Origin of the sequence: Duganella sp. LjRoot269 (assembly GCF_964254095.1) — a bacterium.
Lineage (GTDB): Bacteria > Pseudomonadota > Gammaproteobacteria > Burkholderiales > Burkholderiaceae_D > Rugamonas > Rugamonas hordei.
In genome coordinates this window covers 2,108,945-2,223,694 of the sequence record NZ_CAXUSL020000001.1, presented here as the reverse complement: position 1 = coordinate 2,223,694, position 114,750 = coordinate 2,108,945, and the positions used below count along the sequence as shown (strand labels likewise).

Below are 114,750 nucleotides of genomic sequence, written 5' to 3'. Positions count from 1 at the left end.
GCTGGCCGTCGCGGCCCAGCGAAGTGATCTCGAACTCGGACTTGGTGCCCGGCGCCTTGTACTGGTATGGATGGCCCCATGGATCCGGCGGCACGCCCTTCTTCAGGTAAGGGCCGTTCCATTTGGCGCCGGCCGTGGCAGGCGCCACCAGCAGCGCGTTCAGGCCCTCGTCGGTGGTCGGATAGCGGCCCACGTCCAGGCGGTAGGTGTCGAGCGATTTTTCAAACGCTTCGATCTGCGCCTTGGTGATCGTCACTTCCGACTTGCCCAGCTGGGCGAAGTACTTGGGGCCCACATAGGCCGCCAGCAAACCGATAATAACGATGACCACCAGCAGTTCCAGCAGGGTAAAGCCGCCAGCCTTGTGAGCTGCGGTCTTACGGGAATTCTTTGCAACTTCCATCCTAACGACTCCTTAATTCGCCACGCCCTGCGGCAAGATGTCAGAGGCTACCATGCGGTTTGCATACCAGACAATCTTTTCTTGCCGTGTGCGCCTGCGGCCGCGCCAGATTGCGACGGTTTCATGCCCGTTATCGGAATAACAATCTCTCAGGCGGCTTCCGCCAGGGCCAGCGCCGGCTGTTCGAACAGGTGCAGCGCCATGCCGCGCGCGATGGCGTGGGCGCGGTTGGACACCCCCAGCAGGCGGTACAGCCGCTGCAGGTGATTCTTGACCGTCAGGCCGCTGATGCCGAGGATCAGGCCGATTTCCTCGTTGCTCTTGCCCTCGCGCACCCAGTACAGGATTTCCATCTCGCGCGCGCTGGCCGGCCGCGCCAGTGCGCCGGCGCGGGCCTGGCGCTGCTGCTGGTTGATGCGCTGCAGCGCCATGTGCAGATGCGGCAGCAGCAGTTCGAGGAAATAGGCGTGGCGCGCGCGCGGCCGGTGCGGCAGGCCGAACAGCGCGAAAAAGGTGGCGCCGCCCGGCAGGCGCTCGCTGCCGTGGAGCAGCAGGTTGTCCAGGCCCAGGTCGCGCAGCTCGCCCAGGAACGGCGCCAGCGGATGGCGCTCGGCGCCCGGCGTGGCGTCCAGCATGGCCGGCAAACCGACGCCCTGGCGGCAATGGCGCGCCAGCCGCAGCGCCAGGCCGTCGTCGCGGTTGCCCAGGCGGCCAAGCAGTCCGGCGTCCAGCACCGTGCTGTGCACGCATTCGACGTGCTGCACCTCGTCCTGCGGGCCGAACTGCAGGCACACCATGACCTGGTGCGGCAGCAGCGCCTGCAGCTGGCCCTGCGTCCACAGGAAGAACTGGCGCGCCTGCCGCACCGGCAGCGCCGCCTCGATCGCGTGCAGCAGGTACTCCTGCTCCAGCTTGCTCAAGATGACCAGCTGTTCCACGGTCAGGCCCGGGCCGCCATGCCGCCGTGCCCGCTGGCGCTGAAGCGGTAGCCGCTGCCGCGCACGGTTTCGATGCGCTGCTGGTGGCCGCTGGGCTGCAGCGCGCTGCGCAGGCGGCCGACGTGGGTGTCGACGGTGCGCTCGTCCAGGTAGACGTCGCTGCCCCACACCTGGTCGAGCAGCTGGGCGCGCGTGTGCACGCGCTCGGGATGGCTCATCAGGAAGTTCAGCAGCTTGAATTCGACCCGGCCCATGGCCAGTTCGCGGGCGCCGGCGGTCACGCGCAAGGTGTGCGGATCGAGCCGCAGGCCGGCCATCTGCACCGCGTCGGCGCCGTACCGTTGCACCTGCGACTGGCCGCGGCGCAGCAGCGCGTGCACCCGGGCCACCATCTCGCGCGGGCTGAAGGGTTTGGTCATGTAATCGTCGGCGCCGCTTTCCAGCGCCATGATCTTGTCCGGCTCGCCGCAGCGGGCGGTCACCATGATGATCGGCAGGCCGCGCGTGGACGGCTGCGCGCGCAGGCGGCGTATCAGCGACAGGCCGGACTGGCCGGGCAGGTTCCAGTCCGTCATCAGCATGTCCGGCACGCCGTCTTCGAGCATCAGCAAGGCGCTCTCGGCGTCGCACGCGCGGCTGACCGTGTGCCCGGCCATGCTCAGGTTGAGGGCTATCAGTTCCTGGATCGCAGGTTCGTCTTCAATGACAAGGATATGGGCGGGTAGCATGGCAAATCCGTGTAAAGGAAATACTATGCAATAAGCAAACTGGCATTACTAATATGATTTGTATTGAGAATTCAGATATTTTTAGTATATATCCAGTGTTTACCTGTATTACTTGCGGTTTAGAAGAGACGATCTAAAATCGTGCGCGCATAAAAAAACGACACATTGCTGTGTCGTTTTTTTTGCGCGGCTAAAACTCAGGCCTGCAGCTTGCGGCGGCGGGCCAGGCCAACCAGCGCCAGGCCGGCGCCCAGCATGGCCCAGGTCGTTGGCTCGGGCACGGCGCTGACGCTGCCGATCGTGTGATCGTGGATGTCGAGCGCCACGATGCCGGCGCCGGCGGTCGGCTGCCAGGTCAACGACAGCAGGTTGCCGAACTGATCGACATCGCCCAGCTGGGTGGCGCCGTCGGCGCCGTACAGCGCGACCGAAAACTTGGTCGGAATGGCGGCCGGCGCCGCATCCGACAGGCCGCTGAAGCTGACGTCGAAGCTGACCTTGCCGCCAAACGCCACGCTATGGAACAGGTCGTTCCACGACGTGCTATTGCCGAACAAGAAGCCTCCGGCCTGCTGCTGCACGTCGCCCGACAGCACTGCGTCGGCCGAGCTACCGAAGCCGCTCAGATTGCTGATCACGGCGCCGGCCGAAGCGACCGGCATGTTCGACGGATTGAATTGCAGGTCGATCCAGCCGGTATCGCTGAACTGGCTGGTGTCCAGCTCCACGTGCATGGTCTGGGCCGACGCCAGGCTGGTGCCGGCGGCGATGACCAGCGCCAGCAGCGCGCGGCGCACGAAAGAGAGATGAGATGCGAACATGGTGTGATCCTTAGAAAGAGCCGGTATAGATTTTGGTGGTGTAGCTGATATTGGCGCTGCCGGTGCGGCTGAAGCTCAGCGCGAACGAGGCCGTCGCGCCGGGCGCCAGCGATGCCGTGTTGACCGTGATGTACGGCGCGCCGGCATGGCTGCCGGTGGCGTTGACCAGGGTCACGCTGGCGTCCAGTCCATCGAACTCGACCTGGAACGGACCGTTCAGCGTGGTGCTGCCGGTGTTGGTGATCGAGAAGGTCGAACCGAACTTGCCGGTGGCGCGGTTCAGCACCAGGCCGGTGCCGACGGCGCGGAAGCTGCCGGTGACGTCGGTGTACGGCGCCGCCAGGTTCAGGCTGATGACCACCGGATCGTGGTCGGATGCGCGGTACGGCGCGCTGGTGTACTTGTCCTGCGGCTTGCCGTCGGTGTTGTAGTCGACCACGGTCGGCTCGTCGGCGTTGTTATGCCATTCGGCGGCGCCGGCCACCTGCGGGCTCAGCGCGGCGCTGGCCAGCGCGTGGTCCAGGTAGCCCGCTTCGCCGTTGAACACGAACGAGTACGGCATGTCGCCGCTGCCGCGCACGAAGCGCTCCAGCTGGTTGACGTAGCCGGTGGCGGTGATGGTGTTGATCGGATCTTCCATGCCGTAGGAATTGAAGTCGCCGATCAGCAGCACCTTGGCGTCGCCGGCGGCGCTGACCACCTGCGGCACGAAGGTGTTGACCAGGCGCTGCGCCTGCAGGATGCGGGTGGCGTTCCAGCAGCTCTGGCTGTCGTTGTGGTCGGCGTCCGGACCGCTGCCGCTCGGGCAGCTGCCCTTCGATTTCAGGTGGTTGACCACCAGCGAGAACTTGGCGCCGTTGGCCGCCTTGAAGGTTTGCGCCATCGGCGGACGGTTGTTGATGGCGTCGCCGTCGGTCAGCGCATTGCCGACCATGGTCAGCGCCGCCGGCTTGTAGATCATCGCCACGCGGATGGCGTCGGTGCCGGTGGTGGACGGCTTCGGTACCACGGCGTAGGTCTTGAGGCCGGTGCCCGGCGAGATCGCTTCGTTCAGCGCATCGACCAGCTTGGTCACGGTGTACTCGCCGCTGTTCTGGATTTCCATCAGGCCGAACACGTCGGCGTTGATCGCCTTCAGTTCGCCGACGATCTTGGTGGTCTGGCGGTTGAACTCGTTCAGGTTGTCGGCGCCGCGGCAATTCGACTTGGCCACCGACGAACCCAGCGAGCAGCCCTGGTTGGTGTTGCCCTCGACGTCGGTGCCGTTGGTGAAGGTGGTGAAGTAGTTCAGCACGTTGGCGCTGGCCACCTTGATGTTGCCCGGTGCCAGCACCGGCGGATCGGTGCGCGGATTGTCCTGCGAGAACACCGGCGCCACGGTCGGCTGCAGCTTGAAGCCGGCGCCGCCGCCGCCCTTGGCGCCGAAGTCGACCACGCCGGTCAGGTCGGACACCGTGTCGCCGGCGCGCAGCGAGCCGTCGGCGCCCAGGTAGGGAATGGTGGTCGGCGTGACGAAGATGCCGTCATCCAGCACGATCTGGTTGAGCGCGTTGGCGGCGGCGTGCGCCAGCGCTTCCGGGGTGCCGGCGCGATAGCGGTTGGAAGCGATTTCCAGGCGGCCCGACGACAGCGTGACTTCGCCGCGGTCGCCCAGGAATTCCAGCTGCGACACGGTCAGCGGATTGGTGAAGCGCACCAGCATGCCTTCGACCTGGCCCAGGTTCGGATGCGGCAGCTGGACGTTGGTCGGGGTGATGCTGATGCCGCCGGCCAGCTTGACGATGGCGCTGATGTTTTGCAGCTCGGTGTAGGCGTGGCCGCCGGCGACCGGCGCGTAGTCGCTGACGCTGCCGGTGATGCGGATCTTGTCGCCGACCTGCACCGTGCCGCTGTTGGCGGCGGTGGTGTAGACGAACATGCCGTCCGAGGTCAGCGGATCGCCGTCGCCGGTCTCGTCCTGGATGAAGAAGCCGGAGCCGACCTTGGCCGTGACCACGCCTTCGGTGGTCTGGATGGTGCCGGCGTACGGGCTGGTGTCGCCCTGGCCCTGGATTTGCGGAATCGTGTGGGTCAGCGTGGCCGGCGCGGCGACGCTGACGTTGATGGTGCAGCTGGTTTGCTGGGACTGGTCGTTGTCGAAGCGGATCGTCACCGGATAGGTGCTGGCCTGGACCGAGGCGGCCACGTTCAGGCTGACGGTGGCGTTGCCGCCGGCGGCCGATGCCGCCAGGAAGTTGACCAGGCTGATGCCCGGCACGGCGGCCGAGGTGATGACGGCGTTGTTGACGACGCCGTCGCTGTCGGTGGCGCTCAGGTCGGCGCTTCCGCTGATGCCAAAGGCCAGCGACAGGCTGGCCGGGCAGGTGGCGACGATAGGCGGCGCGGCCGGCACGCCGCAGGCATGCAGCGCGCTGGCGCGGTTGCGCGGGGTCGGCTCGCCGGCGCTGAAATCGGTGCCGTTGTTGTCGGCGTCGGTGCAGCCGGCGGCGGCGCGCAGCGCGGCGGTGGTGTTGCTCAGGGTTGGCGCGGCGGCGCTGCCTTCAAAGTAGCCGGCGGAGCCAAAGCCGATCAGGTCGACATAGGAGCCGGCGGCGGGCGCCGCGCCGGCCAGCGCGCTGACGTTGCCGACCAGCGCCACCTTGCCGGTGGTGCCGCTCAGCGCCAGGGTGCCGATGGTATCCGGTGCCGGCAGGCTGTCGGTGCCGCCGGTGCCGACCGCTTCCTGGACCAGGAAGTACTGGCCGGGCTGCAGCACGGTGTTGCCGGCAAGCTTGGTGACCTGCCAGCTGCTGCCGGTGGCGCTGGCGTATTGCACGCTCCAGCCGCTGATGTCGACGGCGCTGTCGCCGCGGTTGAACAGTTCGATGAAATCGTTCTTGTATTTGGCGCCGGAATTGCCGCCGCCGCCATACACCTGGCTGATGACGATGGGCGTGGCGGCCAGGGCCTGGGCCGACAGGCCCGCCATCAAGGCGGCGGCGATGATGGTGCGCCGGCCAGGGGTGGCGGCGGCCCGGGTGGCCGGTGTAGCGAAGAATTTTTTCATGAACAGTCCTGGAATGTTGGCAAATTGATTTTGAAGCTTGCAATTTGCATATTAAGGTCCGGCCATGACGCCATGATGACGCCGGCTTAGTCCGTTCAGACTAAGCCGGGGTGTGACGGTGGCGCCTCGCCAGGCCGGGACGGCTCCGACGGCGGCGCACCGCGCGGCAATAAAAAAACGGAGGCCAGGGCCCCCGTTTTGGTTTGCGGAGTTGGCCCGCTCAGGTCTTGCGCCGACGCGCCACATATCCCAGCAGGCCCAGTCCGCCCGCCAGCAACGCGTAAGTTTCTGGCTCCGGCACCGGCGTGACGGCCACAGCTCCCACATAGCTGGTCGCCTTGGCGTTCAGCACGCTGCCGCTGACCAGCAAATGATACGTGTCCGCCACCAGCGGCTGAGCCGCCACGCGCCAGGTCTGGATGCCGCCTTGATCCAATACCTTCGTGCCATCCAATGACAAGCCGGCCGAATTGACCAAGCTAAAATTGTTGAAAGTAACAGCACCGAAATCGGTGCCGTTAAATCCGGACAGCAAGGCCACCAGCGACGAAGTGCCGGTCAGCGTGAAATCGTAACGGTCGGCAAAAGTATTGCCGGCATTGCCGGCGTCGATGGTGCGGGCAAAGCTGGCGCTGCCCTGGCCCAGATCCAGCACCTGCGTAGCGTGACTGATATCGGCCGCCAGCGCCAGCGGCGCCCATCCTGCTCCGGCCAAGGCCAGCACCGCCAGCGCGGTCATAGCTTTCTTCATATGCATCCTCCCTCGGATAAGCAGCCCGGACAGGCTGCATCGTTGTACAAAACTGCACAACGATCTTATCATGGCAAAAATGATACTATTGATAGTTTCATATTATAAACTTGCCGGACGATCATACAACACATGCGGGCGCCGTGCCGGCGCCACCGCGCCAGCCCCGCCGTCATAGGGGAAACGCGGCACGTAGACGTGCCGCGCCGGCAGGGCGCCGGCGAAGTAGGACTGAACTCACAAAGATACGGGAAATCTGGAGGCGGCCCCGGCCGGTGCCGGCCGGCGGCCGCTAGTGCAGCCGGTAGGGAGCCGCCAGCGGTTCGCCGATGAACACGCCCTGTGCCGGCCAGGCGACGCTGCGCCAGTATGCTTCGATCGCGCTGGCGCCGCGCAGATAGTGCGCCAGCAGCACCGATGGCTGCGGGAATTTCTGCCAGTAGTTGCAGGGCTCGGTCACGGAGCCATAACTGGCCGTAGCGCCAGCCTCCAGCCAGCGCAGGCTGCTCATTTGCGAACTGCCCAGCAAATCGCCGCCGACGGAAGTCAGGCTGTCGGCCAACGCCCCCGGCAGGAACTGCAGCGTGTCGAGCTTGGCTACGCGCGCCATGCCGGTCTGGTAGATCATGATGTCTTTTTCGTTTTCGATGCTGTCGGCCGACAGCCGCTTGATCGTCAGCTTGCGCGACGGCACCACGCCGGCGCGCGGGAAGAATGCGGCGCGGCTGTTGCGCGCGCCCTCGCTGGTGGTCAGATAGTAGGCGCTGGCTGCCGGCGCCGCGAAGCCGCTGGCGACGCCGCGCCCGATCAGCGCCTTGGCGCCCTCGACCGAGTCGGTCGGCAGCAGCATCGACAGCCGCATGTCGTGCTCGGCTAGCGGATGAGCGCCGGTCGCGTTGAAATACGGATTAGGCTTGCTGGGGCCGCATGGTTGCGCGCAGACGGCGGCATCGAAACCCATGGTGTAAGCCGACGTGATCGAATTGCACTCGACCGCGTAAGGCGCCGTCCACACCATCAACACGGCGTCGATCTGCGGCCCCAGCTTGGCGTCGATCTGCTCCTTGAGCTGGCGGAATTGCTCGGCATCGAGCTTGCGCGGGCGGTTCGGAATGCGCACATGAACCACGTTCTCGGCCGGCACGTTGCGCGCCTGGCGGTAATATTCGCCGATCTCAACACTGTTCGGCTCGTCGTCGTTGATCACCAGCGCCAGCTGGGCCGAGCGCAGGCCGGACGGCGCGACCAGTTGGGCATGCGCCGCACCGTGCCAGCATGCCAGCGCCGCCAGCCACAAAATCATCTTTCGCAATTATGGTATCCGATCCAAAACAGTCGTGGGAAATAGTTCTGACTGTATCATAGGCGCGCACCCGCCGCGGCAAAAAAAACCGCCCGGCCAGGGCGGTCCAGCGAGCGCGGACGCCGCTCAGCTGCGTTTGTAGACGTCCTCGAAACGAACGATATCGTCCTCGCCCAGATAACTGCCGGACTGCACCTCGATCAGATGCAACGGCAGCTTGCCCGGGTTCTCCAGCCGGTGGTTCATACCGATCGGAATGTAGGTCGACTCGTTTTCGGTCAGCAGGCTGACCGTGTCGCCGCAGGTGACGCGCGCGGTGCCGCTGACGACGATCCAGTGTTCGGCCCGGTGATGGTGCATCTGCAGCGACAGCTTGCCGCCCGGGTTTACCGTGATGCGCTTGACCTGGAAGCGATCACCGATGTCTATGCCCTCATAACAGCCCCACGGACGGTAAACCTTGGTGTGATGCAGGTGCTCGGTGCGGCCTTCCTTCTTCAGATGTTCAACGATCTGCTTGACCCGCTGCACCTGGTCCTTGTGTGCGACCAGCACGGCGTCGGCGGTTTCCACCACCACCAGATCCTTGACCCCGACTACCGCTACGATGCGGCTCTCGGCGCGCACCAGCGAACCGGACACGTCGTCCAGGTAGACGTCGCCGCGGGTGGCGTTGTGGTTGGCGTCGTGTGGCTGCACGTCCCACAACGCCGTCCAGGAACCGACATCGCTCCAGCCGATATCGGCCGGCACCACGATGGCGTGACGGGTGTGCTCCATCACCGCATAGTCGATCGAGTCGGACGGACAAGCCTTGAACGCCGCCTCATCGAGACGACAAAAATCCAGGTCGCGATAGCCTTTGGCCATGGCTTCGGCGCTGGCGACGGCGATGGCCGGCGCGAATTCCTGCAATTCATTCAAATAGCTGGCGGCGCGGAACAGGAACATACCGCTATTCCAGTAGTAATTGCCAGCAGCGATGAAATCCTGCGCGGTGGCGCGGTCCGGCTTCTCGACAAAGCGGTCGACCTTGTAGCACTGCGGCGCATCGGTGGCGGCGCCGCTCTGGATGTAGCCGTAACCGGTTTCCGGACCAGTGGGCACGATGCCGAAAGTGGCCAGCGCGCCCTGCTCCACCATGACGGCCGCCTGCTCGATGGCGGCGTAAAAAGCGTCGATGTCGTTGATCACGTGGTCGGCAGGCAGCACCAGCATCACCGCATCGGCGTCGATGCCCTGCAGGAAGTGAGCGGCGGTGGCCACCGCCGGTGCGGTGTTGCGGCCCTCCGGCTCCAGCAGGATGCCGAGCGGCGCGATGCCGATGGCGCGCATCTGTTCGGCCACCAGGAAGCGGTGCTCATTGCCGCACACGATCAGCGGCGCCATCAGTTGAGGCCGGCCATGCAGGCGCAGCGAGGTTTCCTGCAGCATGGTCTGCCCGGTGACCAGCGGCAGCATCTGCTTGGGCAGCACCGCGCGCGACAATGGCCACAAACGAGTGCCGGAACCCCCGGAGAGGATGACTGGATAAATTTTCATGCGTTATTTCTCTTCTCGGATAAATTCTTCGTTGCTGTCTTCAGTACGGCGCTTGTTGCGGCGGTCACGAGCATTAGCCCAGGCATCGGGATCATATTCCGACGCGTGCTTCATGTCCCCTGCGCGGTTGACACTATAGTCTTTGAAGACAATCATTTCATCTAGGGAAACATTCGGTAACACGCGCGTGTATTCGAACAGCACGCTGCGCACCACCTTGGCGCCGGCGCAAATCCGGCTGCCATGGCCGATCCAGGTCGGACCGACGATGGTCACCTCGCGTTCGATGCAGGTGCCGGAACCGATGTAGACCGGGCCCTCTATGCGCGTGCCATTCCAGTCGATGCTGGTATTGAGTCCCACCCACAGGCCGTCGTTGATCTGCAGGCCAGGCATTTCCAGATGGGCCACTTCGCCCATCAGCACGCTCTGGCACACTTCCCAGTAGTCGCGCACGCTGCCGATGTCGATCCAGTTAAAACCACGGGTCTGCGCATAGAACGGCAAGCCGCGCTCTGCCAGCAGGGGGAACAGTTCCGAACCGATATCGAACGGGCGGTCGGCCGGGATCAGATCGATCACTTCCGGCTCAAAGATATAGATGCCGGTGCTGGCGAAGTTCGACAGGGCCTCCTCCTGGCTGGGCTTTTCCTGAAAGGAAGTGATCCGGCCATCCTTGTCGGTCACGACGACGCCATAGCTCGACACCTTGTCCCAAGGCACCTCCCGCGTCACCACCGAGGCCAGCGCGCCCTTGCGCTTATGCTCGAACAGCGCGGATTTGATGTCGAGATCGATCAACGCATCGCCGCACAGGACGATCGTCGTTTCATCGAAAAAGCCGCCGAATTGCTGGATCTTCTTCATGCCGCCGGCCGAACCGAGCGGCTCGGGCACAACCTCGCCCTGGTCGTTGGTATAGCCTTCGAACGAATACCCGATCTGGACGCCATACTGATGCCCTTCGCCGAAGTAGTCCTCGATCTTCTCGTGCAGATAGCTGACATTGACCATGATTTCCTTGACGCCGTATTTGGCCAGATGCTCGATCAGATAGGCCATGACCGGCTTGCCCAGAATAGGGATCATTGGCTTGGGCAGGTCGTACGTCAACGGCCGCACTCGGGTACCTTTGCCGGCTGCCAATATCATTGCTTTCATACTTAACGGCTCCTCATTAATGTTCCCGCCCCTCAACAGCAAGGCGCACCACGCATTGTGACCTGCTCCGGATTTCTTCGGCGCACCGGCACCGCCCTTTAACAGCCATCTTATGCCGTGCTGCAGCATTTGATATTACAGGGATTTTGATATGCAAGCTAGACAATAGGACAACGTACTGAGGCCTTTGCGTTCAGCGCGGGCCGATGGCATTGCAGCATGCAAAAGAAGGATTCCCAGACGCAATCATCTGGCGGCCCGACGGACCGTGGATGTCGTCGGCGCCTCCGCCGCCGGACGGCTGAGCCTGAGGCGCTCGTTCAACAGCTTGCCGATAGCGATACCCTTTTGTTCGACCAAACGGTAGGACAAATAGGCACACAGCAAAACAGCGCCCAGTGCCAGCGGCCCCTTGGCAATGGCAGGGACGGCCTGCATATTGCTGATTTTTCCCACGACAAACATGTGCAGCAAATACATGCTGAAGCTGATTTCGCCCAGCCACACAAGCACCCGATTTTGCAACAGTCGCCGCAAGGGGCTGCCGACGAATGAAAACGCGATCAAGCCGGTCACCGTCAAACTAAGCAGCAGCGAGTTCCAGGCGGCCATCTCCACCGGCAACGACTTCATTTGCACTTCGCGAAACCACCACGTCAGCAGCGCCATGCTGATCAGCAAGACCAACGAGACCAACGCAGCCATGCTGGGACGCCAGGCACTGCCCAACTGCGCGGGCGACCAGGTCAGCGCAAGCATGCTGCCTAACAACAAAGGCATGGCCTTCGGCAACAGGGCGATTTCATTTGAATAAATCGCTGCCGGATTTGCCACCATCACATACAACGACAAAGCAGTCGCCAGTCCCGATAGCACCAGCGCCCACCGCGACGACAGAAACCGGTCGACCAGCACCAGCACAGGAATAACAAAATAATAACGAAATTCGACGGGTATGGCCCACAGTTCCTCGCGCCCTTCGGTCAGCAGCACATGATGCAGCAAACCGGCCCCATCGATCCATCCCTTGTAATAATTGATCAGCAAGACCAGCAAAAACAAAGGATAGATGCGAAAAACCCGGCTGACAAAGTAGCTCGCCAGCGTACGCCCCACCGATGCGCTACGGCGCAGCGCAGCCTGGAGGCGATTGGTGAGCAGGAATGCACTCAAGCCGAAGAATATCCACACTCCAACTTTACCCACCGCATTATGCGGGAAGGGCAATAACGGCATGCCGGCATTGCCCATATGCGACGCCACCACAAACATCACAGCGATGCCGCGTAAGCCGTGCAGCGGAGTCCAAAAGTTGTCGATCTTAGCCACAGATAATTTCATCTTATTTGTCCTGCACGGACATACCATGCCAAATAGTAAATTTATATTTCATAATTTCAGCTTTCTTGCCTCAATTATAACCGCCGCACGTGGCAATGCATCCACCCGTGCGCGACAGCGTTGCAATGGAGACTCACGGTCTGCGGCAAACGCATTACCGGCAGCCGGCTCGTCGTCGATGCCGCACCGCAGCAAATTGATGCTACACTAAATCGTGCAACCGAGCTAACTCCGGTGACGTCGAGCGCCGTACGGCACTGCCGGGCGATGGTGGAAATGAAAAAAAATTATATAATTACAAAATTAGAAAAACACAACTTTATGGGCGTCGCATATTGCGCCAGTCCCCTTAACCCCCATGCTGCCGAGCTGCGGTATCGGCACGCGCTGGCAGACGAGAAAGTGGCCCCGAATGAACCTCGCAGATCGCTGCTCCGGCAAAGACAACAACTTCAATCTGATACGCATCCTGGCCGCGCTGGCGGTCCTGTTCACCCATAGTTTCGCGCTGAGCGGCAGCGTCGAACCCCTGCGAGACAGCTTGGGGATGACCATGGGTTCGTTCGCGGTAGACATATTCTTTATCGCCAGCGGCTTCCTGGTCACCGGCAGCCTGTTGAAACGGCAGAGCCTGATTGAGTTTTGCTGGGCACGCCTGCTGCGGATCTACCCGGCGCTGCTGGTGGCGCTGCTGCTGACGGTGCTGGTGCTGGGCCCCTTGTTTACCACGCTGCCGCTGCACCAATATTTCGCCAGCAAAGTGGTTTATATTTATCTGGTCAAGAATCTGCTTCTGGTCGCCGGCACGAATTTCATTCTGCCCGGGGTATTCGAGAACAACCCCTATCCTGGCGCTGTCAACGGCTCTCTGTGGACCATGCCATACGAGGTAAGAATGTATTTGATTCTGGCGGTGTCCTGGCTGGCCTTGCGCTTAAAACGCCAATTCCGGCTAAGGGCGATGACCTGGGCGATCCTGGCGTCGACCGTCATCGCAGGCATTGCCACGCTGGCGGAATACCTGGCGTCGGGCGCCGCCGGCCAGTTCGAACGGCTGTTTTTTATGTTTTTCTGCGGCGCATCCTACTATGTGTGCCGCGACCGGATCGAACTGAAGCGCCCGCTATTCTATGCTATGGTGGCGCTGCTGCTGGGAAGTGCGGTATGGGGGAAGCAGCCGTTTTTCGTCGTCTATACGCTCAGTTTGGCCTATTTGCTGTTCTACCTCGCCTACGTCCCCGGCGGGATGCTGCGCCGCTATAACCTGGTCGGCGATTATTCCTATGGAACCTACATCTATGCATTCCCGGTGCAGCAGGCCGTGGCCGCCCTGCTACCGGGATGTTCAGCGGGAACGATGATATTGCTGTCGGGCGCAGTCACCCTGGCATTGGCCGCACTGTCCTGGCATCTGCTTGAGCAGCGCGCCTTGGCGCTGAAAGGTCGGGCCACCAGCAGCACCCACCGTCTGCTCTGGACCTGAACCGGCCGCTTGCGCCGCGCAGTCACGCCAGGCGGGCGCGCAGTCGCTTGAGGCGGCTGCGCAGCGAGAAGAACGCCCGCACCCGCAGCCGGTGCCACGGCGACGCGCCGCCCGGCTCGTACGACAGCAGGCGCCCGCCGGCAGCCTGCAGCCGCGACGACAGACGCTTTTCCAGCAGAATCGACCCTGTCTTGCCGCGCAATACCGCGTCGGACATGTGCGGCCGGCCGGCATGGACGATCCAGCCGTCGTCGGCCGGGTCGAGCGACATCCAGCGCGCCAGATGCTGCTCCAGCGCCGCCGACGCCGGCAACCCCAGCACCAGCCGGCCCTGCACATAGCTGGGCGCGGCAAACACGGCGGGCTCGAACAGCGTGCGCTGCAACGCCGCCACGCCGGCCGCGTTGAGGTAGAACAGGTTGGAGCGGACCCAGTGGGCGAAATGCAGCTGGCACAGCGAAAACGTGGCGGGACCGGCCTCGATCTTGCCGATCAGCGCAGGCTGCGTCTCGTCGCGGCAAAGCGCCGCCTGCTGCGCCAGGCGCGCCAGGTCGTCGTCGAAGAACGGATAGTTGCGGCCGGCCGTGTCGTTGACCACCAGCAGCCCGCCCGGCGTCGGCCCCAGATGGTCCAGCGCCAGCTGATAGGCGGCGAACTCCCATTGCGCGCCTTCGTAGGGCAGCCAGTCGCAGCGCGCGGCGCCGGCCCGCCAGTCGCCCAGCGCCTGCAAGGCAGCCGGATCGAGCAGCGCGCGGTACACCACGCAGACCTGCTCGAACGCCAGCCGCCGGCGCAGCCGCCCCAGCAGCCGGACGGCCGCCTGCGCGCCGGCCTGGTCGTACAGGTACACGGCCAGCTTCATCGCGTCAGCGCCCGTCGGCACCGGCCTCCGCCAGCACCGCCGGCTGCAGCGGCACGCCCTTGCGCTCGGCCACCTGGCGGAAGATCTGCGCCAGCGTGGCGGTATAGCCATCGAGGCGGGCGAAGGCGTTCTGGTTGCCGGCCTGGACTTCAAGCGCCAGCTGCGCGCGCTGCTCGAAGCCGCGCAGGATGATGGCGGCGGCATCGGCATTATTCATCGCCTTGGCATCGGCCACCCAGCTGTATCCCAGCATCGAGAACAGGCCGTTGAACTTGCGGCTGTAGGCGATCGGCACCACCGGCACGCCCGACGAGAAGGCCGCGATGCAGGCATGCATGCGTGCGCCGGTGACGAAGTCCATGCCGGCGATAAACGATTTGGCCTCGCTCGGGCTGGCAAACTCGGGCGCCAGTTTCAGCGACGGGAATTCCTGCTTCAGCTGGGCACTGGCGATACGGTCGTCGTCGCGCGGCAAATCGTCCGAAATCACATGCGGTATCAGCCAGATCTCGTGCGCCGGATTCTTGCTCCATTCGGTCAGCAGGGTGCGCGTCAGCGCGGCATAGTCCAAGGTCAGGCCGAACTGGTTGCCGCCGGTGTAACCGCCCGAGAACAACAAGCCGGACACATTGATACCGATACGCACCTTGCCATCGTCGGCCTTGGCCGGCGCCTGGTACGGCAGGCGGAAGGCGACGTCGACCACCTCGGCCACGTTGTCGCGCAGCCCGACCTGACGCAGGTAATTGAACGACAGCGTGTCGCGCGCAAACACTTTCTGGCAGCGCTTCATCACCTGGGTCGCCATCAGGCGCGCGTACCAGCTGTCGAACGGACCGATGGTCTGCGGACTGAGGATCAGCGGCTTGCGCTTGGCCAGCACGATGACCTTGGTCAGGATGAAGGTCAGGAAACGCTTGAAGCCATAAATATCGGCGAAGCTGTCGCCCTCGCCGATATCGAGCACCAGGTCGCACTCGTTGAGCTCGGACGGGAACGTCGAGCGCCGGTACACCAGTTCGCGCAAGGCGATGGTGTTGCCGATCTTCAGGCGCGCGTCGTCCAGGCCATAGCTCGATCCGCCGCGGGTGCCAAACACCACGAAGCGCAAGGCCACGCCGGCCTGCGCCGCCGCCTCGGTGCAGATCGCCAGCTGCGACTGGCTCAGCGCGCCGACGCCCAGGTTGTCCGACGAGAACGAATGCCATAACAGGCCTATGGTCAGGGATTTGCCTTGCGGCGTCACGGCACGATTCATGCAACTTCTCCTTTTGCTCGTTTAAAAGTTCCGACGGCGTTGCGCAACCACATCGTGGGACGGGCCGTCAGCGAGGCCCGCAGCAGGCCCATATTGCGGTAGACCGGTGCCCGGCCCAGCGCCAGCCGCGCCGCCAGCACCCGGCCCAGCACGACTTTCTTGCGCATTACCTGATAGGGTTGCATTTTCGCGATCTCGGCCACGTCCAGCGGGTCCAGATGCAGCGCGCCGGCCTGGCGCGCCTGCTCTATCAGCGCCGCGCCCTTGCTGCTGCGCCCCAATACCAGGCTGCGCCCGTCGCGCTCCTCGAACGAGGGATAGCCATCCTCGCCGTACCAGGCGTCCGCGCACACGATGTCCGCGAACTCGCCGGTGCCGTCCGGACAAATCTTGCAGCGGAACTGCAGATGGCGATTGAGGATTTCGCCCCATGAGGTCGCATAATCCATCTCGGCGCTGCGGCCATCGGTGGTGACGGCGCGGGCCTTGCCGGGCCAGCCGTCGCCGCGATAGCGGAACGACAGCAGTTGTTCCCCGTCCATGCCCAGCCGCCGCACCACGGCCTCGGTGCCGCGGCGGCTGGGCACGCCGGCACACATGAACGACAGGAAGTACGGTATCTGCTGGTCGACCCGCAGGTCGTGCCGCGCCAGCGCGCGCAGCGCCGCCACATCGCACGGCTTGCCGATGAAAGCAAAGCGCTTGCCGCTCTCCAGCAGCCGCGCCAGGTCCACCAGCGGCGCCGACGGCGCGTAGCGCGAACCGGCCGACTTCAGCACATCGTCCTTGCCGGTCGACACCTGCACCTGGTTGCCCAGCGGATCGGCCGCCGGGGCCGAGTTCTGCACCACGAAGTCCACCTGCCCCGATTCGATCAGATACACCGCCAGCGCCGAGATGACGCCGCCCGAGGAACCATAGCGCCGCAGTTCGGCATCGGTCGAGTAGCCGGTCTGGCAGGTGGTCATCGGTCCCCATATCGGATGGCTGGGCGCGGCGGCATCGCGCGCCTCGTGGCGCACGGCCACGCCGGGGCAGACCGCGTCAAACAGCTGGCGCTCGGCCACGCTGATCGGGATCGTCACGTGGGGACGCAGATAGCCGGCCGCGCTCATTTGCATGCTGACCTTGTCCGGCGCACAAATGGCGGCGCACAGGCCGCACCCTGTGCATAAACCGGACTCGACAACGTTCTGGATCGGGTGTTCGCTTTTCATGTCCACAATTTTCAGAGGTTCAACTACAGTAAGAAACGCACGCGTTCAGGCCAGACGCAACACCGGCAGGAACAGCAGCATCACCAGCGCCGTCACGGCCACCATGCGGCCATTGCCATGGCCGGGTTTGGCTACGCCGCCGATATACGCCAGCAGCAGCAGCACATTTCCGCCGATCAAAGACCACAGCCAGCCGACATTGCCATAGCGTGGCACCAGCTGCAGGCACAGCAGCCCGACCACGGCCCAGTGCGCCACCGAGGCCAGCGCGCGATAGCGCTGGCCGCCTTCGACCGTCAGCACGATGCCCCAGGACGAGGCCGCCGAGCGCAGCACGAACAGCACGCCGAACCATGGCGTCAGCGCGATCAGCGGCAAAAACCTCGGGCCGAACAGGGTGTGCACCATCAGCGGCCCGCCCAGCACGAAGCCGAGGCCGCCGACGATGCCGATGCCGAGAAAGGCGCTTTGCAGCCGCCACTTCTCGCGCTGGTGCACCGCCGCCGGCCCCTGCTGGGTGGCGGCGGTGCGCGGAATAAAGACGTTCGACAGCACGGTGCCGGCCTGGGTGCCGGCCAGGAAGAAACGCATCCCGCCCTGGTGCAGGCCGACCGCCACCGGGCCGCCGAAATAATTGAGCACCACGCTGTCGACCTGGCCGAACAAGGTGCCCATGGCCATGTCCAGCGCATAGCTGCGGGTGCGCCGCACCAGCGCCCAGCCCTCGCGCCATGGCGCCACCCGGACCGGCCCCAGCACCTGGTTCAGCATATGGCGGGCGATCAGCGCCACCGCGCCGCGCGACACCAGATAGGCCAGCGCCACCACCAGCGGCGAGCCGGTGCCCCAGGCCGCCAGCGCCACCACCGCGCTGTACAGCAGCGCCGACATGGCCGCCAGGCGCGCATCGAGGTCGAAGCGGTCGCGTGCGCGAAAACCGGTACAAAAATAATCGGCAAAGCTCTCGCCGATCAGCGCCAGCAGCAGCAGCAGGAAAATCAAGGCGGGCTGGCCGCCGATGAACGGCAGCGCCAGCAGACCGCCGGCCAGCAGCGCGGCGCTGAGGATCAGCTTGGCGCTCAGCGTGAGGCCGATCAGCTGCGGCGCGGCGGCCCGGTCGCGGCCGATCTCGCGCAGCAAAAAGGTCGACAGGCCGTAATTGCTGACCACGCTCAGCAGGCCGCACACCGCCATCCAGAACATCAGCAGGCCGAATTGCTCGGGCCCCAGGCTGCGCGCCGTCACCGCCAGCGACAGCACGCCCGCCAACAGCCGCATGCCAGTCGATAAAGCCATCAGGGAAAGGTTCTTGAACAGCGCCATACACAGGTCTAAGCAGTTAGTCGGAGCGGGCGCCGTGACGCGCGCCGCAGCATTGCCACTTGTTCAAGTATAGCATTGCAGTGCAACAAAATCGCATCTTGTCATGCGGTGCGGACGCTACTTGGCGCTCGATTGCCAGCGCCACGCGTCGGCGCACATCTGCTCGACGCCGCGGCTGGCTTTCCAGCCCAGCTCACGCTCGGCCAGGCTGGCGTCGGCGTAGCACTGGGCGATGTCGCCCGGCCGCCGCGCCACGATCTGCAGTGGCACGGCGCGGCCGCTGGCCTGCTCGAAGGCGCGCACCATCTCCAGCACGCTGTTGGCGCGCCCGGTGCCCAGGTTGTAGGTGTACAGGCCGGGGTCGCTGCCGAAGCGCTGCAGCATGCGCACATGGCCCAGCGCCAGGTCCATCACGTGGATGTAGTCGCGCATGCCGGTGCCGTCGGGCGTCGCATAGTCATTGCCAAACACCGACAACTGCGCGCGCCGGCCTTCGGCCACCTGGGCAATGAAGGGCAACAGATTGTTCGGCACGCCGTTCGGGTCTTCGCCTATCAGTCCGCTTTCGTGGGCCCCCACCGGATTGAAGTAGCGCAGCAGGCCCAGTTGCCAATGCGGTTCGGCGCGCGCCAGGTCGCGCAGCACCTCCTCGACCATCAGCTTGCTGCGGCCATAGGGATTGGTGGCGGCCAGCGGGAAGTCCTCGCGGATCGGCACGCTGGCAGGATCGCCGTACACCGTCGCCGACGAGCTGAACACCAGCGTGTGCACGCCGGCCTGGGCCATCGCGGCCAGCAGCACCAGCGTGCCCTGGACGTTGTTGTCGTAGTAGCGCAGCGGCTGCGCCACCGATTCGCCGACGGCCTTCAGTCCGGCGAAATGGATCACCGCCGTGATCTGGTGGCGGGCAAAGACGGCGTCGAGTGCGGCGCGGTCGCGCGTGTCGGCCTCCACCACCACCGGCGCCCGTCCGGTGATCGTGGCCAGACGGGCGGCCACTGAAAGTTTGCTGTTGGATAAATTATCCAGCAACACCACGTCGTGGCCGTGGGCCATGAGTTCGACGCAGGTATGCGAGCCGATGTAGCCCAGACCGCCAGTCACCAGGATAGCCATAGGTGGTCCTCCCTCAGCGCGCCGGGCCGGCGGTGGCGGTGGCCACGGCCGCCGCCGCGTACGGCAGCAACAGGGTTTCATAGTCGCCCAGGATTTGCTCCCAGGTGAATTCGGCGGCGTGACGCTCCAGGCTGCCGGCGCGCATGGCGGCCAGGCGCGCGCTGTCGTCGAGAATCTGGTCGAGCTGCGCGGCGGCGCCGGCGGCGCCGCTGAAATACGCGGCCTGCGGGCCGGCCACCCAGCGGTTGAACGGGTTGTCGTGCGCCAGCACCGGATTGCCGGCGCCCAGCGCCTCGACCAGCGAGGGATTGGTGCCGCCGACCTGATGGCCGTGCACGTACAGCCGCGCATACAGGCGCAGCGCCTGCACGGCGGCCGGCTCGTACACCGCGCCGATGAACTTGACCTCGTCCGAGGCGGCCTGCTGCACCGCGCGCTGATAGGCGTGGCCGGGATCGTATTTGCCCAGCACCACCAGCGGCATGCCGCGCGGCCTGGCCGACCAGGCCTGCACCGCCTCGAGGATGGAATTCTCGGGTTCGGCGCGGGCGATCAGAATCGCATAGCGGTCCGCCTCCAGGCCATACGGCGCCAGCACGGCGGCGTCGGCCTGCGTGATGCGGTCGGCGCCGTAGGCGATGGTGGTGATCTTGTCGGCCTGCACGCGCGAGCTCAGGTGCTTCTTGATATGCGGGTGGTCGGCGATCAGGTGGTTGCCCAGCCAGGCGCCGGCCCATTCATTCAGGTAGAACCAGGTGCGCGCCACCGCGCCCCATTTCTGGCGGCGCCATTCGATGCCGTCCATATTGAACAGATTGGTCAATCCCTTGAAGCGGTACCACAGGCCGAACACCGCCGTGTTGTAACCGAGGGTCAACACCAGGCCGGGCTCGCGCGCCGAGTGCAGCGTGGCCTTCCAGTCGAACTCGATGGTGCCGGCGGCACCGCCGCGGCGCACCGGGATGTGCACCCGGCGCACATCGCGCCAGCTGTCCTCGTACACCGCGCTGCCGCCGTCGTCCTGGCAATACACGGTGACGTCCCAGCCGCGCTTGACCAGGTACAGCGCCAGGTGCTCGGCAAAGGTTTCAAAACCGCCATGGCTGGCCGGCACGCCGCGCGTACCCAGGATGCGTAGAGTTTTGGGATTCATTTAAGCGTTCACTCCGAGATCTGCATACAGTTGCAAGGTGGCCGCGACATAGCCGTCGCGATTGAAGCGTTGCTCGACCATCGCGCGCGCCGCCCGGCCGCACTGCTCCAGCGCGCTGTCGGGCATGGCCTGGACCTGGGCCAGCAGCGCCGTCAGGCTGGCCACGTCGCGGCTGGGGAAGGTCCAGCCGGTCTGGCCTGGTTCGATCATCTCGGGGATGCCGCCGATGTCGGCGCCGATCACCGGCTTGCCGAAGGCGCAGCTCTCGAGCACGCTCATCGGCGCGTTCTCGTACCATTCGGACGGCAGCACCACCGCGCGCGCCTGCTGGATCAGCGTGTGCAGCGCGGCGCCGGACTGGTAGCCCAGAAATTCGGCGGCGCCGCCCAGCTCGGCGTTCAGCGCATGCAGCTGCTCCTGGATCGGGCCGGTACCGGCGATCTTCAGCCGCACGCCGGCGGCGGCGGCGGCGCGCAGCAACGTGGCCACGCCCTTCTCCGGCGCCAGGCGGCCAAAGAACAGGAAATAGTCGCCCGCCGCGTAGTGCGGGGCGAAACGGCTGGCGTCGACATAGTTGGGAATGTAGACGAACTGCTCGCGCGGCCAGCCCCACTCAACGAATTTCTCCATGAAGAAGCGGCTCGGCACCACCACCTTGTCCAGGTAGCGGCGGTAGGTCTGCATGCGCCGCTGCAGGCCGCTCTCGACGGCGACGATGGCGCTGGCGCCCAGCGAGCCGCGCACGCAGCGGTGCCTGACGACGTTGAGCACGCTGCCATCCCTGCAGCGCTCGCAAATGCCCTCGTCGTTGAGCATCTTGTAGGCCGGGCAGGCGATCTTCAGGTCGTGCGCCGTCATCACCACCGGCACGCCGGCCTTGGCCAGCGTGGGCAGGATGGAGGGCGACAAATGGTGATAGATGCAGTGCAGATGGGCGATCGACGGCTGGTAGTCGGCCAGCAGGCGCGTCAGCTTGCGCTGCGCCTCGAACGAATACACCGCCTTGGCCGCCATGCTGATCTTGTTGGCCAGGGAATAGCTGTGGCCGAACTCGAGTTCGTCCACGAAATAGCGCGACCAGTCGCTGGGCAGATTGTTCGGGTGCTGCATGGAAAAGAAGGCATTGTCCCAACCCAACTCTTCCATCAGTGCGGCATGTTCCAGATAGACCACATCCGAGCCGCCGCGCCGATAGTGGTAATTATTGATACTCAGCAACTTCTTATTCTTCATCCCGGTTCCAACTCTCGGCAATTCATCCGAAAACGCCCCGCCGGGGCGCCACCTGCACGCCATGCGGCGTCTGCAAATGGAAAATGGCGGCTCACAACCCCTGCAGCCGTTATTATCCGACGTCAGGAATCGCAATCCGCCATGGTCCCACGTCAGTCAGGCATATCATACCTGACTCGACCGGGAATTTCGCTACGCGTTGTGTTTATTTTATTATTTAAAATTACCCATATCGTAACCGCTCTGGAACAACAGCAAGGCGTCAGCGTCCGAGGCCGAGCTCAAGCCCACCCACGCCCAATCCTTGGTCACCAGCTTCAGGCGCCCGATACCCAGGTCGCCGTTGGTCTTGTAGTTGTCCCAGCCGGCCGTCTTGGTGGTCCAATAGTCGACACCGGCGCCGATCAGATACGTGTCGGGCTTGATCTGGTTGGCGAGCTGCGCGTCAAGCAGCGCTTGCGCAGTCGTGGTGCTGGTGGTGGGCGGCAGCGCCACGCGCGCCTCCATCAGCACCACCACGCCGCAGACGGTTTTCGGATCCGGAATGGTGGCACGCCCCATCACCGGCCAGAAATGGAAGGCACCGTTTTGCGCGAAGCCGACTGTGGTCTCGGCGTCGGTCTTGACGAACAGCGCCGGCGCCACCGAGGTATTGTTGGAGAAATCGGCGCGGTACTGGCCGCCGTCCACATTGCCCTTTTGCAGCAATACCCATTTGTGCGGGCTACCGTAGCACATCAGGGTCTGGAAGTTGCGTATCTGCACCACATTGGTGCTGGCCTTGGCGCCGTTCAGATAGAACACCTGGCCCCAGCCGGTGGTGGCCAGGAAGCCGCGGGGATCATTCCACCAGTGCTTGACCGGTTTGGCGTACCAATCGTAGCCTGCGGGCACACCCATCGGATAGCCCTCATGCTTGCGGGTCCAGTCCAGTCCCATGTCCTGTAACTGCGCGTACGTCAGCGGCACGCGCGCAATGGCTCCGGCTTGCGCCGTTCCGGCCAATATCAGGCCGGCAACCAGAGCGCCAGCCATTTTACGGTATTGATGTATCAACATGTCGATTCCCTATGCGGAAGGTCAAGGCGCCGGCGCAGAAATAAAAGATCGCCATCGCCAAATAATTATTAATCAGATTCTCGGAAAAGAAATATAAAGAAATTGTCAATAACGGCACGGTCTCCCAACGGCGGCCACAAGAACGAATGATTAAAACAATGGTGGAAATAAACCCGATACACGTTATCAAACCGCATTCAAAGAGATAGCGCAAGTAATCATTGTGTGGCACTAGATGTATTTGCGACAAACGTACCGATGAACCGACTCCAAATCCAAATAACCATTGATACCAGCTACCGTCAGCCAACAACGAGAGCAAATTATTCCAATGCTTCAGCCGGAACAAAAACGACAAATCCGACGTCTTTAGCAGCAACACCAGGTCGCCATAGCTGACCGTCGCCAGCCGTATCCTGCCGCTCCACAGCAGCTTGACACTGTCGATCACCGGAATGATGCGTTTGAACACCACCGCTTCCGGAAACAACACCATCGCCAGCACCACCACCAGCACCACCGGCACCGCATAGCGCAGCGTCCGCACCTTGACCACCGTCAACGCCAGCGCCACGACCAAGGCCACCAGCACACCCAGTGTCACGAAGATCACCCCGGTCGCGAGTATCAGCGCCACATTCCGTACCGCTCGCCCGGACAGCACGTTGTACAAGGCCAGCAGGCTGACCGCATACAGCGCGGCGTTGTTGCGATTCGAGAAAATCGACACCTCGCCGCCGCCGCCCATCAGCATCTCGCGTCCGCCGCCCGCGCCGCCGCTGGCCAACCCTGTCGCCAGTTGCACCAGCCAGACCAGCACCGGCAGCAGCGCCATCAACCAGAATGCCTGGCGCACCGCCAGCCGCTCCCACAACACCACGTCCTGGCGCGCCTCGAAGGCGGTGCCGAACAGCAGGAACGCCGGCCCCATGAACATTTTCAGCAAATCCGAATAAGCCAGTTCGTCATGGTTGACCATCAGCGAACAGACGAATCCAAAGTAATACACCGCCAGCGGCAGGCCGAACTTCGGCACGGCGGTTTTCAACTTGGGCAAAAAGGCGTGGACCACGCACATGGTTAAAAAAATGCCGAATGCCATCGCATACGACAAGGCTTTTAACACGCCCGAATTCAACAGCGTGCCGGCCGATAACAGACCGACATATCCCACCACGGCCAACACGAATACCATGGTCGGGTTGTATACCCGCGGTCTCGCTTCTATTGCATTAATCATCTCTCGCCTATCCGGGCCGTTGGCGGCCCCACCTTAATTAGTCATCCATATTAAGACCGCAGCAATCTTGTCGGTCTTAATAACGCGTTGTATAAACATCGCGATGGGCGGCGCCAATATCCAGGAAGAACAGCCGGTCAGGTAAATATCGAGATTGATTCGCATCGAGAATATCATTTCCACGGTTGCGCGCAACGAAAGTTGCTCAAAAAAATTAATTTTCGTTGAGACACACCACATTTTGTGCACTGAAGCAACACTTTTGTGGTGAAAAAAGTAAGGATGTAGGCAATACGTTGCAAATTGATCACAACTGCCGGATTGGCACGGCGGCGAAGCCGCACGCTAGGCTTGCAGCAGGGTGTGGATAGCCGCGACAGTAGTTTCCCAGCGGAATTGGCTGGCCACGGCGGCGCGTCCCGCCAACCCGACCTGCCGGCGCCGCTCCGAATCTTGCGACAAGGACAGAATGGCCTGCGCGAACTGCTGCGTCGTGCGTGGCGCGGCGATGCCGTTGTGCCGATCGCGGAATTCGGCGATGCCGTTGAAGGCGGCGACGCCGCCGACCACCGGCAGCCCCGCCGCCATCGCCTCAAGCGTTTTGTTGATCAGCCCGAAGCCCTTGAACACCGGACTCAGGGCCATCATCGACTGGCCATAGACGTCGGTCAAATCCGGCACGAAACTGACGTGGGCGACACGCTGCGCCGACGCGATGGCTTGCTGCAGCGCCGGCGACGCGCCCTTGCCCACCATTAGCAGCCGGCAGTCGGCATCGCCCGCCGCCACCAGCGGCCAGACCTCCTGCACCAGCCAGTGAGCGATGGCGGCGTATTCCCCGCTCAATTCGGCCACAAACACAATCTGCCGGCTTGACGCCGCCGGCGTCAGCTCGAAGTAATCGAGCCGCACGCCATTGGGCGCCAGTTGAACCCGGCGCGCCAGCTCGGACGACACCAAGCGGCCCATCAGGTCGGCATCGGTTTGGGTTTGCAACAACAGATGTTGATAGGGCTGCAGCAGACGCGCCTCGACACGCGCCACCAGCGGCGTGCGCAGCCGGTCCAGCAGCCCTTTCAGGCGGCCCTTCCAGCCGCCGAAACTCTGGCTGCCACGGAAATAGTATTCGGCCGCGGTGCAGTCATTGAGCGCGGCAACCGCCAGCGGCACCGCCGCGACGGCAGCCAAACCGCTGCTACGCCATTTGGCCACGGCGCTCATCGGCGAGATCAGCAGCCGTTCGGCCGCCGGCAGCGTCGGCAATGCCGCAGCGGCCAGCTGATAACCGTGCTGGAACATCTCGGCGCCGCGCAACTCGTCGGCCAGGCGCCGCCACTTCGAACGGCGCCGCAGCGGGACCTGGACGATGGCGCCGAAGCGCGCCTCGTTGTCGGCCCATGCCTGCGGATCGGGCGGATGATCGGCGTCGACAAACAACACCAGCCGCAGCTGGTAATGCGCTTGCAAACCCATCAGGTAATTGTAGAACGGCAGCGTAATGCCGTTGCGTGGCGGATAAGGCAACTGGTCGGTCGCCATCAGCAGCACCGGCAGCGCGGCCTGGCCCATCTCGCGGTCCAACAAGGTCGATTCTGCGGCAGTAGCACTCATTTCAATTCGACGCAACGGTAAAGGAACCAGTCAGACGGTAGCGGTCGGCCGCCGGCATCGCCGCCAGCATGCTATTGATGAAACCGTCCTGCAAGGCATAGGAGGCAGCGGCGTCGCGGTCGATGCTGGAGACGCGCACCAGCATGCCATCGGGCACCTTGCCGGCCAGGGTATAGCTGAGACGGCGCAGCTTCTGGTCCAGTCCGGTCGTAATGGCGCGGTCGCCCAGGCGGATCCAGTAGGTCACCGGCTCGGAGCGCGCGCCGCTGACCGCCACCATGCGCTTGATCGGGATGATGCCTTCGGCGGTGCGCACCTGCGCCGGCTGCACTTCGCCGACCTCGAAACCTTGCGCCGCGTAGCACACCTCCGGCTTGTGCACCGCCATGTAATCGCTCTGGTCGCCGCCATAGGCGAGCGACAGCATCACCCGCTGCCCCTGGCTGTTGATATAGGTGCGCGCCAGCGTCTGGCCGTAGATCTTGTCCAGGCGCGCCTGCACGTCCGGGCTGACCTGCACCGGCACCAGGCTGGTGTCGATGGTCCAGTCGCCGAAGCTGGCCGGCACGATCTGCTCCAGCGTGAATTTGGCCTGCTCGTCGGCCAGCATTTCCGTCGGCACCATGATCTTGCCCAGCGCACTGCTGAGCACCATCGTCCCGCACAGCATCAAGCTGATTACCATTGGTTTTTTCATGCTACACCTTCGCTTCCCGCGGCGGGTTGTCTATGTTTTTCAGCAGCAGCGGCAGCACCGAGTCGACCGCCAGGATCAGCGACAGCGCCGTCACGAACAGGACCATGCCGGCAAACCCGTGCAGGAATCCCTGGCCGGCGGCATCGCCGAAGTAATACGTGATCAACGTCAACACCATGACCCGTATCACATTGGCGGTAAACGAGATCGGCACGATCAGGATGGCCAGCACGGTATTGCGCAGCGGCGAGACATGGCGCATCACGTGCAGGTAGAACAAGCCCAGCGCCTCCAGCGTCAGCAGGGTGTGCAGGCCGGCGCAGGCGTCGGCCACCAGCAACTGGTAGGGGCCGATCTGCAGCACGACGCCGCTGCGGGCGATCGGGTAGCCGAGCCAGAACAGGATATGCTCGGTGACATACGACACGGCCAGCTTCATCGGAATGGTCACCGCCGTCACCAGTGTTTCCGGCAGCGGTATCATGAACAGCATGAAGAACAGCGCGAAACCCAGCGCACGCCAGCCGGCCACGCCGCGCTTGAGCAACAGGATGGCCGACAGCACCCACACCACCGAACCGGCGTCGGCCAGCACCACATGCTGCGAACGTCCCAGGATATACAGCAGCGCACCGACCACCAGCAGCGGCCAGCCCCATGCCGACGGCGCCGCCGTTTCGCTGCGCCGCATCATCTCGGGCCACTCCCGGTACAGCAGCCAGACCGACAGCGCCAGGATGATGGGGCCATGCGCCTGTTCTTCATTGGCCCAGGTATCGGTGCACAGGCCGTACAGCGTGGGGAGATACATCGCCAGCATGCCGATCACGATCGGCAGCCATTCCGGCATTGCAGCCCTGATTCCCTGCCAGCGAGGCATCGTAGCGGACATGCTTAATTCGCTCATGGTAGTTAATCGTCTTAATAGTCGATCAGCACGGTACCGACCACCTCGGCGCCGCCGCGGGTCAGCTGCTCGACCATGGCCTGCAGCGCCGGCTGGCTAGTATGGTTTTTGCGGACCACCACCAGCGCGCCGCCGACACGGCGGGCGATTTCCAGCGCGTCCGAGCCCAGCGCATAAGCGGCGGCGTCGTAGAGTACCACGTCGAAATTAGCCTCGAGCTGGACATGCAGCTCCGCAAACACATTACGGCTCAGCAGCTCCTGCGGGTTCGGCGGGACCGTGCCGGCGGCCAGCACCGACAGGTCGACGAAGGACGGGATCTTCTGGATCGCGTCCAGTTGCGCCCGGCCGGCCAACATATCGGACAGCCCCTGCGGCGTCTTCAAGTCAAACACCGTGCTTTGGTGCGGCCGGCGCAAGTTGGCATCGACCAGCAGCGTGCGCTCGCCCAGCTGGGAAAACACCACGCCCAGATTGGCGGTAAACAGGCTGACGCCATCGCCCGAGTTGAGGCCGACCACGGCCAGGCCGCGGCGGCCGCGCGCGAACCAGCGCAACATCAGCTGACTGCGCACCGCGCGCAGGATTTCCACCTGGTGGCTGAAGGGCTGGTAGGCCGCCACCAGCGTGTCCGGATACTTGGCCTCGCCCGGCTGCAGATACGGATAGTCGAACTGGCGCGCCAGCACCTGCTGGATGTCGGCCTCGGTGATCAGCCCGAGGCGCTGCGCGGCTTCGCCGAAGCGGATGCCCAGCTCTTTTTGCATACGCAACACGCGTTCGGCGCTTTCCGGCGTGATCTTGCCCGATTCCAGGAGCAAACCGCCAATGCTGGTGTCGCCACGCGGTGCCGTTGGCGTCAGTGAGGTAGGGGCTGGATGATTCATGGTAAGGGGTCCTTAATTAAAACGCAGGCGACGCGGGATGACGGAATTGATCAGGCGACGCGGCTTGTTGGCGCCCCCGCTCTGCGACCAGTCGACGACGCCCAGCACCGGCAGCTGCAGCGCGTCGGCCAGATCGGCGCCGGAGCGCACGCGGCGGTCCACCAGTTCGGCCAGCACGCCGGCGCCGACGCCCAGCATGCCGCCGACGAAGACCGACAGCACGATGTTCAGCAGCACTTTCGGCGACGACGGATCGATAGGCGCGACCGCCGGGTTCAGCACGGAAATGTCGGACTGGTCGGAGGCGCCTTCGATACGCGTCTGCGAGAAGCGCTGCGAGGTCGCGTCGAAGGCGCGCTGCGCGCTTTCGACATCCTTGGCCAGCACATTCATTTCGTCGCGGGTACGGTTCAGCTCCAGCACCTTGTCTTTTTGCTGGCGCAGCGCATCGCGCACGGCGGCCTCGCGCTGGGACAGTATCTGGGCATTGTTGCTGACGCTGCGCGACATCAGGCTGGTCTGCTCACGCAGCTCGCTGCGCAGCTTTTCGACTTCGGCCAGGGTGCTCTGATACAGCGGATGGTTGCGGTCCAGGCGCTGCGACATTTCCGCCAGCTTCGACTCGGCGTTGCCGAGATTCAGCTTCAGGCTCTGGATCAGCGAGTTCTGCGCCACGTCCGGCGATTGCGCGCCATCGCTGCCCTGCGCCATGCGCTGGCGCGAGGTGGCTTCCATCATCTGCCCCTGGGCCTGCACCAGCTGGGCCGACAGGTCGTTGAGGCGGTTCGATTCGACGTCCAGGCGGTTGTCGACGCTGACCAGGCCATGCTCCTGCTGATATTTGGACAGCCGGCTTTGCGCCACTTCCAGATTGTCGCGCAGCACCTTGGTCTGTTCGCTGAAGTAGGCCGAGGCTTTGCGCATCGGCTCGACCTTGAGCTGGATGCTCAGTTTCTGGTATTCCTCGGCAAACGAGTTCGCGACCGCGGTGACGAACTGCGGATCGGCCCCCTTGAAGCTGATTTCCAGCACGCTCGACTCGCGCGCGGGCACCACTTCGACCTTCTTCAACAGCAGCTCCGCCAGCCAGTCGTTCACGGTGCCGCGGCCGCCGGTGGCCTCGTTGAACTGCTGCACCACCTGCGGGCTCTGCGCCAGCTTCAGGCTGTCGATCACCTGCAACGCCACCTTATGGCTGGTGATGATGTCGACCTGGGTCGCGGTGTAGCCGGGCATCAGCTGGCCGGGCATGGTCAGGCCGGTGACCGGATCAACGCCCTTGAAGTTGAGCAGGATGGAAGCGGTGGCCTTGTACGACTTCGGCCACAGCAGGCTGCCGACCGTCACCAGCGCGATCACCACCAGCATGGTCAACAAAATGATGCGCTTGCGGGCGCGCAGGATAAGGAGAAACTGGGATAAATTCATGGCACTCTCGCGTCGAAACACAAAATCCGCCTCCCGGGGAAGGCGGCCTTCAGCCTGGTGGCTGCTTAGAACAGGCTTTCTTTCACATAAATCACATCGTCGGTCTTGACCATGTCGTCATGCTTGGCATCGATCACCTGCAACTTGCCATCGGCGCCGCGGCGCTTGATGACCATGCCTTTTTCGGTGCCGCGCGGAGTCAGGCCGCCGCCGGTCGACAGGGCCTGCACCACGCTCATCGAACGTTCCAGGCGGAACGATCCAGGACGCTGTACCTCGCCGTAGATATAAAAGTGCGGCGCGCGTTCGACATAAATGACATCGTTGGCGGCCAGGTCCAGATCGCGCTCGAGCGAACCGCTGCGTACCATCTCGACGATATCGAGCGATTCGCGGGTGGTGGCGCCGCCGCGCTTGCGGATCAGCGTCACGCTGTCGGCACCGTCGGCGCTGATGCCGCCGGCCAGGGCCAGCAGGTCCATGACGCTGCGCTTGCCGTCGACCGGATACCGCCCGGGCCGGTTGACCTGGCCCAGCACCGACGCCAGCTGGCTCTGCGGCACAGTGACGATCAGGTTGACCTGCGCCTTGCGCAGGAAGCCGCCCGACTCCAGCAGCCCGGCGATCTTCTGTTCCGCCGCGGCCGGCGACAAACCGCCGACCTCGACCTTGCCGATCAGCGGGAACGTGATGCTGCCGCTTTCGCTGACGCGCGTTTCCAGCGCCAGGTCGGGATTGTTGTACACCGAGACCTTGACGACATCGCCGGCGCCAAGTTCGACTTCGGCAGCCAGAGCCAGCGTCGGCAATGCCGTCGCCAGCAGCACAGCACACATCCATCCTGCAATTCGTTTCATCATCACGTTCAACCTCTCAACGGTAGTTACTATAACGGGTGTTTATTTCAGGCCGGCGACACCGCGCGCCGTGGCATCGGCCGAGGCGTTGGCGTCGGCGGCCGCTGGCGCGACCGGCGCAGCAGCGGCCGGCTTGTCCTTCTGGTTCATGTATTCAATCTTGGCGGCCGCGCGCAGGCGCGCCACTTCCGCGGCGGCGGCGTCCTTGTTCTTCTTGTTCATCAAGAACTGTTCAATTTGCGGCAGGGCCTGCTCACGCGTCACCGGCGCATCCTTGACCTCGGCGATCGAGATCAGCACGCTGCGCTCGCCTTCCTTGATGATAAACAACTGCCCCTTGTTCATCGCCACCAGCTTGGCGCCCAGTTCGGGCGGCAAATCGGAGGTGGCGCGCGTCACCTGGTTGCGCGCAAAGCGCACCTTGTGACCATCCAGCCAGGCAGCCACTTCCTCGAGGCTCTTGGCCGCATCCATCGCCGCCTTGAGCTCCGCGCTCATATCCTTGCTGGCAATGACCAGTTCACGCATGTCCAGCTGCTTGCGCTGGGTAAAGAACTCCGGATGCTTGTCGAAATACTCTTCAACCTCCTTCGCCGTCGGACGAGGAATGTTGCCCACGCGCTTCTGCAAATACGCCTGGGCCACGATCATCGCCTTGGCGCGCTCTATCGACTGCACCACTTTCGGCTCGCGGTCGATCTGTTCCTTGGCGGCCTCGTTTTGCAGCAACTGGCGATCGATCAATGCTTCCAGCAATTGCTTGCCGGCCACTTCCTGCTGGGCGACCTGCACGCCGGAGCGCTGCATCTCTTCATTCAACTGCAAGACGGTGATTTCGCTGCCGTTCACGCTGGCCAGCGCCTGGCCAGCCTTCTTTTCCTTGTCGCCGCAGGCGGACAAAGTCGCCGTCGCCAGTACCAGCGCCACGCACAGCAGGCGCTGGCCGGCCAACCGCGCCGCCGGTTTATTCTGTCCAGATACTTGTAATCGCTTCAAAATGATGTCCTCAGAATTAAGTCAGCCAACCCAGTGCCGGTTGCCATCCGTGCTCATCCGCAAGAGTATGAGGCGCGCCAACACACTTGTCAATATTATAAAGATTGTTACTTGGAAATATTATTTCCGACACCCCCGCGCCGGCGCCGCACAATACCGCTGCCGGCACAACTATCGCATAAATTAGCATCAAAGCCGCTTTTCTGCGCGCCGATTGCGGCGCCGCACCATGCTCAATGTGCGTTATCGCGCTTTAGCACCACCTTGACCGTGCGGACGATGATCCACAGATCCAGCCACAGCGACCAGTTGCGCAAATAGTCGAGATCATAGCGGATGCGCGCCTCCATCTTGTCCAGCGTTTCGGTCTCGCCGCGCAAGCCATTCACCTGGGCCCAGCCGGTAATGCCGGGCTTGACCTTGTGACGCAGCATATAGCCCTTGATCAGCTTGCGGTATTGCTCGTTGTGCGCCACGGCGTGCGGACGCGGTCCCACAATGCTCATGCGTCCCTGGATCACATTCAGGAACTGCGGCAATTCATCGAGCGAGCTGCGGCGCAGGAAAGCGCCGATGCTGGTCACCCGCTGGTCGTTCTTGGTCGCCTGCACCACCGTGGCACCGTCCTCCACCACCGTCATCGAGCGGAATTTATACACCAGGATTTCTTCACCATACAGGCCGTAGCGGCGTTGCCGGAAAATCACCGGTCCCGGCGACGTCAGCTTCACCGCCAGCGCGATCATCAGCATGACAGGCAATAGCATCAGCTGGATCAGCACCGCCAGAATGATGTCGCTGGCGCGCTTGATCATGCTGTTAAACCCGGTAAACGGGCTCTCGCAGATGGCGATCACCGGCATGCCGCCGACATTGTCGAAGCGCGCCTGCATCAGGTCGAACACATAGATATCGGGCAGGAAATAGACCGACGCCGTCGTGTCCTGCAACTCGTCGAGCAGCAGGCGGATGCGTGGCTGCGCCGAGATCGGCTGGCTGATGAAAATCATCTTGATTTGATGCTCGCGCACAAATTCGGCGATATCGGCCATGCGCCCCAGCACCGGATGGCACAGGTCGGGCGGACGGCGGTCGACCGTGCGATCGTCGAAGAAGCCGCGCACCGACATGAACAGGTTGGGATTCTTGTCGATCACGCGGGCAAATTTCAGGCCGACGTCGTTGGCGCCGATGATCACCACCGAACGCACCTCGCTGCCATGCGCCGGCCCCGAGCGCAGCTTGCGCGCCGTCAAGTGGCTGGCCAGCAGCGCGAACGGCGTGGCGACAAACCAGATCAGCAGCACCCGCGGATTGTAATGGTAGGCCAAGCCGCTGACCGATCCCAGGCACACCAAGATCAGCACGGTAACGATCCAGCCGACAAACAGATCGCGTGCATAGGCCAGCATGCGGCCGCTGCGCCAGGTCCGATAGGGATCGATATGCTGGTAGATAGAGGAGGAGATAAAGAAGGAGATGATCATCAGCACCAGGGAATAGCCGTTGAACGGCACGCCGGACAGCGCTGAAAACAAATACAGCGTCGCCATGATGATCAGCGGGTCGAGCACCCGCTGAAAAAAGGAGATTAAGGGGATATCATTGACCGTCATGTTCAGACTTCACTACTAGAATTGCAGATTAGCAAAAACGGAACCGCCTTGCGAATGGAAACCGGAGGTCACCGACTGGTTCGCATTGCGCGATTCCCGGAACACGGAAAGCCCAAGTTGAATATTGCTGCGGGCCTGATAATTCAGCCCCACCCCGGCGCTGCGGGTCGAATCGCTCGAATCGGTGTTGCCCAGGCCGGGAATGCCCTGCAAGCCGCGGTAGTCGCGCTGCACCCGGCTATATTTGGCGTCGGCGCTGACCTTGGAACTGATCACCCAGCTTGCCTTCACGCTGGCGCCCTTGTTCAGGCTGTACGTCGCAATGCTGCCCTCGAACGGCACGAACTCCCGCGACAGGGAGCCGACCACGCGTAACGAAGTGCGCGGCAACCAGGTGGCCACCAGGCGTCCGGTGGTGCCGCTCGCATCGCGGGTGGTGAAGCTGTCGTGTGTCCGGCTGCCGTGCCCCAGCAGCAACTGTACCGTCGTCAAGGCGCTGAAGTGCCAGTCGACCTTGAGGCGCAGGTCATTTTCGGTATAGCCCTGATCGAGCAGCAGGCCGGCGTTCTGGATATTCGGATAATGCCCTTTGAGGCGATTGGCCTGCAGGCCGACAGAGCTGCCGCTCGACACCAGGTAGTCCAGACCCAGCTCGGTGTTGTCCTCGGTCCGATCGAGGAAGCGCTGGGAGGCGAGGTCGAATTCCGATTTATCCGAGCTGTAGCGGCCGCGTGCGCGCCAGCTGGGATGGAAACGCCAGTTCAGCTCAGCATATTCGCCGCGCTGCTTGCGCAGATTGCGCTCGGTGACATGGAAATCATTGAACGACGCCAAGGTTTCGGCGTAAGTGCCGCCCAGATTGCCATCCAGGTGCTCGCCCAGGCGCCACAGCCAGTTTGCGCTGGCATTCTTGCCGTTGTAATCAAGCTGGTCAAAACGCTGGAACGTCACCCGGCTGATCTGCGCATTGGCGGTAAACAGCTGGCGCGCTACCGGCCGCTCCAGGCTGATGCCGACGTAGGCGTTGCGCGAGGTGTCGGACTGCGCGCCGCTGGCGGCGCCGTCTGGCTGGCGAAACAAATTGTCATCATAGTTGTACGAGACACCGACAAAGGGGTGGATCGTGTCGCTCAGGGTGGCATGGGCGCTGCCGCCACACAATACGCCAGCGGCAAAGGCGAACGCCGACACGGGCGCGGCACGAAGACGGCGTATTGCCAGGGACATCGGCACGATCACGCCTTGCCGGCACACATACGATTTAGTTTGCAAAGATCTCAGCATTGTTTTTCGTCTTTAGGTCCGTCAGTGAGATAGACAACATTACCAATAATTCCAGTTCCCGGTAGTAATAATCCACACCGCAAGCACACCGTTGGTCACGCCATGCGCCAACACAGGCACCCAGAGCGACTCGCTATGCCGGTATAAATAACCATACACCAGACCAGCTACGACACCAGCAAACCACAGATTATGCTCGATACCAAACAGTATTGATGACACAATTAGCGGCTTCAGTCCCAGCGAGCGCGGCGCCAGCGCCAAGAACGCCGGCTGCTGAATCCAGCGCAACAAGAATGAGCGCCAGAACAACTCTTCCATGAGCGGCACCACCAGCGCCGCGCCGGCCACACGCGTCAGCGCCAGCGGCCAGTCGATATGGCCGTCAACGCGCGGGTCGTAGCCGGCGGAGTGCCCCAGCTGCATCCAGGCGCTATCGAGTCCGATCCACAGCACGAACACCAGCAGGCCGCCGATCACCGCCAGCAGCAGCTGGCGGACGTTAGGCCATGGCCGCCGCAGCTCGCTGTAGGCGTTGCGGTAACACCAGAGCAAGACCGCCACCAGGCCGACCTTGACCGGGTACAGCCAGCGCAGTTCCACGTAGCCGATGCGGCCCAGCACGTCGGCCACCAGCACAAATCCCATGTATAACGCGAACGGCAGCACGCGGGCTCGCGTCTCCCGGTCCCCCATCATGCCTGCCATCCTGACACGCCCGCGCCGCGCACTCTCTGCCATAGAACCATCTTTTTCACACGGTCACCGCTGTTCCGCAGGCGCCGCCGCTGCCGGGCTGAATGACCCGGGCCGCAGCCGCCGACTTAAATCAATAGCTACACAAATGACCATATTACAATATTTCAGCTCAATAAGACCAGTTTTACTTCAATTGCGCGCGCTGCTCGATCTGCTCCCATTTTTCCAACGCCTCCAGCAATTCCTCCTCGATGGCGGCGATGCGGGCATTGACGCGCTTGGCTTCAGCCGCGTTTTTCTTGTAGAAGTCCGGGTCCGATAGCTGCAGATTGAGCGCGCTTTGTTCGTCCTCCAACGCCGCTATCAGCTTGGGCAATTCGTCCAGCTCGCGCTGTTCCTTGAAACTGAGTTTCTTCTGCTTGACCGCCGGTGCCGCCATGCTGCTGACGGCGGGCGCCGCCTCCGCCTTGGGTGCCGCCTTGGCAGGGACGGTCGCCGGCGTCATCGCGCGCACACGCTCCCAGTCGCTGTAACCGCCGACGAACTCGCGCCACTGCCCCGCTCCTTCGGCGACGATGACCTGGGTCACCACGTTGTCGAGGAAGGTACGGTCGTGACTGACCAGGAACACCGTGCCCTCATAGTCTTCCAACAACTCCTCCAGCAGCTCGAGCGTATCGATGTCGAGATCGTTGGTCGGCTCGTCCAGCACCAGGCAGTTGGCTGGTTTGGCGAACAGGCGCGCCAGCAGCAGGCGGTTGCGCTCGCCGCCGGACAGCGACTTGACCGGCGACCTGGCGCGCTCTGGGGCGAACAGGAAGTCGCCCAGGTAACTCATCACATGCTTGCGCTGGCCGTTGACCTCGACCCAGTCGCTGCCGGGGGCTATGGTTTCCATCAAGTTGGCTTCTTCATTCAGCTGGGCGCGCATCTGGTCGAAATATGCCACCTGCAGCTTGGTGCCCAGCTTGACGCTGCCGCTGTCGGCCGCGTCCTCGCCCAGTATCATCTTCAGCAGCGTCGTCTTGCCGGCGCCGTTGGCGCCTATCAGGCCGACCTTGTCGCCGCGCAGGATGGTGGCGCTGAAGTTGTTGACGATGACTTTATCGCCATAGGCCTTACAAACGTTTTCCATGTCGGCCACGATCTTGCCCGAACGCTCGCCGGACGAGACGTCCAACCTGACCTGTCCTTGTTGCTCGCGCCGCACGCTGCGTTGCGCGCGCAATGCCTCTAGACGGCGCACCCGGCCCTCGTCGCGCACCCGACGCGCCTTGACGCCCTTGCGTATCCACACTTCTTCCTGCGCCAGGAATTTGTCGAACTTGGCGTTTTCCACCTCCTCGATTTCCAACTGCTCAGCCTTGCGGGTCTGATAGGCGGAGAAGTTGCCTGGATATGACAGCAGCTTGCCACGATCCAGCTCGATGATGCGGGTCGCTACGTTATCCAGGAAGGAGCGGTCGTGGGTGATGAACAGGACGCTGCCCTTGTAGTCGCGCAGCAAGCCTTCCAACCACTGGATGGAGGTGAAGTCCAGATGGTTGGTCGGTTCGTCGAGCAGCAGCACGTCCGGCGCCGACACCAGCGCGCGCGCCAGCGCGACGCGCTTTTGCATCCCGCCCGAGAGCTGCTTCATCAGCATGCCGGCCCCCAGGTTCAGGCGGTCCAAGGTCGCTTCGACCTTGTTTTGCAGGCTCCAGGCGTCGGCCGCATCCAGTTTGACCTGAATGTCATGCATGCGCTCCATCACGGCGTCGTCATTGCCCTGGCCGAACTGGCCGGTCAACGCGTCGTACTCCTTCAACAAGTCCTGCAGGTCGCCCATGCCGGAGGCAACCGCGTCGAACACGCTCATTTCCGGCTCGAACACCGGCTCCTGCTCGACATAGGCGATTTTCAGGCCCTGTTGCATGACCAGCAGACCGTCGTCCAGCTTGAAGCGACCAGAAATGATTTTCAACAATGACGATTTACCGGTACCGTTGCGGCCGATCAGCCCGACGCGTTCCCCGGTTTCAAGGGAAAACTCCGCGTGATCGAGAAGCGCCACGTGACCAAATGCCAGTTGCGCAGAAGAAAGAGAAATAACAGCCATAGGAGTGTAGGTGTACAGGCGGCGCGGCGAACGATGCGGCACAGCCGGAAAATTGAAAGGAACCGTATTGTACCGGCATCCTGCTGCGCTGCACCAGAATCGCTGCGCCAACCCCGTCGGCGCCTGCCGGCCGGCTGGATTTTCAACGCTTCATCAGCTACTATCAGGCGATCGCCCCCACTGCTGCCGCCATGTACGCTGCCCGATCACCCCGCCTTCCTGCTCGCCAACGCGGCGCCGCACTGCTGTTGCTGGTGGTGGTGCTTGGCCTGGCCGCCGGCGGCATGCTGATCTCCGCATTCACCCCCCGGTCCGACGCCATTCGCGAGCGGAACTCTTTGCTTGCCTTGACAGAAGCGCATGAGGCGCTGGTGGGATTTGCCCTTCTGAACGGCCGCTTGCCGCGGCCAGCCAGCGCGACGAGCCACGGCAAGGAAATATCCGGCCAGTGCGACACGGAGGCGGCATGCACGGGATTTTTGCCCTGGGCCACGCTGGGCGTGCGCGGTACCGATAGCTGGGGTAAGCTGCTGAGATACAGCGTGACGCCCAGTTTTGCCAATGCCCGGATCCAGCCCTATACTGCGGTGGCCAACAAGACCGTGCTCGGCAGGTCCAATACCGGAGAGCTGTTCTATCGCGCCGGCCAGCGCACCTGCGCGATCGGCTCGCAATGTTCGCCGGCCGTAATATTCTCCAGTGGAAAAAACAATCTTGGGACCGGCAGCACGGGCATAGCATTGGCCAATGGAACTATTGGCAACTATGATGAACTAAGCAACAACAGCGCGGCCAATCAATTCTTGAGCCGCGCAAAAAGTGAACAAAAAGATAGTGCCGGTGGCGAGTTCGACGATATGGTGGTGTGGATGTCGTTGCAGTACCTGTTCAGACAAATGTCTGCTGCGGGCACCTTCCGCTGACAAGCTTCGGCTATAATTGCGCGCCGTCCGGCAGTTCGCCGGGTGGCCCGCGTCCTCCCCGTAGCACAATGGATAGTGCACATGCCTCCTAAGCGTGGGATACTGGTTCGATTCCAGTCGGGGGGACCATATACCTACGGCACCACCGCCGTCACCTCGATCTCCACCCTGGCCCGGTCCTCGACCAGGCCCGCCACCTGCACCGCCGTCATGGCCGGATAGTGCGCGCCGATAATCTCCCGGTAGGCGGCGCCCACTTCCTTGTAGGCGCCGACGTATTCCTTCCGGTCCAGCACATACCAGGTCATGCGCACGATGTGTTCGGGGCGGGCGTCGGCCTCGGCCAGCACCTCGACGATGTTGCGCAGCGCCTGGCGCACCTGGCCGGCGAAGTCGTCGGTGTGGAACACGCCCTGCCCGTCCCAGCCTATCATGCCGCTGACGCAGACCGTGCGGCCGCTGGCGGCCACGCCGTTCGAATAGCCACGGGGCCGCGCCCAGCCTGGCGGTTGAAGAAATTCCATCATGCTTCCTTGTGATTGAGTTCGCGCAGCAGTTCGCGCGCGATGATCAGTTGCTGTACTTCGGTGGCGCCCTCGTAGATGCGCAGCGCGCGGATCTCGCGGTACAGCCGCTCGACCGGCTGCTCGCTGACCACGCCCAGGCCGCCGAACATCTGCAGCGCGGCGTCGATCACCTGCTGCGCCGTTTCGGTGGCGGTCATCTTGGCCATCGCCGCCTCCTTGGTCACCTTGCGTCCCTGGTCACGCAGCCATGCCGCGCGATAGGTCAGCAGCGCGGCGGCGTCGACGCCGGTCGCCATCTGCGCCAGCTTCGCCTGCGTCAGCTGGAAGTCGGACAGCACCTGGCCGAACATCTGCCGTTGCGTGGCGTGCGCCAGCGCCTCGTCCAGCGCGCGCCGCGCAAAGCCCAGCGCCGCCGCGGCGACCGAGGTGCGGAACACGTCCAGCGTCGCCATCGCCACCTTGAAGCCCTGCCCCGCCTCGCCGATCCGCCTGGCGGCGGGGATGCGGCAATCGGTGAAGGTCAGGCGCGCCAGCGGATGCGGGGCGATCACCTGGATACGCTCGGCGATGTCGAAGCCCGGCGTGCCGGCATCGACGATGAAGGCGCTGATGCCGCGCGCGCCGGGCTGTTCGCCGGTGCGCGCAAACACCACGTAGAAGTCGGCGATGCCGCCGTTGGAGATCCAGGTTTTCTCGCCGTTGAGCACATAGTGGCCGCCGTCCTGCTCCAGCACCGCCGCGCACTGCATGGCGGCGACGTCGGAGCCGGCCTGCGGCTCGGACAGCGCGAACGCAGCGATCGCCTCGCCGCGCGCGACACGCGGCAGGTAGTCCGCCCGCTGGGCGTCGCTGCCGTGCAGGCTGATGGCGCCGGAGCCCAGCCCCTGCATGGCGAAGGCGAAATCGGCCAGGCCGTTGTGGCGCGCCAGCGTCTCGCGGATCAGGCAGATGGCGCGGGTGTCGATGCCGTCGACGCTGCCGCCGTACGCGCTGCCGCCGATGGCGTGGCTGAGCCATCCACCCTCGCCCAGCTGGCGCACCAGATGGCGGCAGGCGGCATCGACGTCGGCTTCGTGGTGCTGGGCGATATGCCGCGCCGCCCAGGCGTCGAGCTGCCGTTCAAGCTCCGCGTGACGCGCCTCAAAGAACGGCCACTCCAGGTAAGATTTGTCCGCCATCAGTCGCCTTCGAATTCAGGTTTTTGCTTGGCCACGAAGGCATGATAGGCGCGATGGAAATCGTTGGTCGCCATGCAGATGGCCTGCGCCTGCGCCTCCGCTTCGATGGCCTCGTCGACGCCCATGTTCCATTCCTGCTGCAGCATCTTCTTGGTCATGCCGTGGGCGAAGGTCGGGCCGTCGGCCAGGCCTTGCGCCAGCGCGCGCGCGGCGTCCAGCAGCGCCTCCGGTTCATGCAGGCTGTTGAAGAAGCCCCAGCGCTCCGCTTCCGCGCCTGACATCGAGCGCCCCGTGTACAGCAGTTCGGCGGCGCGGCCCTGGCCGATCACGCGCGGCAGCAAGGCGCAGGCGCCCATGTCGCAGCCGGCCAGGCCGACGCGGGTGAACAGGAAGGCGGTCTTGCTGCGCGCGGTGCCGAGGCGCATGTCCGACGCCAGCGACAGGATCGCGCCGGCGCCGGCGCAAATGCCGTCGACCGCGGCCACGATCGGCTGCGGACAGGCGCGGATGGCTTTCACCAGGTCGCCCGTCATGCGCGTGAAGGCCAGCAGGCCGGGCATGTCCAGCTTGGTCAGCGGACCGATGATGTCGTGCACGTCGCCGCCGGAGCAGAAGTTCTCGCCCGCGCCGGTAATGACGACGGCCTTGACGTCGTCCGCGTAGGCCAGCGCGCGGAACAGGTCGCGCAGTTCGGCATAGGAATCGAAGGTCAGCGGATTCTTGCGCTCGGGACGGTTCAGGGTCAGCGTGGCGACGCCGCCGCCGACTTCAAACAGAAAATGGCTGGCCTGGTAATCGGCCAGCGCGGCGCGGTTGCCGGGCAGTTGCTGCGCTTCGCCGGGAAGGTATCGCATGGTGTGGCTCCTTATTTTTCGTCCGACGCGTTCAGGTGCCGCTTCATCTGCGACAGCAGGTCGATCAGCTGCCCCTTGTCCGCACCCGACATGTCCTGCAGCAGTTCGGCGATCCAGCCTTCGTGCACGGCGGCCATCGTGGCGAAGGCCTTGCGGCCGGCCGGCGTCAGCTTGACGCTGTAGGCGCGGCCGTCCTTCGGATCGGGCACGCGCACCACCAGCTTTTCCTGCTCCAGCTGATCGGTGATGCCGGTGATATTGCCGCCGGTGACCATCATCCGTTTCGACAGCTCGCCCATGCGCAGCCCCTGCGGGTAGCGCTCAAGCTGCGCCATCAGGTCGAAGCGCGGCAAGGTGATGCCGAAGGTGGCGCGCAGCCGGCTGCGGATCTCGTTTTCGATCTTGACGGTGCAGGACAGCATGCGCAGCCACAGCTTGAGCGACTGGTGGTGGTCCTGCGTCAGCCGGCTGGCCAGGTCGAGCACCGGCGCCTCGCCGTCCTCGATCGGATTGTCCGGATTGTTATCGTTGTCTGAGAGTGATGACATGGTTTCTTTTCACATTACTTCGCCGCCGGCGACGGCGACGGATTGTCCATTCATGGCGGCCGATTCGGGCAGGCAGAGCCAGGCCACGGCGTTGGCCACTTCGTCGCTTTGCACCAGCCGCTTTTGCGGATTGCCGGCGGCCAGTTCGGCGCGCGCCTCGTCCTCGCTGCGACCGGTTTTGGCGACGATGTTGGCGACCGCCTCGCGCACGATGTCGGTTTCGGTATAGCCGGGGCAGACGGCGTTGACCGTCACGCCCTTGGTGGCCACTTCCAGCGCCAGCGCGCGCGTCAGGCCGATCACGCCGTGCTTGGCGGCGACATAGGCGCTGACGTAGCGATAGCCTACCAGACCTGCCGTGGAGGCGACGTTGACGATGCGGCCCCATTTCGCATCCAGCATGCCGGGCAGCGCGGCCTGGGTGCAGTGGAAGGTGCCGGTCAGGTTCACGTCCAGCATGCGCCGCCACAGCGCGGCGTCGGTCTTGCCGAACGGCGCGGGTACGGCCTGGCCGGCGTTGTTGACCAGGATATCGATGCGGCCGAAGCGGGCAACTGCCGCGGTAAAGCCGGCGCGCACGGAGTCTTCATCGGTGACGTCGATGATCTGCATGTCGACATCGCCCAGCGAGCTCATTTCCTCCATTGCGTGCGCCAGCGCCTTGGCGTCGCGGCCGGCCAGCGTGACACGCGCGCCGCGCAGCAGCAAGGCCCGCGCACAGGCGGCGCCAATTCCGCGCGCACCGCCGGTCACCAGCGCGTGCTTGCCTTCCAATGTCATGGCGATCGGATTCATCATCCCTCCAGCAATTTGGCGGCGACCTGCTGCGGGGTCAGTCCGGTGTTGGCGGCTGCCAGCTGGCGCTCGCGTTCCAGGTTGCGTTCCATCTGCTGCTTGCCCGGCAGGTACTGCTTCGGCCACGTCACCGCCGTGTAGCTTATCCGGGCCGCTTCCGCCAGCGTCCACGCAGGATTGGCCAGGTGCGGGCGCCCCACCGCGCACAGGTCCGCGCGGCCGGCGGCGATGATGCCGTTGGCATGGTCGGCCTCGAAGATCGAGCCGACGGCGATGGCGCCTATGCCCGCCTCGTTGCGAATGCGGTCCGCGAACGGCGTCTGGAACATGCGGCCGTAGACCGGCTTTTCCAGCTTGCTGACCTGGCCCGACGAACAATCGATCATGTCGGCGCCGGCCGCCTTGAACAGGCGCGCGATCCGCACCGCGTCGTCCGGCGTGATGCCGCCTTCGACCCAGTCGTGCGCGGAGATCCGCACGCTCATCGGCTTGCGCTTCGGCCAGGCGGCGCGCATCGCCGCGAACACGCGCAGCGGATAGCGGCAGCGGTTTTCAAGGCTGCCGCCATATTCGTCGCCGCGCTCGTTGGTCAGCGGCGAGATGAACGACGACAGCAGGTAACCGTGCGCGCAATGCAGCTCCAGCCAGTCGAAGCCCGCTTCGTCGGCGGCCCGTGTGGCGCGCGCGAAATCGGCTTCGATGCGGTCCATGTCAACCAGCGTCATGGCGCGCGCGGTTTGCGAAACGCCGCTCAGGTACTGCTGCGGCGACGCGCTGACCAGCGGCCAGTTGTCCTTGTCGAGGGGCTGGTCGATGCCATCCCACATGGCGCGCGTCGAACCCTTGGCGCCGGCATGGCCAAGCTGCAGGGCGATGCTGGCGTCGCTGTGCTGGTGCACGAAATCGACGATGCGCTTCCAGGCCTGCGTATGCTCGGGCGCATACATGCCCGGGCAGGCCGGCGTGATGCGCGCGTCGGCGGACACGCAGGTCATTTCGGCAAACACCATCGCCGCGCCGCCCATGGCGCGCGCGCCGAGATGGGCAAGATGGTAGTCGCCAACCGTGCCGTCGACGGCGCTGTACTGCGCCATCGGCGATACCACGATGCGGTTCTTCAGCGTGACGCCGCGCACCTTGAACGGCGTGAACATCGGCGGCGCGGCCGATGCGGACGCAGCCGACGACAGCGGCGGCAGGCCGGCCTGCTCGCGGGCGCGCTCGGCGAACCAGCGTTCGTAACCGGCCACGTAAGCCGGATCGCGCAGGCGCAGGTTCTCGTGCGACAGGCGCTGGCTGCGCGTCAGCATCGAATAGGCGAACTGCGGCGCTTCCATCGCCGTGTAGCGCTCGACGTTCTCGAACCACTCCATCGAATTGCGGGCCGCGCTTTGCAGCTTGACGACCTCGATCGCGCGCACCGCCTGGTAGCGCTCCAGCACCTTGGCCAGGTCCGCATGCTCGCCGAAGCAGCGCGCCAGTTCGATCGCATCTTCCAGCGCCAGCTTAGTGCCGGAGCCGATCGAGTAATGCGCCGAATGGGCGGCGTCGCCCATCAGCACCACCGGCACGGCGCCATTCCAGTGCACCCACTTGTCGCAGACGATGCGCGGGAACTTGATCCACATGGCGGAGCCGCGCAGGTGCGCCGAATTGGACATCAGCGCATGGCCGTCCAGCTGGTCCGCAAACAGGCGTTCGCAAAATGCGATCGCCTGTTCAGGGTTCATGTCCTCCAGCCCCGCCGCGCGCCACACCGTTTCCGGCGTCTCGATGATGAAGGTCGACGTATCGCCGTCGTACTGATAGATGTGCGCCTGGAACCAGCCATGCTCCGTCTGTTTGAACGCGAAGGTGAACGCGTCGAACTTCTTGCGCGTGCCCAGCCACACGAAGCGGCACTGGCGCGCCTCGATCTGCGGCTGATAGCTGTCGGCGTAGCGGGTGCGCGTGCGGCTGTTCAAGCCGTCCGACGCGATCACCAGGTCGGCGCCGTAGCGCGCGGCCATCTCCTGGTCGTCCGTCACCTCGGTCTCGAACACCAGCTTGACGCCCAGCTCCTCGCAGCGCCGCTGCAGGATGTTGAGCAGGTGCTTGCGGCCGATGCCGCAGAAGCCGTGGCCGCCCGAGGTCACCCTCTCGCCCTTGAAGAAGACGTCGATATCGTCCCAGTGGTTGAACGACTCCAGGATCGCGCGCGCGGTCGGCTCGTCGGCGTTGGCGAGATTGCCCAGCGTCTGGTCGGAGAACACCACGCCCCAGCCGAAGGTATCGTAGGGACGATTGCGCTCCACCACCGTGATCTGGTGGTCCGGGTTCCGCTTCTTCATCAGCAGGCTGAAATACAGGCCCGCCGGGCCGCCGCCCATGCACACGATATTCATATGGTTCTCTTCATTCATTCCGCAGCTTGAAGCGCTGCAGCTTGCCGGTTTCGGTGCGCGGCAACGCCGCCAGGAAGCGCACCGAACGCGGGTACTTGTACGGCGCGATCTGTCCCTTGACGAACTCCTGCAACTGCGCCGCCAGCTCCGGCGACGCCGCGTAGTCCGGTTTCAGCACCACGTGCGCCTCGACGATCTGCCCGCGCTCCTCGTCCGGCTTGCCGATCACGCCGCATTCGGCCACCGCCGGGTGGCGCAGCAACGCATCCTCCACTTCCGGTCCGGCGATGTTGTAGCCGGCCGAGATGATCATGTCGTCGGTGCGCGAACGATAGTAAAAATAACCGTCGGCGTCCATCTCGTAGGCGTCGCCGGTCAGGTTCCAGCCGTCGAGCACATAGTCGTTCTGGCGTTCGTCGGCCAGGTAGCGGCAGCCGGTCGGGCCTTTCACCGCCAGCCGCCCGATCACGCCCGGTCCCACCGGCCGGCCGTCGTGATCGAGGATGCAGGCCTGGTAGCCCGGCACCGGCTTGCCGGTCGCGCCGGGCCGCACCTGCTCGCCCGCCGCCGAAATAAAAATATGCAGCAGCTCGGTCGCGCCTATGCCGTCTATCATCACCAGTCCCGTGGCCTGGCGCCAGCTCTCGCGCGTGGCCAGCGGCAGCGCCTCGCCGGCGGACACGGTCTTGCGCAGGCTGGCCAGGTCGTACTTGCCGGCCAGCGGCGCCATCTGCCGGTAAAACGTCGGCGCCGTGAAGCATACCGTGGCGCGGTGTTTTTCGATCGCCTGCAGCAGCGTTTCCGGCGTCAGTTTTTCCAGCAGCACCGCTGTCGCGCCCACCCGCAGCGGGAACAGCAGCAGGCCGCCGAGGCCGAAAGTAAAGGCCAGCGGCGGCGTGCCGATGAAAACGTCGCTGCGCTGCGACGCCAGCACCGAGCGCGGGAAGCAGTCGCAGATCGCCATCACGTCGCGATGGAAATGCATGGTCCCTTTCGGCACGCCGGTGGTGCCCGAGGTGAAGCTGATCAGGCAGACATCGTCCGCCGCCGTATCGACCGCCTCGTAGCGGGACGGCTGCGCCGCCATCGATGCCTCCAGCGAACCGGCTGCATCGGCATCGGTGCAACCGAACCACAAGGTCTTTTCCCGCGCGCCGGGTGGCAAATCGGCCGCCTCCATCTCGCCGCGCAAGCCGTCGGCGCACAACACAGCGTTGACCGCGGCCTTGCCGGCGATGGCGCCCAGCTCGCGCGCGCGCAGCAGCGGCATGGTTGGCACGGCGATGCAGCCGGCCTTCAGCACCGCCAGTATGCAGGCCGCCATCATCGGATTGTTGGCGCCGCGCAGCAGCACCCGGTTGCCCGCCTCCAGGCCCATGGGGCCGCGCAGCACGTGGGCGATGCGGTCTATCCGCTCCAGCAGCTCGGTGTAGGTCCATTCCACATCGGCACCGCGAATGGCGATACGCTCGCCGGCGCCGGCGGCCAGGGCGCCGTCGAACAGCTGCGCCACGCAGTTCAGGCGCGGCGGGTATTGAAGCTCGGGCAAATCGAAGCGCAGCTCGGGCCACAGCTCCTGTGGCGGCAAATGCTCGCGCGCGAAATGGTCGGTGTAGGCACTCGCTGTCGGTCGGTTCATGGTCGCTCTGAAGTTGAAAGTCGTCGATACCCGCTGCTCACGCAGCAGATACTTTAAACCTAAACTATCTCGACTTCAAGTGCGATGCGGTAGTCAATGAGTAAACAAAGCGCAAACAGCGCGCGATCAGAGCGTCGCGCCCTGCCGCGCCAGGCCGGACTGGTGGATCACCGCGCGCACCACGTCGGCCAGGACCGCCTGCACCGCCTCGTTCGACAAATGGCCTGGTGCGAAGCTTTTCAGGCCGGTGGCGGCGCCGTCCAGGCCCAGCGTGACGCAGCCCGCATGCAGGCGGTCGATGCGCACCTGCGCCTCCTGCTGCTGGCCTTTGCCCAGCATCGCCTCCAGGTCGCCGCTGGCGGCGGTCAGCTGGTTCTGGAATCCGTTCAGGTAAACCAGCAGCCGCTCGGCGTTGATGCCCAGGCGCCGCATGGTGGTGGCGGGCTCCTCGGCCACGTGCTCGTAGCCGCTGGCCGCCTGGTCCAGGAAATTCACCAGGTGCACCCGCACCTGCTCGGCCTGGAACGGCTTGACGATGTAGCCGGCGGCGCCCAGCTGGGTCGCCTCCTGCATCGTGTCCTTGTCGGTGGCGGAGGTCACCAGCACGAACGGCATGGTGTTGATCTCCGGATGGTTTTTGACGCGCTGCAGCAATTCCATGCCGGACAGGCGCGGCATGCGCAGGTCGCAGAAGCAGATAGCGGGACGCAAGCCCTGCTCCAACTGCTCCCAGGCGTCGGCGCCATCTTCGGCCTCCACGATATCGAACTTGCCACAGCTATCGATCAAATGCATCAACACCATCCGTGAGACGACATCGTCATCCACTACCAGAACTTTCATGTGACTCCCTGTGCCTTTATAACGCCTGCTTGGTCTGACTTCGGTACGGCACTTTGTCTCGATATTACATTATAAACAGCGATCTACGTCCTGGACAGGCAAGGATTTGTGCGGGCCGCGCTCATTTTGAAACCTTAGTGCGTGCTAGTTGCCGCCGCGCGCAACAGCAGCTGACGCAGCTGCGGCATGGCCTCGGCGATGCGTTGCCAATTGCCGTGGTCGGCCTCCAGTTCCAGCTCGCCGCACAGCGCCTGCAATTCCTGCTCTTCCAGATATCCTGCGCTCCCCTTCATGCCGTGCAACAGACGGCTGGCGACTTCGCCGTCGCCCCGCTCCAGCGCCAGTTCCAGATCCGCCAGCCGCAGCGGCGCGTCCTGGTTGAAGGCGCTGCGCAGCCGGCCTTTCAAATCGCTGCCGCCGCTGTGCTGCGCCAGCCGTGCCGGCTCCAGCGCCGCCGGCGCCACGCCGAACAGCGCGTCGAGCTCCGGCGTGCCGGCCGCCGGATTGTGGCGCGGTTCCATGCGCGGCAGCTGGAGGCCGCGCTGCAGCTGGCGTTCGATCGCGCGGCTGAGCTGGAAGTGCAGCTTGTCCTCGTCGATCGGCTTGGTCAGGAAATCGTCCATGCCGGACGCCAGGTAGCGGCTGCGGTCTTCCTCGCTGGCGTTGGCGGTCAGCGCGATGATCATCAGTTCCTGGTCGCGCACCGGCGCGTCCTCCGTACCGCCGGAGCGTATCATGCGGGTGGCGCTGGCGCCGTCCATTTCCGGCATGCGGCCGTCCATCAGGATCAGGTCGTAGCGGGTCAGGGCGCAGGCCCGCACCGCCAGCGCGCCGTTGGCCGCGATGTCGACCTTGTGGCCCAGGTCTTCCAGCATCATGCGGATGATGATCTGGTTGGTCGGGAAGTCTTCCGCGCACAGCACCTTCAGCTGATGGCTGTGCGGCTCGCGCGGCACGTGCGGCACCATCGGCGGCGAAACGCCGTTCGCCAGCGGCAGCTCGAACGAGAACGTGCTGCCCTGCCCCGGCGCGCTGACGGCGTTGATCGAACCGCCCATCAGCTCGACCAGCTGGCGGCAGATCGCCAGTCCCAGGCCGGTGCCGCCGTAGCGGCGCGTGGTGGAGGCGTCGGCCTGCTCGAACTGCTGGAACAGGCGCGGAATGGCGTTCGCGTCGATGCCGATGCCGGTATCGGCCACCGTGAAGCGGATGCGGTTCAGCGCGCCCTTGTAGCCGGCGCGCGCGCGCTCGTCGTCCTCCTGCGGCACGCGCTCGACGCGCATGTTCACCGAACCATGGTCGGTGAACTTGAAGGCGTTGCCGACCAGGTTGACCAGCACCTGGCGCAGCCGCGTCGGGTCGCCCACGACGAACTGCGGCAGGCCGTCGCCGAACTCCAGGCTGAAACCGACGCTGTGCGCGGCGGCCTGCTCTTCGAACAGGCTGACCACGTTTTCCACCGCCGCCGACAGCGAAAAGTCGATGTTCTCGATGGTCAGCTTGCCCGCCTCGATCTTCGAGAAGTCCAGCAGATCGTTGATGATCGACAGCAGCGACTGCGCATTGGCCTGGCCGCGCAGGATCTGCTCGCGCGTGCTGTCGGCCAGCTTGCCGTCGCGCAGCGCGAAGTTCAGCATGCCGATCACGCCGGCCAGCGGCGTGCGCATCTCGTGGCTCATGTTGGCCAGGAACTCGGACTTCTGGCGGGTGGCGTCTTCCGCCTTGCGCTTGGCCAGGCGCAGGCGCTCGTCATTCTCCTGCAAGGCGCGGTTGGCCCGCGCCAGCTCCTCGGTGTGCAGCCGCACCTGCTTCTCCTGCTGCAGCAGCCGTTCCTGGGTCTGGCGCAGCGTCTGCAGCGCCTCTTCCAGCTGCTGGTAGGCGCGGGCGTTTTCCAGGCCGGCGGCGGCGTGCGAAGCCAGCGTCTGCAGCATGTCCATGTGCACCTGCTGGTAGCTGTTCTTCTCGGTACTCTGCACGCATAGCAGGCCGACCACCTTGTCGCTGACGACCAGCGGCGCGTACATCATCGAATGCGCCTTGGCCACCGGCACGCCGTCCTCGCGCACGCATGGCACCAGGCTGTCGAGGCCCGAATCGTCCATGTAGCTGCCGTATTCGGCAAAGAAATCGTTGATGAAGATCGGCTTGCGCTGCTCCAGGCACCACACGGCCAGCTGGTTCGGTTCATCCAGCCGGCGCTGGTACGGCAAGGTGCGCACGCCGCCTTCGATCGCGAACGGGAAGTCGATCACGCCGTCCTCCTCGCGCACGAAGCCGATGCCGAAGATCTGCGCGTTCATCAGGTGGTGCACGTGGCGGTACAGCGTGCGCATGGTGGTTTCCATGTCCAGCGTGGCGCTCATCTCGCGTCCCAGCTCGCTGAGCACCGAGATGTTGCGGTGCGCCTGCTCGACGTTTTCCTTCTGCCGCTCGACTTCCTGTTTCTGCCGCTCGGTGTCGACGCGGCGCTGCTCCGCCTCGGCGCGTTGCGCTTCCGCTTCCAGCCGGCGCTGCTCCAGCTCCTGCTTCTGCTGCTGCAGCAACAGGTTCTTCTGCTCGATCTCCGCCGTGCGCGAGCTGACCAGCTGCTCCAGCCGCTGCTGCTGGTGGTGCAGGCTGCGCACGCGCCCTTTGTACGCCACATAGCCGGCGCCCAGCGCCAGCAGGCCAAGCAGGCCGCGGAACCACCAGGTTTTCCAGAACGGCGGCTCGATGGTGATCTCCAGCGTGGCCGCGTTGTCGTTCCAGATGCCGTCCTTGTTGGCGGCCTTGACGCGGAAGGTGTACGTGCCCGGATCGAGATTGGTGTAGGTGGCGAAACGCTTGCTGGAATCGGTCACCACCCAGTCCTCGTCGAAGCCCTGCAACTGGTAGGCGAAGCGGTTGCGCTGCGGCGCGGCGTAGTGCAGCGCCGCGAACTCCAGCGAGAACACCGAGTCGGATTCCGGCAGCGTCAGCGCGCTGGTGTGCTCGATCGCCGTCTTCAGCACGTCCGGATGCTCGCCCTGGCCCGGCTTGAGCGACTTGTTGAAGATCTGGAAATCGGTGATGGCCACCGTCGGCGCCACGCTGTTCTCGCGCACTTCCGACGGCGAGAACGCGGTGATGCCGTTGAAGCCGCCGAAGTACAGCGTGCCGTCCGGCGTGCGCAGCGCGGCGCCGTCGAAGTAGGCGCCTTCGATGGTGCCGTCGGCGCCGCTGTAGTTGCGCACCAGGCCCGTTTGCGTGTTCAGGCGCGACAAGCCGCTGTTGGTGCTCAGCCAAAGGTTGCCGGCATCATCCGGCAGGATCGAGGCGATGGCGTCGTCGGCGATGCCGTCCTTGCGCAGGTAGCGGCGGAAGCGGATGGCGCCGTCGGCCGCCACCTCCATCTTGTTCAGGCCCGCCGCCGTGCCGACCCAGATCGTGCCGCGGCCGTCCTCGTACAGGTAGTGCACCTCGTCGTGACTGAGGCTGAACGGATCGGCAGGGTCGCGCCGGAAGTGGCGGAACTTGCCGGTCTTGCGGTCCAGCAGATCGAGGCCGTTGAAGGTGCCTATCCACAGCTGGCCGCGACGATCTTCCAGTATCGGCCGCACCACGTTGTCGGACAGGCTGGCGCTGTCGGACGGATCGTGGCGGAAGGTGCGCACGTCCATCGTCGCCGGATCGAGCCGGTGCAGGCCGCCGCGCGAGGCGATCCACAGCACGCCGCTACGGTCGCCGACGATGTTGCGGATGGTGTCGCTGGCCGGGTCGCCGCGCACGAAGGACAGCGCGCTGATCTTGCCGGTGGCGACGTTCAGGTGGTTGATGCCGGCGCGCCCGCCTATCCACATATTGCCGTTCTTCTCGCGCCACAGCGACGTCACCTGGTCGTCGCTCAGGCTGTTCGCGCGCAGCGGATCGTGGCGCCACACCTTGCCCTCGCCGCTGACCGGGTCGTACAGATTCAGGCCGCCACTACTGCCCAGCCACAGCTGGCCGCGCGCCTCGGCGACGATGGCGCGTACCTTGTTGTCCGACAGCGAGTTCGGCGTGTCCGGCTGGCGCACGATGCGGGCGAAGCCGCCGCTGCCCATGTCGACCCGGCTGGCGCCGTCGTTCCAGGTGCCGACCCAGAACGTGCCGACGCGGTCGCGGAACAGCGCCGAGATCTGGTTGTCGGCCACGCTGTGGTTGTCGCTGAACTGGTGGCGGTACTGCACCAGCCGGTTCTCCGGCGGCAACCAGCGGAACAGGCCATCGGCCTGCGTGCCGACCCAGACATTGGTTTCCGCGTCCACGTACAGCGTGGTGATGCTGACGTCCGGCTTCAATCCTTCGCGCAGGCCGAGGCGGCGGCGCTGCGGCTCGCTGCCCAGCAGGCGCCATTGTTCCAGTCCGCCCAATGTGCCGATCCACAGCGTTTGCGCGCTGTCGACCTGCAGCGCCAGCACCGCGTTGAACTTGCTGTCGCCGCCGGCGTCTATCGCGTAGTGCTGGAAGCGCGAAGCGCCCGGCGCCAGCATATCGAGTCCGGTGGCGGTGCCCACCCACAGCCGGCCGGCGGCGTCGCGCGCCAGCGCGTTGACCTGGTCGTTGGCCAGGCTGCCGGCATCGGCCGGATCGTGGTGCCAGCTGGTGAAGCGCGCGGTGGCCGGGTCGAAGTGATGCAGGCCGTCGGCGCTGGCCAGCCACAGGCCGCCCAAGCCATCGTCGGCGATCGCGCGCAGGTGGCGGTTGCCGTTGCCGCGCTGCGCCGATTCATGCGGCAGGAAGTGGGTGAAGGTCTTGCTGGCCGCGTCGTAGCGATCCAGGCCGCCGTCCGTGCCGACCCACAGCTGGCCGGCAGGGTCGAGATGCAGCACGCGTATCCAGTTGTCGCCCAGGCTGCGCGGATCGGAGATGGCGCTCTTGTAGGTGACGGTGCGGTAGCCGTCGAAGCGGGTCAGGCCGGCCTGGGTGCCTAGCCAGATGAAACCCTGCTTGTCCTGCGCGATGGCCAGCACCGATTCCTGCGCCAGTCCGTGCTCGACGCTGAGCTGCTCGAAGCGCAGCGTGCGCGGCGGCGCGCCGGCCCATGCGGCGGCCATGCCCAGGCCCCACAACAGCAGGACCGGCAGCAGCAAGCGGCTACAGAGACGAACTAAAAACAGCAAGGGAGCCCCGTTAATCAGATAAAACCCTGGATTCAGGATTCGAAGAAGGCCAGCACATCGTCCTTGCGCGCCTGCGTGTCGCGCTGTCCGAGCCGGATCAACTCGCAAGTATATGTCGATTCGAACAGCAGGTACGAAGCGAGTGCGGCGCCGCGCGTTTCGGTCGCTCCTATCCCGGACAGCATGGTGCGTATCGGCGCCGGCAGGCTGGCGATGTGGCGGCTGGCGATATCGTCGAGCCGCTCGGACGGCGCGATCACCAGCAGCTGCACCGGCTTGAGCGGGGTTTTCTCCAGCAGCTCCGGCGGCAGCATCGACAAGGTCTTGTTGACCCGCTCCAGCCGCTCGATGTCGACGGCCAGGCTGTCGAGGAAGATCGACGACATCGCGTGGCCGGCGATCTGCGCCAGGCTGGGATAGCGCGCCGCGCTCTTTTCGGCGGCGCTGCGGGCCGGCTCGGTCAGGCGGCCGGCGCCGACCACCAGCACCTTGGACGCGCCGAGGTGGATGGCCGGCGAGATCGGCGCCAGCTGGCGCATCGAACCGTCGCCGCAGTATTCCCGGTGGCCGCCCATGTACAGCGGTGTGGCCGGGAAGATGAACGGGATCGCCGACGACGCCAGCAGATGCTCGACGCCGATCTGGTCCTGCAGGGCCACGCGCTGCATGCGTATCCACGGCACGATGTCGGCGGCGGTCTGGTAAAAGGTCAGGTGGTTGCCGGCGGTGTAGGACGAGGCGGTGACGGCCAGCGCGTGCAGCAGGCCTTCGGACAGCACGGAGTCCAGCCGCGGCAGGTCGAGCATGCGGTGCAGCAGGCCGACCAGCGGCGTATTGTCCAGCAGCGAGGCGGGCGGCGCGGCGCGCCACTTGCGCAGCAGCCAGCCGAACGACAGCAAGGACAGCCAGCGCGCGCCGGAGCGGATCACGCCCAGCGAATCGGCGCGGTAGACCTGTTCGACCTCGATGTTCTGCCACACGTCGAGCAGCTTCTGCACGCCCTCGCCGAAGTTGTCGGCGCGGCAGGCCAGCGCGGTGGCGTTGATGGCGCCGGCCGAGGTGCCGCAGATGATGTCGAAGGGGTTGCGCGCCGGCGGCCAGCCCGCTTCCCACAGTATTTCCGAGATTGCCTGCAGCACGCCGACCTGGTAGGCGGCGCGGGCACCACCGCCCGTCAGGATCAGTCCTGTTTTCTTTTGAATTCCCATTCGACAAGATTAGCAGGGTCTGCCGGATTTGGGGAGGATTTTAGTCTCCCAGCACGATGCCTTCGCGGCGCGGATCGGCGCCGCCGAACCACTCATCCTTGCCGTTGACGGTACGGCGCTGGATGCCCTGCAGGCCTGAGTTCTGCTCGAATTCGCGCACCTGGTGGCCGCGCGCCTTCAGCTGCTCGATCACGGCCGGGCTGACGCGTCCCGCCTCCAGCTCGGTCGGGCCGTTGCGGCTGCCGAGGTTGGGCAGGCTGATGGCCTGCTGGACATTCAACTGCCAGTCCAGCGTGCCGACCAGCACCTTGGCCACGTAGTTGATGATGGCCGAGCCGCCCGGCGAACCGGTGGCCAGCACCAGCTTGTGCGTGCCCTTGTCGAACACCAGCGTCGGCGACATCGCGCTGCGCGGGCGTTTGCCGGCCTGCACGCGGTTGGCGATCGGGCCGTTTTCATCCTGAGAATCGAAGGAGAAGTCGGTCAGCTGGTTGTTGAGCATGAAGCCGTCGACCATCTGGCGCGCGCCGAAGGCGTCTTCCACCGAGGTGGTCATCGACAGGCCGCCGCCGAAGCCATCCACCGCCACCAGGTGCGAGGTGGATGGCTTGTCGATCGCGGTGTCGGCGCCCCAGGCCACCTGCATCGTGGCCGGCGTGCCGTATTTGGCCACGCCCATCGATTTTTCGCCGATCAGCGCCGCGCGCTGCGCCAGGTAGCCCTTGTCCAGCATGGCGGCGATGCCCTTGCCCGGCAGCGGCACGAAGTCGGTGTCGGCGAGATAGCGGTTGCGGTCCGCGTAGGCCAGGCGGCCCGCTTCAGTGAACAGGTGGATGCCTTCGGCCGTCAGCTGGCCGTTGACCGGCTTGTACGGGCTGATGTCCTTCACTTCGAGGATGCCCAGCATCTGCGCGATGGCGATGCCGCCGGACGACGGCGGCGGCGCGCCGCACACGGTCCAGGCCTTGTAGTCGCTGCAGACCGGCGCGCGCTCCTTGGCCTGGTAGCCGGCGATGTCGGCGGCGGTCAGCTTGCCCGGATTGGTCGGATGCGACGCCACCTTGGCCGCGATGTCGTTGGCGATGCGGCCCTTGTAGAAGGCGTCGGCGCCGCCGTCGGCGATTTCGCGCAGCGTGCGCGCCAGCTCGGGATTTTTCAGCAGGTAGCCTACCGGACGCGGCTTGCCGTCCTGGTCGAAGAAGTAGGCGCGGGCGACCGGGTCGCGGGCCAGGTATTTATCCCACGACAGCAGCGCGTTCAGGCGCGGGCTGACGTTGAAGCCATCCTCCGCCAGCTTGATGGCGGGCGCGAACAGGGCCTTCCACGGCAGCTTGCCGTGCTCCTTGTGCGCCAGCTCCAGCATGCGCAGCACGCCGGGCGCGCCGACCGAGCGGCCGCCGATGACGCCGATCTCGCGCGAGACCGCCTTGCCGTCCTTGTCCTGGAACAGGTGTTCGTCCGCCGAGGCGGGCGCGGTTTCGCGGCCGTCGTAGGATTGCACGTGTTTGCCGTCGGAGTACAGCAGGAAGGAGCCGCCGCCGATGCCGGACGATTGCGGCTCGACCAGGGTCAGCACCAGCTGGGTGGCGATGGCGGCGTCGATCGCAGCGCCGCCCTGCTTGAGCATTTGATAACCGGCTTGCGTGGCCAGCGGATTGGCCGCCGCCACCATGAATTTTTGCGAGGACTTGCCGGCTTTGGCCGTGTAGCCGGTGGCGATTTCGGGCGCCGCGTCGGCGGTGGTGCGTTGTGCGTGGGCCGGCATGTGCAGCGCGCCCAGCACGGCGAGGCTTAAAGCCAGTGTCTTCAAACGTATCATGGACTCTCCAAAATAAAAGGCGCGCGGCCTGGGCCGCGCGCCCGATCACTCTGGCATCGTACACGAAATCGTGCAGTAAGTTTTACTTCGGCTGCATGCGGATGGCGCCGTCGAGGCGGATCGATTCGCCGTTCAGCATGGCGTTCTCGATGATGCTGCGGGCCAGCTGTGCGTATTCGGACGGCTTGCCGAGGCGCGGCGGGAACGGCACCATGGCGCCCAGCGCGTCGCGCACTTCGGTCGGCATGCCCATCAACATCGGGGTTTCGAAGATGCCGGGGGCGATGGTCATCACGCGGATGGCGTTGCGCGACAGGTCGCGCGCCATCGGCAAGGTCAGGCCGACCACGGCGGCTTTCGATGCGGCGTAGGCGGCCTGGCCGATCTGGCCGTCGTAGGCGGCGACCGAGGCGGTATTGATGATGACGCCGCGTTCGCCGCTGTCGGTGGGGGCGGTCTTGCTCATGGCATCGGCGGCCAGGCGGGCCATGTTGAAGGTGCCGACCAGGTTGATGTTGATGGTGCGCTGGAATACGTCCAGCGGGTGCGGGCCTTCCTTGCCGACGGTCTTGACGGCCGGCGCCACGCCTGCGCAATTGACCAGGCCGCGCAGCGTGCCCAGCGCCGCGGCTGCGTCGATGACGGCCTTGCCGTCCGCTTCCGAGGTGACGTCGCACTTGACGAACACGCCCTTGAGTTCGGCGGCCAGCGCCTGGCCCGGCTCGACCTGCACATCGGCCAGCACGACCTTGCCGCCCTGTTCCGCGATCATGCGCGCCGTGGCGGCGCCCAGGCCCGAAGCACCGCCGGTGATGATGAATACATTGTCCTGAATTTGCATGCCCGTCCCCTGTCTTGTTGGTGTTTGACGTTTACGTAAACGTCACATCGCAATTGTAGCGAATTTTTCGGCGGCGATGAGGAAAACCTGTCAGCACTGCACTACGGCGCCGTTGCGGCTGCAGGTTTTGCCGGAGGGCATGATTACGGTGCCGGGGCCGGCCTGGTTGAGGTGGGTGCCGCTGGCGTCGTTGCAGCCGGTGGGGCCGCAGCCGTTCACCGCTTGCGGGGCGTTGGGCGGATTGAGCAGGGTTTGCAGCGACGGCGATGGCGGCATGGCCGGCATCGCCACTTGCGGCGCCTGCTTGACGACCGGCATGCGCTGGACGATCTGCGGCACCGGACGGCGCGGCATCGGCACCCGCGCCGGCGCGGTGCGGCACGGCTCCACCGCCAGGTGCTTGCCGTCCGCGCTGAGCTTGCAGACCGGCAGGCTGGCGTAATCCCGCAACTCGGACGCCGGCTTGGCGGCTGCGGGCGCCGGCGACTGGGCGGCCGCCAGCGTCGGCATTGCGCCGGGCAGCGCCAGCGACAATATCAGCAGCGCGGTGCGCGGGGTCATGGCGGCGGCACCACGGTACCGATCACCACGCGCCATGGCACCAGACAGGCGTCCACATTGGGATAGTAGCCTCTGGGATTGTCGCAGTAGTACAGCCGCCGCGTCCCCGGCCCGGCGTACACGGCCGCGTCGCCGGGCGGCAGATACCACGGCGCGCCGACATAGTAGCCCGGCGTGTAGTAATAGTAGGGATCGAGGTAGCCGTAACGCGGCCAGTACAGCGGCGCGCCGACAATGATGCCGCCGCGTACGTAACCATGGCCGCGCCCGTGATAGTAGCCGTGGCCGCCTGGTCCGCCGTGGAAATGATTATGACCGCCGCCCTGGAAATGGCCATGGCCGCCGCCCCCATGGCCATGCTGCGCCCACGCGTCAGGGCTGAGCAGCGCACCCAGCAGAAACGCCAGCGTCAGCGCCGGTTTCAACATGTTCATGGCATTCCCTCGCGTAGTGCTACACCTTCCATTATTAGCAGGTGTGGCACAGGAGGGAAGCCACTGAAACAATTCGTAACGCTTACTTGGCGGGCACCGGCTGCGCTTCCGTCGCCGGCGGTGGCGGAGGCGGAGCATCGGCCGGCGCCATCATGCCGGCCCCGGGGGCCATCATCATCGCCGGCGGCGGCATCGCCGTGTGCGCGGCGACCGGTGCCGGCACCGTTACCGCCAGCCAACCCGACGCCGGCAGCAGCGGCACCAGCAGCAGCGCGACGATGTTGATGATCTTGATCAGCGGATTGACCGCCGGACCGGCCGTGTCCTTGTACGGATCGCCGACGGTGTCGCCGGTGACCGCCGCCTTGTGCGCGTCGGAACCCTTGCCGCCGAAGTGGCCGTCCTCGATGTACTTCTTGGCGTTGTCCCAGGCGCCGCCGCCGGTGGTCATCGAGATCGCCACGAACAGGCCGGTGACGATGGTCCCCATCAGCATGCCGCCCAGCGCGGCCGCGCCCAGCAGCATGCCGACCACGATCGGCACCGCCACCGGCAGCAGCGACGGGATGATCATTTCCTTGATCGCCGACGCGGTCAGCATGTCGACCGCCTTGTCGTATTCCGGCTTGGCCGTGCCTTCCATGATGCCCTTGATGTCGCGGAACTGGCGCCGCACTTCCACCACCACGGCGCCGGCGGCGCGGCCCACGGCCTCCATCGCCATCGCGCCGAACAGGTAGGGAATCAGGCCGCCGATGATCAGGCCGACGATCACCATCGGGTTCGACAGGTCGAAGGTGATGCTTTGCCCGCGCGATTCCAGCGCGTGCGTGTAGTCGGCGAACAGCACCAGCGCGGCCAGGCCGGCCGAACCGATCGCATAGCCCTTGGTGACGGCCTTGGTGGTGTTGCCCACCGCGTCCAGCGGATCGGTGATGGCGCGCACCGATTCCGGCATGCCGGCCATTTCGGCGATGCCGCCGGCGTTGTCGGTGATCGGTCCGTAGGCGTCCAGCGCCACGACGATGCCCGCCATCGACAGCATCGACGTCGCGGCGATCGCCACGCCGTACAACTGGCCCAGCTGGTAGGACACCAGGATCGCCGCGCACACCGCCAGCACCGGATAGGCGGTCGACTTCATCGACACGCCCAGGCCGGCGATGATGTTGGTGCCGTGGCCGGTGGTCGACGCTTCGGCAATATGGCGCACCGGATGGAAATCGGTGCCGGTGTAGTACTCGGTGATGTAGACCATCAGGCCGGTCAGCACGATGCCGACCACGGTGCAGCCCATCATCTTCATGCGCATGGCTTCGTCAGGCCAGATCTGCCAGGTGACGACGGCAAAGCCGACCAGCGACAAGCCGGCCGCCCACCACAGGCCGGTGTACAGCGCCGACATGATTTTCTTGCCCGGCTTGGCCTTGACCATCGAGCAGCCGATGATGGAGGCGATGATGGACACCGCGCCCAGCAGCAGCGGATAGACGATGGCCGACGTCGGCGCCGACGTGATCAGCAAGGCGCCCAGCAGCATGGTCGCGATCAGCGTCACGACGTAGGTTTCAAACAGGTCGGCCGCCATGCCGGCGCAATCGCCGACGTTGTCGCCGACGTTATCGGCGATCACCGCCGGGTTGCGCGGATCATCCTCCGGGATGCCCGCCTCCACCTTGCCCACCAGATCGGCGCCGACGTCCGCGCCCTTGGTGAAGATACCCCCGCCCAGCCTGGCGAAGATCGAAATCAGCGATGCGCCGAAGGCCAGGCCGATCAGCGGCTTGATGACGTCGTGCGGCGTCATGTTCGGATTGGGCACGGCGGTCGAGGCCACCATGGTGAGGAACATATAGAACAGCACCACGCCCAGCAGGCCCAGGCCGACCACCAGCATGCCGGTGATCGCGCCGCCCTTGAAGGCGACGTTGAGCGCCTCGTTCATGCCCTTGGTGGCCGCCTGCGCGGTGCGCACGTTGGCGCGCACCGAGACGTTCATGCCGATGAAGCCGCAGGCGCCGGACAACACCGCGCCGATCAGGAAGCCGATCGCGGTATGCATGTCGAGTAAAACTGCAATGAGTATGAGCAGCACCACGCCGACGATGGCGATGGTGCGGTACTGGCGCACCAGGTAGGCGGCGGCGCCCTGCTGGATGGCCAGCGCGATTTCCTGCATGCGCGGATTGCCCGCGTCCTGACTGAGTATCCAGCTTCTGGACCACAAACCATAAACCACGGCGATAACGCCGCACGCAACTGCTAACCAAAGACTAGCTGCCATAGTGTCCCCTTGTTTTTATTGATCGAGCCTACAAACCACACTTCAGAAAACCAACGCCCGCCGGGTAGGCAAGCGCAGCCAACTAAACCTGCGAACTGCAAAACTTCATAAAACGGGACGGCATCCAGCCGATTTTGGGCGCAAAAAAAGCGGACACTCGGTCCGCTCTACTTTACCGCTTATTCCGCCAGCGCTGCAAACGCGCTGTCGCGAATTTGCTCCACGGGGCCGACGCCCTCAATGCGGCGGTATTTCGGCGCGCCAGGCTGGCCCGATTGTGCCCAGCTATTGTAGTAACCCAACAGCACTTCGGTCTGGTTGTGGTAGACCTCCAGACGTTTCTTGACGGTTTCCGCCTTGTCGTCGGGACGCTGCACCAGGTCTTCGCCGGTGATATCGTCCTTGCCGTCGACCTTGGGTGGATTGAACTTGATATGGTAGACGCGGCCCGAACCCGGGTGGCAGCGGCGGCCATCCATGCGTTCGATGATCGATTCGTCCGGCACGGCGATTTCCAGCACGTAGTCGACCTTGACGCCGCCATCCTTCATCGCGTCCGCCTGGGCGACGGTACGCGGGAAGCCGTCGAACAGGTAGCCGTTGGCGCAGTCCGGCTGGGCCAGGCGATCCTTGACCAGGCCGATGATGATGTCGTCCGATACCAAACCGCCCTCGTCCATCACCTTCTTGGCGGCCATGCCCAACTCCGTACCCGCCTTGATTGCAGCACGCAGCATGTCGCCGGTGGAGATTTGCGGGATGTTATATTTTTCTTTGATGAAATTAGCCTGGGTGCCCTTGCCGGCACCTGGTGCTCCTAAAAGAATAAGACGCATGAAAAATTCCTAAAAAACAGATATTGGGTGGGTTAGTTGGTATCGGATCGTACGAAACTTACCACAAAACTTTGTCTCAACGCCAATTTATGACGGTTTGTACCGTTCTTAGCTGGCTAAATCCGGGCCCAGAGAGATATTCCGTATGAATACCGCACTGTTGCTTTCGTTATATCAGCCGTAACTGACTACTGGCTGACGCGCCTTTTGATGCAAATCAATAGAATTGCCGTACGCGAACGAGGTCTTCCGGCGTATCCACTCCGGCCGCGGGGGCCGTGTCGGTCACATGGACCGCGATGGGATAACCGTGCCACAGCACGCGCAACTGCTCCAGCGCTTCGATCGATTCCAGCGGCGACACTTCCAGCGCCGGGTAGGCTTGCAGGAAGTCGTTGCGGTAGGCGTACAGTCCGATGTGACGGAGCGGCACGTAAGCGGCAGGCAGTGTGTCTTTGGACTGCGCAAAGGCGTCGCGGTTCCAGGGTATGGTCGCGCGCGAAAAATAAAGCGCCCGGCCCGCCTTGTCCAGCACCACCTTGACCACGTTGGGGTTGAAGGCGTCGGCGGCGTCGTGCAGCGGATGGGCGCAGGTGGACATCGGCACGCCGGCGTTGATGCGCGACGCGGCCGCTTGCAGCAGCGCCGGGTCGATCAGCGGCTCGTCGCCCTGCAGGTTGACGACGACCGCGTCGGCCGCCAGGTTCAGCGCGCGCGCCACCTCGGCGATGCGGTCGGTGCCGGACGGATGGTCGGAACGGGTCATGCAGACTTCGACGCCGTGCCGCTCGCAGGCGGCGCGGATGTCTTCGTGGTCGGTGGCGACGATGATGCGGGCCGCGCCGGCCTGCTGCGCGCGCTCGGCCACGCGCACCACCATGGGCTTGCCGCCCAGGTCGGCCAGCGGCTTGTTCGGCAGGCGGGTCGAGGCCAGGCGGGCCGGGATGATGACGATGAACGGGGATACTGAAGACACGAGCTTATTCCGCCTTGTCCTGCAGCGTGCGGGCCTCGTCGGCCCACATGATGGGGATGCCGTCACGGATCGGATATGCCAGGCGGTCGCCCTTGCAGATCATTTCCTGGGCTTTTTTATCGTACTCCAGGGGGCCTTTGCAGACCGGGCAAACCAGGATATCAAGCAATCGAGCGTCCACGACATTTCTCCACAATTTGGTCGGCCAGCGCGCTATCGATGCGCGCGGTGACCGGGACGACCCATAGTCGCGGGTCATCTCTGAGTTCTTCAATTTGCGCACATTTTACTGCATCCTTCTCGGTCATCAAGATCAGGTCCGCATCGAGGGCGGCAAATGGACGGTCCTGGAAGTCGTGATGATCGGGCAGAGGCAGTTCGGTGATGCGCAAGCCGGCCGCTTTCAGCATGCCGAAAAAGCGCGCGGGATTGCCGATGCCGGCCGCCGCCGCGATGCGCAGGCCGGCGCCGCTGCTCGCCAACCCGGCCAACTCGGCCAGCGTGCGGCGCACGCCGCGGTCGCGCAGCTGCTCGGCGTGGTCGCCGGCAAGGACCATCTGGATCGGCGCCGGGGCGCCACGGTGCGCGCCGACGGCGGCCGCCAGTCCGGCGTCAAGCCGCGGCGTGTTGATGACGGTGAAATCGCGGCGGCGCGAGACGGGCTCCCGCAGCGGCCCGGCCGGCAGCAGCCAGCCATTGCCGGCGCCACGGCCGTCGAACAGGATGATCTCGATATCACGCTGCAGCGCGTAATGCTGCAGGCCGTCGTCGGTCAACAGGATGTCCACCTCCGGATGCGCCGCCAAAAGCGCGCGTCCGGTCGCGGCGCGGTCGCGCCCCACCATCACCGGACAGCCGGTTCTCTGCTTGATCAGCAGCGGCTCGTCGCCCACCTGCGCCGGCGTCGATGCGGCGCCCACTTCGCGCGCGCCGTCGGCACTGCTGCCATGGCCGCGCGAAATCACGCCCGGCTTCATGCCGGCTGCCTGCAGCGCCTGCACCAGCCAGATGGTCAGCGGCGTCTTGCCGGTGCCGCCGATGTAGATATTCCCCACCACGACCACCGGCACCGGCAGCCGCGACGACTTCAGCCAGCCGGCACGGAACATGGCCGCCCGCAAGCCGCTGAGCGCGCCAAACACCAGCGACACCGGCCACAAGGCGCAGGCCAGCGGCCCGCGCCGCAGCCAGTTGCGCGTCAGCGTCGTTTCGAGCGCAGACGATTTGGAAGGAGGATGGTTTAGCAAAATTAAGGAGCCTTGGCGAACTGCGTCATTCCCGCGCAGGCGGGAATCCATAGAACATCGGCTCCGGACGTTCAGCATGGATTCCCGCCTGCGCGGGAATGACGTTCACATATTATTTTGCGGCACTGGTCTGCGCGGCGAAGGTCAGCTTTTCATAGCCCGCGATGCGCGCCGCTTCCATCACGTTGATGACCATCTGGTGCATCGCGAACTGGTCGGCGTTGACGATCACCACCGGCGACTTGCCCGCCGCGCCGCCCTTGTCGGCGGCACTCTTCATCGCCTGCGCGAAACCGGCCACGTCGTGGAACGACACCGGCTCGCCGTTGATCGTGTAGTTGCCCTTGGCGTCCACCGTCACGTTCAGTTCGAACGGCTTGTCGGTCGCCTTCTGCGCGTCGGCAGTGGGCAGCGTGATCTGCAGCTCGGTGAACTTGCTGTAGGTGGTGGTCACCATCAGGAAGATCAGGATCACCAGCAGCACGTCGATGAACGGGATCAGGTTGATCTCGGGATCCTCGCGGTGCCGGCCTTTGCGGAAATTCATGCCGGGTCCTTACTTGCGCTTGAGGTGCACGACATCGACGAACTTCACCGCCTGCTGCTCCATCTCGATGATGAAGCTGTCCACCAGCGCGCGGAAGTGGCGATAGAAGACCAAGGTCGGCATCGCGATCGCCAGGCCGAAGCCGGTGTTATACAGGGCCACCGAAATGCCGTGCGCCAGTTGCGCCGGATTGGAACCGGTGGCGTTTTGCGCGCCGAAGATCTCGATCATGCCGACCACCGTGCCGAACAGGCCCATCAGCGGCGCCAGGGTCGCGATGGTGCCCAGCGTGGTCAGGAAGCGTTCCAGCATGTGGGCCACGCCGCTGCCGGCCTCCTCGATGGACTCCTTCATCACGTCGCGCGGCGATTCGATATTGCGCAGCGCCGCCGACAGCACGACGCCCAGCGGCGAACTCTTTTCCAGCTTGTCGATGATGTCGGGGGTGATGTTGCCGCCGCGGTAGACCTGCACCACCTCGTCCAGCAGCTTCTTCGGCAGGATCTTGCTGCGGCGCAGGTAGAGCAAACGTTCGATGATCAGGGCCGTCGCAACGATCGATGCGACCAGCAACAACCAGATAGGCCAACCTGCAGCTTGTAATATGGCGAGCAAAACGAACTCCTGTCTAGATAAACACCCGAAGGCGCAATGTATCTTGTTGGGCGGCACTCGGCAAGTGTCGATTCACCCGCGCTCGCGGCCGCCATCAGGCATGGACGAATGTTGTGCCCACTTATGCCCATATTCTGTTGATAAGATTGTGAGCAAGACATGCCATGCCGCCCTACTCCCTTGATTTTAATCAGTATTCTTTCCATGCGTAAAAATCTGGCATACGGAGGGTTGGGCGCTTTTTCAGCCACCAAAAGTGGCAAAGCCAAAACTTCTGCACACTTCTGCACATAAATTGTGGATAAGACTGTTAGCAAGGAAGCCCATCGTATACAAAGCCCTTGATTTATAAGGATATTTTTTCCATGCGTAAAAAAATCGCAGTAAAAACCTTGCTTTGTTGCACTGGTATGGATGTGGACTTCTGCACACTAAATGTGGATAAGATTGTTAGCAACGCTTCCCGCATCGTGAAAGAGCCTTGATTTATAAGGGAATTTTTGCCGTGAGTAAAAATCAAGCAGACTGTGCTTTTCGACCACTTTTCATAGGAGAAATGGCGTTTTCGATAAGACTGGATGGCGCCGCTACCGATAATGTCTGCCTATCGGCAACAAGGACTGACTTCTGCACATTTTGTGTGGATAAGATTGTTAGCAAGGCCGGGCACGCTGATCAAAGTCATTGATTTATATCAGATTTATTGCCATGCGTAAAAATGAAGCAAGCGGTTTTTTATCCCCAACACCCCGCCGAAGCTGGCCGGCCTGCCTGCCGCGGGATATTCAGCGGCCAACACCGGCTGGGGGCAAGTCCGAAGTTTTGCACAAATTCTGTGGATAAAAGTGTGCGTAATGGCCCCACCTGTAACATAAGTCATTGATTTGTCACAATATACTTTCCTTGCGTAAATTTTGAGCATTACAAAATCAACAAGAAGAAAATAACTATCGCTCACCAAAGTTTCGCACATCTTTTGTGGATAACTTTGTGCGTAACCATGAGTGGCCGACGCAAAGTACTTGATCCATAAGGGTTTTTCCTCATTGCACGCAAATACGGCAGAAAAGTTTACCTTTTAAAATCAAATATTTACCTATAATACTTGCTGCTTTAGATACTCTATGACCGCTGTGTGACCGAAACAGCATAGTGTGGATAGTTTCCTTTTTTGAAATCAATGAACTTCGACGACCGCACCGATTCCGCCCCAGCCGCCGCCCCCGTGATGACCGTTACCGCGCTCAACCAGGCGGTGGCGCGGCTGCTGGAACGCTCCTTCCCCCTGACGTGGATATCCGGCGAGGTATCGAATTTCACCAAGGCCAGTTCCGGCCACTGGTACTTCACGCTCAAGGACGACGCGGCCCAGGTGCGCGCGGTGATGTTCCGCGGCCGCGCGCAATATGCCGGCTTCATTCCGCGCGAAGGCGACAAGGTCGAAGTGCGGGCGCTGGTCACCTTGTACGGCGCGCGCGGCGACTACCAGATCAATGTGGAGGCGATACGCCGCGCCGGCGTCGGCTCGCTGTTTGAAGCGTTCCAGCGGCTGAAGGAAAAGCTGGACGCGGCGGGCCTGTTCCATCCGGAGCGCAAGCGCGCCTTGCCGCTGTTCCCGCGCACCATCGGCATCGTCACCAGCCCGCAGGCGGCGGCGCTGCGCGACGTGCTGACGGCGCTGAAACGGCGCGCGGCCCATGTGAACATCGTGCTGTATCCGACACCGGTGCAGGGCCAGGGCGCGGCGCAGAAAATCGCCGCCGCCATCGACACGGCCTCGCTGCGCGACGACTGCGACGTGCTGATCGTCTGCCGGGGCGGCGGCAGCATCGAGGACCTGTGGTCGTTCAATGACGAGGATGTGGCCTACGCGGTGGCCAACTGCCGCATGCCGGTGATTTCCGGCGTCGGCCACGAAACCGATTTTACGATCTGCGATTTCGCCGCCGACCTGCGCGCCGCCACGCCGACCGCCGCGGCCGAACTGGCCGTCACGCCGCGCGCGGACTGGATGGCGTCGCTGCGCGCGGACGTGGTCGACCTGCGCCGCGCGATGCGCCGCGGCGTCGGCGACGCCGCGCAAACGCTGGATAACTACGCGCGCCGGCTGCTGAACCCCGGCGCGCAGATCAAGCAGCAGCGCCTGCGCCTGCTGGCCCTGTCCACCGCGATGATGCACGCCAACCGCCAGCCCTTGTCGCAAGCGCGCTTCCAGCTCGATCGCCTGAGCGGCCGCCTCGGCGCCCGCAAGCCGGACGTGACGGCGGCGCGTTCCGCGCTGGCGGGCCTGCAGCACCGCGCCGGCATCAGCGTGACGCGCCAGCTGGCGCAGCGCCGCGATGCGCTGACGGCGCTGTCGTCGCAGCTGGAACTGTTGAATCCACAGCGCACGCTGGAACGCGGCTACGCCATCGTCACCGACGACAAAGGCGCCATCGTGCGCGCACCGGCGCAGCTGAAGCCGCACAGCACCCTGAACCTGCGCCTGGCCGAGGGCAGCGCCCAAGTCGGCGTGGAGTCGGTGCAGCAGTCCCTGTGACAAAGCGCGCATATCGGGCGCCGGAAACTCCGCAATAAAAACCCGCAGGCAGCGACAAACCATTGAATCCGCCTGGTCGCCCCGTCAGGTCTACTTCTTGATCGCGGGTTTGCCGGCCTTGCGCGTGCAGGATGTGTTGTCCTTGCTGGAAGATCCGATGTTTTCTCCGCCGCTGGCGTCCACCCCGCCCTGCGGCCGATGGCAATCAGCCTTCGCCCCTTTGGGCGGCTTGTTGTCGAACCCAGGCTTGGAGGCCGCCTGCTGCGATCCATCATTGCCGTTCTGGGGCCCCGTGGCGGCTTCCACCTCGCCACGCGCCGCCCCCTTGGGCTGGAACGCGGTCGATCCGGCGGTGCCGGTCGGCTGGACGGCATCCTTGGTTTGCGCCTGAACTCCCGCGCCGAAGCCGCAGGCCAGGCAAAATGCAGCGAGGCCGCATGCCCGGTTGATGATTGCCGCCATGATGGTTCTCCCTCGCGATGATAGAGCAACCATTGTGTCACCCGAAGGCGAAACCGACAGTAGGATAGCGCCGCCTGCGCGGGTCGGACGTCAGCCCGCCGACAACATCGCCGACATGCCGGTCAGCACCGGATGTTTTTCGGTGATCACATAAGTCGGGATATGCGACAGATAATCCGAGAAGCGCCCCTTCTGCTCGAAGCGCGCGCGGAAGCCGGAGCGTTCGAAGAAGTCGCTCATCTGCAGCACCGTGCGGCCGCCGATGTAGATGCCGCCCTTGGCGCCCAAGGTCAGCGCGACGTTGCCGGCCACCGTCCCCAGCATCTCGCAAAACGCCACCAGCGTCTCCTCGCAGACCGGATCGAGCCGGTGCATCCCGCGCTCCATGATCTGCGACGTCGTCAAGTTCTGCGGCTCGATGTGCGCCCGCTCGGCCAGCGCGCGGTAGGTCAGCACGATGCCGATGCCCGACACCAGCCGCTCGCTCGACACATGATCGTGGTAGCGCCGCGCGTAGCGCAGGATGTCGATCTCGCGCTCGTTCATCGGCGCGAAGGTGCTGTGCCCTCCTTCGCTGTCGATGGCGATCCAGCGGTCGCCGCCGGGCACCAGGCCCGACACGCCCAGCCCAGCATCCGCGCCGACCAGGCCGATGGTGGCGCCGATGCGCGCCACGCCGCCGCCGACCTGGTGCTTGTTTTCCGGCGCCAAGTAGGGCAAGGCGCTGGCCAGCGCGGTGAAGTCGTTCACCACCACCAGCGACTTCAGGCTGAATTGCGAACACACCGCCTCGATCGAGAACGACCAGTGGTGATTGGTCATCGTCACCCAGTCGCCGTCGATGGGATTGGCGATGGCGATGCCGGCGAAGCGGGCCTGGTATCCGCCCGCCGCCACCGTGGCCGGCTGCGACAGATAGGCCACCAGCGCCGCGCCCAAGGTCGGATAGGCGGCGCACTCGGTGACCCAGATCGCGTCGATCTGGTTGGGCGCCGTCTCCAGGCCGAAACTGGCGCTGCTGCCGCCGATGTCGGCCAGCAGGCGCGGGCCGTTCGCGAGGTGCGAAAAAGATTCGCGTTTCATGTCTCTTCCTAGTCTTTCTCAGGTGTTCCGAGGTTCTTTGCTGGCGACTTGATTATATGTCACTCAAGTTATGAAAACGTTTTCAAGCATGCTTTTCATTAAATACCGTATCCGGATGAAAGTCAATGTGCCGCGATCCGACGATTTGGCGAAGACCGCCGCGATTTATGGTAATCTTTCGCCGAAAAGGTTTTCATAAATATCACCATAATTAAAACAGGAATCACCTTGGCAGACACCCCACACCCTTCCGGCCCGTCGACTTTGATGGATGTAGCCCGCCAGGCGGGCGTGTCGCCCAGTACCGTTTCACGCATCCTCAACGGCACCGCCAGGGTGTCGGACGACAAGCGCCAGGCAGTGCTGGCCGCCATCGACAAGATGAACTTCGCGCCCAACCAGATGGCGCAGGGCCTGAAAAAAGGCCGCTCGATGACCATCGGCATCGTGGTGCAGGACATTTCCTCGCCGTTCTTCGACGAAACGCTGCGCGGCGTCGACGACGGCTTGAAGGGCACCGGCTACGCCTCGGTCATCGTCAGCGGCCACTGGAACGCGGAAGAGGAAGCGGAGCGCATCCGTCTGCTGCTGGCGCGCAAGGTCGACGGCATCATCCTGCTGTCGGGCCGCATGTCGGACCAGACGGTGCTGGGCTTTTCCGGCCAGCGCCCCATCGTCTCGACCGGCCGCGCGCTGCAGACCCGCACCGCGCTGGGCTTCAAGCTCGACAACGAATACGGCGCCTACCTGGCGGTCCACCACCTGATCGAGCTGGGCCACCGCAACATCGCCTTCATTTCCGGGCCGTCCAACAATATCGACGCCGCCGAACGCCTGGCCGGCTACACGCGCGCGCTGCAGGAAGCCAATATCCCGTTCAATCCCGAGCTGATCGTCGAGGGCAACTACCACGAGGCCAGCGGCATGCTGGCCATGAACCGCCTGTTCGACACCGGCCAGCAATTTACCGGCGTGTTCGCCGCCAACGACCTGAGCGCCTATGGCGCGCGGCTGGCGCTGTACCGCAAGGGCATCCGCGTGCCGGACGACATCTCGCTGGTCGGCTTCGACGATTTGCCCGGCTCCTCGTATACGACGCCGCCTTTAACCACTATACGCCAGCCCTTGTATGACATCGGCCGCATCGCCACCCAGGCGCTGCTGCGCATCATCAACGGCGAGGAAGCGCGCGGCGAAGTGCCGCCGTTGGAGCTGATCGTGCGCGAAACCACGCGGCGCGTGCGCTGACCGGCGGCCACAACAAGTAGCCACACGGAAAGCGGGCCTTTTCTGCGCCGAAGGCCCATCCGCTTTACAATGGTGGACGTTTCGGCAAAAATCATCCCCGTTTTTTTAACATCGTCAAACCAACAAAAGGAAGAACAATGGAACATACCCTGCCACCACTGCCGTATGCAATCGACGCCCTGGCGCCGCACATCTCGCAAGAAACGCTGGAATACCACTACGGTAAGCACCATCAAACGTATGTGACCAACCTGAACAACCTGATCAAGGGCACCGAGTTCGAAAACCTGTCCCTGGAAGAGATCATCAAGAAATCGTCCGGCGGCATCTTCAACAACTCCGCCCAGGTATGGAACCACACCTTCTACTGGAACAGCCTGACCCCGAACGGCAAAGGCGCGGCAGCCGGCGCGCTGGCCGACGCGATCAACGCCAAGTGGGGTTCGTTCGACAAATTCAAGGAAGAGTTCACCAAGTCGGCAGTCGGCAACTTCGGTTCGAGCTGGACCTGGCTGGTGAAAAAAGCCGACGGCACCCTGGACATCGTCAACACCTCGAACGCGGCGACCCCGCTGACCACCGACGCCAAAGCCCTGCTGACCTGCGACCTGTGGGAACACGCCTACTACATCGACTACCGCAACGTACGTCCGAAGTATCTGGAGACCTTCTTCAAGCTGGCCAACTGGGACTTCGCAGCCGCCAACTTCGCCTGATCCCGGGCTGCGGCCTAAGCAAAAAAAAAAGGAAGCTTCTGCCTGCGGCACAAGCTTCTTTTTTTACGCCTTCATCCCACAGGAGATTCGCCCATGACCTACCACGCCTCCCCGCACCGCTACGAAGAAATGCAATTCCGCACCTGCGGACGCAGCGGCCTGAAACTGCCGCTGATGTCGCTCGGCCTGTGGCACAACTTCGGCGACACCAACACCCTCGCCTCGCAGCGCGACATGCTGCGCACCGCCTTCGACCTGGGCATCACCCACTTCGACCTGGCCAACAACTACGGCCCGCCGTACGGCTCGGCCGAGACCAATTTCGGTCATCTGTACAAGGAAGACTTCAAGCCCTACCGCGATGAGCTGATCATCTCCACCAAGGCCGGCTGGGACATGTGGCCCGGCCCCTACGGCCAGGGCGGCGGCTCGCGCAAATACGTGCTGGCCAGCCTCGATCAGAGCCTGCAGCGCATGGGGCTCGACTACGTCGACATCTTCTATTCGCACCGCTTCGACCCGGACACGCCGCTGGAGGAAACCATGGGCGCGCTGGCGCACGCGGTCCAGCAGGGCAAGGCGCTGTATGTGGGCGTGTCGTCCTATTCGGCCGAGAAAACCGCCGAAGCGGCGCGGCTGCTGCACGAGTGGAAGGTGCCGTGCCTGATCCACCAGCCGTCCTACAATATGCTGAACCGCTGGATCGAGGACGAGGGCCTGCTCGACACGCTGGGCAAGCAAGGCATAGGCTGCATCACCTTCACCGCGCTGGCGCAGGGCATCCTGAGCGACAAATACCTGAACGGCATTCCTGCGGATTCGCGCGTCAACCGTCCGGGCGGCGGCTCGCTGCAGCAGTCGCACCTGAGCGAGGCCAACCTCGAACGCGTGCGCGGCCTGAACGAAATCGCCAAGGCGCGCGGTCAGACGCTGGCCCAGATGGCGCTGGCCTGGGTGCTGCGCGATCCGCGCGTCACGTCCACGCTGATCGGCGCCAGCAGCAGCGCGCAGATCCGCGAGAACGTCGCCGCCCTGAAGAACCTGAGCTTCAGCGCGGCCGAGCTGGCGGCCATCGACGAGCAGGCCAAGGAAGGCGCGATCAACCTGTGGGCCGGTTCGTCCAGCCACAGATAAGCGGCCCTCCCGATGGATCGTTTCAACGCCATGCGCATCTTCACCCGCATCGTCGAGCTGGGCAGTTTCAGCAAGGCGGCGGACGATTTGCAGATGCCGGCGGCCACCGCCACCTACACCATCAAGCAGCTGGAGGCGCACCTGGGCGTGCGCCTGCTGCAGCGGACCACGCGCCACGTCAGCACCACGCTGGACGGTCAGGCCTACTACCAGCGCTGCGTGCGCATCCTGGCGGACGTGGAGGAAACCGAGGCCGGCTTCGGCAATAGCGGCGTGGCGCCGCGCGGCAAGCTGCGGGTGGATTTGCAGGGCACGGTGGCGCAGCATTATGTGCTGCCGCGCCTGTCGGAATTCTTCGCCCGCTATCCCCAGCTGGAACTGGAGATCGGCATGGGCGACCGCCTGGTCGACCTGGTGCGGGACGGCATCGACTGCGTGCTGCGCGTGGGAGAGCTGCGCGACTCAAGCATGGTCGGCCGCCGCGTGGCGACGCTGCAGCAGGTCACCTGCGCCAGCGCCGCCTACCTGGACCAGCGCGGCACGCCGGCCACGCTGGAAGATCTCCACGGCCACCAGGCCGTCAACTTTTACTCATCCAGCAGCGGCAAGATGTTCCCGTTCGACTTCATCGTCGACGGCGAGGAGCGCAGCGTGCAGCTGCCCGGCGTGGTTTCGGTCAGCAACGCCGAGGCGTACGTGGCCTGCTGCGCCAACGGCCTGGGCCTGGTGCAGCTGCCGCGCTACCACGTCGCCAGGCACCTGGAAAGCGGCGCCTTCCGCGAAGTGCTCGGCGCGTGGCGGCCGAAGGCGATGCCGGTGTCGGTGCTGTATCCGCACCAGCGCCAGCTGTCGCCGCGCGTGCGGGTGTTCGTCGACTGGCTTACGGACGTAATGACGGCGGCAAGCTAGTTCCTGGTAGTGCGTGACCAGTCGCGCCGTTCTTCGCGCGGCTCCGCTTCCACGTCTTCCGGAACGCTGCCGTCGTCTTCCGGCTGCACCACGTCATGAAACTCGCCGTCGACCACCGGTATCGTCTCGACATGGTCGAAGCCTATGTCGGACGGCCCCGTGGTCATCTCCACGCCGGCGCGCTCGCCGGTGCCTTCCGCATCGGTATCGCTGTCGAGGCCGATATCCGGCTCGCCCACGACATCGCTGCCGCTGTCGGAATTGTCGCTGGGCCCCAGGGCGCGCGTGCCGTGGCCGCGTCCCAGGGTTCGGTCGGTACCTACCGGAATGTTATCCGGATCCAGAGTGCTGTCAGACATGATGGACTCCTTTTCTAAAACCTGATTGGACCACCGCCGCAGCGGCCGGTCCGTGCGCCCCCTCGCATAAGGCTATCGTACCGATAGGAATTTTTTACTTTACAAATGTAATATTCATCTCTATAGTTAATGCATTGAACGAGCAAACGAGCATTAACCACCTCACCCAGGAGAACCGCCATGAGCACCACGACCAAAACCCTGATCAACGCCGCCGCCACCACCGCTTTCGCGATTGCCGCAGCCGCCATCACCGTGACCAACGCTTTCGCGCAGACCACCGCGCCGGCCGCAACCACGACCACCGCCGCCGCCACCAGCGCCGCGCAGACCGCCGTCGCCAACGGCGCGCTGGCCTCCGCCAAGACCCAGCAAGCCACCGGACTGACCCGCGCGCAAGTGCAGGCCGAGTTCCTGGAAGCCCGCAAAAACGGCACGCTGCTGGAAACCGAAGCCGACTTCGACGTCGCCCAGACCAAAAAGCACGTCGCCAAGTAACAGCTAACGGGAAACCACGTCCATGACACCGCGCCACGCCATCCGTCCGCTCGCCCTTGCATCGTGCATGCTGGCGCTGCTGGCCGGCTGCGCCGACATGGGCAAGGTCCGGCCGCAAGCGGTCGCGTTGAAACCTGCCGAGCTCAATTCCGGCAAGGCCATCGCCGCCGCCAGCAAAGACATCGCATGGCCCGAGCAGCAATGGTGGCAGGCGCTGCACGACGAACAGCTGGACAAGCTGGTAAGCGCCGCCTTGGCCGACAACCCGACGCTGCGCGCCACGCAGGCGCGTGTGCGCCAGGCCGAGGCGCTGGCCGGCGTCGCCAGGGCCGGCACGCAACCGCGCGTGGATGCCTCGGCCAGCGCCGACCGCGAACTGTATTCCGCGCACAGCACCGTGCCCGCTCCGCTGGCCGGCAACTACGCGTGGAAGAACACGGCCATGCTGTCCGGTTCCTACGACCTGGATCTGTGGGGCCGCAACCGCGACGCGCTGGCGGCCGCGCTGGACGAAGTGCACATGGCCTCGGCCGAATCGCAGATGGCGCGGCTGACGCTGACCACGGCCATCGTGCGCAGCTACATCCAGCTGTCGCTGGAGTACGCGCTGCAGGACAGCGTGGCCGAAAACCTGGCGCAGCGCCAGCGCATCCTGGACATCACGCGCAAGCGCCGGGCCGCGGGCCTGGCCAGCGAGCTGGATGTGGCCAGCATCGAAACAACGCTGCCGGCGGGACGGCGCGAGCACGAGCAGATCGGCGAGTCGATCGCGCTGCTGCGCAACCAGCTGGCGGCACTGATCGGCAAAGGACCGGGCGACGGCGATGCGATCGCCCGGCCGATGCTGGCTCTTGAGGCAGGCCGCGGACAGGGCGTGCCGGCGTCGCTGCCGGCCGAGCTGGTGGGACGCCGGCCCGACATCGCGGCGCAGCGCTGGCGCATCGAAGCGGCCAACTCGCGCATCGCCGGCGCCAAGGCGGATTTTTACCCGAACATCAACCTGGCCGCCTTCGTCGGTTTCCAGTCGCTGGGGTTCACGCACTTCCTGGACGCTAACTCGGCCATGCGCGGCGTGACGCCGGCCATCAGCCTGCCGATCTTCGACGGCGGACGACTGCGCAGTCAATTGGGTAACCAGACCGCGCTCCATGACGGCGCGGTCGAGCAGTACAACGCCGCAGTGGTGCAGGCGATGTCCGACGTTGCAAACGCAGTCGTCCGGATCGACTCGGTGCGGCAGCAGGACCTGCTGGCGCACCGCGCGCTGGACTCGGCGCGCCGCCAGCAGCAGCTGGCCGAACGGGCCTACAAGGCCGGCATGACCGACGCGCTGAACGTGATCAATGCGCAGATCACGCTATTGAATGAACAACAGCAGATGGCGCAAGTGGCTAGCAAACAACTGGATAACTACGCATTACTGATGGCCGCACTGGGCGGCGGCATAAAACTGGATTTGCCTTGACGATTAGATAGTAGAATCAATCCTTCGAAAAAAATAAGCAGAGGAGCAAGGCAATGAGCAGTTTTGAAGCGACTAAAAAGCGCCTGAAAAACATCCATGCCCGAATGCCAGAGTTCCCGGAGGACTTGATGCGCCTGTTGCGCATGACCTACCACATCCAGAAACGGATGAAGGACTTGAGCAATGCCGCGCTGCGCAAATACGATCTGGTCGACGCCAGCTACATGGTATTGGCCGTGCTGTATGGATCCGATGGCGAAACCTCGACCGCGTCCACGCTGGGTGAAGCGTGCATGGAAAAACCGGCCAACCTGACACGCGTGTGCAACGACCTGGAAACCCAGGGCCTGATCACGCGCGGCAACCGTCCGGGCGACCGTCGCTGCGTGATGATCTCGCTGACGGATGCCGGCCGCGCGCTGGCGGAGAAAGTGCTGCCGGAAGTCTGGGCTGCCACCACGCACGCCTACGACGGCTACACCGACGAAGAAGTTAAAGTACTTGAAGCGCTGCTGAAACGGCAGCTGGACAATCTCGAAGCCCTTACATAACACGACGCCATGAATTCTCCCCCAGCCGCCACCTCCAACCAGGATCACAGCGCGGCCGGGGGAGCCTTGCGCTGGCTGGCGGCGGAAACCGTCGGCTGGTTCGGCACCGAAGGCGAACGCTGGGTGTTCGTCGCCAAGGCCATGCTGGCCTCCTTCTCCGCGCTGTGGCTGGCCTTCCGCCTCGGCCTCGACGCACCCTACACCGCTCTCGCCACCACCGTCATCCTCGCGCTGCCCAGCAGCGGCATGGTGCTGGAAAAGGCTTTCTACCGTTTTCTCGGCACGCTGGTCGGCTGCTCGGCCGCGCTGGCGCTGGTCGCGCTGTTCCCGCAATCGCCGCCGCTGCTGTTCATCGGCGTGGCGGTCTGGATCGCGCTGTGCACCGGTGGCGCCGCCATGCACCGCAACCAGCAGTCGTACAGCTTTGTGCTGGCCGGCTATACCGCCTGCATGATCGCCGTTCCCGCCATCGACGCGCCGGACCACGTGTTCACGCTGGCCATTACGCGCGTGACCGAGGTTGGCCTGGGCATCATCTGCGCAGCGGTGGTGCATGACGTGGTGTTCCCGCGCCGTCACTCGCGCACGGTGATGCGCACCGTCGAAGCGCGCTACGCCAGCTTCACCACTTTCTACACGCAGGTGCTGGAACAGCGCCTGACGCCGGCCGAAGCGGAACTGACCCACCTGAAATTCGCCGCCGACATCGCCGCGCTGGAATCAGGCCGCGCCGCTGCCTTCTTTGAAGCCGACCATCCACGCTCGCACACGCGCCAGCTGCACGCCTTCAACGCGGCGTTCATGACGGCGCTGACCACGCTCTACACGCTGCACCGCCTGCTCCACCGCGCAAGCGGCGTGCCGGCCGGCGTGCCGGTCGAACGCCAGCAACAGATCGACATCGAAACGGCGGCCGAGCTGAGGGAGCGCTTCGCCCGCGACATCGATGCCTTCAACGCGCTGTACCACGGCCTGGCGGCCGAGAAGCGCCAGCAGGTCAGCGATCCCGGCGCCTACACGCCGAAGACGCCGTCGGCCATCGTCGCCGCCAGCGGCTTCCGCGCCGGCGCCACGCTGCTGGTGACAGCAGCCGCCTGGTACTGGCTGGCCTGGCCCTTTGTCGGCAACGCCATCCTGATGGCGACTATCTTCTGCGCACTGGCCTCGTCGTCGCCGCGGCCGACGGCGCTGGTGCGGCAGGTGCTGATCGGCTTCCTGCTGGCCTCGCCGCTGGCTTTCGTCACCGAGTTCTTCCTGGTCGCGCGCGCCAACGACTTCACTACGCTGATCATCGCCGCCCTGCCCTTGTTCGCCTTCGGTGCCTACCTGATCAGCGGACCGCGCTGGGCCGGCGTGGGCATCGGCATCTGCATGTTCTGCGCCACGCTGGTGGTGCCGACGAACCTGATGCGCTACGACGTCGAAAGCTTCATCAGCAGCGAACTGTCGCTGACGATGGGCGTGGCGATGGCCTACCTGATGTTCAAGCTGATCCTGCCCGAGCACACCATGGGCCAGAAGGACCACGTGGCCGCCGCGCTGTGGCGCGAGGCGCTGGGCGCCTGCAACGCCCCGATGTACCGCCTGAAGCGGCGCTTCGACAACCGCGTGCGCGACTTGCTCAGCCAGTTGAACGCAGCCTCCGGCCCGGCGCCAGGCGAGGCGGCGCGGGCCGTGGTGCGCCAGGGCCTGACCCTGCTGGAGCTGGGCCATGCCGTCATCGAACTGCGCCAGCTGATCGGCAGCTCGCGTCCCGGACCGGTGCGCGACGCCTTGCAGGACGTGGTGCGCCAGCTTGCCGCCCACCTGCGGCAGCGCTCCGGCGCCAGCGGCCAGGCCGCGCTGCAAGCCATCCTCGATGCGGGAACCACCGTGCGCGCGGCGCTGCCCGACGCCACGGCCGAGCGGCAACTGCGCCTGCGCACGGCGCTGACCGACCTGCATTCCATCTACACCTCCCTGCTGGACCAAATCGCTGCAGGAGAACCCACAGGAGAAACATCGCATGCCGCGTGAAATCGACTTTTTCGGCGTACTGCTGCCCGGCGTACTGCCGCTGTTCCTGGCCAGCCTGGTGCTGCAGGTGGTGCTGGACAGCGCCTTGAGCCACGTCGGCGCCTACCGCCGCAGCTGGCACCCGGCGCTGGTGCGACTGTGCCTGTTCGTCTGCATCTTCAGCGCCCTGCTGGTCACGCTGTACAAATAATTCACTATCCTGAGGAACCGCCGTGAGTGCATCCAAAATCTTCCGCTTCTTCCTGACCATGCTGCTGCTGGCCGCCGCCCTGTGGATGGGCCGCTCGGCCTGGAACCACTACATGGAATCCGCCTGGACCCGCGACGGCCGCATCAAGGCCGACGTCATCAACATCAGCGCCGACGTCGCCGGTACCGTCACCGAGGTCAAGGTCCACGACAACCAGCTGGTCAAACAGGGCGACGTGCTGTTCGTGGTCGACAAGGCGCGCTACCAGAGCGCGCTGGCGCAGGCCAATGCGCAGCTGGCGTCGCAGCAGGTGGAGAAAGGCCGTCGCAGCAAGGAGGCCAGCCGCCGCGCGGGGCTGGACAACGCCATCGTCTCGGCCGAAAGCCGCGAGACGGCCGAATTCGCGGTCGGCACGGCGTCGGCCCAGTACCAGGCTGCGCTGGCGGCGCGCGGCATGGCGGAGCTGAACCTGGAGCGCACCGTGGTGCGGGCGCCGGTGACCGGCTACGTCACCAACCTGAACGTGCACGTGGGCGATTTCGCCGCCGTCGGCGCGGCCAAGCTGGCGGTGATCGACAGCGCCTCGTACTATGTGGTGGGCTATTTTGAAGAGACCAAGCTGCCGCTGCTGAAGGTGGACGATGCGGTGGAAGTGCACCTGATGAGCGGCGCCGCGCAGCTGCAAGGCCATATCGAGAGCATCGCCCACGGCATCACCGACCGCGACGCCAACACCGGCCGCGAACTGCTGGCCGACGTCAACCCGACCTTCAACTGGGTGCGCCTGGCGCAGCGGGTGCCGGTGCGCATCCACATCGACCGCCAGCCCAAGGGCATGGAACTGGTGGCCGGCACCACCTGCACGGTGGTAATCCACAGCTGAAAAAAAGCCCGCTGTTGCGGGCTTTTTGCATATTTATTTTTCGGGACTGACATGGGTCAGCGCGTACGTCACGTGCTCCCACCAGTGCTCGCGCGAGTGCACGGTGCGCAGGCATTTCTTATCCAGCTCGCCCTTGAACACCGGGTCCGCGCACTGCTTGGTCATCAGCGCGTTGCGCTGGTTCTCGGCGTTGGTCAACGCGATCACCAGCCAGACGATGAAGCCCAGCGCCAGCACGGCCAGGCTCCAGGCCACGTGATTGATATAGGCCCATTCGAACAGGCTCTCGATGACCGGCGAGGACTCCTTGTAAATCTTCATGACCTCGCCTTCGGCCGCCTTGCGTTCCTCGCTGATCTCTTTCATGACTGCTCCTTACTTCTTCCCGGCGCGTTCCTGAGCCGACTTGGCAACCAGGCTATCCATCACCGCGAACATGGCCGCGTGCGCCGCTGGAGCGGACGACAGGCCGTGGCCAGCCACCGCCGGCGAGGTCGTGTAGTGACCGTCGATCACCAGGGCAGGCGCACTGTCGATTTTATACTGGTTTGCGATCTGCACACCGCGTTTCATCTTGGTTTGGACCGCGAACGAGTTGAAAAATTCCAGATACTTGTTCTTGTCGACGCCGTTCTTGACCACGAAGTCCAGGATGGATGCGTCCGTATTCAGGCGGTTATGCTCGACGTGGATCGCGTGGAAGAACTTCTCGTGCAGGCCGTTGCCCAGCGCGTTCATCGCTTCCAGCGTGAAGAAGGCCTTGGCTTGCGCGTCCTCGCCCAGGTGCATGCGGCGGAACACGATCTTGTCGCCCTGCTTCTTGACCCAGTCCGCCAGCGGCGCGTCGAGCGCGTTGCAGTGCGGGCAGTGGTACATGAACACTTCCAGCACTTCGACCTTCTTGCCGGTGTCCGGACGGGCCGGCAGGTCCACCGTGTTGTAATCGAGGCCGTTCTTGAAGTCGGCGGCATGGGCGCCGGCGGCTGCGGCCATAAAGGCGGCGGTGGCTATCAGGGGACGCAGGAAGCTCAGGAAACGCATAACAGTCCTTCAACAGGTTAGGTGGCAAACGCCGGGAGATTACCACCTTTTTTACGCCGCGCATATTAAGAGGGGATTAAGGGGACCTCAAGGCCGCCGGCGGCGCGCCGTCTCCAGTTTTTCGCACAACACGGCGACGCCGTCGGCGATGCGCGGCGTGGCGCGCACCAGCAGTTCGCTGTCGAGCATGAACAGGTTGCCGCGCCGGACCGCCTCCATGCCCTTGTACTGCTGCCAGATATTGATGCCGGATTCGGCGTCATGCTTCTCGCCGCCGACGATCGCTTCCGGATTTGCCTGCAGCACCGCTTCCGTGCTGACCGTCGGCGCCGGCACCTTCAGCGCGGCGAACACGTTCTGGCCGCCGCAGACGCGCATCGCGTCGCTGGCGATGTGATCGCCGTTCAGCGTGAAAATCGGCTTTTCCCAGATTTGATAGAACACCCGCACCGTCGGCCGCCGCGCATAGGTGGACGACAGTCTGGCGATCTTCTGCCGGTAATCCTGCGCGGCGCTCTGCGCCAGCGCCTCGGTGCCCATCAACTGGCCCAGGCGGGTCAGGCTGGTGGCCACTTCGTCCAGCTTGTGCGGATCGCTGTAGAAGATCGGGATGCCCAGGCTTTTGAGCTGCTCCAGCTGGCGCGCGGTGTTCCCGGTCCTCCATACCACCAGCAGGTCCGGCCGCAGCGCCAGCACCCGCTCCATGTCGATCTGCGCATCGCTGCCGACCAGCGGCAGGCGCTTGGCCGCCTCCGGGTAGTCGCTGTAGTTCATCACGCCGGCCACGCGGTCGCCGCCGCCGGCCGCGAACAACAGCTCGGTGATGTGCGGCGCCATCGAGATGATGCGTTGCGCGGGCTTGGCGAGGGTGACGCTGTTGCCGGCGTCGTCCCTCACCGTGACGGCGTGCGCCGCCACCGGCAAGCACGCCAGCGCCAGCAAGGCGGCGGGAACGGAGGTGGTGGCGGCTTTCATCAGAACTCGTAGCGCGCCGAGACTTTCAGCTGGCGGCCGTCCGATGGATAGATTCCGCTCTTGCCCCTGGCATCGCAGGTGAACGCCTGCGAGTAGTAGTGCTTGTCGCTCAGGTTGGTGCCCGCCAGCGCCAGCTCCCATTGGCCGAACCTGCGTGCATAGCGCGCATCGAGCGTGGTGTAGGAAGGGATCTTGCCGGAGCAGGTGTTGTCGAAGTCCGAGCCGTAGCGCTGGCCGTCGACCCACTGTGCGCCGACGTCGGCAGTCTGGCCGCTGGCAGGGGTCCAGCTCAGGCGCGCGGTCAGCGTGTTCTCCGGCACCAGCACCATCTGCTTGCCATTGTTGGCGCCTCCGGTGAACTTGGCGTCCACGTGCTGGTAGTGCGCGTTGACGTTCCAGTCGGCGCCGATGCGCTGCTCGGCATCGACTTCGAAGCCTTCGCGGCGGGTAGGTGCCAGATTGGTGTTGGTGAAGATCGTCGGATCGTAGAAGATCTCGTTGGTCAGGTTGTGGCGGAAGACGCGGGCGGTGACCTTCTGCGCGGCGGTGGCATAGCTCGCGCCCAGTTCCAGGTCGTGCGACTGCTGCGGCTTCAGCGCTTCATTCGGCACCGGCGTCAGCGCGTTTTCATCGGAGTTGGCTACACGGTAGCTCTGGCCGGCCTTGCCGTACACGGTCAGACTGGCGACCGGCAGGTAACTGGCCTGCAGTTCCCACGCGTTCAGGCCTTGCGCCGTTTTGTAGGCGGTGGTGCCGTAGCCCAGCGGATCGCTGAAGTCCTTGTCGAAGATCTCGCGGCGCACGCCGGCCGAGACGCGGCCTTCATGGGCGGTATCGAAGCGCAGTTCGTCGCGCACGTACAGTGCTTTCGAATGCTGGGTGGCGTCGGCGGCAGAGTACGAGGCGGTGGTGGTGCGGTTCCACTCGGTCCAGTCGAAGCCGGCCACCATTTCGTTCAGCATGCCGCCGATGTCGCCCAGGCGGCGCACGCGCGGCGAGAACTGGGTCTGCTTGCTGTCGTAGGTGGTGGTCGATGGCGAGGCGCCGAAGAAGTAGGTCGAATCCACCGTCTTCTTGCGGTACGACAGGTCGGCCGCCAGGTCGTAGGCGCCGATGCGGCGCTGGGCGAAGGCGGTGAAGCGGTCGCTGTCGAGCGAACCGTTGTCATTCGGCGTCAGCGTCTGGCGCGGATTGGCGTTGAACTGCGCTTCCGTCAACGCGCCGGCGAAATGCGTGTCCTGGCGCGCGCCTTCGTAGCGGAAGCCGATGCGGCCGTTGTTGGCGAACCACTGGGCGCCGCCGCTGAAATGGGTCTGCTTGAATTCGTTGTTGTCACGGTAGTTGTCGGTGCGCTGGGTGGCCAGCGTGGCGTCGGCGGCAAAGCCGTCCCACGCCTGCGCGGCGGAGACGCGCACCTCGCCGGCGCGGAACTGGCCGCCTTCGACGAACACGCTGCCGCGGCTGGTGTTCTTGCCCGGACGCCTGGTGACGATGCTGATCACGCCGCCGGTGGCGCCGTCGCCGTACAACACGCTGGCGCCGCCGCGCGTGATTTCAATGCGCTCCACGGTGTCGATCGGGATGGCCGACAGGATGGCGTTGCTCAGTTCATTTTCCGACAGGCGCACACCATCCAGCACGATGACCATGTTCTGGCTGCTATCGGCGCCGAAGCCGCGCAGGTCGAGGCTGAAGTCCGGGCTGCCGTCCAGGCTCTGGCGGCCGTAGACGCCGCCCACCTTGCGGATCGCGGCGTTGACGTCGCTGGCGCCGGAGCGGCGGATATCGTCGGCGCTGATGATGGTGGCGCCGATCGTGGCCAGGGCAGGGTCGGCGTCGAAGCGCGAGCCGGTGACGACGACGGGCGCCAGCACCTGGGATACCTGGGCGCCGGCAACGTCTTGTGCCAGCACGGTGAGGGGGACAGCGGCGCTAAAGCAGAGGGAAACGGCGGCGGCCAGCAGGCGCGGTTGGACAGCGGTGGAATTCATGACAGATCTTTTCAAAAGAGACATCCGCCTGCGTCCCCGCAAGCCGGAAGTGCACGGAAGCCGTGCGCGTCGTGGCGGCGCACGCTTCCCCCATGTCTGGCCGATATCCGGGCTGGCGACCTTGACGTCGCGTTACCGTTGCGGGGGCAGCACACCTTGGCCGGTTCGCTGTGGAGCGGAGGCGGCCTGTGTTTCCCGTTTAACTGCGCATGTGAGCACATGGGCGAGCACCAGAACCCGGGCATTATACGCCCGCGTGCCGGATCATTAACAATTTAGATAGTATCCATCTACATTTCATGGATTGATCGCGGCGGCCGCGATGCTTATAGTGGATGTCAATGTCAAACCGGAGCAATGCCATGAGCACCCTACCAACCTACTTCCTTTCCCACGGCGGCGGCCCCTGGCCGTTCATGATGGACCAGGTCGGCCATCTGTACGGCCGGCTGGACGCATCGCTGCGCGACATCCCGCGCCAGGTCGGCGTCACGCCGAAAGCCGTGCTGGTGATCACGGCGCACTGGGAGGGCCGCGATTTCATGCTGTCGTCCTCGCCCAAGCCGCCGATGATCTACGACTACGGCGGCTTCCCGCCGCACACCTACGAGGTGCAGTACAGCGCGCCCGGCTCGCCGGAGCTGGCGGCGCAGGTGAAGGATTTGCTGGATGCCGGCGGCTTCCCGGCGCAGCTGGACGCGCAGCGCGGCTTCGACCATGGCACCTTCAGCGCGATGTATCCGGTGTATCCGGATGCCGACGTGCCGATCGTGCAGCTGTCGCTGAAGCACGGCCTCGATCCGCTGACGCACCTGCAAGTGGGTCGTTTGCTGGCGCCGCTGCGCAAGGAAGGCGTGCTGATCGTGGGCAGCGGGCTGAGTTACCACAACCTGCGCGCCTTCAACGCGCAGGGCGCGGCGGCCTCGCACGCGTTCGACGGCTGGCTGAGGGCGACGATGGCCTTGCCGCCGAAGGAGCGCAGCGCGCAGCTGCTGGAATGGGAAAAAGCCCCGGCCGCGCGCATGGCGCATCCGCGCGAAGAGCATTTGCTGCCACTGATGGTGGCGCTGGGCGCGGCCGAAGACGAAGCGGCGGCCGTGCCCTACCACGAAGACGCGTTCATGGGATCGCTGGCCGTCTCCAGCTTCCGCTTCGGCTAAACAGATCCGGGGTCAGATCCGACATTTGGACACGAGCTCTGCCGTAATCGCCATTACGGCAGAGCTCGTGTCCAAATGTCGGATCTGACCCCGGATCTTTAAGAGCCGCGCTTGCCGTTGGCGTAGGCTTCGGCCTTGGCGGCGGCGATGGCGGCTTTTTCGGCGGCCTTGACCGCCATCTCGGCTTCGTGGATCTGCAGCCGCTCCTTGCGCGTGGCCGGCGTCTCCAGCGAGATGCGGCCCAGGATGCCGCTGCGGTAGTCGCCCAGGAAGGTGTGCGAGGCCTTCTCGAAATCGAGGTCGCCGCCCTTCTGGCGGAAGCCGCGCTTGGCCGCCACGCCCTCCACCACGGCGATGCCGTCGAAGGTTTCGATCTCCTTGAAGCCGTAGCGCGCCACCAGCAGCTGCGGGTAGTGCTTCAGCAGCTCGTCGGCCAGGAACACCGCCACCTCTTCCTCGATCAGCGCGTTCGAGCCGATCGCATGGCTGGCGGCCAGCATCAGGCCGTCGCTTGGCAGCGCGATCTTCGGCCACAACATGCCCGGCGTGTCGACCAGGATGGTGTTCTTGTCCAGGTACAGCTTCTGCTGCTGCTTGGTCACCGCCGGTTCGTCGCCGACCTTGGCCACGCGCTTTTTCAGCAGCGCGTTCATCAAGGTCGACTTGCCGACGTTGGGTATCCCCATGATCATGATGCGCAGCGGCTTGGTCGGCACGCCGCGGTGCGGCGCCAGCTGTTTGGCCAGCTCGGGCACGCGGGCCACGTCGGCCGGCTTCTTGGTCGTCATCGCGAACGCGGTCACGCCCTCCTGCGCGTTGTAGTACGCCACCCAGGCCGCCGTGGCGGCCGGATCGGCCAGGTCGATCTTGTTGAGGATTTTCAGGCATGGACGCTGGCGGAACTTGCGCAGCTCCTCCACCATCGGATTGGTGCTGGCCTCGGGCAGGCGCGCGTCGACCACCTCGATCACCAGATCGGTGTTCTCCATCTGCTCCGCCGCCTTCTTCTTGGCGGCGTTCATGTGCCCCGGGTACCATTGTATCGACATGCTCTGACCTTCAAAATCGTTCTGACAATCCGCTATTTTACCCGCAGCCCCGTCCGGACTTCGGATATCATGGGTCGCTTTTCGATTTTTCTGATTATATAAACAACCATTTATCAAACCGGAGTGCTGAAGATGAGCATAGCTGCACCGTCCAACCCGAAGGAAATCACTCTTCGCGGCATTATTCTGGGCATTCTGATTACGCTGGTGTTTACGGCGGCTCAGGTCTACCTCGGCCTGAAAGTAGGTTTGACTTTCGCCACCTCGATCCCGGCGGCCGTCATCTCGATGGCGCTGCTCAGCGCCTTCAAGGATGCCACCATCCAGGAAAACAACATCGTCCAGACCATCGCCTCGGCCGCCGGCACGCTGGCGTCGGTGATCTTCGTGCTGCCAGGCCTGCTGATGGTGGGCTGGTGGGCCAAGGTGCCGTTCTGGCCGACCTTCGGCGCCTGCGCCATCGGCGGCGTGCTGGGCGTGATGTACACGATGCCGCTGCGCCGCGCGCTGGTGTCGCAGTCCGACCTGCCCTACCCTGAAGGCGTGGCCGCGGCCGAAGTGCTCAAGGTCGGCATGGCCTCGCGCGCCGGCGCCGCCGAAGGCAAGGCCGGCCTGTGGGCGGTGATCTGGGGCAGCGTGGCCTCGGCCGTCTTCGCCGCCGGCGCCGCCGTCAAGCTGATGGCCGGCGAAGTGTCGATCTACTTCCGCACCGGCGCGGGCGCCACCGGCATCGGCGCATCGAGCTCGCTGGCGCTGATCGGCGCCGGCCATCTGATGGGCATCACCGTCGGCGTCGCGATGCTGGCCGGCCTGGTCATCGCCTGGGGCATCATGGTGCCGCTGATGACGTCCCTGACGCCGGCCGCCGCAGGCGTCGACGCCGCCGGCCACGCCTTGGGCATCTGGTCCAAGGAAGTGCGCATGATGGGCGCCGGCGTGATCGGCATGGCGGCGATCATCACGCTGGCCGGCCTGGCCAAGCCCATCCTCGGCGGCCTGAAGTCGGCGATGGAGTCGTCGCGCAAGGCCAAGGCCAACGGCGGCGTGCTCGATCGCACCGAACAGGATCTGCCGATCTTCGTGGTCGGCCTGGTCACGCTGCTGTCGATGGTGCCGGCCGGCTGGCTGCTGGCGAGCTTCCTGCAAGGCGGCCCGCTGGCCTCGCTGGCCTTCCCGCTGGTGGCCGTCGGCATCGGCTACATCCTGATCGCCGGCATGTTCGCCGCCGCCGTCTGCGGCTACATGGCGGGCCTGATCGGTTCCTCCAATTCGCCGGTGTCCGGCATCGCCATCCTGACCATCCTCGGCGCCGCGCTGAGCGTGGGCATGGTCGGCCGCAGCGTCATGGGCCCGGAAGTGGCGCAGGCGCTGATCGCCTACGCGCTGTTCGTCACCACCGTGGTGCTGGCCGTCGCCGTGATCGGCAACGACAACCTGCAGGACCTGAAGACCGGCCAGCTGGTCGACGCCACGCCATGGAAGCAGCAGGTCGGCCTGCTGATCGGCGTGGTCGCCGGGTCGTGCGTGGTGCCGCCGGTGCTGGAGCTGCTCAATCACGCCAACGGCTTCGTCGGCGCGCCCAACCTCAATTCGATCTCGGACCAGCCGCTGGCCGCGCCGCAGGCGCTGCTGATCTCTACCCTGGCCAAAGGCGTCATCGGCGGCCAGCTGCGCTGGGACCTGCTGGGCTACGGCGCGCTGGTCGGCCTGCTGCTGGTGCTGACCAACTACGGCCTGAAGAAATCCAGCAACGGCAAGTACAGCCTGCCGCCGCTGGGCGTGGGCCTGGCGATCTACCTGCCGAGCGCGGTGATCACACCGGTCTGCATCGGCGCCGTGACCGGCTACCTGTTCGACCGCGCGATGGAGCACAAGGTCGGCGGCGACACCGCCAAGCGCCTGGGCGTGCTGGTGATGTCCGGCTTCATCGTCGGCGAGAGCCTGTTCAACGTCGCGCTGGCCGGGCTGATCGTGGTGTCGGGCAAGGGCGAGCCGCTGGCCATCGCCAACTCGCTGAGCGAGGCGCACACGATGATCATCGCGCTGGTCGTCGGCGTCGCCGTGGTCTGGGGCCTGTACCGCTGGTCGGCCAACAACGGCCGCGCCGTCAACGCCTGATCCGCATCCGCCAAGCACAGAAGCCGCCCGTTCCGCCGGGCGGCTTTTTTTACGTCAGAGTTCCGCCAGCGCCTTCAGGTGCGCGACCACGCTGCGGCCCAGGGCCGACAGGTTGTAGCCGCCTTCGAGGCAGCTGACGATGCGGCCCTTGGCGTACAGGCGCGCCACCTCCATCACCTGCTCGGTCATCCACGCGTAGTCGGCCTCCACCAGGCCCATGCCGCCGATGTCGTCCTCGCGGTGGGCGTCGAAGCCGGCCGAGATGAAGATCATCTCCGGCTTGAAGGCATGCAGCGCCGGCAGCCACTGCTCGGTGACGACGCGGCGCACCACGTCGCCCTTGCTGTGCGCCGGCACCGGCACGTTGACCAGGCGCTCGGTGATCGGCTCCGGCTCGCAGTAGGGATAGAACGGGTGCTGGTAGAAGCTGACCATCAGCGCGCGCGGCTCGGCGATCAGCGCTTCCTCGGTGCCGTTGCCGTGATGGACGTCGAAGTCGACCACGGCCACCCGCGCCAGCCCGCGCGCGTCGAGCGCGTGCTTGGCGGCGACGGCCACGTTGTTGAACAGGCAAAAGCCCATCGGCTCGACCGGCCGCGCGTGGTGGCCGGGCGGGCGCACCGAGCAGAAGGCGTTCTGGATCTCGCCGTCGATGACGGCGTCGGTCGCGGCCACGGCGGCACCGGCGGCGCGCTGCGCGGCCAGCCAGCTGTAGGCGTTGAGCGAGGTGTCGCCATCGATCGGATAGGTGTCGCCCGGCGCCGGCACGTTGTCGCGCACGATGGCGATGGCGTTCTGGCTATGGTTGCGCTCGAGGTCCTCGATCCGCACCAGCGGCGCCTCGCGGTGCTCGAGCAGGTCGCTGATGTGCGATCCGATCAGCTGGTCGGCAATCGCCTGCAGGCGCGCCGGCGATTCGGGGTGCCAGTCGCCCATGTCGTGGCGGGCGCAATCGGGATGGCTGTAGATGGCTGTGGTCATGGTATTTTGTACTGCGGATCAATCTGTATCCTCTGCGCAGTTTCTCGCATAGAATCCGGTAAGCGCTAATCTACCACACATACCATGTACACAAAATTGCACGCCGTCGCCAGGCAGGTTGGCCACATCATCGTCGGCAAGGACCTGCAGATCCGCCAGGCGCTCACTTGCCTGCTGGCCGGCGGCCACCTGCTGGTGGAGGACGTGCCGGGCGTGGGCAAGACCACGCTGGCCCACGCGCTGTCGCTGTCGCTGGGGCTGCGCTTCAACCGCGTGCAGTTCACCAGCGACCTGCTGCCGGCCGACGTCAACGGCATCTCCATCTACGAGCGCGAAAAGAACGGCTTCGTGTTCCATCCGGGCCCGATCTTCACCCAGGTGCTGCTGGCCGATGAAATCAACCGCGCCACGCCGAAGACCCAATCCGGCCTGCTGGAGGCGATGGAGGAGCGCCAGGTCAGCGCCGACGGCGTCACGCGCGCGCTGCCGGAGCCGTTCTTCGTCATCGCCACGCAAAACCCGACCCACCAGATCGGCACCTTTCCGCTGCCGGAATCGCAGCTGGACCGCTTCCTGATGTGCCTTTCACTGGGCTACCCGGACGCCGCCGCCGAGCGCGCGCTGCTGATGGGCGAGGACCGCCGCGTGCTGCTCAAGTCGCTGAAGCCGGCGATGACGCCGGCCGAGCTGGCCGCCGCCCAGCAGGAGCTGCGCCGCATCCACGCGTCGCCGGCGCTGATCGACTACGTGCAGGCGCTGGCCGCCGCGTCGCGCCAGAACGGCCTGTTCGCCGAGGGCATGAGCCCGCGCGCGGCCATCGCGCTGCTGCAGGCGGCGCGCGCCTGGGCCGCGCTGGAGGGCCGCGACCACGTGCTGCCGGAGGACGTGCAGGCGGTGCTGGTGCCGGTGTGCGCCCACCGTTTGCGGCCGCTGAAGTCGGCCCACGGCGTGGCGCTGGCCAGCCGCGACCTGGTGCTGCAGCTGCAAAAATCGGTGTCCGTCTAGGCAGCCATGGCCGCGCCGCTGCAAAGTCTCTACCGCAAGGCCCGCGACAAGTGGCTGTTCCAGCTGCGGGACAGCGAGCCGGGCGTGGTGACGCTGACGATGCGCCGCGTCTTCATCGTGCCGACCCGCCCCGGCCTGGCCTTCTGCGGCCTGCTGCTGGTGATGCTGATCGGCGCGCTCAACTACAACCTCGGCCTCGGCTTCGCGCTGACCTTCTTTGCCGGCGCCTGCGCGGTGGCCGACATGGTCCTGACCGCGAAGAACCTGGCCATGCTGCAGCTGGCGCCGGGCCGCGCGCAGCCGGTGTTCGCCGGCGAGGAGGCGCAGTTCGAACTGCACCTGAACAACCGCGGCAAGCGCGATCGCTACGCCGTCTGGCTGGGCTTCCAGGCCGACGGCGAGCCGCGCCAGGCGACCGACGTGCTCGCCGGCGGCAGCAGCGCGGTGCGGCTGTCGGCCGCCAGCGCGGAGCGCGGCTGGCTGGCGGCGCCGCGCGTGCGCCTGGTCACCCGCTTTCCGCTGGGCCTGTTCCGCGCGTGGAGCTACTGGCGGCCCGACCTGAAGGTGCTGGTGTATCCGGCGCCGGAGACGCCGGCGCAGCCGCTGCCGTCGAGCGGCGCGGCCAGCGCGGACGGCCACGGCACCGTGGGCCTGGATAACTTCGCCGGCATCCGCAGCTACCAGCCGGGCGATCCGATGCGGCACCTGGCCTGGCGCCAGATCGCGCGCCACGATCCGGCGCTGGGCGGGCAGCTGGTGACCAAGCATTTCGACGGCGGCGCGGTGGCCGAGCTGTGCCTCGATTTCGCCGAGCTGCCGCTGCAGATGGAGCTGGAACAAAAGCTGTCGCGCATGACGCGCTGGGTGCTGGAGGCCGAGCAGCGCGCCCTGCCCTACACCTTCCGCCTGGCGCAGCACGAATACGGCCCGGCGCTGGGCGACGCCCACCAGGCGGCCTGCCTGCGCGCGCTGGCGCTGTTCGGGCACGCCTCATGATGTCCTGGTTGCGCCATCTGCCGCGCGACAAGTCCGACACGCTGTTGCTGCTGGCGGCCGCGCTGATGGTGCTGGCGCCGCACTTCGAGCACCTGCCGGCGTGGATCACCGCCACCGTCTGCGGCACGCTGCTGTGGCGCGCCGCGCTGACCTGGCGCGGCAAGCGCATGCCGCCCTTGTGGCTGCTGCTGCCGGTGTCGATGGCGGCCATGGCCGGCGTCTGGCGCAGCTACCACACGCTGCTGGGGCGCGACGCCGGCGTGGCCATGCTGGCGCTGCTGCTGGCGTTCAAGCTGCTGGAGATGCGCGCCAAACGCGACCTGTTCGTGGTGGTGTTCCTCAGCTTCTTCGTCCTGCTGACCAACTTCTTCTATTCGCAGACGATGCTGACCGCGCTGTGCATGGGCGCCACGCTGATCGTGCTGCTGACGGCGCAGATGTCGTTCCAGTACACCGGCGCCGTGCCGCCGCTGGCCGCGCGCCTGCGCATGGCGGCCCGGATCGCCGTGCTGGCCGCGCCGCTGGCGGTGCTGATGTTCTTCGGCTTCCCGCGCATCCAGGGCCCGCTGTGGGGCCTGCCGGGCGACGCCCACACCGGCCACACCGGCATCTCCGACAGCATGGCGCCGGGCACGCTGTCGTCGCTGGCGCAATCGGAGGCGGTGGCCTTCCGCGCGCGCTTCCTCGACGACCTGCCGCCGCCCAAGCATTTGCTGTACTGGCGCAGCATCGTGCTGGGCGACTACGACGGCCGCACCTGGACCCGCGTGCCGCGCCGGCGCGGCCAGCCGCGGCAGGAGATCGCCATCGCCATGCGCGGCAAGCCGCTGCGGCTGCAGGTCACGCTGGAGCCGGGCAACACGCGCTGGCTGGCGGCGCTGGAGCTCAGCGGCCCGGAACTGAAGCTGGCCGGCTACCGCGTGCGCGATTCCGACGAGCTGGAATTCTTCACCACCGATCCGCTCACCCAGCGCGTACGCTACGAGACCACCGCCTGGACCGATTTCACCATCCAGGCCGACGACGACCCGCGGCGCATGGCGCGCTGGACCGAACTGCCGGCCGGCTTCAATCCGCGCACCTTGGCGCTGGCGCGCCAGCTGCGTCATGCCGATCCGGCGTCCGGCACGCCCCTGCCGCCGCTGCCGGCCGCCGACTCGGCCGCCCTCGCGCAGCAGCTGCTGCAGCGCTTCCACGACGGCGGCTACAGCTACACGCTGCAGCCGCCGCTGCTGGGCCGCGACGCCGTCGACGAGTTCCTGTTCAACAGCAAGGCCGGCTTCTGCGAGCACTACGCCGGCGCCTTCGTGGTGCTGATGCGCGCCATGGGCATCCCGGCGCGGGTGGTGACCGGCTACCAGGGCGGCGAACTGAATCCCGTCGACGGCTACGTCACCGTGCGCCAGTCCGACGCCCACGCCTGGGCCGAGTACTGGAGTCCCGGCCGGGGCTGGCGCCGCGTCGACCCGACGGGCGCCGTCGCCCCCGAGCGCATCGCCCAAAACCTGGCGCGCGCGCTGCCGCAGACGTCCGCCTTCGGCCTCGGCCCCTTGATCGACTTGCAAAACGATCCCGATTCGTGGCTGGCGCAACTCAGATTTAACTATGCCTCGTTGAATAATTCTTGGAATCAATGGGTCCTGGATTACAATCCAGATAGGCAGCGAAGTTTCCTTGAAGAACTAGGCGCGGCCTTCGCCAACTGGCGCAGCGCACTGGGCGCGGCGCTGGTGTGCGCCCTGCTGTACGGGCTGCGCTGGCGGCGGCAGCGGCGCCCGGCCGATCCGCTCGACGGGTTGTACGACGCCTTTTGCCGGCAGCAGGCGCGCCACGGTTATGCGCGCCGCGCGGACGAAGGGCCGCACGCTTACGCGGCGCGGCTGCGCGCGATGCCGGCCAGCGGGGAGAAACACGCGGCCATGGAACAATTTTTATCCCTGTACGGTACGCTGAAGTACAGCGCGGCAGGGGCCGAACCACGATCATCGTCGCTAACGACGCTGAAAACACTGCTACCTCTATGCCGATGAAGACTCTGATTACCGCCCTGCTGCTGGGCGCCGCCACCCTGGGCCAGGCCGCCGCCGTCGATCCCTACGGCTACAAGCTGCCGCCGAGCATGCAGCCGAAGAAGAAGCCGGCCGTGGTCAAGAAGAAGGGCCCGCCGCCGATCGACTACGTCGGCGAGTTCGTCAACTTCGGCGAGTGGAAGGACGTGCGCGCCTTCCTCGACGACGTGGCCGGCCGCGACGGCTTCGACCGCGCCGCGCTGAACACGCTGATGGGCCAGGTGCGCTACGTCGATTCGGCGGTGCAGCTGGTCAAACCGGCGCCGCCGGGCAAGCCGAAGAACTGGCAAGCCTACAGCCGGCTGATCATCGATCCGGCGCGCATCGACGGCGGCGTCAAGTTCTGGAACGACAACCGCGAGGCGCTGGAGCGGGCCGAGTCGCTGTACGGCATCCCGGCGGAAATCCTGGTCGGCATCATCGGCGTGGAAACCGTGTACGGCCGCAACACGGGCCGCTTCCGCGTCGTCGACGCGCTGACCACGCTGGCGTTCTCCTATCCGGAAGCGCCGCAGCGCAGCGAGCGCATGGCCTTCTTCCGCAGCGAGCTGGAAGCGACCCTGCTGTTCGCGCGCCAGAACGGCATCGATCCGCTGTCGCTGCGCGGCTCGTTTGCCGGCGCCATCGGCATGCCGCAGTTCATGCCCAGCAGCGTGATGAAGTATGCGGTGGACTTCGACGGCAGCGGCCAGGTCGACCTGCTCGGCTCGAGCACCGACGCCATCGGCAGCGTGGCGGCCTTCCTGGCCGGCCACGGCTGGGAGCGCGACAAGGGCGGGCCGCTGGTGTACTCGGCCAGCGTGTCGCCGAACCGCGCCTGGGAACGCATGATCAACCAGGGCCTGAGCGCCAAATACCCGGCGCAGGAGCTGGCGGCGGCCGGCGTGACCACCGCCATCCCGGTGCCGGAGCAGCAGACCTACGGCCTGGTGGACTTGCAAAACGGCGCCGAGCCGACGGAATACTGGCTGGCCAACAACAATTTCTTTGCGATCACTCAATACAACCGCAGCTATTTCTACGCGATGTCGGTGGTGGAGCTGGGCCGCGCGGTGCGGCTGGCCCGGGGCGGATTGTAAGGAAGCGTAAAGTGCCTTGTTGCGCGGCTTTGCTGCTTGTATTGTTTAGTTGACACTCGGAAATTATTTGTCCACACTTGTGATAATTGCCGGCAAAAGTCAGCGCGCTTACAACAAAATTATCTTATAATTAACTTTATCAGTTAATCAAAAGTGTGCACTCTCAGCATATCATATGAGTGGGTGTATAATTCTCACACAATGTTGCAACCGGACAACAATACCCTATGGGCAATCAGGTTTTTTTATTGCTTATGAGTATTAGATGGCGTGTTGTTGTAGAATTGTGTATATATTATGAAACTTGTTATCCCGGAATCCGTGTCCGTGTTTGAATTCGTTCCTTGGTAAGGATGAACATTAACGCAGCAAAGCGAGCTCCGAGTGTTGTACTTTGCAGGACAACTTTATCAGAAGGAAAAGACGAAATCATGACAAACCAAGTCGGCATAGATATGAACAACGATGCGGATGGCGATGATCTGCTGCAATACAATCCCAACCGCCTGCTCGATACCCTGATCGAGAACCTGCGCCTGAAAAACGACGCGGCCCTGTCGCGCGCGTTGGAAGTGGCGCCGCCGGTGATCAGCAAGATCCGCCACCACCGCCTGCCGGTCGGCGCCTCGCTGCTGATCCGCATGCACGAGGTGAGCGATCTGAGCATCCGCGACCTGCGTTACTTGATGGGCGACCGCCGCAACAAGTTCCGCATCAGCGACAAGCAGTTCAAGCCTAAAGAAGGCGAACCAGGCGGCGGCCAAGGCTGATCGAGCCGTTGTCCTGCTTGCACTCCCTCCCCCTTGCTCGGGGGGCGAGGGAAGTAATGCCTTACGCCACGCCTTAGCCGCGCCTTAAGCCGGAAATACCCCGGTCGACAGGTAGCGGTCGCCGCGGTCGCAGACGATGAACACGATGGTCGCGTTCTCCACCGTCTGCGAAATGCGCAGCGCAATCTCACAGGCGCCCGCCGCCGAAATCCCGCAGAAGATGCCTTCCTCGGCCGCCAGCCGGCGCGCCATGCGTTCGGCCGCCGCCTGCGACACCGATTCCACCTGGTCCACCCGCGAACGCTCGTAGATTTTCGGCAAATAGGCTTCCGGCCATTTGCGGATGCCGGGGATCGACGAGCCCTCCTCCGGCTCGGCGCCGATCACCTGCACCGCCGGGTTCTGCTCCTTCAGGTAGCGCGACACGCCCATGATGGTGCCGGTGGTGCCCATGGCGCTGACGAAGTGGGTGACGCGGCCTTCGGTGTCGCGCCAGATTTCCGGGCCGGTGCCCTCGTAGTGGGCGCGGGCGTTGTCGAAGTTGCCGAACTGGTCGAGGATGCGGCCCTTGCCGTCCTTCTGCAGCTGCTCGGCCATGTCGCGCGCGTACTCCATGCCGCCGGTCTTGGGCGTCAACATGATCTGCGCGCCGTAGGCGGCCATGCTCTGGCGCCGCTCGATGCTCAGGTTCTCCGGCATCAGCAGCAGCATCTTGTAGCCGCGCAATGCGGCCGCCATCGCCAGCGCGATGCCGGTGTTGCCGCTGGTGGCCTCGATCAGCGTATCGCCGGGCTTGATGTCGCCGCGCTCTTCCGCGCGCTTGAGCATCGACATGGCGGCGCGGTCCTTGACCGAGCCGGCCGGATTATTGCCTTCGAGCTTGCCGAGAATGATATTGTTGCGGGCCAGCGCATCGGCGCCGGGCAACCGGGTCAGCTGCACCAGCGGTGTGTTGCCGATCGTGTCTTCCAGAGTCTTGTAAGCCATCGTGTTCTATCTTCAGTGAATTGCGCCAAAACAGGCATTTTAATCCGAGTTGGACTTGCGCGTATTGCAAGCCCTGGCGCGGCTCCTCCGTATGGGGGAAACGGGGTGGAAGTTTTGGACTGCGAGGGCCGCATACGATAGACTTGCACCATCTCTGCAACCCCTTTCATTTTCCGGAATCGTCATGGCCACCACCTCCACGGAACTGCTCCCCGAAGAAACACCGGACGAGCCCACGCCGCGTCCCCTGATCGACGTGGAGCAACGCCGCCACCAGATTTTCCCCACGCTGAGCGCGGTCGACGTCAAGCACATGATGCGCTTCGGCCATGTGCGCCACTTCAGCGATGGCGACATGATTTTCGAAGCGGGCAAGACCAGCTTCGGCCTGATGCTGGTGCTCAAGGGCGGCATCGTCGTCAGCCGCTACGACGGACTGGGCAACACCTCCTACATCACCACCCACACGCGCGGCCAGTTCAGCGGCGAAGTGGCGCAGCTGTCGGGCCGCCCTTCGCTGGGCAACGGCGTGGCCGAGGGCGACGTCGAGGTGCTGGTGGTGCCGTCCGAATCGCTGCGCGCGCTGCTGGTGGCGCACGCCGACCTGGGCGAGCGCATCGTGCGCGCGCTGATCCTGCGCCGCGTCGGCCTGATCGAACAGAATTCCGGCGGCCCGGTGATCGTCGGCCCGCGCGGCCACGGCCGCATCCACACGCTGCAAAGCTTCCTGGCCGCCAACGGTCATCCGCACGTGGTGCTCGATCCCGAGCTCGACCAGCAGGCCGCGCAGCTGATGGCGCACTACCAGCCCAAGCCGGAAGAGCTGCCGCTGGTGGTCTGCCCGGACGGCATCGTCAAGAAAAACCCGACCGTGGTCGACATCGGCCGCTGCCTCGGCATGCTGCCCGACATCGACAGCGAAAAGATCTGGGACGTGATCGTCGTCGGCGCCGGCCCGGCCGGCCTGGCGACGGCCGTGTACGCCGCATCCGAAGGCTTGTCGGTGCTGGCGCTGGAAACGCGTGCCTACGGCGGCCAGGCGGCCGCCAGCGCGCGCATCGAGAACTACCTGGGCTTCCCCACCGGCGTCTCCGGACGCGCGCTGGCCGGCCGCGCCTACGTGCAGGCGCAGAAATTCGGCGTCGAGGTGGCGATCCCGGCACCGGCCGGCCGCCTGGTCTGCGACACCTATCCGCTGCAAGTGGAAATGTGCGGCAGCCTGCAGCGGCTGAAGGCCAAGACCGTGGTGCTGTCGTGCGGCGCCCGCTATCGCCGGCCGTCGCTGGCCAACCTCAAGCAGTTCGAGGGCAAGGGCGTGTACTACTGGGCCTCGCCGATCGAGGCGCAGCTGTGCAAGACCGAGGAAATCGTGCTGGTCGGCGGCGGCAACTCGGCCGGCCAGGCCGCGGTGTTCCTGTCGGGCCACGCGTCCAAGGTGCACATGCTGATCCGCAAGGACAGCCTGGCTTCCACCATGTCCAGCTACCTGATCGAACGCATCCAGGCGACGCCGAATATCGAGCTGCACACGCACTCGGAAATCGTCGCGCTTGAAGGCGACGAGGACGGCCTGAAGCAGGTGCGCATCCGCAATTCGCAGAGCGAGCAGGAATGCGACTACGATGTCTGCCGCGTGTTCCTGTTCATCGGCGCCGATCCCAACACGGCGTGGCTCAGCGATTGCGGCGTGGACGTCGACAGCCACGGCTTCATCCGCACCGGCTTCGACGTGACCAAGGCGCAGTGCAAGGCCAACTTCGCGCACGGCGTGTATCCGAAGGAATTGCCGTCGCGGGCGGCGCTGGAGACCAGCGTGCCGGGCGTGTTCGCCATCGGCGACGTGCGCGCCACGTCCACCAAGCGGGTGGCGGCGGCGGTCGGCGAAGGCGCGGCGGTGGTGTCGCAGATCCACCAGTTCCTGGCGAACTTGCCTGCGGATAAGGTCTACAGCTAGGATAGGCATGCCCGATTCCCCTCCATGAGGGGGATCGTTCTCTTTTGGCGTTCTCTTTTTGTCTCTTCTTATCAGTTTTGAACTTCGACTTCGTTCGACTGTCTAACAAACAGTAAGAGAAGAAAAACGACAAAATCCTGAAGGAGAAAGAGCATGAACCCTCTCACGCATTCGAAACCGCAGCCCACATCGGCCATTCCTCCTGCCGCGCTCGCTGAACTGCAGGACTACCTGCGCCAGAGCGGCAGCACGTTGTCTCCCGCCGAGGCGATCTCCCACGCCATCAAACTCTGGATAGCCAGGGACCGTGACGACGCGGCGCCGATGCGCGGCTATCAGTGGAAACAACTATTCCTGCCCGATGCGACGCGTCTCCGCGTGCACATGAACAATGAATGGCATATCGCCGAAGTCAGCGGCGACGACTTGATCTACGAAGGCCGCGCCGTTTCGCCCAACCAGATGGTGCAGCAAGTGACGGGAGGTGGCCGCAATGCATGGCGCGAGCTGTGGATACGCTTCCCCGGCGAAAAGACCTGGGTCAACGCCGCCAGTCTGCGCACCCGGCAAAGCAAGCAGGCCGCCACGCCGCCGCTGTCGCCGGCCGATGCGATGGCGGCCGCCGCCAAGTCGATGAGCGTCGCACTGAGCACCGCGCTGACGCTGGTGGAACACGCCAATCACCAGGCGCAAAACACGCTGGAACGCCGCCTGCCCCGCTATCGCCGCGAGATCGACCAGATGGACGATATCCACTAAGGCATCATCATGCCCGCCCAAGACGGCGCAGCTGCGCCGCCTGATAGGCGCCGAAGGCGTCGTTGAACAGACAGCGTATCAACGGGTCGTCGACGATGTCGGCATCGGCCGGCGCGCCGCTGATGCGCATGTACATCGACGTCAGCGACTCGCCCAGCGCCAGGCCGGCATACAGCTTGGCCATCGGGATTTCGGTATGCCAGGTCGGCGCCTCCCCGTCGCCGGTCGCTGCGATGGCGTCGCCGTGGATGCGGTAGCGGAACTGGTGGACCTTGCCCGCATGGTCGTACACCGACAGCTGCCAGATGCACGGCGTGGCGAAGTAGCTGTCCGGCGGCAGCTCCATGTCCGCGTATTTTTCAGCCAGGCCGGTGCGGCAGTAGTCCAGTACCTGCGCGGTCTGCTGGTCGCCGAGCGCGGCGAAATGGCGGGCGATCTCCGAGGTCGGCGGCGGCGCGATATCGGGACGGTAGTCGTAGTCGACATCCTGCTCGCCAACGGGCAGCACCCAAGGCAGCGGCGTGGCCGGCGTCAACGCATGCGGCGTCAGTTCGAAGGAGACCGAAGGATTGAGCCGCACAACGGAGGCGCCGGGCAGCCATGCCTCCACCTCGCCGGCGAACTGGCGGTAGGTGATCGGGAACAGAGCGTGGTTGTACCAGGACCACGGCTCCTGCACGAACTGGCAGGAACTGGGGACGACGTAGCGCGGCGCCAGCGCCCGCAGCTGCTCCGGCCATTCCTCGGGCAGCACGCTGGCCGCGCGGGGATCCGGCGCTCCCGCGCGCGACGGCGCGATGACGTCGATCTCGCGCATGGTCTGGAACGGCCACAGCACCATGTCCCACGGCGCGTAAGCCTTCAGTTGCTCCAGCGTTTCCGGGTCCATCCACGAATCGACCACGTTCAGCACGTTCAGGCCGGCGGCGCGGATGTGGAACATCGAATCCACGTCCGAGTCCAGCGCCTTGCGCGGAATGACTTCGAACGCCCCCACCCGCACCGGCGCGTCGACCGCCAGCGCCTGCACATTGGTGAAGCCAAGTTGCCGTACCATGGCGAACAGCTCGTCGAACAGGCAGTACAGATAAACCGGCGTGGCGCGATCGAGCAGGTCGAGGCTCTCCATCGAGCAGTGGTCGTCGTGGAAGTGGGAGATGAACACCGCATCGGGCTTCATGCCGCGTATCCGCGCATGATCGAAGCGCACGTCCGGGAAGGCGTGGCAGTTCCTGCTGAACGGGTTCTCGAAGATCGGATCGAATGCGATCAGCGTGCCGTCGCATTCGAAGACATAGCCGGCGTGCAGGATGCGGGAGATTTTAAGCGTCATCCCGCCATGTTAGCACCGCAGCGATGACGCTGCGGTTTGCCGGCCAGCATGAGACTTACTTGGCGGGGGCGGCGGCCTTGTCGGCCTTGGCGGCGGTTTTGTCAGCCTTGGCGGCTGCCTTGTCCGCTTTGGCCGCGGCCTTGTCGGCCGGCGCCGCGGCAGGCGCGCCTTCCAGCGGCTTGCCATTCACCACCAGGCCCGCTTGCGATAGCTTGACCGCGCTTTTCTCGCCGATGCCTTTGACGCGCTTTTCAAGATCCGCCCAATCCTTGAAATCGCCTTTCTTACGCTCTTCCAGGATGGCTTTCGATTTGACCGGGCCGATGCCCTTGACCGCATCCAGCGCGGCCGCGTCGGCCTTGTTGACGTCGACTTGCGCGAAAGCGAAGCTCATGGTTGCAATCAGGGTTGCAACTGCCAGCAATAGTTTCTTGAACATGTCTCTATCTCCGTTGTGGGTGAAAAGCAAGGGCGACAATCGCGCCTTGAGTTCCCTTAACGGCCAACCTCGGCCGCGGTTGACAACGCGGCCTTTGACATGGATCAAGCGCTGAACAGCTCCTCGCGCGTGACCGTCGCCGTGCCCAGCTTGCCGACCACGATGCCGCCGGCGCGGTTGGCCGTCTGCACCGCCTCGTTCCAGCCGGCGCCCGCTCCCAGCATGCAAGCCATGGTCGCGATGACGGTGTCGCCGGCGCCCGAGACGTCGAACACCTCGCGCGCCTGCGCCGGCATGTGGAACTGCGCGCCGTCGGTGTACAAGGTCATGCCCTCTTCCGAGCGGGTCAGCAGCAGCGCGTCCAGCTTCAGCTCCGCGCGCAGCTGCTGCGCCTTGGCCGTCAGCTGTTCCTCGCTGTTCCAGCTGCCGACGATGCGCTTCATTTCCGACTTGTTCGGCGTCAGCACGGTGGCGCCGGCGTAGCGGGAAAAATCGTCGCCCTTGGGATCGACCATCACCACCTTGCCGGCCGCGCGCGCCGAGGCGATCATGTCGGCCACGTTGACCAGCGAACCCTTGGCATAGTCCGACAGCACGATCACGTCGTAATCGGCCAGCAGCGCCTTGAACTGCACCAGCTTGTCGCGCAGCACCGTGTCGGTGGGCGCCTCCTCGAAATCGATGCGCACCATCTGCTGCTGGCGCCCGATGACGCGCAGCTTGATGATGGTGGAGATGGCGTCGTCGCGCTTGAGGTAACTGTGGATGCCGCCGCCCTGCAGCAGCTGCTCCACCTCGGTCCCCGCCTCGTCGGCGCCGACCACGCCCAGCAGGCCGGCATGCGCGCCCAGCGCGGCCGCGTTGCGCGCCACGTTGGCGGCGCCGCCCAGGCGCGCCTCGCGCTTCTCGATGCGCACGATGGGCACCGGCGCTTCCGGCGAGATGCGGCTGACGTCGCCGAACCAGTAGCGGTCCAGCATGACGTCGCCGACCACCAGGATGCGCACCTGGTCCAGCGCGGGGGTTTGATACGTCGTCACGGCAGTGCTCACGGCAACCTCTTCAAGTGCGGGTCAGGATGGAACGGCCGATGCCGTGGTATTCGAAGCCCGCTTCGGCCATCACTTCCGGCTCGAACAGGTTGCGGCCGTCGAAGATGATGGCCTGCTTCAGCGCGGCCTTGATGCGGTCGAAGTCCGGGCTGCGGAAGGCCTTCCATTCGGTGACGATCACCAGCGCCTCGGCGCCGGTCAGCGTGTCCATCGGGCTGGCGGCGAAACGCACGCGCGCCATCTCCTCGGCGTTCAGGTCCAGCTCCAGCACGCGCTTGGCCTCGGCCATCGCCACCGGATCGTAGACCGCCACGGTGGCGCCGCCGTCGAGCAGCTGCTTGAGCAGCACGCGCGCCGGCGCTTCGCGCATGTCGTCGGTGTTCGGCTTGAAGGCCAGGCCCCACACGGCGAAATGCTTGCCGCGCAAATCGTCGCCGAAGCGCTTGACCACCTTCTGCCCCAGCACCAGCTTCTGCTTGTCGTTGACCGCCTCCACCGCGCGCAGGATCAGCAGGTCCTGGTTGTACTGGCGCGCCGTGCGTTCCAGCGCCTGCACGTCTTTCGGGAAGCAGGAACCACCGTAGCCGGCGCCGGCGTACAGGAAGCTGTGGCCGATGCGCGGATCGGAGCCGATGCCGTGGCGCACCGCCTCGATGTCGGCACCCACCTGGTCGGCCAGGTTGGCCAGTTCGTTCATGAACGAGATGCGGGTGGCCAGCATGGCGTTGGCCGCGTACTTGGTGAATTCGGCCGAGCGCACGTCCATCCAGAAGGTGCGCTCGTGGTTGCGGTTGAACGGCGTGTACAGCTTCTTCATCAGGCCGTGCGCCTTCTCGCCTTCCGCCGTGCTGTCGCAGCCGATGACGATGCGGTCCGGCCGCATGAAGTCTTCCACCGCCGCGCCCTCTTTGAGGAACTCCGGATTGGACACCACCGAAAAGGTCGACCCGTCGCCGCGCGCGGCCAGCTCGGCCTGCACCGCCGCCTTGACGCGGTCCGCCGTGCCCACCGGGACGGTCGACTTGTCGACGATGACCTTGAACTCGGTCATGTGGCGGCCGATGTTTTTGGCGGCGGCCAGCACGTACTGCAGGTCGGCCGAGCCGTCCTCGTCCGGCGGCGTGCCGACGGCGATGAACTGCAGGCAGCCGTGCGCCACCGAGGCGGCGACGTCGGTCGAGAACTGCAGGCGGCCGGCGGCGCGGTTGCGCGCCACCACTTCCTCCAGGCCCGGCTCGTGGATCGGGATGCCGCCGTTGTTGAGCAGGTCGATTTTCTTCTGGTCGACGTCGAGGCAGAACACGTCGTTGCCCAGTTCGGCGAGGCAGGCGCCGGTGACGAGGCCTACATAGCCGGTGCCGATAATTGTAATTTTCATGTGTATTCCGCCTTCTTGTTAGCAGCGCTGCCGCCCCGCCGTCATTCCCGCGCAAGCGGGAATCCATGCTGAGTATGGGTTCCCGCCTGCGCGGGAACGACTGCGGCGGCGCCGTATTTAATTCATGACATTCAGTTCTTCGGTGCGGCGCGGCGGGTAGGTCTCCCAGCGGCTGCATCCCGGGCACTGCCAGTAGAACTGGCGCGCCTTGAAACCGCAGTGGCTGCACTGGTAGCGCGCCAGCTTCTGCGTATAGCCGTGTACCAGGTTCTTCACCATCGACAGTTCCGGCACCAGGTTGGCCGGCGCGTCCATCAGGCGCGCCTCCAGCAGCTTGTCCAGGCCCAGCAGGGTCGGCGTGCGGCGCAGCTCGTTGCTGACCAGCTGCTTGGCCGCGTCGACGCCGTCCAGCTCCAGCACCGCCTTGTACACCACCTCGATCAGGTCGATCGACGAGGCCTGCTCCAGATAGGACTTGAGCAGGCTGACGCCTTCCTGCGGGCGGCCCACCTTGCGGTAGGCGTCCATCATGCGCTGCGCCACCAGCGCCGTGTGCGGCACGCTGATCTGCTCGACGCGGCGCCAGGTCATCAGCGCGCCCTCGACGTCGCCCTGCGCCAGCTGGGCGTCGCCGGTCAGCATGGTGGCGCGCACGTTGACGCGGTCGGCCTGCAGCGACTTCTCCAGCAGCGGCAAGGCGTCCTCCGGATGCATGTGCACCAGCGCGTCCTGCGCCAGCTCGCAGTAGAACTGGGCGATTTCCTTCTGGCGCGAGCCGGCGCCCGATTCCTGCAGGCCGATGGCCGCCTCGATCGCGCGCGGCCATTCCTTCTCGCGCTGGAAGATCTCCAGCAGCGCGCGGCGCGCCTGCACCGCGTACTGGCCGCTGACCATCGAGGTGAAGGTTTCCTCGGCGCGGTCCAGCAGGCCGGCCTTCAGGTAGTCCATGCCCAGCTCGTACTGCGCGTGCTCCTTCTGCTCCTGCGGCAGGTCGGGACGCGACAGCAGGTTCTGGTGCACGCGGATGGCCCGCTCGGTCTCGCCGCGGCGGCGGAACAGGTTGCCCAGCGCGAAGTGCATGTCGGCCGTTTCCGGGTCCAGCCGCACGATCTCGATGAAGGCGTCGATGGCCTTGTCGGGCTGCTCGTTGAGCAGGAAGTTCAGGCCCTTGAAGTAGCCGCGCGGCAGCGTGCGCGATTCGGACACCAGTTGACGAATGTCGACGCGCGCGGCGACCCAGCCCAGTCCGAAGAAGACCGGGATACCCAATAACCACCAGAGTTCGAATTCCATGCTTTGTGTTTTTTATTGTGTGTTGATGCTGTCCGGCTGCGGCTGGACATTGGGCTGCAGCGCCGAGCTTTGCAGCGTCGAGATCGTGGTCTTGTGTTTGTTCGTTTCGCGGCGGTGGCGGAACACCGTCGGCGTCAGCGCCAGCACGCCGAGGAAGGCGCCGGCCACGAAGAAGCCGAGCAGCATCAGCACCAGCGGCCCGTGCAGGTCATAGTGGAGGAAAAAGTGCAGGTCGACTTCCTGCGTATTTTTCAGGGCAAAGCCAAAAAACAGGACGAAAAGAACGAATCCAATAATCGTGGAGATGAATTTCATTGGCCAGGTTTCCTGTTCAGTATTTCTAAAAAAAAGCGGCATCCGTAGACGCCGCTTTTATTTTAACTCATCAGACGCTTCAGTCCTCGATGATCGGTTGCCCGACCATCGCGTCAACCCGCTCGCGCAATTGCTTGCCCGGCTTGAAGTGAGGCACCCGTTTTTCGGGCACCATCACTTTGTCGCCCGACTTCGGATTACGTCCGATACGCGGTGGCCGGCTGTTGAGGGCAAAGCTGCCAAAACCGCGGATCTCGATGCGCTGACCGGTCGCCAGGGCGTTGGTCATCGCATCCAGTATGGTCTTGACGGCATACTCCGCATCTTTGGCCACCAGCTGAGAATAACGCTCAGCCAGGCGGTTGATCAACTCGGACTTAGTCATCGACTAGTTCTTAGTTCTTGTTGTCGAGCTTAGCTTTCAGCAGCGCGCCCAGGCTGGTGGTGCCCGAAGCTGCGTTGCTGTCGCCAGCGATCTTCTGCATGGCTTCCGCGGTTTCAGCGCTATCTTTCGCTTTGATCGACAGCTGGATGCTGCGAGCTTTGCGGTCGATGTTGATGACCAGGGCTTCGACGGAATCGCCAACCTTCAGGTGGGTACCGGCATCTTCCACGCGGTCGCGGGAGATTTCGGATGCACGCAGATAGCCTTCGACTTCTTCGGACAGTTGGATCACGGCGCCTTTAGGCTCCACCGATTTCACGGTGCCGGTCACCAGCGCGCCCTTGTCGTTCATGGCGGCGAAGTTGTTGAACGGGTCGCCTTCCAGTTGCTTGACGCCCAGGGAAACGCGCTCGCGCTCGACGTCGATGGCCAGAACGATGGCTTCCAGTTCGTCACCTTTCTTGAAGCGACGCACGGCTTCTTCGCCGGTTTCGGTCCACGACAGGTCGGACAGGTGCACCAGGCCGTCGATGTTGCCGGCCAGGCCGATGAACACGCCGAAGTCGGTGATCGACTTGATCGCGCCACGGACTTTATCGCCCTTCTTGTGGGTCACGCCGAAGTCATCCCATGGATTCGCTTTGCACTGCTTCATGCCCAGCGAAATACGGCGACGCTCTTCGTCGATTTCCAGTACCATCACTTCAACTTCGTCGCCCAGCTGGACAACTTTGTTTGGCGCGACGTTTTTGTTGGTCCAGTCCATTTCGGAAACGTGCACCAGGCCTTCGATGCCTTGCTCGACTTCCACGAACGCGCCGTAGTCGGTCAGGTTGGTGACTTTACCGAACAGACGGGTGCCTTGTGGGTAACGACGGGACAGACCGGTCCAAGGATCGTCGCCCAGCTGCTTCACGCCCAGCGAGACACGGTTCTTCTCTTGATCGTACTTCAGGACCTTGGCGGTGATTTCCTGGCCGACGGTCAGCACTTCCGATGGGTGACGCACACGACGCCATGCCAGGTCGGTGATGTGCAGCAGGCCGTCGATACCGCCCAGATCCACGAACGCGCCGTAGTCGGTGATGTTCTTGACGACGCCGGTCACCACGGTGCCTTCTTTCAGCGTTTCCATCAGTTTCTGACGCTCTTCGCCCATCGAAGCTTCGATGACGGCGCGGCGGGACAGAACCACGTTGTTACGCTTGCGATCCAGCTTGATCACTTTGAATTCGAGGGTCTTGCCTTCGAACGGGGTGGTGTCCTTGACCGGACGGGTGTCGACCAGCGAACCCGGCAGGAAAGCGCGGATGCCGTTGGTCAGAACGGTCAGGCCGCCCTTGACTTTGCCATTGACGGTACCGACGACGATCTCGCCCGATTCCATGGCTTTTTCCAGTGCCAGCCACGACGCCAGACGCTTGGCCTTGTCGCGCGACAGGATGGTATCGCCGAAACCGTTTTCCAGCGATTCGATCGCCACGGAAACGAAGTCGCCTACTTTGACTTCCAGTTCGCCGTGGTCGTTCTTGAATTCTTCAACAGGGATGAATGCTTCCGATTTCAGGCCGGCGTTGACGATCACGAAGTTGTGATCCAGACGAACGACTTCAGCCGAGATCACTTCGCCCGAACGCATGTCTTGACGCGACAGGGATTCTTCGAAGAGGGCTGCAAAACTTTCCATATTAGACATTGTAACTTCCAGGTTACCAACAAGGCTCGCGATATGCGACTTCAGTTGGGTTAGGGTTGAAAAAACCGGGGCACTCAGAGCTTGCCCAGGCACGTACTATTTACCGACGGCCGCATACCACTGCAACACCTGATCGACCGCTGCCTCAGCGGTCATGTTCGAGGTATCAAGCACATGCGCCCCCTCTGCGGGGACCAGCGGTGCGATGGCCCGATTCGTATCCCGGTCGTCGCGCGCCTGCAAATCCATCAGTAGGTCTTCCATATTAGCAGAAAACCCCTTGTCAATCAATTGCTTATATCGACGCTCGGCCCGCGCCGCCACGGAGGCGGTCAAAAACACCTTCAACACCGCGTGCGGGAAGATCACCGAGCCCATGTCGCGCCCGTCCGCCACCACCCCCGGCGCCTTGCGGAAACCCAGCTGCAGCCCCACCAGCGCGTGGCGCACGGCGGGAAATGTTGCAATTTTTGAAGCGGTGTTGCCCACCTCTTCCGCCCGGATGGCGTCGCTGACGTTTTCGTGCGACAAGATGATGTCGCCGCCCTGGAAGCTGCACTGCAGGTGCTCGGCCAGCTTGGCCACGGCGTGCTCGTCGGCCAGGTCGGTGCCGCGGCGCAGCGCCGACAGCGCCGTCAGCCGGTACAACGCGCCCGAATCCAGGTAGTGGAAGCCGAGCTTATCGGCAACGCGATGCGCGACCGTGCCCTTGCCGGATGCGGTCGGGCCGTCGATGGTGATGACTGGAATTGGGGAAGTTGCCATTTAGTTCACTTTACTTATTTTGCACTTATTTTGCGATCGCCGCGAACGCCGCGAAATACTCCGGGAAGGTCTTGCCGACGCACTTGGGATCGTTGATGCGCATGACGTTGCCCTTGCGCGCGGCGCCGTCCAGCGACACCAGCGAGAAGCACATCGCCATGCGGTGGTCGTCGTAGGTATCGATGGTAGCAGGCGTGATGACCGCCGGCGGGGTGACCTTGATGTAGTCCGGGCCCTCCTCGACGATGGCGCCCACCTTGCGCAGCTCGGTCGCCATGGCGGCGATGCGGTCGGTTTCCTTGACGCGCCAGCTGGCGATGTTGCGCAGCGTGCTGGTGCCGTCGGCGTACAGCGCGGCCACGGCGATGGTCATGGCCGCGTCGGGAATGTGGTTGAAGTCGGCGTCGATGGCCTTCAGCACGCCGTTCGAGCGCGCCTCGATCCAGTTGTCGCCCATGGTGATCCGCACGCCCATCTGCTCCAGCGCGGCGGCGAAGCGCACGTCGCCCTGGATCGAGTCCTTGCCCACGCCCTCGACCCGCACCGGACCGCCGGCGATCGCGCCGGCCGCCAGGAAGTAGGACGCCGACGACGCGTCGCCCTCGACGTGGATGGTGCCCGGCGACTGGTAGACCTGGCCCGGCTCGATGGTGAACGACTCCCAGCCGTTCTGCTCGACCTTGACGCCGAAGCGGCGGATCAGGTTCAGCGTGATTTCGATATAGGGCTTGGAGATCAGCTCGCCGACCACGTCGATGGCGATCGCGTGCTCGCGCGCCATCAGCGGCGCCACCATCAGCAGCGCGGTCAAAAACTGGCTGGAGACGTCGCCGCGCACCGACAGGCGCCGCGCGTGGATCTTGCCCTGCTTGATGTGCAGCGGCGGGAAGCCCGGGTTGCCGGTGTATTCGACGTCGGTGCCGGCGGCGTTGAGCGCGTCGACCAGGTCGCCGATCGGGCGCTCGTGCATGCGCGGCACGCCGTGCAGCGTGTAGTCGCCGCCGATCACGGCCAGCGCGGCGGTCAGCGGACGGATCGCGGTGCCGGCGTTGCCCATGAACAGGTCGGCCGATTTGTTCGGCAGCACGCCGGCCACGCCCTTGACGTGGTGGATGGTGCCGCTGGCGGTCTTTTCCTCGGTCCACTGCACGCCCAGCGCACGCAGGGCGGCCAGCATGACGGCGGTGTCGTCCGAGGCCAGCAGGTCGACGATGGCGACGTCGCCCCGCGACAGCGCCGACAGCAGCAGGATGCGGTTGGAGATGGATTTCGAGCCCGGCAGGCGCACGGCGCCCTCTACGTGGGCGACGGTGGGGAGATCGATAAATTCGTGGGTCATGCCGTTTCCTTATGCGGCGGCCGGAGTACCGTCGCCCTCGCGAAAGCGGGGGCCCATAGAACGCAAGCTCAGTATGGATTCCCGCTTTCGCGGGAACGACGGCGCTGCGGCCTCCTGTTAATCTGCGCGGTTAAACTTCTTTCGCTTGCGACGGCGGCGCCTCGGCCGCCTCGATCGCTGTGATCCACTGGTGGCGGGCATGCTGGGCGTTGCTGTACACGCGCTCCAGCCCTGCCCCGTCGCCAGCGGCGAGACGGGCCCTCAAGCCCGTCAATTGTGCCAGATACGCATCCAGCTCCGTCAACAACGCCGACTGGTTGGCCAGGCTGATGTCGCGCCACATCTCGGGCGACGATCCGGCGATCCTTGTGAAATCGCGAAAACCGCTGGCCGCATACTGGAACAGTAAATCCGCATGCGGCTTGTTGGCGATGTCGTCCACCAGCGCATACGCCAGCAAGTGCGGCAGATGGCTGACGGCAGCAAACACCTTGTCATGCTCCTGCGGCGTCAAACGATGGATGACCGCATCGCAGGCCCGCCACGCCGCCGCCACGCGCTCGACGTCATCGGCCGCGTTTTCATCCAAGGCCGTCAGCACCACCTTCTTGCCGACGTACAGATCGTCGATGGCCGCCTCGGGACCGTTGGTCTCGCGGCCGGCGATCGGATGGCCCGGCACGAACTGGCCAATCTTGCCGCCCAGCGCGCGGCGCGCCGACGCCACCACGTCGGACTTGGTGCTGCCCGCGTCGGTGACCACGGTGCCCGGCCGCAGGTGCGGCGCGATCGCGGCCAGGATGGCCTCGGTCTGCGCCACCGGCGCGGCCAGCAGCACCAGGTCGGCACCGGCCAGCGCCTCGCTCACGCCTTGTTCGTCACCGCCGCCGATGACGTCGATGATGCCCAGCTCCCGCGCGCGCTGCAGCGAGGCCGCCGAGCGCCCCATGCCGACCACGCTGCCGACGGCGCCGGCCTTCTTCAGCGACCGCGCGAACGATCCGCCGATCAGGCCAACGCCAAAGATGACGACTTTGTTCAGCATCATTTTTACTCTGCCAGCGCCTTGGTCAGCGCGGCGATCAGCACGGCGTTCTCCTGCGGCAGGCCGATGGAGATGCGCAGCCATTCCGGCAGACCGTAGTTGCCCACCGGGCGCACGATCACGCCCTGCTTCAGCAGCGACAGGTTGACGCGGGCGCCGGCCGCCAGGTCCTTGCCGACCTTGACCAGCACGAAGTTGCCGTACGACGGCACATACTCCAGGCCCAGCTTGTCGAACGCCTCGGTGAACTGCTGGTAGCCGGCGGCGTTGTTGGCCGCGCTGCGCTTGAGGAATTCCTTGTCGTTGAGCGCCGCGATGGCCGCCGCCTGCGCCAGCGAATTGACGTTGAACGGCTGGCGGATGCGGTTCATCAGGTCCGTCAGCGCCGGCTGGGCGATGCCGAAGCCCACGCGCAAACCGGCCAGGCCGTAAGCCTTGGAGAAGGTGCGCGACACCAGCAGGTTGGGATACTTCTTGACCCACTCGGCCGATTCGAACTGGTTTTCCTCGGCCAGGAATTCGTTGTAGGCCTCGTCCAGCACCACCACCACATTGGCCGGCACCTGGTCCAGGAAGGCCTGGATGTCGGCGGCCGGGATGAAGGTGCCGGTCGGGTTGTTCGGGTTGGCGATGAACACCAGGCGCGTATCGTCCTTGATCGCCGCCAGCATCGCCGGCAGGTCGTGACCGTAGGCCTTGGCCGGCACCACGATGTGGTTGGCGCCCACGCCCTGCGTCGCCAGCGCGTACACGGCGAACGAATACTGCGAATACACGATCGACTGGCCGCGCTCGACGAACGCGTGGGCGGCGATTTCCAGGATGTCGTTGCTGCCGTTGCCCAGCGTGATCCACTCGGCCGGCACGTCGTAGCGCTTGGACAGCGCGGCTTTCAGTTCGAAGCCGTTGGCGTCCGGGTAGCGGCCCAGGTCGGCGGCGGCGGCGGTCATCGCCTGCACGGCCGATTCCGGCACGCCGAACGGATTCTCGTTGGACGCCAGCTTGACGATGGCCTCTTCGTCGAGGCCGAATTCACGCGCGACTTCCGCGATCGGTTTGCCGGCCTGGTATGGAGCGATGGCGCGGACGTACTCCGGGCCGTAATTCTTGGACATAGTCTCTCTCTGATTCTGGTTGGTTAGGTCAAACTCACGGGATAGGATCCCAGCACCTTGAAGAAGGCTGCATTGCCCTGCAGTTCATCCAGCGCCTTGGCCACGGCCTCGTCCTGCACATGGCCTTCGACGTCGACATAGAAGTAATACTCCCAGGTTCCCGTGCGCGCCGGACGCGACTCGAAGCGCGTCATCGACACATTGTGCTGGGCCAGCGAACCAAGCAGGCGGTAGATGGAGCCGGCCTTGTGCGGTGCGGCCAGCGCCAGCGACGTGCGGTCCTCGCCCGACGGGCCGGCCTGCAGGTGGCCGATCACGGCGAAGCGGGTGCGGTTGTGCGGATCGTCCTGGATGTTGGCCTTGACCGTGCCCAGGCCGTAGCGCACGCCGGCGCGTTCGCCGGCGATGGCGGCGATCGCGTGATCGTCGCGCGCCATGCGGGCCGCCTCGGCGTTCGACGACACGGCGCGGCGCTCGATGTCCGGGTAGTTGTTGTTCAGCCAGATCTGGCACTGCGCCAGCGCCTGCGCGTGGGCGCAGATGGCGGTGATGCCGTCCATGTTGCCGGTGGCGGTCAGCAGGCTGTGGCGAACCGCGATCGACACTTCGCCGCTGATGGTCAGCGGCGTATGCAGCAGCAGGTCCAGCGTGCGGCCGATGGCGCCCTCGGTCGAGTTCTCGACCGGCACCACGCCGAATTCGGCGGTGCCGGCCTCGGTGGCACGGAACACCTCGTCGATGGACGAGCAAGGCAGCACGTCGACGGCGGTGCCGAACTGCTGGTACACCGCCTGTTCGCTGTAGGTGCCGGCCGGGCCGAGGAAGGCGATGGTGACGCGCTTTTCCAGCGAACGGCAGGCGGACATGATCTCGCGCCAGATGGTCTGCAGCTCGGTATTGCCCATCGGGCCGGGATTGCGCTCGGCCACGCCGCGCAGCACCTGCGCCTCGCGTTCGGGGCGGAACACGGGAGCGTTGGTCTCGGCCTTGACGTGGCCGACTTCCTGCGCCACCTTGGCGCGGCGGTTCAACAGGTCGAGGATCTGCGCATCGATGGCGTCGATCTGTTCGCGCAGGGGTTTGAGTTTATCGTTCATGAGAGTCTATTTACCGGCGCGGCCGGCGAATTCGTTCAAGTAGTCCACGAGCGCTTGCACGCCCTCGATAGGCATCGCGTTGTAGATCGATGCGCGCATGCCGCCGACGGACTTGTGGCCCTTCAGTTGCAGCAGCCCGCGCGCCTTGGCGCCGGCCAGGAATGCCTCGTTCCGGCTCTCGTCCTTCAGGTAGAAGGGCACGTTCATGCGCGAGCGGCTGGTTTTCGCCACGCGGTTCTGGTAAAAGTCGTCCACGTCCAGCGCCGCGTACAGCAGCTCGGCCTTGGCCTTGGCGCGCTTTTCCATCTCGGCCACGCCGCCCTGCTTTTTCAGCCACTGGAACACCAGGCCGGCGATGTAGATGCCGTAGGTGGGCGGCGTGTTGTACATCGATTCGTTGTCGGCCACCAGCTTGAAGTCGAACGCCGACGGGCACACCGGCAGCGCCTTGCCCAGCAGGTCGTCGCGGACGATGACGATGGTCACGCCGGCAGGGCCGATGTTCTTCTGCGCGCCGGCGAAAATCAGCCCGTACTTCGACACGTCGACGGGGCGCGACAGGATGTGCGAGGACATGTCGGCCACCAGCAGCACGCCGTCCTGCGGCGCCGGCACGCCGGCGTCGAAGTCGTACTCGACGCCGTCGATGGTCTCGTTGGTGCACATGTGCAGGTAGGCGGCGCCCGGCGTGAGCTTCCACTCCGATTGCGGCGGCACCGACGTCATCGACGACGCGGCGATATTGACGTTGGCGTACTTGGCGGCTTCCTTGATGGACTTGCCCGACCACGAGCCGGTATGAATGAAATCGATGGTCGCTGGCTGCGGCTTGTGGCCGACGAGGTTCAGCGGGATCAGGGCGTTCTGCGACAAACCGCCGCCCTGCATGAACAAGATCTTGTAGTTGTCCGGTACTGCCAGCAGCTCGCGCAGGTCGCGCTCGGCCGCCTTGTAGATCGACATAAACTCCGGTCCGCGGTGGCTCATCTCCATGACGGACATGCCGCTGCCATGCCAGTCCAGCATTTCGGCAGCGGCTTGCGCCAGTACTTCCTTCGGCAATACGGCGGGGCCGGCGGAGAAGTTATAGATGTGAGTCACGTTGCAGTCCTTATTTGGTGGATTGTTTTTCCTGCAGCTTCTGCATCAGCGGGGTGATGCGGCGCGCGGCGACCTGCTGGCCGATCTGCATGGCTTCGGCCATCAGCTTGGGCATGGTCGACAGCATCTTGGCGCCGATCGGCGTGCGGTAGAAGGCGGTGATCTGCTTCAGCTCGTCCGCGCTGTAAGTGCGCGCGTACAGCGGCACGGTTTCGGTGAGGATGTCGTCGATCATGGCCGGGTCGTTCATCGCGCCTTGCAGCACGGCGACGGCGGCCGGCAATTCCGCTTCCATCTTGGCCAGCGCCTCTTTCTTTTGCTCCGGCGTGGTATTCGGGTTGTTCTTGATGCCAGCTTCGGCGCCGGCGCGCATGGACTGGCCGATGCTCTGCGACATCTGCTGCATCACGCCGGTCATCATGGTGCGATAGTTCATCGCATCGAACAGCTCGCGCGCGGCGGCGGTGGAGGCGGCGTCGGCCTGGGCGTACGCCGGGGCGGCGCCGACGAGGGCGAACGCGGTGATCGCGATGCTGACAATGGCTGCTATCTTCTTCATATGTTCGCCTAAAAAAATTAAAAACAAAAAAACGGGGCCAGTCTTATTGTCGCATTTATCCGCGAAATAAACCTGACCCCGCTGACCCCGGACCGCAGTCCGGGGGCGTGTTTGCTATGACTTACTCGGGTTGAGCTTCGTCTGGCTTGGCATCGGGGCCCGGTTCCAGCTCGACTTCGTCGATGTCGGTTTCAACCACGCGCTGCAGGCCGGACAGCTTGGTGCCGTCTTCGACCGCGATCAGGGTCACGCCTTGCGTGGCGCGGCCCATTTCGCGGATCTCGGACACGCGGGTGCGGATCAGCACACCGCCGGTGGTGATCAGCATGATCTCGTCGGTCGAATCGACCAGCGTCGCCGCCACCACCTTGCCGTTACGCTCGGAGGTCTGGATCGCGATCATGCCCTTGGTGCCGCGGCCGTGGCGGGTGTACTCGGTGATCGGCGTACGCTTGCCGAAGCCGTTCTCGGTCGCCGTCAGCACCGACTGCTGCTCGTTTTCCGCCACCAGCAGCGCGATCACGCGCTGGCCCTCGTCCAGGTTCATGCCGCGCACGCCGCGGGCGTTGCGGCCCATCGGACGCACGTCGTTCTCGTCGAAGCGCACCGCCTTGCCGGCGTCGGAGAACAGCATCACGTCGTGCTCGCCGTCGGTCAGCGCGGCGCCGATCAGGAAGTCGCCCTCGTCCAGGTCGACCGCGATGATGCCGGCCTTGCGTGGATTGCTGAAGTCCTTCAGCGGCGTCTTCTTCACGGTGCCCAGGCTGGTCGACATGAACACGTAGTGGTCTTCCGGGAAGGTGCGGTTGGCGCCGGACAGCGGCAGGATGACCGTGATCTTCTCGTTGTCCGCCAGCGGGAACATGTTGACGATAGGCTTGCCGCGCGAGTTGCGCGAGCCTTGCGGCACTTCCCATACCTTGAGCCAGTACATGCGGCCGCGGTTGGAGAAGCACAGGATGTAGTCGTGCGTGTTGGCGATGAACAGCTGGTCGATCCAGTCTTCCTCTTTGGTCGCCATGGCCTGCTTGCCGCGCCCGCCGCGCTTCTGCGCGCGGTACTCGCTGATCGGCTGCGCCTTCATGTAGCCGGTGTGCGACAGGGTCACCACCATGTCCTGCGGCGTGATCAGGTCTTCGGTGCCCAGGTCGGTCGCGTTGTGCTCGATGTTCGAGCGGCGCGGATCCTTCTGCGGGTCGCCGAATTCGTTGACCACGTGGGTCATCTCGTCGGTGATGATGGTGGTCACGCGTTCAGGCTTGGACAGGATGTCCAGCAGGTCGGCGATTTCGGCCATCACGTCCTTGTACTCGTTGACGATCTTGTCCTGTTCCAGGCCGGTCAGGCGTTGCAGGCGCATCTGCAAAATCTCTTGCGCCTGGTCGTCGGACAGCTTGTACATGCCGTCGGTCTGCATGCCGTAGTGCTTCGGCAGGTGCTCCGGACGGAAGGCGTCGATGCCGCCTATGGTGCCGCCTTCGCCGGTACGGGCCAGCATCTCGCGCACCAGCGACGAATCCCACGAACGTTCCATCAGGCCGGTTTTCGCGACCGGCGGCGTCGGCGCCGCCTTGATGATGGCGATGAAGTCGTCGATGTTGGCCAGCGCCACGGCCAGGCCCTCGAGCACGTGGCCGCGCTCGCGCGCCTTGCGCAGCTCGAACACGGTGCGGCGGGTGACCACTTCGCGGCGGTGCGACAGGAAGCACTGCAGCATTTCCTTCAGGTTCAGCAGGCGCGGCTGGCCGTCGACCAGCGCCACCATGTTCATGCCGAAGGTGTCCTGCAATTGCGTCTGCTTGTACAGGTTGTTGAGCACCACTTCCGGCACTTCGCCGCGCTTGAGCTCGATGACCACGCGCATGCCCGACTTGTCGGACTCGTCGCGGATGTCGGAAATGCCTTCGAGCTTCTTGTCGCGCACGTTTTCGGCGATGCGTTCCAGCAGCGATTTCTTGTTGACCTGGTACGGCAGCTCGTCAACGATGATGGCCGTGCGGCCGCCGTCCTTGCCGTACTCTTCGTAGTGGGTCTTGGCGCGCATCACCACGCGGCCGCGGCCGGTGCGGTAGCCGTCGCGCACGCCGGACACGCCGTAGATCGTGCCGCCGGTCGGGAAGTCCGGCGCCGGGATCAGTTCGATCAGCTCGTCGATCGAGCAGGCCGGGTTGCGCAGCACGTGCAGCGCGCCGGCGATCACTTCATGCAGGTTGTGCGGCGGAATATTGGTCGCCATGCCGACCGCGATACCCGACGAGCCGTTGATCAGCAGGTTGGGAATGCGGGTCGGCAGGACGGTCGGCTCTTTTTCCTTGCCGTCGTAGTTGGGCTGGAAGTCGACGGTTTCCTTGTCGATGTCGGCCAGCAGTTCAGCGGAAATCTTGTCCAGGCGACACTCGGTGTATCGCATCGCCGCCGCGCCGTCGCCGTCGACGGAGCCGAAGTTGCCCTGGCCGTCGACCAGCATGTAGCGCAGCGAGAAGTCCTGCGCCATACGGACCAGCGTGTCGTAAATCGACGCATCGCCGTGCGGGTGGTACTTACCCATCGTCTCGCCCACCACACGGGCGCATTTGACGTAAGGGCGGTTCCACACGTTGTTCATTTCGTGCATCGCGAAGAGGACCCGGCGGTGCACCGGCTTGAGGCCGTCTCGCACGTCCGGCAAGGCGCGGCCTACGATCACGCTCATGGCGTAATCGAGGTAGCTCTTGCGCATCTCTTCTTCGAGGGAAATAGGGATTGTTTCTTTTGCGAATTGATCCATTGGCGGGTCGACTGATCTTTGACTGTGGTTTATCTTTTATGCAATGTAGGCCGCACGTACTGCACTTCTACCCTGCCCTCCCAAATTGGACAGGCAAGCGTGCGATTTTAGCATGCGGGCAGGACGATCAGCGCAAATCCCGCGCCTGCCCCGGCATCCTCGAGCCCGCGCACGATTCACAAGCTTGTAACCCCTTGTAATATTCATGACACATTACTCAATTATTATCGATAATCACGTTGCAACAAAACAACATTTTGGTCGAAATCGAAAAGGGCGCGTGTTGCACCCTTTTTACGGCCGAAGATCGCTTGTGGCAAAATGGATTAGAAGTTAATTGCTTGTTTCGCAATCGGGAGACGGGCGCGACGCCCGTGCGTGGTAGAATTCGCCCCACGTATTACACGTCGCGCAGTTTTTCTGCGGATATCACCCCCGAAAGGAAGAAAAATATGAAAAAACTGATTTCGATGCTGGCCGTGTCGGCTGCCTTCGCTACCTCGGCTATTGCACAAACCGCGCCTACCGCTCCTCCGTATGCTCCTGTGACCCAGGACATCAAGGCAGCAACCCCTAAGAGCGCATACGTGCAGGATGCACGCGGCGTCATCGCCCGTGATCCGTTCGGCCTGTGCTGGCGTACCGGCTACTGGACCCCGGCTGATGCCGTTCCAGGTTGCGACCTGCCAATCTGCGTCGAGCCAGAAAAGCTGGAAAACGGCAAGTGCGTAGCACCGCCGCCACCACCGCCAGCCGCGCCAGCCCCTGCTCCGGCACCGGCTCCAGCACCTGCGCCAGTCCCAGTGCCTACCGCACAAAAAGTCAGCTTCGCAGCGGATGCGTTCTT

The 114,750-nt window shown here is 64.6% G+C and carries 100 protein-coding genes, 1 tRNA gene and 1 riboswitch (2 of these 102 only partly in view); of the genes, 24 read left to right on the top strand and 77 right to left on the bottom strand.

From position 1 onward, the window contains the following. The 10 genes from gspG to ACSQ3S_RS09810 all read right to left on the bottom strand — a co-directional run. Positions 1–403, bottom strand: the 5' portion of a protein-coding gene (gspG, locus tag ACSQ3S_RS09855; protein WP_436142267.1) for a type II secretion system major pseudopilin GspG. It extends 41 nt beyond the left edge of the window; 403 of the gene's 444 nt are visible here — the first part of the coding sequence; the start codon lies at positions 401–403; its stop codon lies beyond the left edge, outside the window. A gap of 149 nt (positions 404–552) precedes the next feature. Beyond that, positions 553–1,341: an XrtB/PEP-CTERM-associated transcriptional regulator EpsA gene (gene epsA / locus ACSQ3S_RS09850; protein WP_353404269.1), complete on the bottom strand. Its 789-nt coding sequence runs from the start codon at positions 1,339–1,341 to the stop codon at positions 553–555. Between the two features lie 2 nt (positions 1,342–1,343). Then, on the bottom strand, positions 1,344–2,069 hold the full coding sequence (phoB, locus tag ACSQ3S_RS09845) for a phosphate regulon transcriptional regulator PhoB (RefSeq protein WP_436142266.1): 726 nt from the start codon (positions 2,067–2,069) through the stop codon (positions 1,344–1,346). Between the two features lie 197 nt (positions 2,070–2,266). Then, complete coding sequence (locus ACSQ3S_RS09840) at positions 2,267–2,890, bottom strand: NF038129 family PEP-CTERM protein (protein WP_436142265.1); 624 nt, start codon at positions 2,888–2,890, stop codon at positions 2,267–2,269. Between the two features lie 10 nt (positions 2,891–2,900). Then, positions 2,901–5,936 carry an ExeM/NucH family extracellular endonuclease gene (locus ACSQ3S_RS09835; RefSeq protein WP_436142264.1) on the bottom strand — a complete coding sequence of 1,012 codons (3,036 nt, stop codon included), beginning with the start codon at positions 5,934–5,936 and terminating at the stop codon, positions 2,901–2,903. 220 nt (positions 5,937–6,156) lie between these two features. After that, a complete protein-coding gene (locus ACSQ3S_RS09830) occupies positions 6,157–6,687 on the bottom strand; it encodes an FxDxF family PEP-CTERM protein (RefSeq protein WP_436142263.1) in 531 nt (176 codons plus the stop codon). A 292-nt stretch (positions 6,688–6,979) separates the two neighbouring features. Further along, positions 6,980–7,990, bottom strand: a complete 1,011-nt coding sequence (locus tag ACSQ3S_RS09825; protein ID WP_436145006.1) for a TIGR03790 family protein — start codon at positions 7,988–7,990, stop codon at positions 6,980–6,982. A 126-nt stretch (positions 7,991–8,116) separates the two neighbouring features. Next, positions 8,117–9,532: a mannose-1-phosphate guanylyltransferase/mannose-6-phosphate isomerase gene (locus tag ACSQ3S_RS09820; protein ID WP_436142262.1), complete on the bottom strand. Its 1,416-nt coding sequence runs from the start codon at positions 9,530–9,532 to the stop codon at positions 8,117–8,119. A gap of 3 nt (positions 9,533–9,535) precedes the next feature. Beyond that, positions 9,536–10,693 (bottom strand): sugar phosphate nucleotidyltransferase, encoded by a 1,158-nt coding sequence (locus tag ACSQ3S_RS09815; protein WP_436142261.1) that lies wholly within the window; start codon positions 10,691–10,693, stop codon positions 9,536–9,538. Positions 10,694–10,939: 246 nt separating this feature from the next. Then, positions 10,940–12,034, bottom strand: a complete 1,095-nt coding sequence (locus tag ACSQ3S_RS09810) for an acyltransferase family protein (protein WP_436142260.1) — start codon at positions 12,032–12,034, stop codon at positions 10,940–10,942. Positions 12,035–12,446: 412 nt separating this feature from the next. On the opposite strand from ACSQ3S_RS09810, the gene ACSQ3S_RS09805 reads away from it, so the two are divergent. After that, positions 12,447–13,517: an acyltransferase family protein gene (locus ACSQ3S_RS09805; RefSeq protein WP_436142259.1), complete on the top strand. Its 1,071-nt coding sequence runs from the start codon at positions 12,447–12,449 to the stop codon at positions 13,515–13,517. Positions 13,518–13,539: 22 nt separating this feature from the next. Here ACSQ3S_RS09805 and ACSQ3S_RS09800 read toward each other — a convergent pair whose 3' ends face one another. The 20 genes from ACSQ3S_RS09800 to ACSQ3S_RS09705 form a co-directional block, all read right to left on the bottom strand. After that, positions 13,540–14,400: a hypothetical protein gene (locus ACSQ3S_RS09800; protein WP_436142258.1), complete on the bottom strand. Its 861-nt coding sequence runs from the start codon at positions 14,398–14,400 to the stop codon at positions 13,540–13,542. Then, entirely contained in the window at positions 14,384–15,637 is a 1,254-nt protein-coding gene (locus ACSQ3S_RS09795; RefSeq protein ID WP_436142257.1) for a polysaccharide pyruvyl transferase family protein, read from the bottom strand. Before ACSQ3S_RS09795 ends, ACSQ3S_RS09800 begins: the two co-directional genes overlap by 17 nt. Continuing rightward, positions 15,634–16,854, bottom strand: coding sequence for a Coenzyme F420 hydrogenase/dehydrogenase, beta subunit C-terminal domain (locus tag ACSQ3S_RS09790; RefSeq protein WP_436142256.1), 1,221 nt, complete (start codon positions 16,852–16,854; stop codon positions 15,634–15,636). Before ACSQ3S_RS09790 ends, ACSQ3S_RS09795 begins: the two co-directional genes overlap by 4 nt. Before the next feature lie 45 nt (positions 16,855–16,899). Then, positions 16,900–18,177, bottom strand: a complete 1,278-nt coding sequence (locus tag ACSQ3S_RS09785; RefSeq protein WP_436142255.1) for a lipopolysaccharide biosynthesis protein — start codon at positions 18,175–18,177, stop codon at positions 16,900–16,902. A gap of 117 nt (positions 18,178–18,294) precedes the next feature. Next, on the bottom strand, positions 18,295–19,293 hold the full coding sequence (galE, locus tag ACSQ3S_RS09780; RefSeq protein ID WP_436142254.1) for a UDP-glucose 4-epimerase GalE: 999 nt from the start codon (positions 19,291–19,293) through the stop codon (positions 18,295–18,297). 13 nt (positions 19,294–19,306) lie between these two features. Continuing rightward, positions 19,307–20,446 carry a DUF1972 domain-containing protein gene (locus ACSQ3S_RS09775; protein WP_436142253.1) on the bottom strand — a complete coding sequence of 380 codons (1,140 nt, stop codon included), beginning with the start codon at positions 20,444–20,446 and terminating at the stop codon, positions 19,307–19,309. Next, on the bottom strand, positions 20,447–21,679 hold the full coding sequence (locus tag ACSQ3S_RS09770; protein ID WP_436142252.1) for a glycosyltransferase family 4 protein: 1,233 nt from the start codon (positions 21,677–21,679) through the stop codon (positions 20,447–20,449). It abuts the gene before it with no gap. A 213-nt stretch (positions 21,680–21,892) separates the two neighbouring features. Beyond that, positions 21,893–22,738, bottom strand: coding sequence for a hypothetical protein (locus tag ACSQ3S_RS09765; RefSeq protein ID WP_436142251.1), 846 nt, complete (start codon positions 22,736–22,738; stop codon positions 21,893–21,895). Continuing rightward, positions 22,716–23,978, bottom strand: coding sequence for a hypothetical protein (locus ACSQ3S_RS09760; protein WP_436142250.1), 1,263 nt, complete (start codon positions 23,976–23,978; stop codon positions 22,716–22,718). The genes ACSQ3S_RS09765 and ACSQ3S_RS09760 overlap by 23 nt, the downstream gene beginning before the upstream one ends. Before the next feature lie 345 nt (positions 23,979–24,323). Further along, entirely contained in the window at positions 24,324–25,589 is a 1,266-nt protein-coding gene (locus ACSQ3S_RS09755) for a glycosyltransferase family 4 protein (protein ID WP_436142249.1), read from the bottom strand. A 1-nt stretch (position 25,590) separates the two neighbouring features. After that, positions 25,591–26,286 (bottom strand): exosortase-associated protein EpsI, B-type, encoded by a 696-nt coding sequence (gene epsI / locus ACSQ3S_RS09750; RefSeq protein ID WP_436142248.1) that lies wholly within the window; start codon positions 26,284–26,286, stop codon positions 25,591–25,593. Between the two features lies 1 nt (position 26,287). Then, positions 26,288–27,136, bottom strand: coding sequence for an exosortase B (gene xrtB, locus ACSQ3S_RS09745; RefSeq protein WP_436142247.1), 849 nt, complete (start codon positions 27,134–27,136; stop codon positions 26,288–26,290). Between the two features lie 71 nt (positions 27,137–27,207). Then, positions 27,208–28,080 (bottom strand): chain length determinant protein tyrosine kinase EpsG, encoded by an 873-nt coding sequence (gene epsG / locus ACSQ3S_RS09740; RefSeq protein WP_436142246.1) that lies wholly within the window; start codon positions 28,078–28,080, stop codon positions 27,208–27,210. A gap of 12 nt (positions 28,081–28,092) precedes the next feature. Then, positions 28,093–29,508, bottom strand: a complete 1,416-nt coding sequence (epsF, locus tag ACSQ3S_RS09735; RefSeq protein ID WP_436142245.1) for a chain length determinant protein EpsF — start codon at positions 29,506–29,508, stop codon at positions 28,093–28,095. Positions 29,509–29,573: 65 nt separating this feature from the next. Further along, complete coding sequence (gene epsE, locus ACSQ3S_RS09730) at positions 29,574–30,365, bottom strand: polysaccharide export protein EpsE (RefSeq protein WP_436145005.1); 792 nt, start codon at positions 30,363–30,365, stop codon at positions 29,574–29,576. A gap of 42 nt (positions 30,366–30,407) precedes the next feature. After that, complete coding sequence (locus tag ACSQ3S_RS09725) at positions 30,408–31,361, bottom strand: EpsD family peptidyl-prolyl cis-trans isomerase (RefSeq protein ID WP_436142244.1); 954 nt, start codon at positions 31,359–31,361, stop codon at positions 30,408–30,410. A 233-nt stretch (positions 31,362–31,594) separates the two neighbouring features. Beyond that, on the bottom strand, positions 31,595–32,977 hold the full coding sequence (locus tag ACSQ3S_RS09720; RefSeq protein WP_436142243.1) for an undecaprenyl-phosphate glucose phosphotransferase: 1,383 nt from the start codon (positions 32,975–32,977) through the stop codon (positions 31,595–31,597). A gap of 15 nt (positions 32,978–32,992) precedes the next feature. Further along, positions 32,993–34,261 (bottom strand): XrtB/PEP-CTERM-associated polysaccharide biosynthesis outer membrane protein EpsL, encoded by a 1,269-nt coding sequence (epsL, locus tag ACSQ3S_RS09715; protein WP_436142242.1) that lies wholly within the window; start codon positions 34,259–34,261, stop codon positions 32,993–32,995. 39 nt (positions 34,262–34,300) lie between these two features. Then, entirely contained in the window at positions 34,301–34,969 is a 669-nt protein-coding gene (locus ACSQ3S_RS09710; protein WP_436142241.1) for a CAAX prenyl protease-related protein, read from the bottom strand. 175 nt (positions 34,970–35,144) lie between these two features. Beyond that, positions 35,145–37,058, bottom strand: a complete 1,914-nt coding sequence (locus ACSQ3S_RS09705; RefSeq protein ID WP_436142240.1) for an ATP-binding cassette domain-containing protein — start codon at positions 37,056–37,058, stop codon at positions 35,145–35,147. Positions 37,059–37,249: 191 nt separating this feature from the next. On the opposite strand from ACSQ3S_RS09705, the gene ACSQ3S_RS09700 reads away from it, so the two are divergent. Continuing rightward, positions 37,250–37,981 carry a hypothetical protein gene (locus ACSQ3S_RS09700; protein ID WP_436142239.1) on the top strand — a complete coding sequence of 244 codons (732 nt, stop codon included), beginning with the start codon at positions 37,250–37,252 and terminating at the stop codon, positions 37,979–37,981. 54 nt (positions 37,982–38,035) lie between these two features. Next, a tRNA-Arg gene (locus tag ACSQ3S_RS09695) sits at positions 38,036–38,110 on the top strand. Positions 38,111–38,115: 5 nt separating this feature from the next. Here ACSQ3S_RS09695 and ACSQ3S_RS09690 read toward each other — a convergent pair. The 21 genes from ACSQ3S_RS09690 to ACSQ3S_RS09590 all read right to left on the bottom strand — a co-directional run bounded on the left by ACSQ3S_RS09690 (position 38,116) and on the right by ACSQ3S_RS09590 (position 63,237). After that, positions 38,116–38,505 (bottom strand): RidA family protein, encoded by a 390-nt coding sequence (locus tag ACSQ3S_RS09690; RefSeq protein WP_176655233.1) that lies wholly within the window; start codon positions 38,503–38,505, stop codon positions 38,116–38,118. Further along, positions 38,505–39,686, bottom strand: coding sequence for an acyl-CoA dehydrogenase family protein (locus tag ACSQ3S_RS09685; protein ID WP_436142238.1), 1,182 nt, complete (start codon positions 39,684–39,686; stop codon positions 38,505–38,507). Before ACSQ3S_RS09685 ends, ACSQ3S_RS09690 begins: the two co-directional genes overlap by 1 nt. Continuing rightward, positions 39,686–40,540, bottom strand: a complete 855-nt coding sequence (locus tag ACSQ3S_RS09680; RefSeq protein ID WP_436142237.1) for an enoyl-CoA hydratase family protein — start codon at positions 40,538–40,540, stop codon at positions 39,686–39,688. The genes ACSQ3S_RS09685 and ACSQ3S_RS09680 overlap by 1 nt, the downstream gene beginning before the upstream one ends. An 11-nt stretch (positions 40,541–40,551) precedes the next feature. After that, a complete protein-coding gene (locus ACSQ3S_RS09675; protein WP_176655132.1) occupies positions 40,552–41,088 on the bottom strand; it encodes a MarR family winged helix-turn-helix transcriptional regulator in 537 nt (178 codons plus the stop codon). A gap of 9 nt (positions 41,089–41,097) precedes the next feature. Beyond that, complete coding sequence (locus ACSQ3S_RS09670) at positions 41,098–41,883, bottom strand: SDR family NAD(P)-dependent oxidoreductase (protein WP_436145004.1); 786 nt, start codon at positions 41,881–41,883, stop codon at positions 41,098–41,100. Further along, a complete protein-coding gene (locus ACSQ3S_RS09665; protein ID WP_436142236.1) occupies positions 41,883–44,267 on the bottom strand; it encodes a bifunctional salicylyl-CoA 5-hydroxylase/oxidoreductase in 2,385 nt (794 codons plus the stop codon). Before ACSQ3S_RS09665 ends, ACSQ3S_RS09670 begins: the two co-directional genes overlap by 1 nt. Positions 44,268–44,277: 10 nt before the next feature. Beyond that, positions 44,278–45,906 carry an AMP-binding protein gene (locus ACSQ3S_RS09660; protein WP_436142235.1) on the bottom strand — a complete coding sequence of 543 codons (1,629 nt, stop codon included), beginning with the start codon at positions 45,904–45,906 and terminating at the stop codon, positions 44,278–44,280. Between the two features lie 126 nt (positions 45,907–46,032). Beyond that, the gene (locus ACSQ3S_RS09655) at positions 46,033–46,749 is read right to left on the bottom strand and encodes a response regulator (protein WP_176655129.1); all 717 of its coding nucleotides are present in this window, start codon (positions 46,747–46,749) and stop codon (positions 46,033–46,035) included. A gap of 134 nt (positions 46,750–46,883) precedes the next feature. Beyond that, on the bottom strand, positions 46,884–51,803 hold the full coding sequence (locus ACSQ3S_RS09650) for a two-component regulator propeller domain-containing protein (protein ID WP_436145003.1): 4,920 nt from the start codon (positions 51,801–51,803) through the stop codon (positions 46,884–46,886). 98 nt (positions 51,804–51,901) lie between these two features. Further along, the gene (locus tag ACSQ3S_RS09645; protein ID WP_176655128.1) at positions 51,902–53,077 is read right to left on the bottom strand and encodes a patatin-like phospholipase family protein; all 1,176 of its coding nucleotides are present in this window, start codon (positions 53,075–53,077) and stop codon (positions 51,902–51,904) included. A gap of 40 nt (positions 53,078–53,117) precedes the next feature. Continuing rightward, positions 53,118–54,896: a gamma-glutamyltransferase gene (ggt, locus tag ACSQ3S_RS09640; protein WP_436142234.1), complete on the bottom strand. Its 1,779-nt coding sequence runs from the start codon at positions 54,894–54,896 to the stop codon at positions 53,118–53,120. An 82-nt stretch (positions 54,897–54,978) separates the two neighbouring features. Continuing rightward, positions 54,979–55,737, bottom strand: a complete 759-nt coding sequence (locus ACSQ3S_RS09635; RefSeq protein ID WP_436142233.1) for an SDR family NAD(P)-dependent oxidoreductase — start codon at positions 55,735–55,737, stop codon at positions 54,979–54,981. Positions 55,738–55,827: 90 nt separating this feature from the next. Further along, complete coding sequence (locus ACSQ3S_RS09630) at positions 55,828–56,298, bottom strand: hypothetical protein (RefSeq protein ID WP_436142232.1); 471 nt, start codon at positions 56,296–56,298, stop codon at positions 55,828–55,830. Then, on the bottom strand, positions 56,295–56,732 hold the full coding sequence (locus ACSQ3S_RS09625; protein WP_353404221.1) for a hypothetical protein: 438 nt from the start codon (positions 56,730–56,732) through the stop codon (positions 56,295–56,297). The genes ACSQ3S_RS09630 and ACSQ3S_RS09625 overlap by 4 nt, the downstream gene beginning before the upstream one ends. A gap of 82 nt (positions 56,733–56,814) precedes the next feature. Then, positions 56,815–59,016: a sodium-translocating pyrophosphatase gene (locus ACSQ3S_RS09620; protein ID WP_436142231.1), complete on the bottom strand. Its 2,202-nt coding sequence runs from the start codon at positions 59,014–59,016 to the stop codon at positions 56,815–56,817. 179 nt (positions 59,017–59,195) lie between these two features. Next, positions 59,196–59,852 (bottom strand): adenylate kinase, encoded by a 657-nt coding sequence (gene adk / locus ACSQ3S_RS09615; protein ID WP_436142230.1) that lies wholly within the window; start codon positions 59,850–59,852, stop codon positions 59,196–59,198. Between the two features lie 217 nt (positions 59,853–60,069). Beyond that, the gene (kdsB, locus tag ACSQ3S_RS09610; RefSeq protein WP_436142229.1) at positions 60,070–60,828 is read right to left on the bottom strand and encodes a 3-deoxy-manno-octulosonate cytidylyltransferase; all 759 of its coding nucleotides are present in this window, start codon (positions 60,826–60,828) and stop codon (positions 60,070–60,072) included. A gap of 4 nt (positions 60,829–60,832) precedes the next feature. Next, on the bottom strand, positions 60,833–61,009 hold the full coding sequence (locus tag ACSQ3S_RS09605; RefSeq protein WP_008446346.1) for a Trm112 family protein: 177 nt from the start codon (positions 61,007–61,009) through the stop codon (positions 60,833–60,835). Beyond that, positions 60,990–62,126, bottom strand: a complete 1,137-nt coding sequence (gene lpxK, locus ACSQ3S_RS09600) for a tetraacyldisaccharide 4'-kinase (protein WP_436142228.1) — start codon at positions 62,124–62,126, stop codon at positions 60,990–60,992. Before lpxK ends, ACSQ3S_RS09605 begins: the two co-directional genes overlap by 20 nt. Positions 62,127–62,187: 61 nt before the next feature. Next, positions 62,188–62,622, bottom strand: a complete 435-nt coding sequence (locus ACSQ3S_RS09595; RefSeq protein ID WP_176655119.1) for an ExbD/TolR family protein — start codon at positions 62,620–62,622, stop codon at positions 62,188–62,190. 9 nt (positions 62,623–62,631) lie between these two features. Beyond that, positions 62,632–63,237 carry a MotA/TolQ/ExbB proton channel family protein gene (locus ACSQ3S_RS09590; protein ID WP_176655118.1) on the bottom strand — a complete coding sequence of 202 codons (606 nt, stop codon included), beginning with the start codon at positions 63,235–63,237 and terminating at the stop codon, positions 62,632–62,634. Between the two features lie 1,180 nt (positions 63,238–64,417). Between ACSQ3S_RS09590 and xseA the strand changes: the two genes are divergently transcribed. Further along, positions 64,418–65,776, top strand: coding sequence for an exodeoxyribonuclease VII large subunit (xseA, locus tag ACSQ3S_RS09585; RefSeq protein WP_436142227.1), 1,359 nt, complete (start codon positions 64,418–64,420; stop codon positions 65,774–65,776). A 90-nt stretch (positions 65,777–65,866) separates the two neighbouring features. On the opposite strand, the gene ACSQ3S_RS09580 is transcribed toward xseA, so the two are convergent. Both ACSQ3S_RS09580 and glk read right to left on the bottom strand, forming a co-directional pair. Beyond that, on the bottom strand, positions 65,867–66,238 hold the full coding sequence (locus tag ACSQ3S_RS09580) for a hypothetical protein (RefSeq protein ID WP_436142226.1): 372 nt from the start codon (positions 66,236–66,238) through the stop codon (positions 65,867–65,869). A 90-nt stretch (positions 66,239–66,328) separates the two neighbouring features. After that, positions 66,329–67,321, bottom strand: coding sequence for a glucokinase (gene glk / locus ACSQ3S_RS09575; protein ID WP_436142225.1), 993 nt, complete (start codon positions 67,319–67,321; stop codon positions 66,329–66,331). A gap of 267 nt (positions 67,322–67,588) precedes the next feature. On the opposite strand from glk, the gene ACSQ3S_RS09570 reads away from it, so the two are divergent. The 4 genes from ACSQ3S_RS09570 (at position 67,589) to ACSQ3S_RS09555 (ending at position 71,328) form a co-directional block, all read left to right on the top strand. Then, positions 67,589–68,569, top strand: a complete 981-nt coding sequence (locus ACSQ3S_RS09570) for a LacI family DNA-binding transcriptional regulator (protein WP_176655230.1) — start codon at positions 67,589–67,591, stop codon at positions 68,567–68,569. Positions 68,570–68,706: 137 nt separating this feature from the next. Next, positions 68,707–69,285: a superoxide dismutase [Fe] gene (gene sodB, locus ACSQ3S_RS09565; RefSeq protein WP_176655113.1), complete on the top strand. Its 579-nt coding sequence runs from the start codon at positions 68,707–68,709 to the stop codon at positions 69,283–69,285. A gap of 93 nt (positions 69,286–69,378) precedes the next feature. Beyond that, positions 69,379–70,419 (top strand): L-glyceraldehyde 3-phosphate reductase, encoded by a 1,041-nt coding sequence (gene mgrA / locus ACSQ3S_RS09560; RefSeq protein WP_176655112.1) that lies wholly within the window; start codon positions 69,379–69,381, stop codon positions 70,417–70,419. 12 nt (positions 70,420–70,431) lie between these two features. Continuing rightward, positions 70,432–71,328, top strand: coding sequence for a LysR substrate-binding domain-containing protein (locus ACSQ3S_RS09555; RefSeq protein WP_176655111.1), 897 nt, complete (start codon positions 70,432–70,434; stop codon positions 71,326–71,328). Here ACSQ3S_RS09555 and ACSQ3S_RS09550 read toward each other — a convergent pair. Beyond that, positions 71,325–71,687, bottom strand: coding sequence for a hypothetical protein (locus ACSQ3S_RS09550; RefSeq protein WP_436142224.1), 363 nt, complete (start codon positions 71,685–71,687; stop codon positions 71,325–71,327). The two genes, ACSQ3S_RS09555 and ACSQ3S_RS09550, sit on opposite strands and share 4 nt — an antisense overlap. A 180-nt stretch (positions 71,688–71,867) precedes the next feature. On the opposite strand from ACSQ3S_RS09550, the gene ACSQ3S_RS09545 reads away from it, so the two are divergent. The 6 genes from ACSQ3S_RS09545 to ACSQ3S_RS09520 are packed head-to-tail and all read left to right on the top strand — an operon-like array spanning position 71,868 to position 77,290. Further along, the gene (locus ACSQ3S_RS09545; RefSeq protein WP_436142223.1) at positions 71,868–72,185 is read left to right on the top strand and encodes a DUF4148 domain-containing protein; all 318 of its coding nucleotides are present in this window, start codon (positions 71,868–71,870) and stop codon (positions 72,183–72,185) included. A 22-nt stretch (positions 72,186–72,207) separates the two neighbouring features. Then, positions 72,208–73,650, top strand: a complete 1,443-nt coding sequence (locus ACSQ3S_RS09540) for an efflux transporter outer membrane subunit (RefSeq protein ID WP_436142222.1) — start codon at positions 72,208–72,210, stop codon at positions 73,648–73,650. A gap of 53 nt (positions 73,651–73,703) precedes the next feature. Further along, positions 73,704–74,201 (top strand): MarR family winged helix-turn-helix transcriptional regulator, encoded by a 498-nt coding sequence (locus ACSQ3S_RS09535; RefSeq protein ID WP_176655108.1) that lies wholly within the window; start codon positions 73,704–73,706, stop codon positions 74,199–74,201. 9 nt (positions 74,202–74,210) lie between these two features. After that, positions 74,211–76,217 (top strand): FUSC family protein, encoded by a 2,007-nt coding sequence (locus ACSQ3S_RS09530; RefSeq protein ID WP_436142221.1) that lies wholly within the window; start codon positions 74,211–74,213, stop codon positions 76,215–76,217. Next, complete coding sequence (locus ACSQ3S_RS09525) at positions 76,207–76,407, top strand: DUF1656 domain-containing protein (protein ID WP_176655106.1); 201 nt, start codon at positions 76,207–76,209, stop codon at positions 76,405–76,407. Before ACSQ3S_RS09530 ends, ACSQ3S_RS09525 begins: the two co-directional genes overlap by 11 nt. A 22-nt stretch (positions 76,408–76,429) precedes the next feature. Further along, positions 76,430–77,290: an efflux RND transporter periplasmic adaptor subunit gene (locus ACSQ3S_RS09520; protein WP_176655105.1), complete on the top strand. Its 861-nt coding sequence runs from the start codon at positions 76,430–76,432 to the stop codon at positions 77,288–77,290. A 33-nt stretch (positions 77,291–77,323) separates the two neighbouring features. On the opposite strand, the gene ACSQ3S_RS09515 is transcribed toward ACSQ3S_RS09520, so the two are convergent. The 4 genes from ACSQ3S_RS09515 to ACSQ3S_RS09500 form a co-directional block, all read right to left on the bottom strand. Next, a complete protein-coding gene (locus ACSQ3S_RS09515) occupies positions 77,324–77,656 on the bottom strand; it encodes a hypothetical protein (RefSeq protein WP_176655104.1) in 333 nt (110 codons plus the stop codon). A gap of 9 nt (positions 77,657–77,665) precedes the next feature. After that, entirely contained in the window at positions 77,666–78,331 is a 666-nt protein-coding gene (locus ACSQ3S_RS09510; RefSeq protein ID WP_176655103.1) for a thiol:disulfide interchange protein DsbA/DsbL, read from the bottom strand. A gap of 87 nt (positions 78,332–78,418) precedes the next feature. Then, positions 78,419–79,306, bottom strand: coding sequence for a cobalamin-binding protein (locus ACSQ3S_RS09505; protein ID WP_413448369.1), 888 nt, complete (start codon positions 79,304–79,306; stop codon positions 78,419–78,421). After that, positions 79,306–81,297, bottom strand: coding sequence for a TonB-dependent receptor (locus ACSQ3S_RS09500; protein ID WP_436142220.1), 1,992 nt, complete (start codon positions 81,295–81,297; stop codon positions 79,306–79,308). Before ACSQ3S_RS09500 ends, ACSQ3S_RS09505 begins: the two co-directional genes overlap by 1 nt. Positions 81,298–81,378: 81 nt before the next feature. Next, a riboswitch (cobalamin riboswitch) is annotated at positions 81,379–81,547 on the bottom strand. A 112-nt stretch (positions 81,548–81,659) separates the two neighbouring features. Between ACSQ3S_RS09500 and ACSQ3S_RS09495 the strand changes: the two genes are divergently transcribed. Beyond that, on the top strand, positions 81,660–82,457 hold the full coding sequence (locus ACSQ3S_RS09495) for a DODA-type extradiol aromatic ring-opening family dioxygenase (RefSeq protein ID WP_176655100.1): 798 nt from the start codon (positions 81,660–81,662) through the stop codon (positions 82,455–82,457). Between the two features lie 98 nt (positions 82,458–82,555). Here ACSQ3S_RS09495 and ylqF read toward each other — a convergent pair whose 3' ends face one another. Beyond that, positions 82,556–83,506 carry a ribosome biogenesis GTPase YlqF gene (gene ylqF / locus ACSQ3S_RS09490; RefSeq protein WP_176655099.1) on the bottom strand — a complete coding sequence of 317 codons (951 nt, stop codon included), beginning with the start codon at positions 83,504–83,506 and terminating at the stop codon, positions 82,556–82,558. A gap of 132 nt (positions 83,507–83,638) precedes the next feature. Here ylqF and ACSQ3S_RS09485 point away from each other — a divergent pair, with 132 nt between their 5' ends. After that, the gene (locus ACSQ3S_RS09485; protein WP_436142219.1) at positions 83,639–85,624 is read left to right on the top strand and encodes an OPT family oligopeptide transporter; all 1,986 of its coding nucleotides are present in this window, start codon (positions 83,639–83,641) and stop codon (positions 85,622–85,624) included. Between the two features lie 54 nt (positions 85,625–85,678). Here the strand turns inward: ACSQ3S_RS09485 and ACSQ3S_RS09480 are convergent, their stop codons facing one another. Beyond that, positions 85,679–86,605, bottom strand: a complete 927-nt coding sequence (locus ACSQ3S_RS09480; protein ID WP_176655097.1) for a histone deacetylase family protein — start codon at positions 86,603–86,605, stop codon at positions 85,679–85,681. A gap of 84 nt (positions 86,606–86,689) precedes the next feature. On the opposite strand from ACSQ3S_RS09480, the gene ACSQ3S_RS09475 reads away from it, so the two are divergent. From ACSQ3S_RS09475 to ACSQ3S_RS09455, 5 genes are all read left to right on the top strand, one after another. Next, complete coding sequence (locus ACSQ3S_RS09475; RefSeq protein ID WP_436142218.1) at positions 86,690–87,610, top strand: AAA family ATPase; 921 nt, start codon at positions 86,690–86,692, stop codon at positions 87,608–87,610. 6 nt (positions 87,611–87,616) lie between these two features. After that, entirely contained in the window at positions 87,617–88,606 is a 990-nt protein-coding gene (locus ACSQ3S_RS09470) for a DUF58 domain-containing protein (RefSeq protein WP_436142217.1), read from the top strand. Continuing rightward, the gene (locus tag ACSQ3S_RS09465; protein ID WP_436142216.1) at positions 88,603–90,636 is read left to right on the top strand and encodes a transglutaminaseTgpA domain-containing protein; all 2,034 of its coding nucleotides are present in this window, start codon (positions 88,603–88,605) and stop codon (positions 90,634–90,636) included. The genes ACSQ3S_RS09470 and ACSQ3S_RS09465 overlap by 4 nt, the downstream gene beginning before the upstream one ends. Continuing rightward, complete coding sequence (gene mltB, locus ACSQ3S_RS09460; protein ID WP_413448375.1) at positions 90,627–91,754, top strand: lytic murein transglycosylase B; 1,128 nt, start codon at positions 90,627–90,629, stop codon at positions 91,752–91,754. Before ACSQ3S_RS09465 ends, mltB begins: the two co-directional genes overlap by 10 nt. 431 nt (positions 91,755–92,185) lie before the next feature. After that, positions 92,186–92,524 (top strand): hypothetical protein, encoded by a 339-nt coding sequence (locus ACSQ3S_RS09455; RefSeq protein ID WP_166107892.1) that lies wholly within the window; start codon positions 92,186–92,188, stop codon positions 92,522–92,524. 84 nt (positions 92,525–92,608) lie between these two features. Here ACSQ3S_RS09455 and cysM read toward each other — a convergent pair whose 3' ends face one another. Then, entirely contained in the window at positions 92,609–93,511 is a 903-nt protein-coding gene (gene cysM, locus ACSQ3S_RS09450; protein ID WP_176655092.1) for a cysteine synthase CysM, read from the bottom strand. Between the two features lie 184 nt (positions 93,512–93,695). Between cysM and ACSQ3S_RS09445 the strand changes: the two genes are divergently transcribed. Continuing rightward, complete coding sequence (locus ACSQ3S_RS09445; RefSeq protein WP_436142215.1) at positions 93,696–95,465, top strand: FAD-dependent oxidoreductase; 1,770 nt, start codon at positions 93,696–93,698, stop codon at positions 95,463–95,465. Between the two features lie 153 nt (positions 95,466–95,618). Continuing rightward, complete coding sequence (locus ACSQ3S_RS09440; protein WP_413448377.1) at positions 95,619–96,224, top strand: hypothetical protein; 606 nt, start codon at positions 95,619–95,621, stop codon at positions 96,222–96,224. Between the two features lie 7 nt (positions 96,225–96,231). Here the strand turns inward: ACSQ3S_RS09440 and ACSQ3S_RS09435 are convergent, their stop codons facing one another. The 16 genes from ACSQ3S_RS09435 to gyrA form a co-directional block, all read right to left on the bottom strand. Then, the gene (locus ACSQ3S_RS09435) at positions 96,232–97,557 is read right to left on the bottom strand and encodes an MBL fold metallo-hydrolase (RefSeq protein WP_436142214.1); all 1,326 of its coding nucleotides are present in this window, start codon (positions 97,555–97,557) and stop codon (positions 96,232–96,234) included. Positions 97,558–97,612: 55 nt separating this feature from the next. Further along, positions 97,613–97,996, bottom strand: coding sequence for a DUF655 domain-containing protein (locus tag ACSQ3S_RS09430; RefSeq protein ID WP_176655088.1), 384 nt, complete (start codon positions 97,994–97,996; stop codon positions 97,613–97,615). 104 nt (positions 97,997–98,100) lie between these two features. Further along, positions 98,101–99,048 carry a D-glycero-beta-D-manno-heptose-7-phosphate kinase gene (gene rfaE1, locus ACSQ3S_RS09425; protein ID WP_176655087.1) on the bottom strand — a complete coding sequence of 316 codons (948 nt, stop codon included), beginning with the start codon at positions 99,046–99,048 and terminating at the stop codon, positions 98,101–98,103. 10 nt (positions 99,049–99,058) lie between these two features. Next, positions 99,059–100,426 carry a UDP-glucose dehydrogenase family protein gene (locus ACSQ3S_RS09420; RefSeq protein ID WP_176655086.1) on the bottom strand — a complete coding sequence of 456 codons (1,368 nt, stop codon included), beginning with the start codon at positions 100,424–100,426 and terminating at the stop codon, positions 99,059–99,061. Between the two features lie 117 nt (positions 100,427–100,543). Continuing rightward, positions 100,544–101,719: a lipopolysaccharide assembly protein LapB gene (lapB, locus tag ACSQ3S_RS09415; RefSeq protein WP_176655085.1), complete on the bottom strand. Its 1,176-nt coding sequence runs from the start codon at positions 101,717–101,719 to the stop codon at positions 100,544–100,546. A gap of 12 nt (positions 101,720–101,731) precedes the next feature. Continuing rightward, on the bottom strand, positions 101,732–102,034 hold the full coding sequence (locus ACSQ3S_RS09410) for a LapA family protein (protein WP_176655084.1): 303 nt from the start codon (positions 102,032–102,034) through the stop codon (positions 101,732–101,734). A gap of 79 nt (positions 102,035–102,113) precedes the next feature. Beyond that, the gene (locus ACSQ3S_RS09405) at positions 102,114–102,419 is read right to left on the bottom strand and encodes an integration host factor subunit beta (RefSeq protein WP_008446215.1); all 306 of its coding nucleotides are present in this window, start codon (positions 102,417–102,419) and stop codon (positions 102,114–102,116) included. Positions 102,420–102,429: 10 nt separating this feature from the next. Next, the gene (gene rpsA / locus ACSQ3S_RS09400) at positions 102,430–104,106 is read right to left on the bottom strand and encodes a 30S ribosomal protein S1 (protein WP_176655229.1); all 1,677 of its coding nucleotides are present in this window, start codon (positions 104,104–104,106) and stop codon (positions 102,430–102,432) included. A gap of 105 nt (positions 104,107–104,211) precedes the next feature. Continuing rightward, positions 104,212–104,880 carry a (d)CMP kinase gene (gene cmk / locus ACSQ3S_RS09395; RefSeq protein WP_436142213.1) on the bottom strand — a complete coding sequence of 223 codons (669 nt, stop codon included), beginning with the start codon at positions 104,878–104,880 and terminating at the stop codon, positions 104,212–104,214. A gap of 25 nt (positions 104,881–104,905) precedes the next feature. Continuing rightward, positions 104,906–106,219, bottom strand: coding sequence for a 3-phosphoshikimate 1-carboxyvinyltransferase (gene aroA, locus ACSQ3S_RS09390; RefSeq protein ID WP_436142212.1), 1,314 nt, complete (start codon positions 106,217–106,219; stop codon positions 104,906–104,908). 130 nt (positions 106,220–106,349) lie between these two features. Then, a complete protein-coding gene (locus ACSQ3S_RS09385) occupies positions 106,350–107,264 on the bottom strand; it encodes a prephenate dehydrogenase/arogenate dehydrogenase family protein (RefSeq protein ID WP_176655228.1) in 915 nt (304 codons plus the stop codon). Between the two features lie 5 nt (positions 107,265–107,269). Further along, positions 107,270–108,379 (bottom strand): histidinol-phosphate transaminase, encoded by a 1,110-nt coding sequence (hisC, locus tag ACSQ3S_RS09380; protein ID WP_353400668.1) that lies wholly within the window; start codon positions 108,377–108,379, stop codon positions 107,270–107,272. A gap of 23 nt (positions 108,380–108,402) precedes the next feature. Then, complete coding sequence (gene pheA / locus ACSQ3S_RS09375) at positions 108,403–109,476, bottom strand: prephenate dehydratase (RefSeq protein ID WP_176655080.1); 1,074 nt, start codon at positions 109,474–109,476, stop codon at positions 108,403–108,405. A 6-nt stretch (positions 109,477–109,482) separates the two neighbouring features. Then, positions 109,483–110,577, bottom strand: a complete 1,095-nt coding sequence (serC, locus tag ACSQ3S_RS09370) for a 3-phosphoserine/phosphohydroxythreonine transaminase (RefSeq protein WP_176655079.1) — start codon at positions 110,575–110,577, stop codon at positions 109,483–109,485. A 10-nt stretch (positions 110,578–110,587) separates the two neighbouring features. Then, positions 110,588–111,136 carry a DUF2059 domain-containing protein gene (locus ACSQ3S_RS09365; protein ID WP_436142211.1) on the bottom strand — a complete coding sequence of 183 codons (549 nt, stop codon included), beginning with the start codon at positions 111,134–111,136 and terminating at the stop codon, positions 110,588–110,590. Positions 111,137–111,257: 121 nt separating this feature from the next. Then, entirely contained in the window at positions 111,258–113,903 is a 2,646-nt protein-coding gene (gene gyrA, locus ACSQ3S_RS09360; RefSeq protein WP_413448384.1) for a DNA gyrase subunit A, read from the bottom strand. Positions 113,904–114,355: 452 nt separating this feature from the next. On the opposite strand from gyrA, the gene ompA reads away from it, so the two are divergent. Beyond that, positions 114,356–114,750: the 5' portion of an outer membrane protein OmpA gene (ompA, locus tag ACSQ3S_RS09355; protein WP_176655227.1), read on the top strand. 319 nt of this gene lie beyond the right edge of the window; 395 of the gene's 714 nt are visible here — the first part of the coding sequence; the start codon lies at positions 114,356–114,358; its stop codon lies beyond the right edge, outside the window.

Bases quoted from the DNA above. Each gene is read 5' to 3' on its own strand.
- phoB (WP_436142266.1), bottom strand. From the start codon at position 2,069: ATGCTACCCGCCCATATCCTTGTCATTGAAGACGAACCTGCGATCCAG.
- ACSQ3S_RS09840 (WP_436142265.1), bottom strand. From the start codon at position 2,890: ATGTTCGCATCTCATCTCTCTTTCGTGCGCCGCGCGCTGCTGGCGCTG.
- ACSQ3S_RS09835 (WP_436142264.1), bottom strand. From the start codon at position 5,936: ATGAAAAAATTCTTCGCTACACCGGCCACCCGGGCCGCCGCCACCCCT.
- ACSQ3S_RS09830 (WP_436142263.1), bottom strand. From the start codon at position 6,687: ATGAAGAAAGCTATGACCGCGCTGGCGGTGCTGGCCTTGGCCGGAGCA.
- ACSQ3S_RS09825 (WP_436145006.1), bottom strand. From the start codon at position 7,990: ATGATTTTGTGGCTGGCGGCGCTGGCATGCTGGCACGGTGCGGCGCAT.
- ACSQ3S_RS09820 (WP_436142262.1), bottom strand. From the start codon at position 9,532: ATGAAAATTTATCCAGTCATCCTCTCCGGGGGTTCCGGCACTCGTTTG.
- ACSQ3S_RS09815 (WP_436142261.1), bottom strand. From the start codon at position 10,693: ATGAAAGCAATGATATTGGCAGCCGGCAAAGGTACCCGAGTGCGGCCG.
- ACSQ3S_RS09810 (WP_436142260.1), bottom strand. From the start codon at position 12,034: ATGAAATTATCTGTGGCTAAGATCGACAACTTTTGGACTCCGCTGCAC.
- ACSQ3S_RS09805 (WP_436142259.1), top strand. From the start codon at position 12,447: ATGAACCTCGCAGATCGCTGCTCCGGCAAAGACAACAACTTCAATCTG.
- ACSQ3S_RS09795 (WP_436142257.1), bottom strand. From the start codon at position 15,637: ATGAATCGTGCCGTGACGCCGCAAGGCAAATCCCTGACCATAGGCCTG.
- ACSQ3S_RS09790 (WP_436142256.1), bottom strand. From the start codon at position 16,854: ATGAAAAGCGAACACCCGATCCAGAACGTTGTCGAGTCCGGTTTATGC.
- ACSQ3S_RS09785 (WP_436142255.1), bottom strand. From the start codon at position 18,177: ATGGCGCTGTTCAAGAACCTTTCCCTGATGGCTTTATCGACTGGCATG.
- galE (WP_436142254.1), bottom strand. From the start codon at position 19,293: ATGGCTATCCTGGTGACTGGCGGTCTGGGCTACATCGGCTCGCATACC.
- ACSQ3S_RS09775 (WP_436142253.1), bottom strand. From the start codon at position 20,446: ATGAATCCCAAAACTCTACGCATCCTGGGTACGCGCGGCGTGCCGGCC.
- ACSQ3S_RS09770 (WP_436142252.1), bottom strand. From the start codon at position 21,679: ATGAAGAATAAGAAGTTGCTGAGTATCAATAATTACCACTATCGGCGC.
- ACSQ3S_RS09765 (WP_436142251.1), bottom strand. From the start codon at position 22,738: ATGTTGATACATCAATACCGTAAAATGGCTGGCGCTCTGGTTGCCGGC.
- ACSQ3S_RS09760 (WP_436142250.1), bottom strand. From the start codon at position 23,978: ATGATTAATGCAATAGAAGCGAGACCGCGGGTATACAACCCGACCATG.
- ACSQ3S_RS09755 (WP_436142249.1), bottom strand. From the start codon at position 25,589: ATGAGTGCTACTGCCGCAGAATCGACCTTGTTGGACCGCGAGATGGGC.
- epsI (WP_436142248.1), bottom strand. From the start codon at position 26,286: ATGAAAAAACCAATGGTAATCAGCTTGATGCTGTGCGGGACGATGGTG.
- xrtB (WP_436142247.1), bottom strand. From the start codon at position 27,136: ATGCCGGAATGGCTGCCGATCGTGATCGGCATGCTGGCGATGTATCTC.
- epsG (WP_436142246.1), bottom strand. From the start codon at position 28,080: ATGAATCATCCAGCCCCTACCTCACTGACGCCAACGGCACCGCGTGGC.
- epsF (WP_436142245.1), bottom strand. From the start codon at position 29,508: ATGAATTTATCCCAGTTTCTCCTTATCCTGCGCGCCCGCAAGCGCATC.
- epsE (WP_436145005.1), bottom strand. From the start codon at position 30,365: ATGAAACGAATTGCAGGATGGATGTGTGCTGTGCTGCTGGCGACGGCA.
- ACSQ3S_RS09720 (WP_436142243.1), bottom strand. From the start codon at position 32,977: ATGACGGTCAATGATATCCCCTTAATCTCCTTTTTTCAGCGGGTGCTC.
- epsL (WP_436142242.1), bottom strand. From the start codon at position 34,261: ATGCTGAGATCTTTGCAAACTAAATCGTATGTGTGCCGGCAAGGCGTG.
- ACSQ3S_RS09710 (WP_436142241.1), bottom strand. From the start codon at position 34,969: ATGGCAGGCATGATGGGGGACCGGGAGACGCGAGCCCGCGTGCTGCCG.
- ACSQ3S_RS09705 (WP_436142240.1), bottom strand. From the start codon at position 37,058: ATGGCTGTTATTTCTCTTTCTTCTGCGCAACTGGCATTTGGTCACGTG.
- ACSQ3S_RS09700 (WP_436142239.1), top strand. From the start codon at position 37,250: ATGTACGCTGCCCGATCACCCCGCCTTCCTGCTCGCCAACGCGGCGCC.
- ACSQ3S_RS09690 (WP_176655233.1), bottom strand. From the start codon at position 38,505: ATGGAATTTCTTCAACCGCCAGGCTGGGCGCGGCCCCGTGGCTATTCG.
- ACSQ3S_RS09685 (WP_436142238.1), bottom strand. From the start codon at position 39,686: ATGGCGGACAAATCTTACCTGGAGTGGCCGTTCTTTGAGGCGCGTCAC.
- ACSQ3S_RS09680 (WP_436142237.1), bottom strand. From the start codon at position 40,540: ATGCGATACCTTCCCGGCGAAGCGCAGCAACTGCCCGGCAACCGCGCC.
- ACSQ3S_RS09675 (WP_176655132.1), bottom strand. From the start codon at position 41,088: ATGTCATCACTCTCAGACAACGATAACAATCCGGACAATCCGATCGAG.
- ACSQ3S_RS09670 (WP_436145004.1), bottom strand. From the start codon at position 41,883: ATGAATCCGATCGCCATGACATTGGAAGGCAAGCACGCGCTGGTGACC.
- ACSQ3S_RS09665 (WP_436142236.1), bottom strand. From the start codon at position 44,267: ATGAATATCGTGTGCATGGGCGGCGGCCCGGCGGGCCTGTATTTCAGC.
- ACSQ3S_RS09660 (WP_436142235.1), bottom strand. From the start codon at position 45,906: ATGAACCGACCGACAGCGAGTGCCTACACCGACCATTTCGCGCGCGAG.
- ACSQ3S_RS09655 (WP_176655129.1), bottom strand. From the start codon at position 46,749: ATGAAAGTTCTGGTAGTGGATGACGATGTCGTCTCACGGATGGTGTTG.
- ACSQ3S_RS09650 (WP_436145003.1), bottom strand. From the start codon at position 51,803: ATGGCCGCCGCATGGGCCGGCGCGCCGCCGCGCACGCTGCGCTTCGAG.
- ACSQ3S_RS09645 (WP_176655128.1), bottom strand. From the start codon at position 53,077: ATGGGAATTCAAAAGAAAACAGGACTGATCCTGACGGGCGGTGGTGCC.
- ggt (WP_436142234.1), bottom strand. From the start codon at position 54,896: ATGATACGTTTGAAGACACTGGCTTTAAGCCTCGCCGTGCTGGGCGCG.
- ACSQ3S_RS09635 (WP_436142233.1), bottom strand. From the start codon at position 55,737: ATGCAAATTCAGGACAATGTATTCATCATCACCGGCGGTGCTTCGGGC.
- ACSQ3S_RS09630 (WP_436142232.1), bottom strand. From the start codon at position 56,298: ATGACCCCGCGCACCGCGCTGCTGATATTGTCGCTGGCGCTGCCCGGC.
- ACSQ3S_RS09625 (WP_353404221.1), bottom strand. From the start codon at position 56,732: ATGAACATGTTGAAACCGGCGCTGACGCTGGCGTTTCTGCTGGGTGCG.
- ACSQ3S_RS09620 (WP_436142231.1), bottom strand. From the start codon at position 59,016: ATGGCAGCTAGTCTTTGGTTAGCAGTTGCGTGCGGCGTTATCGCCGTG.
- adk (WP_436142230.1), bottom strand. From the start codon at position 59,852: ATGCGTCTTATTCTTTTAGGAGCACCAGGTGCCGGCAAGGGCACCCAG.
- lpxK (WP_436142228.1), bottom strand. From the start codon at position 62,126: ATGGATTCCCGCCTGCGCGGGAATGACGCAGTTCGCCAAGGCTCCTTA.
- ACSQ3S_RS09595 (WP_176655119.1), bottom strand. From the start codon at position 62,622: ATGAATTTCCGCAAAGGCCGGCACCGCGAGGATCCCGAGATCAACCTG.
- xseA (WP_436142227.1), top strand. From the start codon at position 64,418: ATGAACTTCGACGACCGCACCGATTCCGCCCCAGCCGCCGCCCCCGTG.
- ACSQ3S_RS09580 (WP_436142226.1), bottom strand. From the start codon at position 66,238: ATGGCGGCAATCATCAACCGGGCATGCGGCCTCGCTGCATTTTGCCTG.
- glk (WP_436142225.1), bottom strand. From the start codon at position 67,321: ATGAAACGCGAATCTTTTTCGCACCTCGCGAACGGCCCGCGCCTGCTG.
- ACSQ3S_RS09570 (WP_176655230.1), top strand. From the start codon at position 67,589: ATGGATGTAGCCCGCCAGGCGGGCGTGTCGCCCAGTACCGTTTCACGC.
- sodB (WP_176655113.1), top strand. From the start codon at position 68,707: ATGGAACATACCCTGCCACCACTGCCGTATGCAATCGACGCCCTGGCG.
- mgrA (WP_176655112.1), top strand. From the start codon at position 69,379: ATGACCTACCACGCCTCCCCGCACCGCTACGAAGAAATGCAATTCCGC.
- ACSQ3S_RS09555 (WP_176655111.1), top strand. From the start codon at position 70,432: ATGGATCGTTTCAACGCCATGCGCATCTTCACCCGCATCGTCGAGCTG.
- ACSQ3S_RS09550 (WP_436142224.1), bottom strand. From the start codon at position 71,687: ATGTCTGACAGCACTCTGGATCCGGATAACATTCCGGTAGGTACCGAC.
- ACSQ3S_RS09545 (WP_436142223.1), top strand. From the start codon at position 71,868: ATGAGCACCACGACCAAAACCCTGATCAACGCCGCCGCCACCACCGCT.
- ACSQ3S_RS09540 (WP_436142222.1), top strand. From the start codon at position 72,208: ATGACACCGCGCCACGCCATCCGTCCGCTCGCCCTTGCATCGTGCATG.
- ACSQ3S_RS09535 (WP_176655108.1), top strand. From the start codon at position 73,704: ATGAGCAGTTTTGAAGCGACTAAAAAGCGCCTGAAAAACATCCATGCC.
- ACSQ3S_RS09530 (WP_436142221.1), top strand. From the start codon at position 74,211: ATGAATTCTCCCCCAGCCGCCACCTCCAACCAGGATCACAGCGCGGCC.
- ACSQ3S_RS09525 (WP_176655106.1), top strand. From the start codon at position 76,207: ATGCCGCGTGAAATCGACTTTTTCGGCGTACTGCTGCCCGGCGTACTG.
- ACSQ3S_RS09515 (WP_176655104.1), bottom strand. From the start codon at position 77,656: ATGAAAGAGATCAGCGAGGAACGCAAGGCGGCCGAAGGCGAGGTCATG.
- ACSQ3S_RS09510 (WP_176655103.1), bottom strand. From the start codon at position 78,331: ATGCGTTTCCTGAGCTTCCTGCGTCCCCTGATAGCCACCGCCGCCTTT.
- ACSQ3S_RS09505 (WP_413448369.1), bottom strand. From the start codon at position 79,306: ATGAAAGCCGCCACCACCTCCGTTCCCGCCGCCTTGCTGGCGCTGGCG.
- ACSQ3S_RS09500 (WP_436142220.1), bottom strand. From the start codon at position 81,297: ATGAATTCCACCGCTGTCCAACCGCGCCTGCTGGCCGCCGCCGTTTCC.
- ACSQ3S_RS09495 (WP_176655100.1), top strand. From the start codon at position 81,660: ATGAGCACCCTACCAACCTACTTCCTTTCCCACGGCGGCGGCCCCTGG.
- ylqF (WP_176655099.1), bottom strand. From the start codon at position 83,506: ATGTCGATACAATGGTACCCGGGGCACATGAACGCCGCCAAGAAGAAG.
- ACSQ3S_RS09485 (WP_436142219.1), top strand. From the start codon at position 83,639: ATGAGCATAGCTGCACCGTCCAACCCGAAGGAAATCACTCTTCGCGGC.
- ACSQ3S_RS09480 (WP_176655097.1), bottom strand. From the start codon at position 86,605: ATGACCACAGCCATCTACAGCCATCCCGATTGCGCCCGCCACGACATG.
- ACSQ3S_RS09475 (WP_436142218.1), top strand. From the start codon at position 86,690: ATGTACACAAAATTGCACGCCGTCGCCAGGCAGGTTGGCCACATCATC.
- ACSQ3S_RS09470 (WP_436142217.1), top strand. From the start codon at position 87,617: ATGGCCGCGCCGCTGCAAAGTCTCTACCGCAAGGCCCGCGACAAGTGG.
- ACSQ3S_RS09465 (WP_436142216.1), top strand. From the start codon at position 88,603: ATGATGTCCTGGTTGCGCCATCTGCCGCGCGACAAGTCCGACACGCTG.
- mltB (WP_413448375.1), top strand. From the start codon at position 90,627: ATGCCGATGAAGACTCTGATTACCGCCCTGCTGCTGGGCGCCGCCACC.
- ACSQ3S_RS09455 (WP_166107892.1), top strand. From the start codon at position 92,186: ATGACAAACCAAGTCGGCATAGATATGAACAACGATGCGGATGGCGAT.
- cysM (WP_176655092.1), bottom strand. From the start codon at position 93,511: ATGGCTTACAAGACTCTGGAAGACACGATCGGCAACACACCGCTGGTG.
- ACSQ3S_RS09445 (WP_436142215.1), top strand. From the start codon at position 93,696: ATGGCCACCACCTCCACGGAACTGCTCCCCGAAGAAACACCGGACGAG.
- ACSQ3S_RS09440 (WP_413448377.1), top strand. From the start codon at position 95,619: ATGAACCCTCTCACGCATTCGAAACCGCAGCCCACATCGGCCATTCCT.
- ACSQ3S_RS09435 (WP_436142214.1), bottom strand. From the start codon at position 97,557: ATGACGCTTAAAATCTCCCGCATCCTGCACGCCGGCTATGTCTTCGAA.
- ACSQ3S_RS09430 (WP_176655088.1), bottom strand. From the start codon at position 97,996: ATGTTCAAGAAACTATTGCTGGCAGTTGCAACCCTGATTGCAACCATG.
- ACSQ3S_RS09420 (WP_176655086.1), bottom strand. From the start codon at position 100,426: ATGAAAATTACAATTATCGGCACCGGCTATGTAGGCCTCGTCACCGGC.
- lapB (WP_176655085.1), bottom strand. From the start codon at position 101,719: ATGGAATTCGAACTCTGGTGGTTATTGGGTATCCCGGTCTTCTTCGGA.
- ACSQ3S_RS09410 (WP_176655084.1), bottom strand. From the start codon at position 102,034: ATGAAATTCATCTCCACGATTATTGGATTCGTTCTTTTCGTCCTGTTT.
- ACSQ3S_RS09405 (WP_008446215.1), bottom strand. From the start codon at position 102,419: ATGACTAAGTCCGAGTTGATCAACCGCCTGGCTGAGCGTTATTCTCAG.
- rpsA (WP_176655229.1), bottom strand. From the start codon at position 104,106: ATGGAAAGTTTTGCAGCCCTCTTCGAAGAATCCCTGTCGCGTCAAGAC.
- cmk (WP_436142213.1), bottom strand. From the start codon at position 104,880: ATGGCAACTTCCCCAATTCCAGTCATCACCATCGACGGCCCGACCGCA.
- aroA (WP_436142212.1), bottom strand. From the start codon at position 106,219: ATGACCCACGAATTTATCGATCTCCCCACCGTCGCCCACGTAGAGGGC.
- ACSQ3S_RS09385 (WP_176655228.1), bottom strand. From the start codon at position 107,264: ATGCTGAACAAAGTCGTCATCTTTGGCGTTGGCCTGATCGGCGGATCG.
- hisC (WP_353400668.1), bottom strand. From the start codon at position 108,379: ATGTCCAAGAATTACGGCCCGGAGTACGTCCGCGCCATCGCTCCATAC.
- pheA (WP_176655080.1), bottom strand. From the start codon at position 109,476: ATGAACGATAAACTCAAACCCCTGCGCGAACAGATCGACGCCATCGAT.
- ACSQ3S_RS09365 (WP_436142211.1), bottom strand. From the start codon at position 111,136: ATGAAGAAGATAGCAGCCATTGTCAGCATCGCGATCACCGCGTTCGCC.
- gyrA (WP_413448384.1), bottom strand. From the start codon at position 113,903: ATGGATCAATTCGCAAAAGAAACAATCCCTATTTCCCTCGAAGAAGAG.